This window comes from Methylomonas methanica (genome assembly GCF_001644035.1).
GTDB classification, from domain to species: Bacteria; Pseudomonadota; Gammaproteobacteria; order Methylococcales; family Methylomonadaceae; genus Methylomonas; species Methylomonas methanica_A.
Genome location: NZ_LUUG01000060.1, coordinates 1 through 109,505, shown reverse-complemented (window position 1 = coordinate 109,505; position 109,505 = coordinate 1). Strand labels below are relative to the sequence as shown.

General features: G+C 49.6%; 106 protein-coding genes, 1 tRNA gene and 1 riboswitch. Of the genes, 54 read left to right on the top strand and 53 right to left on the bottom strand.

The window, feature by feature from the left end; all coding sequences use genetic code 11:
• Positions 1–193: 193 nt before the first annotated feature.
• Positions 194–802, top strand: coding sequence for a hypothetical protein (locus tag A1332_RS09115; protein WP_064008179.1), 609 nt, complete (start codon positions 194–196; stop codon positions 800–802).
• 153 nt (positions 803–955) lie between these two features.
• Here the strand turns inward: A1332_RS09115 and A1332_RS09110 are convergent, their stop codons facing one another.
• The 4 genes from A1332_RS09110 to yfbR form a co-directional block, all read right to left on the bottom strand.
• Positions 956–3,550: a hypothetical protein gene (locus A1332_RS09110; RefSeq protein ID WP_064008178.1), complete on the bottom strand. Its 2,595-nt coding sequence runs from the start codon at positions 3,548–3,550 to the stop codon at positions 956–958.
• Between the two features lie 2 nt (positions 3,551–3,552).
• Entirely contained in the window at positions 3,553–6,369 is a 2,817-nt protein-coding gene (locus A1332_RS09105; RefSeq protein WP_064008177.1) for a hypothetical protein, read from the bottom strand.
• Between the two features lie 487 nt (positions 6,370–6,856).
• Entirely contained in the window at positions 6,857–9,055 is a 2,199-nt protein-coding gene (locus tag A1332_RS09100; RefSeq protein WP_064008176.1) for an ATP-dependent RecD-like DNA helicase, read from the bottom strand.
• Between the two features lie 16 nt (positions 9,056–9,071).
• A complete protein-coding gene (gene yfbR, locus A1332_RS09095) occupies positions 9,072–9,674 on the bottom strand; it encodes a 5'-deoxynucleotidase (protein ID WP_064008175.1) in 603 nt (200 codons plus the stop codon).
• 219 nt (positions 9,675–9,893) lie between these two features.
• On the opposite strand from yfbR, the gene A1332_RS09090 reads away from it, so the two are divergent.
• The 20 genes from A1332_RS09090 to traN all read left to right on the top strand — a co-directional run bounded on the left by A1332_RS09090 (position 9,894) and on the right by traN (position 26,638).
• Entirely contained in the window at positions 9,894–10,127 is a 234-nt protein-coding gene (locus A1332_RS09090) for a DUF6794 domain-containing protein (protein ID WP_231890248.1), read from the top strand.
• A gap of 24 nt (positions 10,128–10,151) precedes the next feature.
• Positions 10,152–11,033, top strand: a complete 882-nt coding sequence (locus A1332_RS24730) for a DNA/RNA non-specific endonuclease (RefSeq protein ID WP_157203977.1) — start codon at positions 10,152–10,154, stop codon at positions 11,031–11,033.
• A gap of 145 nt (positions 11,034–11,178) precedes the next feature.
• Positions 11,179–11,448: a helix-turn-helix domain-containing protein gene (locus A1332_RS09075; protein ID WP_026600320.1), complete on the top strand. Its 270-nt coding sequence runs from the start codon at positions 11,179–11,181 to the stop codon at positions 11,446–11,448.
• Positions 11,445–11,672 (top strand): hypothetical protein, encoded by a 228-nt coding sequence (locus tag A1332_RS09070; RefSeq protein WP_054758235.1) that lies wholly within the window; start codon positions 11,445–11,447, stop codon positions 11,670–11,672. Before A1332_RS09075 ends, A1332_RS09070 begins: the two co-directional genes overlap by 4 nt.
• 293 nt (positions 11,673–11,965) lie before the next feature.
• Positions 11,966–12,520, top strand: a complete 555-nt coding sequence (locus A1332_RS09065; RefSeq protein WP_231890247.1) for a hypothetical protein — start codon at positions 11,966–11,968, stop codon at positions 12,518–12,520.
• Positions 12,521–12,570: 50 nt separating this feature from the next.
• Positions 12,571–12,879 carry an integration host factor subunit beta gene (locus tag A1332_RS09060; RefSeq protein WP_064008171.1) on the top strand — a complete coding sequence of 103 codons (309 nt, stop codon included), beginning with the start codon at positions 12,571–12,573 and terminating at the stop codon, positions 12,877–12,879.
• Positions 12,880–13,081: 202 nt separating this feature from the next.
• On the top strand, positions 13,082–13,363 hold the full coding sequence (gene traL / locus A1332_RS09055) for a type IV conjugative transfer system protein TraL (protein ID WP_064008170.1): 282 nt from the start codon (positions 13,082–13,084) through the stop codon (positions 13,361–13,363).
• The gene (locus tag A1332_RS09050; protein ID WP_064008169.1) at positions 13,360–13,971 is read left to right on the top strand and encodes a TraE/TraK family type IV conjugative transfer system protein; all 612 of its coding nucleotides are present in this window, start codon (positions 13,360–13,362) and stop codon (positions 13,969–13,971) included. Before traL ends, A1332_RS09050 begins: the two co-directional genes overlap by 4 nt.
• On the top strand, positions 13,968–14,942 hold the full coding sequence (locus tag A1332_RS09045) for a TraK domain-containing protein (protein WP_064008168.1): 975 nt from the start codon (positions 13,968–13,970) through the stop codon (positions 14,940–14,942). The genes A1332_RS09050 and A1332_RS09045 overlap by 4 nt, the downstream gene beginning before the upstream one ends.
• Positions 14,942–16,321 (top strand): TraB/VirB10 family protein, encoded by a 1,380-nt coding sequence (locus A1332_RS09040; protein ID WP_064008167.1) that lies wholly within the window; start codon positions 14,942–14,944, stop codon positions 16,319–16,321. Before A1332_RS09045 ends, A1332_RS09040 begins: the two co-directional genes overlap by 1 nt.
• Before the next feature lie 27 nt (positions 16,322–16,348).
• The gene (locus A1332_RS09035) at positions 16,349–17,173 is read left to right on the top strand and encodes a DsbC family protein (RefSeq protein WP_064008166.1); all 825 of its coding nucleotides are present in this window, start codon (positions 16,349–16,351) and stop codon (positions 17,171–17,173) included.
• Positions 17,170–17,682, top strand: coding sequence for a TraV family lipoprotein (locus A1332_RS09030; protein ID WP_064008165.1), 513 nt, complete (start codon positions 17,170–17,172; stop codon positions 17,680–17,682). The genes A1332_RS09035 and A1332_RS09030 overlap by 4 nt, the downstream gene beginning before the upstream one ends.
• A gap of 132 nt (positions 17,683–17,814) precedes the next feature.
• The gene (gene traA, locus A1332_RS09025) at positions 17,815–18,114 is read left to right on the top strand and encodes a TraA family conjugative transfer protein (RefSeq protein ID WP_036275516.1); all 300 of its coding nucleotides are present in this window, start codon (positions 17,815–17,817) and stop codon (positions 18,112–18,114) included.
• Positions 18,115–18,125: 11 nt separating this feature from the next.
• A complete protein-coding gene (locus A1332_RS09020) occupies positions 18,126–18,380 on the top strand; it encodes an RRXRR domain-containing protein (protein ID WP_064008164.1) in 255 nt (84 codons plus the stop codon).
• Entirely contained in the window at positions 18,377–20,791 is a 2,415-nt protein-coding gene (gene traC / locus A1332_RS09015; RefSeq protein WP_064008163.1) for a type IV secretion system protein TraC, read from the top strand. Before A1332_RS09020 ends, traC begins: the two co-directional genes overlap by 4 nt.
• Positions 20,781–21,098 carry a hypothetical protein gene (locus A1332_RS09010; RefSeq protein ID WP_064008162.1) on the top strand — a complete coding sequence of 106 codons (318 nt, stop codon included), beginning with the start codon at positions 20,781–20,783 and terminating at the stop codon, positions 21,096–21,098. The genes traC and A1332_RS09010 overlap by 11 nt, the downstream gene beginning before the upstream one ends.
• A gap of 4 nt (positions 21,099–21,102) precedes the next feature.
• Positions 21,103–21,642 (top strand): signal peptidase I, encoded by a 540-nt coding sequence (lepB, locus tag A1332_RS09005; RefSeq protein ID WP_064008185.1) that lies wholly within the window; start codon positions 21,103–21,105, stop codon positions 21,640–21,642.
• Positions 21,643–21,748: 106 nt separating this feature from the next.
• Positions 21,749–22,828, top strand: coding sequence for a TrbC family F-type conjugative pilus assembly protein (locus tag A1332_RS09000; RefSeq protein WP_231890246.1), 1,080 nt, complete (start codon positions 21,749–21,751; stop codon positions 22,826–22,828).
• Complete coding sequence (locus A1332_RS08995; RefSeq protein WP_064008161.1) at positions 22,825–23,856, top strand: TraU family protein; 1,032 nt, start codon at positions 22,825–22,827, stop codon at positions 23,854–23,856. Before A1332_RS09000 ends, A1332_RS08995 begins: the two co-directional genes overlap by 4 nt.
• Before the next feature lie 4 nt (positions 23,857–23,860).
• Positions 23,861–26,638, top strand: coding sequence for a conjugal transfer mating pair stabilization protein TraN (gene traN, locus A1332_RS08990; protein ID WP_064008160.1), 2,778 nt, complete (start codon positions 23,861–23,863; stop codon positions 26,636–26,638).
• A 13-nt stretch (positions 26,639–26,651) separates the two neighbouring features.
• Here traN and A1332_RS08985 read toward each other — a convergent pair whose 3' ends face one another.
• Complete coding sequence (locus A1332_RS08985; protein ID WP_064008159.1) at positions 26,652–26,924, bottom strand: HU family DNA-binding protein; 273 nt, start codon at positions 26,922–26,924, stop codon at positions 26,652–26,654.
• A gap of 195 nt (positions 26,925–27,119) precedes the next feature.
• Between A1332_RS08985 and A1332_RS08980 the strand changes: the two genes are divergently transcribed.
• The 6 genes from A1332_RS08980 (at position 27,120) to A1332_RS08955 (ending at position 39,556) form a co-directional block, all read left to right on the top strand.
• Positions 27,120–29,639 carry a DNA phosphorothioation-associated putative methyltransferase gene (locus tag A1332_RS08980; protein WP_064008158.1) on the top strand — a complete coding sequence of 840 codons (2,520 nt, stop codon included), beginning with the start codon at positions 27,120–27,122 and terminating at the stop codon, positions 29,637–29,639.
• Between the two features lie 273 nt (positions 29,640–29,912).
• A complete protein-coding gene (gene dptF, locus A1332_RS08975) occupies positions 29,913–31,520 on the top strand; it encodes a DNA phosphorothioation-dependent restriction protein DptF (protein ID WP_064008157.1) in 1,608 nt (535 codons plus the stop codon).
• A gap of 20 nt (positions 31,521–31,540) precedes the next feature.
• Positions 31,541–32,833 (top strand): DNA phosphorothioation-dependent restriction protein DptG, encoded by a 1,293-nt coding sequence (gene dptG / locus A1332_RS08970; RefSeq protein WP_064008184.1) that lies wholly within the window; start codon positions 31,541–31,543, stop codon positions 32,831–32,833.
• Positions 32,814–37,880, top strand: a complete 5,067-nt coding sequence (gene dptH / locus A1332_RS08965) for a DNA phosphorothioation-dependent restriction protein DptH (protein WP_064008156.1) — start codon at positions 32,814–32,816, stop codon at positions 37,878–37,880. The genes dptG and dptH overlap by 20 nt, the downstream gene beginning before the upstream one ends.
• A gap of 12 nt (positions 37,881–37,892) precedes the next feature.
• Positions 37,893–38,453 (top strand): hypothetical protein, encoded by a 561-nt coding sequence (locus A1332_RS08960; RefSeq protein ID WP_064008155.1) that lies wholly within the window; start codon positions 37,893–37,895, stop codon positions 38,451–38,453.
• Positions 38,450–39,556 carry a DNA sulfur modification protein DndB gene (locus tag A1332_RS08955; RefSeq protein ID WP_064008154.1) on the top strand — a complete coding sequence of 369 codons (1,107 nt, stop codon included), beginning with the start codon at positions 38,450–38,452 and terminating at the stop codon, positions 39,554–39,556. The genes A1332_RS08960 and A1332_RS08955 overlap by 4 nt, the downstream gene beginning before the upstream one ends.
• On the opposite strand, the gene dndE is transcribed toward A1332_RS08955, so the two are convergent.
• Genes dndE through dndB form a run of 4 tightly spaced genes read right to left on the bottom strand, consistent with a single transcriptional unit; the run spans position 39,543 to position 44,589 of the window.
• The gene (dndE, locus tag A1332_RS08950) at positions 39,543–39,887 is read right to left on the bottom strand and encodes a DNA sulfur modification protein DndE (RefSeq protein ID WP_197491427.1); all 345 of its coding nucleotides are present in this window, start codon (positions 39,885–39,887) and stop codon (positions 39,543–39,545) included. The genes A1332_RS08955 and dndE overlap by 14 nt on opposite strands.
• Before the next feature lie 2 nt (positions 39,888–39,889).
• Complete coding sequence (dndD, locus tag A1332_RS08945) at positions 39,890–41,851, bottom strand: DNA sulfur modification protein DndD (protein ID WP_064008152.1); 1,962 nt, start codon at positions 41,849–41,851, stop codon at positions 39,890–39,892.
• Entirely contained in the window at positions 41,841–43,520 is a 1,680-nt protein-coding gene (gene dndC / locus A1332_RS08940; RefSeq protein WP_197491426.1) for a DNA phosphorothioation system sulfurtransferase DndC, read from the bottom strand. Before dndC ends, dndD begins: the two co-directional genes overlap by 11 nt.
• Positions 43,498–44,589 (bottom strand): DNA sulfur modification protein DndB, encoded by a 1,092-nt coding sequence (gene dndB / locus A1332_RS08935; protein WP_064008151.1) that lies wholly within the window; start codon positions 44,587–44,589, stop codon positions 43,498–43,500. Before dndB ends, dndC begins: the two co-directional genes overlap by 23 nt.
• A 126-nt stretch (positions 44,590–44,715) precedes the next feature.
• Between dndB and dndA the strand changes: the two genes are divergently transcribed.
• Both dndA and A1332_RS08925 read left to right on the top strand, forming a co-directional pair.
• Positions 44,716–45,840 carry a cysteine desulfurase DndA gene (dndA, locus tag A1332_RS08930; protein ID WP_064008150.1) on the top strand — a complete coding sequence of 375 codons (1,125 nt, stop codon included), beginning with the start codon at positions 44,716–44,718 and terminating at the stop codon, positions 45,838–45,840.
• A gap of 248 nt (positions 45,841–46,088) precedes the next feature.
• Complete coding sequence (locus tag A1332_RS08925) at positions 46,089–46,637, top strand: hypothetical protein (protein ID WP_064008149.1); 549 nt, start codon at positions 46,089–46,091, stop codon at positions 46,635–46,637.
• A 120-nt stretch (positions 46,638–46,757) separates the two neighbouring features.
• On the opposite strand, the gene A1332_RS08920 is transcribed toward A1332_RS08925, so the two are convergent.
• The 4 genes from A1332_RS08920 to A1332_RS25260 form a co-directional block, all read right to left on the bottom strand.
• Positions 46,758–47,258, bottom strand: coding sequence for a GNAT family N-acetyltransferase (locus tag A1332_RS08920; protein WP_064008148.1), 501 nt, complete (start codon positions 47,256–47,258; stop codon positions 46,758–46,760).
• Positions 47,255–47,545, bottom strand: coding sequence for a DUF1778 domain-containing protein (locus A1332_RS08915; protein WP_064008147.1), 291 nt, complete (start codon positions 47,543–47,545; stop codon positions 47,255–47,257). Before A1332_RS08915 ends, A1332_RS08920 begins: the two co-directional genes overlap by 4 nt.
• Before the next feature lie 149 nt (positions 47,546–47,694).
• Complete coding sequence (locus tag A1332_RS08910; RefSeq protein ID WP_064008146.1) at positions 47,695–48,330, bottom strand: hypothetical protein; 636 nt, start codon at positions 48,328–48,330, stop codon at positions 47,695–47,697.
• A gap of 85 nt (positions 48,331–48,415) precedes the next feature.
• A complete protein-coding gene (locus tag A1332_RS25260) occupies positions 48,416–48,715 on the bottom strand; it encodes a hypothetical protein (protein ID WP_157203976.1) in 300 nt (99 codons plus the stop codon).
• Between the two features lie 32 nt (positions 48,716–48,747).
• Here A1332_RS25260 and ssb point away from each other — a divergent pair, with 32 nt between their 5' ends.
• The 10 genes from ssb (at position 48,748) to A1332_RS08860 (ending at position 58,234) form a co-directional block, all read left to right on the top strand.
• On the top strand, positions 48,748–49,176 hold the full coding sequence (gene ssb / locus A1332_RS08905; protein WP_064008145.1) for a single-stranded DNA-binding protein: 429 nt from the start codon (positions 48,748–48,750) through the stop codon (positions 49,174–49,176).
• A 142-nt stretch (positions 49,177–49,318) separates the two neighbouring features.
• Positions 49,319–50,374, top strand: a complete 1,056-nt coding sequence (bet, locus tag A1332_RS08900) for a phage recombination protein Bet (protein WP_064008144.1) — start codon at positions 49,319–49,321, stop codon at positions 50,372–50,374.
• Positions 50,375–50,549: 175 nt separating this feature from the next.
• The gene (locus A1332_RS08895; protein ID WP_064008143.1) at positions 50,550–50,885 is read left to right on the top strand and encodes a hypothetical protein; all 336 of its coding nucleotides are present in this window, start codon (positions 50,550–50,552) and stop codon (positions 50,883–50,885) included.
• Positions 50,882–51,883, top strand: a complete 1,002-nt coding sequence (locus tag A1332_RS08890; RefSeq protein ID WP_064008142.1) for a YqaJ viral recombinase family protein — start codon at positions 50,882–50,884, stop codon at positions 51,881–51,883. The genes A1332_RS08895 and A1332_RS08890 overlap by 4 nt, the downstream gene beginning before the upstream one ends.
• Before the next feature lie 341 nt (positions 51,884–52,224).
• Positions 52,225–52,437: a hypothetical protein gene (locus A1332_RS08885; RefSeq protein ID WP_064008141.1), complete on the top strand. Its 213-nt coding sequence runs from the start codon at positions 52,225–52,227 to the stop codon at positions 52,435–52,437.
• A 109-nt stretch (positions 52,438–52,546) separates the two neighbouring features.
• Positions 52,547–53,488: an AAA family ATPase gene (locus tag A1332_RS08880; RefSeq protein WP_064008140.1), complete on the top strand. Its 942-nt coding sequence runs from the start codon at positions 52,547–52,549 to the stop codon at positions 53,486–53,488.
• 2 nt (positions 53,489–53,490) lie between these two features.
• Entirely contained in the window at positions 53,491–54,258 is a 768-nt protein-coding gene (locus A1332_RS08875) for a hypothetical protein (protein WP_064008139.1), read from the top strand.
• An 83-nt stretch (positions 54,259–54,341) separates the two neighbouring features.
• Complete coding sequence (locus tag A1332_RS08870) at positions 54,342–55,514, top strand: DUF3150 domain-containing protein (protein WP_064008138.1); 1,173 nt, start codon at positions 54,342–54,344, stop codon at positions 55,512–55,514.
• Positions 55,515–55,598: 84 nt separating this feature from the next.
• Complete coding sequence (locus A1332_RS08865; protein ID WP_064008137.1) at positions 55,599–57,356, top strand: VWA domain-containing protein; 1,758 nt, start codon at positions 55,599–55,601, stop codon at positions 57,354–57,356.
• Between the two features lie 341 nt (positions 57,357–57,697).
• Positions 57,698–58,234 (top strand): hypothetical protein, encoded by a 537-nt coding sequence (locus A1332_RS08860; RefSeq protein ID WP_064008136.1) that lies wholly within the window; start codon positions 57,698–57,700, stop codon positions 58,232–58,234.
• Here A1332_RS08860 and A1332_RS08855 read toward each other — a convergent pair.
• Positions 58,212–58,589 carry a hypothetical protein gene (locus A1332_RS08855; RefSeq protein WP_064008135.1) on the bottom strand — a complete coding sequence of 126 codons (378 nt, stop codon included), beginning with the start codon at positions 58,587–58,589 and terminating at the stop codon, positions 58,212–58,214. The two genes, A1332_RS08860 and A1332_RS08855, sit on opposite strands and share 23 nt — an antisense overlap.
• Positions 58,590–58,753: 164 nt before the next feature.
• On the opposite strand from A1332_RS08855, the gene A1332_RS08850 reads away from it, so the two are divergent.
• The 9 genes from A1332_RS08850 to A1332_RS08810 all read left to right on the top strand — a co-directional run bounded on the left by A1332_RS08850 (position 58,754) and on the right by A1332_RS08810 (position 66,448).
• Complete coding sequence (locus A1332_RS08850) at positions 58,754–59,416, top strand: hypothetical protein (protein ID WP_157203975.1); 663 nt, start codon at positions 58,754–58,756, stop codon at positions 59,414–59,416.
• Between the two features lie 153 nt (positions 59,417–59,569).
• Positions 59,570–60,067 carry a hypothetical protein gene (locus tag A1332_RS08845; RefSeq protein WP_064008182.1) on the top strand — a complete coding sequence of 166 codons (498 nt, stop codon included), beginning with the start codon at positions 59,570–59,572 and terminating at the stop codon, positions 60,065–60,067.
• Positions 60,068–60,182: 115 nt separating this feature from the next.
• Complete coding sequence (locus tag A1332_RS08840; protein WP_064008134.1) at positions 60,183–61,973, top strand: DUF4942 domain-containing protein; 1,791 nt, start codon at positions 60,183–60,185, stop codon at positions 61,971–61,973.
• Positions 61,974–62,264: 291 nt separating this feature from the next.
• Positions 62,265–62,738: a RadC family protein gene (radC, locus tag A1332_RS08835; protein ID WP_064008133.1), complete on the top strand. Its 474-nt coding sequence runs from the start codon at positions 62,265–62,267 to the stop codon at positions 62,736–62,738.
• Between the two features lie 322 nt (positions 62,739–63,060).
• Complete coding sequence (locus tag A1332_RS08830; RefSeq protein ID WP_026600247.1) at positions 63,061–63,342, top strand: flagellar transcriptional regulator FlhD; 282 nt, start codon at positions 63,061–63,063, stop codon at positions 63,340–63,342.
• Complete coding sequence (locus A1332_RS08825) at positions 63,343–63,969, top strand: FlhC family transcriptional regulator (RefSeq protein WP_064008132.1); 627 nt, start codon at positions 63,343–63,345, stop codon at positions 63,967–63,969.
• Between the two features lie 20 nt (positions 63,970–63,989).
• Complete coding sequence (locus tag A1332_RS08820; protein WP_064008131.1) at positions 63,990–64,577, top strand: STAS-like domain-containing protein; 588 nt, start codon at positions 63,990–63,992, stop codon at positions 64,575–64,577.
• A 10-nt stretch (positions 64,578–64,587) separates the two neighbouring features.
• The gene (locus A1332_RS08815; protein WP_064008130.1) at positions 64,588–65,061 is read left to right on the top strand and encodes a FlhC family transcriptional regulator; all 474 of its coding nucleotides are present in this window, start codon (positions 64,588–64,590) and stop codon (positions 65,059–65,061) included.
• Positions 65,062–65,368: 307 nt separating this feature from the next.
• A complete protein-coding gene (locus A1332_RS08810) occupies positions 65,369–66,448 on the top strand; it encodes a tyrosine-type recombinase/integrase (RefSeq protein ID WP_064008129.1) in 1,080 nt (359 codons plus the stop codon).
• Between the two features lie 76 nt (positions 66,449–66,524).
• On the opposite strand, the gene A1332_RS08805 is transcribed toward A1332_RS08810, so the two are convergent.
• The 10 genes from A1332_RS08805 to moaB all read right to left on the bottom strand — a co-directional run bounded on the left by A1332_RS08805 (position 66,525) and on the right by moaB (position 74,027).
• A tRNA-Thr gene (locus A1332_RS08805) sits at positions 66,525–66,600 on the bottom strand.
• 10 nt (positions 66,601–66,610) lie between these two features.
• Complete coding sequence (hisI, locus tag A1332_RS08800) at positions 66,611–66,997, bottom strand: phosphoribosyl-AMP cyclohydrolase (RefSeq protein WP_064008128.1); 387 nt, start codon at positions 66,995–66,997, stop codon at positions 66,611–66,613.
• Complete coding sequence (gene hisF / locus A1332_RS08795) at positions 66,994–67,767, bottom strand: imidazole glycerol phosphate synthase subunit HisF (protein WP_064008127.1); 774 nt, start codon at positions 67,765–67,767, stop codon at positions 66,994–66,996. Before hisF ends, hisI begins: the two co-directional genes overlap by 4 nt.
• A 25-nt stretch (positions 67,768–67,792) precedes the next feature.
• Positions 67,793–68,539 carry a 1-(5-phosphoribosyl)-5-[(5-phosphoribosylamino)methylideneamino]imidazole-4-carboxamide isomerase gene (gene hisA / locus A1332_RS08790; protein ID WP_064008126.1) on the bottom strand — a complete coding sequence of 249 codons (747 nt, stop codon included), beginning with the start codon at positions 68,537–68,539 and terminating at the stop codon, positions 67,793–67,795.
• Between the two features lie 68 nt (positions 68,540–68,607).
• Positions 68,608–69,249: an imidazole glycerol phosphate synthase subunit HisH gene (gene hisH, locus A1332_RS08785; RefSeq protein ID WP_064008125.1), complete on the bottom strand. Its 642-nt coding sequence runs from the start codon at positions 69,247–69,249 to the stop codon at positions 68,608–68,610.
• Between the two features lie 47 nt (positions 69,250–69,296).
• Entirely contained in the window at positions 69,297–69,890 is a 594-nt protein-coding gene (gene hisB / locus A1332_RS08780; RefSeq protein WP_026602368.1) for an imidazoleglycerol-phosphate dehydratase HisB, read from the bottom strand.
• A gap of 49 nt (positions 69,891–69,939) precedes the next feature.
• Positions 69,940–72,582, bottom strand: coding sequence for an aminopeptidase N (gene pepN / locus A1332_RS08775; RefSeq protein ID WP_064008124.1), 2,643 nt, complete (start codon positions 72,580–72,582; stop codon positions 69,940–69,942).
• A 3-nt stretch (positions 72,583–72,585) separates the two neighbouring features.
• Entirely contained in the window at positions 72,586–73,134 is a 549-nt protein-coding gene (locus A1332_RS08770; RefSeq protein WP_197491425.1) for a phosphate-starvation-inducible PsiE family protein, read from the bottom strand.
• The gene (locus A1332_RS08765; RefSeq protein ID WP_064008123.1) at positions 73,135–73,506 is read right to left on the bottom strand and encodes a DUF423 domain-containing protein; all 372 of its coding nucleotides are present in this window, start codon (positions 73,504–73,506) and stop codon (positions 73,135–73,137) included. It lies immediately after the preceding gene.
• The gene (moaB, locus tag A1332_RS08760; RefSeq protein ID WP_064008122.1) at positions 73,506–74,027 is read right to left on the bottom strand and encodes a molybdenum cofactor biosynthesis protein B; all 522 of its coding nucleotides are present in this window, start codon (positions 74,025–74,027) and stop codon (positions 73,506–73,508) included. Before moaB ends, A1332_RS08765 begins: the two co-directional genes overlap by 1 nt.
• 268 nt (positions 74,028–74,295) lie before the next feature.
• On the opposite strand from moaB, the gene A1332_RS08755 reads away from it, so the two are divergent.
• Positions 74,296–75,375, top strand: coding sequence for an AI-2E family transporter (locus tag A1332_RS08755; protein WP_064008121.1), 1,080 nt, complete (start codon positions 74,296–74,298; stop codon positions 75,373–75,375).
• 501 nt (positions 75,376–75,876) lie between these two features.
• Complete coding sequence (locus tag A1332_RS08750; RefSeq protein ID WP_082879606.1) at positions 75,877–76,242, top strand: Rieske (2Fe-2S) protein; 366 nt, start codon at positions 75,877–75,879, stop codon at positions 76,240–76,242.
• A 52-nt stretch (positions 76,243–76,294) separates the two neighbouring features.
• Here the strand turns inward: A1332_RS08750 and A1332_RS08745 are convergent, their stop codons facing one another.
• The 28 genes from A1332_RS08745 to A1332_RS08615 form a co-directional block, all read right to left on the bottom strand.
• Positions 76,295–76,762 carry a CBS domain-containing protein gene (locus tag A1332_RS08745; RefSeq protein ID WP_064008119.1) on the bottom strand — a complete coding sequence of 156 codons (468 nt, stop codon included), beginning with the start codon at positions 76,760–76,762 and terminating at the stop codon, positions 76,295–76,297.
• 163 nt (positions 76,763–76,925) lie between these two features.
• A complete protein-coding gene (locus A1332_RS08740; protein WP_064008118.1) occupies positions 76,926–77,429 on the bottom strand; it encodes a M48 family metallopeptidase in 504 nt (167 codons plus the stop codon).
• 25 nt (positions 77,430–77,454) lie between these two features.
• Positions 77,455–77,730: a DUF5710 domain-containing protein gene (locus tag A1332_RS08735; protein ID WP_064008117.1), complete on the bottom strand. Its 276-nt coding sequence runs from the start codon at positions 77,728–77,730 to the stop codon at positions 77,455–77,457.
• Positions 77,731–77,887: 157 nt separating this feature from the next.
• Complete coding sequence (locus A1332_RS25620) at positions 77,888–78,037, bottom strand: hypothetical protein (RefSeq protein ID WP_197491424.1); 150 nt, start codon at positions 78,035–78,037, stop codon at positions 77,888–77,890.
• A 239-nt stretch (positions 78,038–78,276) separates the two neighbouring features.
• Positions 78,277–79,068, bottom strand: coding sequence for a sterol desaturase family protein (locus tag A1332_RS08730; RefSeq protein ID WP_064008116.1), 792 nt, complete (start codon positions 79,066–79,068; stop codon positions 78,277–78,279).
• A complete protein-coding gene (locus tag A1332_RS08725; protein ID WP_064008115.1) occupies positions 79,068–79,751 on the bottom strand; it encodes a TIGR04283 family arsenosugar biosynthesis glycosyltransferase in 684 nt (227 codons plus the stop codon). The genes A1332_RS08730 and A1332_RS08725 overlap by 1 nt, the downstream gene beginning before the upstream one ends.
• A 61-nt stretch (positions 79,752–79,812) precedes the next feature.
• The gene (locus A1332_RS08720) at positions 79,813–81,288 is read right to left on the bottom strand and encodes an HsdM family class I SAM-dependent methyltransferase (RefSeq protein ID WP_064008114.1); all 1,476 of its coding nucleotides are present in this window, start codon (positions 81,286–81,288) and stop codon (positions 79,813–79,815) included.
• Between the two features lie 179 nt (positions 81,289–81,467).
• Positions 81,468–81,827 (bottom strand): DUF2442 domain-containing protein, encoded by a 360-nt coding sequence (locus tag A1332_RS08715; protein ID WP_082879605.1) that lies wholly within the window; start codon positions 81,825–81,827, stop codon positions 81,468–81,470.
• 7 nt (positions 81,828–81,834) lie between these two features.
• Positions 81,835–82,083 carry a DUF4160 domain-containing protein gene (locus A1332_RS08710; protein WP_064008113.1) on the bottom strand — a complete coding sequence of 83 codons (249 nt, stop codon included), beginning with the start codon at positions 82,081–82,083 and terminating at the stop codon, positions 81,835–81,837.
• Entirely contained in the window at positions 82,076–83,749 is a 1,674-nt protein-coding gene (locus A1332_RS08705) for a restriction endonuclease subunit S (RefSeq protein WP_082879604.1), read from the bottom strand. The genes A1332_RS08710 and A1332_RS08705 overlap by 8 nt, the downstream gene beginning before the upstream one ends.
• Positions 83,750–83,819: 70 nt before the next feature.
• On the bottom strand, positions 83,820–84,089 hold the full coding sequence (locus tag A1332_RS08700; protein WP_064008111.1) for a DUF2442 domain-containing protein: 270 nt from the start codon (positions 84,087–84,089) through the stop codon (positions 83,820–83,822).
• Positions 84,082–84,348, bottom strand: coding sequence for a DUF4160 domain-containing protein (locus tag A1332_RS08695; RefSeq protein WP_064008110.1), 267 nt, complete (start codon positions 84,346–84,348; stop codon positions 84,082–84,084). The genes A1332_RS08700 and A1332_RS08695 overlap by 8 nt, the downstream gene beginning before the upstream one ends.
• Before the next feature lie 34 nt (positions 84,349–84,382).
• Positions 84,383–87,145: a DEAD/DEAH box helicase family protein gene (locus A1332_RS08690; RefSeq protein ID WP_064008109.1), complete on the bottom strand. Its 2,763-nt coding sequence runs from the start codon at positions 87,143–87,145 to the stop codon at positions 84,383–84,385.
• 276 nt (positions 87,146–87,421) lie between these two features.
• Positions 87,422–88,015, bottom strand: coding sequence for a cohesin domain-containing protein (locus tag A1332_RS08685; protein WP_064008108.1), 594 nt, complete (start codon positions 88,013–88,015; stop codon positions 87,422–87,424).
• Positions 88,016–88,094: 79 nt separating this feature from the next.
• Complete coding sequence (locus tag A1332_RS08680; protein ID WP_064008107.1) at positions 88,095–90,557, bottom strand: dockerin type I domain-containing protein; 2,463 nt, start codon at positions 90,555–90,557, stop codon at positions 88,095–88,097.
• A 70-nt stretch (positions 90,558–90,627) separates the two neighbouring features.
• Positions 90,628–91,467 (bottom strand): hypothetical protein, encoded by an 840-nt coding sequence (locus tag A1332_RS08675; RefSeq protein WP_064008106.1) that lies wholly within the window; start codon positions 91,465–91,467, stop codon positions 90,628–90,630.
• A 59-nt stretch (positions 91,468–91,526) separates the two neighbouring features.
• Positions 91,527–92,657, bottom strand: a complete 1,131-nt coding sequence (locus tag A1332_RS08670) for a choice-of-anchor E domain-containing protein (RefSeq protein ID WP_197491423.1) — start codon at positions 92,655–92,657, stop codon at positions 91,527–91,529.
• Between the two features lie 69 nt (positions 92,658–92,726).
• Positions 92,727–92,808: riboswitch (cyclic di-GMP riboswitch) on the bottom strand.
• A 598-nt stretch (positions 92,809–93,406) separates the two neighbouring features.
• Positions 93,407–93,688, bottom strand: coding sequence for an antibiotic biosynthesis monooxygenase (locus tag A1332_RS08665; RefSeq protein WP_064008104.1), 282 nt, complete (start codon positions 93,686–93,688; stop codon positions 93,407–93,409).
• 23 nt (positions 93,689–93,711) lie between these two features.
• Positions 93,712–94,188, bottom strand: coding sequence for a cupin domain-containing protein (locus A1332_RS08660; protein WP_064008103.1), 477 nt, complete (start codon positions 94,186–94,188; stop codon positions 93,712–93,714).
• 193 nt (positions 94,189–94,381) lie between these two features.
• Complete coding sequence (murI, locus tag A1332_RS08655; protein ID WP_064008102.1) at positions 94,382–95,233, bottom strand: glutamate racemase; 852 nt, start codon at positions 95,231–95,233, stop codon at positions 94,382–94,384.
• A gap of 39 nt (positions 95,234–95,272) precedes the next feature.
• A complete protein-coding gene (locus A1332_RS08650) occupies positions 95,273–95,899 on the bottom strand; it encodes a glutathione S-transferase family protein (protein ID WP_064008101.1) in 627 nt (208 codons plus the stop codon).
• Positions 95,900–96,032: 133 nt separating this feature from the next.
• Positions 96,033–100,046, bottom strand: a complete 4,014-nt coding sequence (locus A1332_RS08645; protein ID WP_157203973.1) for a CHASE domain-containing protein — start codon at positions 100,044–100,046, stop codon at positions 96,033–96,035.
• Between the two features lie 162 nt (positions 100,047–100,208).
• Complete coding sequence (locus A1332_RS08640; protein ID WP_064008099.1) at positions 100,209–101,258, bottom strand: NAD(P)-dependent alcohol dehydrogenase; 1,050 nt, start codon at positions 101,256–101,258, stop codon at positions 100,209–100,211.
• 86 nt (positions 101,259–101,344) lie between these two features.
• Positions 101,345–101,590: a YfhL family 4Fe-4S dicluster ferredoxin gene (locus A1332_RS08635; RefSeq protein WP_020484474.1), complete on the bottom strand. Its 246-nt coding sequence runs from the start codon at positions 101,588–101,590 to the stop codon at positions 101,345–101,347.
• 2 nt (positions 101,591–101,592) lie between these two features.
• A complete protein-coding gene (gene coaD / locus A1332_RS08630) occupies positions 101,593–102,078 on the bottom strand; it encodes a pantetheine-phosphate adenylyltransferase (protein WP_064008098.1) in 486 nt (161 codons plus the stop codon).
• A gap of 26 nt (positions 102,079–102,104) precedes the next feature.
• The gene (rsmD, locus tag A1332_RS08625) at positions 102,105–102,689 is read right to left on the bottom strand and encodes a 16S rRNA (guanine(966)-N(2))-methyltransferase RsmD (RefSeq protein ID WP_064008097.1); all 585 of its coding nucleotides are present in this window, start codon (positions 102,687–102,689) and stop codon (positions 102,105–102,107) included.
• Between the two features lies 1 nt (position 102,690).
• Positions 102,691–103,989, bottom strand: coding sequence for a M16 family metallopeptidase (locus A1332_RS08620; protein ID WP_064008096.1), 1,299 nt, complete (start codon positions 103,987–103,989; stop codon positions 102,691–102,693).
• Complete coding sequence (locus A1332_RS08615) at positions 103,979–105,349, bottom strand: M16 family metallopeptidase (protein ID WP_064008095.1); 1,371 nt, start codon at positions 105,347–105,349, stop codon at positions 103,979–103,981. The genes A1332_RS08620 and A1332_RS08615 overlap by 11 nt, the downstream gene beginning before the upstream one ends.
• Before the next feature lie 107 nt (positions 105,350–105,456).
• Between A1332_RS08615 and cyoE the strand changes: the two genes are divergently transcribed.
• Positions 105,457–106,347 carry a heme o synthase gene (cyoE, locus tag A1332_RS08610; RefSeq protein WP_064008094.1) on the top strand — a complete coding sequence of 297 codons (891 nt, stop codon included), beginning with the start codon at positions 105,457–105,459 and terminating at the stop codon, positions 106,345–106,347.
• Complete coding sequence (locus A1332_RS08605) at positions 106,344–107,342, top strand: glycosyl transferase family protein (RefSeq protein WP_064008093.1); 999 nt, start codon at positions 106,344–106,346, stop codon at positions 107,340–107,342. The genes cyoE and A1332_RS08605 overlap by 4 nt, the downstream gene beginning before the upstream one ends.
• A gap of 36 nt (positions 107,343–107,378) precedes the next feature.
• Here A1332_RS08605 and A1332_RS08600 read toward each other — a convergent pair whose 3' ends face one another.
• The gene (locus A1332_RS08600; protein ID WP_064008180.1) at positions 107,379–108,011 is read right to left on the bottom strand and encodes a PilZ domain-containing protein; all 633 of its coding nucleotides are present in this window, start codon (positions 108,009–108,011) and stop codon (positions 107,379–107,381) included.
• Positions 108,012–108,076: 65 nt separating this feature from the next.
• Between A1332_RS08600 and A1332_RS08595 the strand changes: the two genes are divergently transcribed.
• Together A1332_RS08595 and A1332_RS08590 are read left to right on the top strand one after the other, a co-directional pair.
• Complete coding sequence (locus A1332_RS08595; RefSeq protein WP_082879610.1) at positions 108,077–108,667, top strand: hypothetical protein; 591 nt, start codon at positions 108,077–108,079, stop codon at positions 108,665–108,667.
• A gap of 36 nt (positions 108,668–108,703) precedes the next feature.
• Entirely contained in the window at positions 108,704–109,189 is a 486-nt protein-coding gene (locus A1332_RS08590) for an FKBP-type peptidyl-prolyl cis-trans isomerase (protein ID WP_064008091.1), read from the top strand.
• Positions 109,190–109,505 lie beyond the last annotated feature (316 nt).

Here is a 109,505-nt window from a genome sequence, read left to right as displayed (position 1 = left end):
ATAGCTATCCATAGCGACCCAAACAGGCCTTTTACAGTGATTCTTTATATCGGCTGGTTAATGCCCGGAACCCGACGGTCATTACAATAAAAATAAACTGTATGAATCTTTAGCTTTTCAGAGTTATTCAAAAAATTCAATAATGAAAAGAAATTTAAACTAAAACTAATTTAAACATCACCAGGAGTAAGCAATGAGTGCTAATGCTGACATCATTCTAGCTGATCATTATCAAAAAACTTTTGAACTCACACTTGTTACATGGGAAAAACGCAATCAAACATTCTTGTTGTTGCTGGCTGTGGTTGGCATAGCGACTCTGTTGACATTCAACGTAGCTCAAGCACAACCTCTTCTTGTCGATTTGATAGCCGATGCACTAGATATTGAGGACACCCGCAGGACCGAACTTAGAGGGAGCTTTCCATATGGCTTAGTTCAGAGCATTTTGTTGATGGTTGTGTTCTATCTCACGGTAATTCTTTACCACAGAACCGCAACCATTCAACGCTTCTATGTATATCTTGCCAACATAGAGACTGAGATACGTCAACACATTGCACTCCCGTTAGGAAGTAAGAGTTTTACGCGGGAAAGCGATTTTTATGTGGCTAACAGACCCACATTAGGCAGATTTGTCGCTGCATCTTACATTGGAATGCTTGGTTTACTTCTTCTAGCATTCCTAGGCATGCGAGTTTATTCTGATTTTTCCAATGGAAACCTTGGAACAGGGATCGCTGATGTCTTCCTATCTATTCCTACAATAGTTTTTTTTTACGCATATGCCAGGATTTCCTGATCTTTACCAAGGAGTCATGTATTGATGACCAGTCTCTATGCACTTCGAATGGCATCGAAGGCAAACGACCGGCAAAGGACGACTTTATCCTTTGCTCTGGTCTACGCGGGGTGAGTATTTCAAATGCTTACAAGTCAATTCAGCCAAAAAATGTCAAAATTTCGTTTCGTTCGGTACCTCCTTGTTTTTGCTAATGTGTGCTCGGATAAATTGGTCCACACCAAATTGGCGTAGTTCATCCACCCAGCGGGCGGCCTCCAAGGGCCCAATGCCATGATTATTCTGTGCGGCCTCTAGGAGAAGTTGTAATTCATTCGGCAAGCTGGTCGGGAAAATACCGGGGTCATCAGTGTTCACACAGACCTGCATGGCACCACGCCTTAAACCAAATCGGTTACATTGGTTTTTCGGTTTTAGCCATTCGTCTCGCGGTGGGTGCCAGCGGAAAACAGGGTGTTGGTGATAATCTTCGATGCGACCGATATAAACATTACTGGATGGATTGACCTCGATAATCAACCCCCGCTGTGCATACTCATCCAGCAACCGATCCTGTACCGCCTCCATGAAATCCAGTTCGATTTCCGACAGCCAATCGTCCAATGGGGTTTCGTAACTTGGCAAGCCATTTCCTTGTTTTATTAAGACTACTTGACCATGTTGGTCGGCTTCGTGTGTTGGTCGGTTACGCAATCTGTGATATTCGTCATATAGTTGGTGGGCCAATCCCCGCACGGTTACATCAGAAGAATAGACGTCAGGCACCCAATATTCCAACCCACTATACCGAGCTGCATTTACTCGGTATTCACGCCATTTGATCGGGCAGTTACGGCGCAAGAACCAAGCGCGGTACAACGCGTCTGGCGTAAGTTGATCGCCGTGGTTCGGATAAACCATCGGTGCGTAAATTCGAATGCGCGCTTCCAAACGTAAGGCCACAGCCTCGGCACCAGGCCAAAGACCAGTCAATATCAACGCTTGAGCCCAAGCCCAAACCAGGTTGTCGAGATGTTCCTCAACGGTGAGCAGTACCTCGGGTTGTCTGTTTATCCAATCAACCGGGCGAATGCCAAGAGCCAGCGCGTGGCCCAGCCTATCGTGTTGTCCCATCTCGCAGAATTTCACTGTTTCGTCCAGATGGCGCATACCGCCGAGAAGATGGTTGTAATCCTCTCCCGCATGAATACTTAGATGCAGTCGATGCATGGGCGGCCGGGGCGCCTGCACCGCAGAGCGTAGCGGACCATGCCGTAGAGATCGGATTGCTGGTGCAAACACCTCGATAGGAGTTGCAAGTTCGTCGCCAGCCACATCCAAGCCCCTAATCAGTGTCGTCAAATCAACCACTACTCCGTCAATCCTTGTTCGTGCAGCCGATGTACTACGCAAAAAGCGCTCGATCTTTTGGGCTTCGAGCAGGGTTTTCCGGCGCTGCGCCTCGTATCTCAGTGTATTAGCATTATCCTTGCTGGCACCGCGCACGAAGTGAATGCAGATATGCATTCGTTCCAGGCAAACTTGTAGAGCGTCTGGCCGCTCATTTCGATCTGGTTGGTAAAGCAATTGGGTAGACTGCTTTGCGAAATTGGTAGCCGCTTCCTTATCAGCAATCCAGTCGGTGACTTTCAATTCAGCCAGGTGCCGCGGGTGTCCGAGCAATTGTCGCAAGCCGTCTTTCTCTCGGTGTTTACCGCTGGGAGCCATGCGTAGCGGGCTATTAAAGTACCTGACAAAACGCGTCAACCCCACCCCATCATGGATCATGTCGCGGCGGAACAAGTGTGCCAGATTAAAGAAAGCCAGGACAGCATCCCTTTCGGCGAGACTGGAAGCGTCTCGAAACAGTCCACATAAGGCTGTAAGCCAATATAGCCAGGCACGTTGGGCATCACCTTCGTCATAACAAGCAATGGCAGAATACGCCAGCCCGCCAAACCTTCCGGTAGGTCGGCGATGCAAATCAAGCCATGCCCTAGGCTGCACTGACGGTCGATCAGGTTGACCCAATGTCCATGCAAGGCTTAAAGACTTTTTCCAAAGCCCATGATTGCTGTCTCCGTCAATACAGAGTCGATTCAAGATTTGGTAAAACAAGGTCTGATAAGTCGCAATCCACTGTTTTACACGAGCTCGATCCAAACGATCATGATCGCGCGAGGGCAGATCGGTTTTGTTCGGCAAAACCCAGCGGCTGATGGCCATATGGAACAGACTGAGGGAGGTTTCCGCCGAACCGCCAAGATGTACATGCAGATCGGCCCACGCGGCATTGCCTGCCGGGGTTGGCAAAAAATTTGGTGCTGTTGCACCGACTACTCTGCGCATATCGTCAAGCGTCAAGCGCGAATCCCCGTTCTTGCGCATCAAGCCGGATAGCCTCCAGGCGACTGGCAGCGCAGGGTGCATATGAGCGCATAGTCTGGCGTAATAAAGCCGCCGGTCTTCGCGTGCGGTCACATGATCGCCGTCAAAGCGGAAATACTCGTCAAACACCACGTCCAACCAATCCAGCCCATCTTTATCATCACCGTTATCTTGCTCGACCCGGCGTGCCGCCAGTTGGGCGTCATTAAGCCTGAAGTGACGAGGGTAGTTGGCCTCAATGGCCCGAGGCGTATAGGTGTGTAAGCTGGCTTTTCCTGAATAATCACTGGGGGAAAGCAATCGCCGCATCAACATGTCCAACAACTCTACATCGGCCAGCTGCAATGTGCGTGCGAGCAGGCTGAGCGGCGCCGGAATCATAATTAAATACCTTCTTCCAGAAGCTTAACGATTTTTTCATCTACGCCGGCATCAATCAGCAGTTTACTAAATATTTCACTGTCGTTTAATGCGGTGTCATTTAATGTGGCATCATCCGTTTTGAGCAGTTTTTCTCGGACGAGATGGAGCAAGCGATCAAGTGGCTTGGAGTAGTTAAAAAAATCCCCACTTTTAATGATCGCACCGAGTTTGGCATTAGCAATCGATTCAATTACGTCCTGATTGGTTTTTGAAAGATGTTTTTCGAACGTATTATAAAAATCTATCAGCAATTTTTTGACTGATTCTATAGCCTTATCATCTTGTGCCTTAAGTAGCTTCTCATAAGTTTGTTTGGTCAGAAAAGGTCTTGGTAGCAAACTTCTAATCGCCTCGTAGTTTGTTATTTTGACTGCGTTCTCGTCGCGATTTGTGACACATTCTGCTTCGTCATTTTCAATGCAATCATCAACTGTCAAGTTACGTATGAACTTATAGACTGGATGTTTCCCTAAGTAACTGGTAAATGAACTAGGGCTTGCTGCATTTTTTTTCTTTATAAAAGGGCTGATATTGTGGCTATAAGTCTGATTATTGCGTATTTTGCTGCTCCTTGCGTCGCCTGAGACATCAAAAAAATTCTGGTGAACAACGCTGTCCAAATCGTCCTTGAAAAAGAGTTTGCTTTTTTCAAAGCTACCTAGAGCTCCCCAATAAGTATAAGCCGCGCGTATTGCAATTTCTTTTAATAAGTTGTCGTCTCTTAGAGATGGTCGTATCCTCTTTTTGTTTTGAGAAACGTAGCCTGCCTTCTTATATAAGTTTGCCTGATTAAAATATTTCGACTGCAAAGCGTTTAACAATGAAATATCTGCAAAAACTGGCTCAACACCATTATCCTCGCGTTTGATCTCATGCCTGAACTGGTTGATATCATATGCAATTTTTTTCAGGTCCTCAGAGTTAAGTAACAAATGCTTTTCACTTATTTCAATTTCATTTTCAATCTGTTCTTCCTCTTCTTCCTCAATATCGAAAGTTTTTGTCGCACTGGTACTCATGATTGAGTAATAAGGCGGTTTGGTCAGAAGCTCTCTTAGCCATGTGTCATCAATATCCCTTATCAAACTGGTAGTGATAAGCTCGAAGAATCGGCCAAAAAACACTAATGGGGCGGTTTGATAACTCGTGTAATAGTCACTATGAGAAAACAAATAGAATAAAAAAAGCCAATAATCTTCTTTTTTGTGCTTATTTACGCAGTCATCTACATAACGCTGGGTGAACTTGAGTTTTGCATCAATCGGCTCGATCGCTGGTAATGCAGTCAGGAGTCTGGCAGTCTCGTTCCGCAAACCAGGAGGCAATCGATCTGCTTGTTTAATAAAGGGACTTGCATCTTTGATATAGTTATCATAATTTTCATTCAGGCGTTGATGGATAACTGCATCATCGAGTTTCAGCTGCCGAGCTGGGTTCAGATAGGTTAGCTCATTCAAGGCTGTGCTATCGGTGGCATGATTTAGTTTTTTCAATGCCTCACTGAGTTCACGTAAGTTGAGTTGTTGGGAATACTGGAAATAACTGGACAGTATCGTATAGAGAGCATAGACGTGCGGCGATTCCTTGGTTGGTTTCTGTAAATTCAACCACCAGCGAGTAATATCATCCTTTAAATATGCAGTCCCCGTTTTTTCATACTTCAATGGGGGGAAGTCATTGTTTAACAATTTTTCCAGAACCGGTTTCAAAGCATTAAGCAGTTGTATCAATTCCCTTGCTGTTCGTGGCGCATAGCTAACGGCACTATTCTCTTCACCATTGACCCGTCCATTGAGCGCCGTCAACAGCAATTGGTGAATGCCATACAAATTGCCTAGAGATTGATCACCATTTTGTACTTTCGTGGATTCCCCAGTGGATTTTTGGCAATAATTCTCGATAGTCGGCACAGTAATACGTTGCTGCGCTGGAAACACTTTGCGCAGGTATTCATTTGTAAGTTCTTCGGTTTTTTTGATTTGTCGCTCTTTGCTCGTGGAGCTTTGTCCATGAACTAACTGCTCACAAAATTTATTTTCTACCAATTCTTGGTAAAGTCGCAAATCACCACTGACAATTGGCAACACATACGGGGAACAAAGGTATTTCCTTACCACTTCTAATACCTTAAAACCATGGCAAAGCGACATATCTACATCGTCTATCGACAGCACAATCAGTCGTTTGCCAGTGAACTCCAAAACTTCACGGAAATACTCGTGGGCATTCTGGGCTATATCCAGACTTCCCTGGTAAGACAACAGCCGGTCTAGGCCAACCCGGTCCTTATCCTTAGAGGATTGCTGGCTTTCCAGTGCTGTTGCGAGGTCTTCCAAGTGACGGTAGTAAACGTCGCACCGGTCGGTTTTGCTGGTTTCAAGTCTTCTTTTGACGCTAGGGCTTTTATTAATCTGACCAACTACGATATTTAGAAAATCTTCATGATTACTTAACAACGTGGGGTCAACGGGATCTAGAAATAGCACATCTTCAGTTATACTTTTGAATTCTGGCTCACGTTCAATAAAGCCCTGAAGGTTGACCAATACCCAGGTTTTGCCGGTACCCCGCTCACCATCAAGTAGGATGGCATCATGGCTACGGGAGTGGTTGATATTATCCTTTTCGCCTTTTTTTAAATAGTCTTTCGTGCGTGCAAGTTGTGTTTTGATAACTTGAGATAGCCGTTCATACACTCTGCGGTGAAACAGATGCTTGTTATCTTGCCGCAGGGCGTTGTCGCCAAGGCTCAAGTCGATAATAAGTTCTTCGTTCATAAAGGGGCTCGGTTTTGGTAATTGTTTAGTAGTTTAGCGTTTTGACTTATAAACAAGAATTTTTCCAGGTGAAAAACTTAGAAAGGCATCCTGATAATTATTTCTGAACGACTGATTTACAATGCTAACCTGTCGCTTAACGGAAGTTGATGACGGTCTCTTCATGGCCGAGGCTGTGTAAAAACGTAAAAATCCAAAAGCCGGTGGAAAAATCAGCCGAATAAACTCATCATTTTACAGCTGAGTGGAGAAATTGATTTCATATGCAGTCTAAAAACCTAGCCAAGTGGAGCTAATTTTTATTTTTGTAATTTATTTGTGCGTTTTTACACAGCCTCGGCCGTTGTGACTCGGCCATAATGTCGATTTGCTTACCGAATACCTGCCATTCGGCTGATTCACCGAATACATGAACTCTTGAAATTGGATAGTATGGCTGACATTCCAGTAATTGACTTCATTCAAAAGAGTTTTAGCTAATAGACTGTCACGGATTTTTGTTCAGTCTAGCCGCCAGATCAGTGATTCTGCGTTGTGATTGTTGGTTTTTCACAGCCATGGCTAACGCTTTGGGCTGGGCAATCACCACAACCAATTGCTTGCCACGCGTGACGCCGGTATACAGCAGATTGCGTTCCAGCAGCATAAAATGCTGCATGGCCAACGGAATCACCACCACCGGATATTCCGAGCCTTGGGATTTGTGCACACTGGTGGCATAAGCCAACGTAATTTCGTCCAGATCACTGAATTCGTAGTCGACCTCCCGATCGTCGAATAAGATCTTGACATGGCTTTCCTCAAGATCGATGGCTTTGATCACGCCAATGTCGCCATTGAAGACTTCCTTATCGTAGTTGTTGATCCGCTGAATGACCTTATCACCCGGCGCATAGGTATTACCGAAACGGGTAATCTTCGGTTCGCTGTGTCCGTTTAAGCGTGCTTGCAATTCGACGTTCAGCGATCGCGCTCCCAGGCCGCCACGATTCATGGGCGTCAGAATTTGCACGTCGTTAACCGGATGAAAGTGGAAGCGCTGCGGAATCCGTTCGAGGACGACTTGCATCAATTTAGCGAAAATCTCCTCGGGTGTTTCGGCGTAGAGGCAATAAAAATCGCTAAGAGCTTCAGTCTTATCAACTACCGGCATCTGCCCGTGGTTAATCCGGTGAGCATTCGTGATGATTTTGGAAGTACTGGCCTGGCGGAAAATCTCGGTCAGACGCACGGTGGCAATTTGACCAGAATCAATGATGTCGGCCAGCACAGATCCGGGTCCGACCGAGGGTAATTGATCAACATCACCGACGATCAAGACCGCAGCCTCCGTCGGTATGGCCTTTAACAGCTGATTCATCAACACCACGTCCATCATCGACGACTCATCAATCACCAAGCAATCGAGGTCCAGCGGGTATTCGTCGTTATGCTTGAACGCGAACTGCGTCGGATCGAACTCCAGAAGACGATGAACGGTTTTTGCTTCCATGCCGGTCGATTCGGTCAGGCGTTTTGCCGCTCGTCCCGTCGGCGCGCACAAACCGATCCGCACCCTTTTGGCTTTGAGAATCTTAAGCAGACTGTTGACCAGGGTGGTTTTGCCGACACCGGGGCCGCCAGTGATCACCGAGACTTTATGCTGGAGTACCAATCGTACGGCGGTAGCTTGCGACTGCGACAAGGTCATGCCAGTTTGCTCTTCCACCCAGGGAATGGCTTTATCCACGTCAATCACACCCCATGGCGCATCACCTTGATTTAATCTATTCAGGTTGGCTGCACAACCTATTTCAGCGCGGTGTAAAGGCGTCAGAAAAATGAATTCGTCACTGCCATCCATTTCGGCGATCAAATTGCCTTCGGTTAATTCCGCCGCGATAGCTTGGTCGATAATCGGCAGCGGAATTTCCAGTAGTTTCGCCGCCATTTCACACAGATTGATCCGAATCGCAGCGCAGTGGCCTTCGCCGGACCATTCCTGCAAGACATGCCGGACACCCGCTTGCGCTCGCAGCAGGGATTGCGGGCCGATGCCCAGCTTCTGCGCCAGAGTATCGGCGGTTTTAAAGCCGATACCGTGAATGTCCAGTGCCAGGCGATAAGGATTTTCGCGCACTTTCTCGATGGCCTGATCACCGTAGGTTTTGTAAATTCGCACCGATCGCGAAGTGCCGACACCGTGCGATTGTAGAAAGACCATGATCTCCCTAATCACTTTCTGTTCAGCCCAAGCACTGGTCACACGCTCCTGGCGTTTCTTACCAATCCCCGGTAATTCCAACAGACGCTCGGGTGTTTGCTCAATCACATCGAACACCAGCTCACCGAAGGCTTTGACCAGCTTTTTGGCAAAATGGGGGCCAATGCCTTTGACCATGCCGGAACCCAGGTATTTTTCGATGCCGTCCAACGTGGTCGGCGGCACAATTTTTAACGAGATGGTTTTGAATTGCTGGCCATGTTGGCGATCATTGACCCAGCAACCCAGGCATTCGATGTATTCACCGGCCGTGACACTGGCGGCCGAACCAATCACGGTAATCAGTTCCCGATAACCTTTGACCTTGACCCGTAACACGCAAAATCCCGAGGCCTCGCTATGGAACGTCACGCGTTCGATAGAGCCGTGCAGTATTTCAACTGGGTTGTCGGCAGAATGTGACGGGCTGGGTTGGAAATCCATACTCAATAAGCTATCTCTAGCGTTTTTTCATCAAGTCATCGAGCGTCAGTCCGCAGTTGGGCGCGAAGGACAGCATAAAAAATCTGACCTCTGGCTGATCCATTGCTTCAATATACCGTTCGAGTTGTTTGGCAGCTATTTCAAATTCAGCATTGCCGGCTTTCAATTCGGCCTGGCATTTCAGGTAGGCGGATATCTTGTCAGCTGCTTTGATGATTTTCTGATGGGCTTCAGACATTTGCTGGTGATCGATCAAAACCCGGAAATCGGGTTGTAATGCTTCAGGCAGTAGATTCAATAACTCTTGTTCCGCTTGCTGCTCGATTTGCTTGTAGGCACCGAGAATTGCTGACGAATGGTATTTGATGGGTGTGGGCATATCACCGGTAATGACTTCAGTGATGTCATGGTAAAGGGCTGCGGTTGCAACGGCATTGGCATCAACTTGACCTTCAAAATAGCGGTTTTTGATGAGCGCCAAGGTATGGGCAATGACAGCAACTTCCCAGCTGTGCTCCATGACATTTTCTTCATGGGCGTTGCGTTTTAGTCCCCAGCGTTTAATCCATCTCAAGCGGGAAAGGTAAGCATAAAAATTCGAACTAATCGATGGTGACATGAGGTTTAGAAATCCTAGGTTTGTTCAAAGCAGATTAAAACACTGCAGCGCAATAGCCTTAATCTTACTGCCGCTGAATCGTTATCCCCAAATTCTGTGGATAACATTGTTTAAAATATAGGGTTAGTTCATCTAACCCGCTGTTTTACTAAAAGGCTTATCAAATTGGGCAATAATTGGTCATCAATACACCGTGACGTTTTACATTCACCAGTTACTGTGGCGGAAGCTGTCGCTCGGTTGTTACTGGTTCTGGAAGAGAAGGACCAACTGACAATAGCGGCAATGGAACCGAACAACCTGATAGACCTGCATTTCGGGCTTGGACTGGCGATTCGAAATGCCTACGACCTTCATAATCCGGATAATCCGTTACTACTTGAATGTGCCACGTCCCATCCTGATGACGCTGCACTTTTCATCATCCATGCTCTGTGGCAACGTCTACAGTAAACAACCACTTTACGGATCAACAGATTGTCTGCGTTACGCCTTACCTTTGGATTTTTTATCGTTCTATGCTGGAGCGGTGCGCATGCTCACCCCGGTAAGGTTAATACCGAAGGTTGCCATACCCATCGAAAGACGAGTGAATACCACTGCCATGAAGATCGCATCAAGGCAAAAGTGGAACCGGTCGTGCCACCCAGTGAAACAGCGCAGCCAACTGCTCAAGTGCAAGCCAGTATGGAGTCGAAAGAGCTTCTTAAGCTTGATTACGAAGGATTCACCCTTTGGATTGATTGCAAAGAACGAGCCGCTATCCGATTTCGCTATACCGCCCAGCGAGACAATGGCAATGTAAAGCGCTACGATCATTTCGAGTTGGGGCCAGGTGCACCAGCAGCGTGCCAACAGTTCAGTAGCCAGGCCTACGGCAATGGCTATGACCGTGGTCACCAAGTGCCCGCAAATCATCTTGATGAATCGGTCAATGCGATCCATCAATCGAACTATATGGCGAACATCTTGCCTCAAACCTCGCAGATGAATCGAGGTGCCTGGTTGCTTACGGAGGAAATCATCGAGTGTTACCGAGATATTGATGATCTCTTAGTCCTAGGCGGCATAATCTGGGGTCAGGATACCAGCAACGATATTTTTGCTTCCAGTCATGGCGTACGCACCCCCGACTACTTTTACAAAGTGATCGTAAGGGGCACTGGCGCCGATGAACGGGCAATTGCCTGGGTAGTGCCGAATTCCACTGAGGCCACGAAACGCAATCTGGATCACTTTCTGGTATCGATTGACGAACTGGAAAAACTTACTGGGGACCAATTTCCAGTTGCGGATTATGCAAAACATGACAAGCCAGCCACCAGCTGGTTAATTCCATACGGCTGTAACAAAAGTTAATCCTGGCATCGAGTGACCAGCTAGGCTACTAGTCATGAGCACCCAGTGAATTGCCATTGATAAGCAACCCTTGCCATAAGTTTTCCTTCGCTTTATCATTATAAAAATTCATCGAGATCGATTAATTATTCACTCAATATGGCATATGATCACCTGTCGACTGTCAACGATCCTTGGATCCAAACGCCTTAAAGTCGCCGATGTTTGTCACGCAACAGGCATTGCGCGGGCGACGGTAGATCGCTATTACTACGATCAGGTAAAAAGCTTTGATCGCGAGGTGCTTGCCAAGTTGTGTCGCTATTTGCAGGTAAAGCCGGGTGATCTACTGGTATTGGTCGACCAACAAGATCTATTTGAATCGTGGGAACAGCCCATTCAGCCCAGCGAACCGAAAATCAAGGGAGGCGTATGATTGAGCGCGAGGTGAAGGTTTTGCTTGATGCCAATGCGGTGAAGCAAGTCCAAGTTCATTATGCCGTGATGGCACAAGGTTACATGGTGGTCATCAACGGACAACCATTGGAAACGACCAAACGTGAAACCAAGGAATTTAAAACCTTGGACGCGGCAGCCAAACAATTATTCAAACTGGGGATTGCGGATTTTTCAGTCAAGCTAAAAACCTGTACTGGCTGAATAAACCGACATACCAATTTTTTGCTTCAAGGAATTCGAAGTGGGCGTAATCAGAAACTGCATTTTTGGCAAACAATGCGATAAAAAATGGGCCGAGTTGACTCAAACGGACAATCAGGACGTTCGCTATTGTTCAGCCTGTGAACAGAATGTTTACTTGTGCCAGGACGAATACACTTTAGCCGAGGCGATCCAAGCGAATCGTTGTGTTGCCGTTGATATTGATGAAAACGTGCGGCTTTTAGGTGAGCCATTGCCTCTCCCTTATTCCTAGGCTCAAGCCTCTCTGCCTCATGAACATAAACGAAATGGGATATTTGAAATTATGCGTGGGTGAACGCTTTGATCATGACATGCCCGCCGAAGGCATGAGCATAATCCTAGCGAATGGCACGCCTTTGCTGACGTTTAATTTTTCGGCGTCCTCTCGAGAAATCCAAGCCTTTCTGAATGGGAATTCTTCGTTTGCGTTATTCGCAAAAGCCGAACTCATTTTGTTTTTATTCAAAATCGAGGGTTTTCTGGATTGGTCAGATTTGGCGTTTACCATTCATCTAGCCGGTGATGAGACGATTGATGAGGGTGATGCTTATTTGCCCATTAATCTGGTCTTGGTGGATCCCGACACCAAAATTGTCAAAGGTCTGCGCATAGTGACCGTTTCTCCGGATTTTAGGTTAAATCTGGCTGAGTTGATCCGGAAACAAGTCTCAGAGCCGTTTGATACCATGGCGTATTATCGTGCCATTGGCAGTCTTTACGAAACATACCCCGCGGCAAGCGATTTACTTAAACAAGCCGTGATTATTGAACAAGGTGGCAAGACACTACCCGCAAGCCATGGCTAGCGACATTCATGGACACAACGACTCATTTATAACCCCGACCCGGTAAGAGAATGACGAAATCCCAACTCATCGAAAACATCAGCCTTAGATTGCCTCATCTACTGCAACGTGACGTTGAAATGGCCATTAACATCACCATCGATGCGATGACCCACCATTTGGCCCAAGGTGAACGCATTGAGATTCGTGGATTTGGTGGATTCTCGGTTATTCAGCGAGCCGCGCGGATAGGGCGTAACCCTAAGACAGGCGAACAAGTGAGTTTGCCCATTCGGCATTCCACTCACTTCAAACCAGGACTGGATTTACGTGAGCGTGTTGAACAGTCGAGAACCGCGATTCCCATCACGGATGATTAGACATAACACCTTCTGTGATATCTAAAAGCAATCATGGTGATTTGCAGTTAAAGGCATATTACCCAGTGACTTAGATTGCTTTCGCCCCGTTTTTTTAAAAAAAAATCTTCACTCGTACAATAAAAGTCGTATTTGACTTTTATTGTACGCAACTCGCCCTTAATCCTCCTCACAATAATGACCATCCCAACCGGAGGTCATTATGGAACCCGTTGCCATCCCCCAATCGATCGACGATCCGATCCACATTTTATTGTGGAGTGCGGACGAGATCGTACCCTTCATGGTGAGCATGCTGACCGGCATGTTGATCGATCAGTTCATTCCTGGCTTAGCGCTCGGGTTGATTGCAGTCAAATTTTACCGGCGTTTCCGCGATAATCGGCCTGACGGCTACACATTGCATGCGCTGTATTGGCTTGGTTTGTTGCCCAGTGGCGCGCAGACCATCCCTAATCCCTACATCCGCCAGTTCCTGCCATGAGATGGTCGGATTTTCTGCAAACCTGGGATGGGCACGAGACCGAGAATCGGTTTAGCCGCGTCATCATTATTGCCTTGTTGGTGATTTGCGTGATCACCTCTCTGGCCGCCTGGCGCACCGAGCGCAGCATCATTTTGGTGCCGCCGAGCTTGACGCAGGAAGTTGAAGTCACCCGCAGCCAAGCGTCCAGCGAGTTCAAAGAGTCCTGGGGCTTGTTCCTGGCCGAATTGCTCGGCAACACCACGCCGGCGAATGCCGATTTTCTGAAAATCGCAGTCGAGCCTTTATTGGCGCCGGATATTTACCGCAGTGTCCTGGATGCCATGAGCGATCAAATTAAGGCCATCAAAATGGATCGGGTCGCGATCAGTTTTACGCCGCGTCACGTCGATTACGAAGTCGAGACCAACAAGGTTTTTGTCAGCGGCGAACTGAAAAGCCAAGGCCCCAGTTCCAAACCGGACGTGAAGCTCCGTACCTACGAATTCATCATCGCCATCAAAAATTATCGGCCCCGGCTGGAATACATCGACGTGTATCCAGATTCCCCCAGAACCCTGGCCCGTTTGAAAGCCACCCAAGGCCAACCCCAAGAGGCTAAACCATGAAACCAATTTTGTATTCCTGGCTGTTACTCACCATGGCCGGTCCGGCGTGGGCCAACGATGAATTACCGGTGACCGTATTACCGCCGGTCACCACCGTGGCTGAAGAGTCATCATCTCCATCACAGCCCGTTGCCTCGTCGCAGCCAGACTTAGGCATCGAATTACCCCCGGTCGATGCCAGTGTCTTGAGAGCCGCCAAACAACAAGCGGCAGCGCCAAACTCAGTTTCAGCCACTTCCATCGGCCCCCAACACATCGCGGTCAAACCCGGCATCAACGAACTGATGCCGATTGCGGTCGGTCACTTGAATCGTCTGGTCACGCCGTTCGAGCATCCGGTAGTCACGACCACCAGCCAGGCCACCACCAGTACCAAAGGCAAAATTGTTTACGTAGCCACCGCCGACGAAACACCGGTGACGTTATACATTACCCCTGGCGACAACCAGGACATTGCCTTGTCGCTCACCCTGATTCCCAAACGCATTCCTGCGCGGGAAATCCACCTTGATCTGGATAAAGACAGCTACCAACTACTGAACCAATGGCAACGCTCGGATGCCGGTAATCGAAATTCTGGCCAACAGGAACAAGCCTACATCAGCCAGCTAAAAACCTTGTTCCGGGATTTGGGTTTGCAAAAGACCCCAGCCGGTTATTCACTCCGCGAACCGAAGCTGCAGGAGCAAATTCGCTGCCTGCAAGACCGTGTGCAGATTAAAACCGGCCAAGTTCTGGAAGGCCAGGATCGATTGATTTTGGTGGGACTAGCCAAAAATACCGGCGGCGACATGCTCGAGTTCGACGAACGCAGTTGCGCAACCACCCAACAGGACGTGCTGGCCATTTCAGTTTGGCCCAACGTGGTGTTGAAGCCGCAGGAAGCCACCGAGTTGTATGTCGTGGTCCGACAAGCCCCTGAGGCGTCGATCAATTTGCGGCCTTCGTTATTGGGCGGAGGTCAACCCTAATGGCCAGCGTCGATACCTGGTGGACACGCTTGAGTCCGGCTGCCAAACGTAATTTAGCTGTCGGCAGCATTGGTACCGTGCTGTTGGCCGTCATCATCGCGTTAGCCACTGTCACCCCGGACGTCAGTAAACCGTTGAGCAAACAGGCGACCATCCAACATATATTGACCGATAGCGATCCACGCTCGCTGGGAATCGACGGCATCTCGGCGCAATTGCGCGATCTTCTGCAGAAAAATGACGAGCAAGCCCGCCGGCTGGCAGCGATCGAAGAACAGCAACGCCGTGAGCAGCAATCCGACGAAATTCGCTTCAAACAATGGACCACTGCTGAGCGTGAAGCCTATGAAGCCAAACTGCAAGCCGTCACCGGTGAAGTCGAGTCGCTGAAAAACAAAGCGTCCACACCGTCAACGACCGGCATCCCAGGCGAGGTCACTCAATCCACCCTAGAACCATCTGCACTCGGAAGACCGTCAAACCGCCGCCCAAACAACCCTCCATTCGACAACGGCCAGGACGATCTCAACCGCGTCTTCGAGCAAGCTGCTGTGCCCGGACCGACATCTGGCAATGCCGGTGTCTCGGGAGGTCGCGCCAATAGCCAAGCGCCGGCGGCGATGCAGATTCGCGTCATCCAGGAAGGCGCTGACCAAGCCAATGGTAAAGACAAAGACACGGCAGCGACCAACGCTCACGGCCAGTCTCAGCCTGGACATGCCAACAGCGACGTCTTTATCCCGGCCGGCAGCATTCTGACCGGCGTATTGCTGAATGGCCTCGATGCGCCCACCGGCCGCAAAGCCAAGAAAGAACCGATGCCGGTACTGTTCCGGATCAAGAAGGAAGCCATTCTGCCCAACCGTTTCCATGCCGATGTTCGCGAGTGCTTTTTGCTGGCCGCAGGATTCGGTGACTTGAGTGCCGAACGCGCGTATTTTCGCGGTGAGACCTTTTCCTGCGTTCGCCAGGACGGTGGCGTCATCGAAGTGCCGATGAATGCCTATGCCACTGGCGAAGATGGCAAAAACGGGGTGCGTGGCCGGGTGGTCTCCAAACAGGGTGCGTTACTCGCCCAGTCCATGATGGCCGGTTTTCTGCGCGGCTTTTCCGATGCCTTCGGTCGTAACCAGATTCCGGTGCTGATGACCGGCGGCATAGGCGCGTTATCCGGTACCACACCGTTCCAAAGCGCCTTTTCCTCGCAATCGATGGAAGGTGGTGCCTTGAAAGGTGCCGGTTACGCCATGGAACGGCTGTCGCATTTTTACATGGACATGGCCGAGGAGATTTACCCGGTCATCGAAGTCGATGCCACCCGCCAGGTCAACTTCATCGTGCAAAAAGGCACGGCATTGAAGTTGAAAACCCCAAGCTGATTCCTTAATCCCAACCCAAAGGTCGTTATGACATTCCGCCACATACCTTTATTACTGGCCGCGCTATTCGGCACATCGACTGTCCTAGCCGCCAATCCGCCAAAACCACCGGTGTCTGACATTGCCGCAGGTCTTTTATCAATCAAGATCGATGGCATGCAGGATTTGCCGATCTCGGGCCTCAAGATGGTCAAGTCCGGCGAGCAGACGGTGTTTATTTCCAGCAACGGTCGCTTTGCATTCTACGGCGGCAAATTGATGGACATCTGGACTCAACAGGAGATCAAGGAACTGGCGGACATCGACAAAATCGCAAACCGTATCGACCTGTCACGAATGAAACTCAAGGCTGACGATCTGGGTGCGGTAACGGTCGGCCATGGCAAAGCCCAAGTCCTAGTGTTCATCGATCCGCGCTGCCCTTACTGCGGCAAGGTCATGAAAGACCTGCAAGCCTTGCAGGACCAGTACACCATCAAGCTGGTGATGGTCCCCATTCTCGGTCCCGAATCGCAAAACATTGTCGTGCAACTGGCCTGTCAATGGGGCTCAAGCGAACCCAAAGTCAAAGACTCCGTCCGCGAACGCTTGTTAAAACAGGATTACGCGGGCCTGCCCAATGAAGCGCCTCAGTCATGTAACAAAGAGTCACTGCAAAAAGCTATCGTCACTGCCAAGTTATTCGATTTGAAGGGTGTGCCATTTCTGATTGCTCCTGATGGCCGCACTCACAGTGGCGCACCCGAGGTGTTAGCTGATTGGTTGGCCGATAAACCGAAACCGTCGCCCAGTCTGGCAACAACGCCCGATACAAACGCACAAAACACAAACGCCACGGAGAAAAAGCCATGAAACGCTTTCATCAGTTTTCTATTTATAGCCTCAGTGTACTGCTGATCGCCATCACCACCGGCTGCGCCACCGACTACGGCTGTAAAGGCATGCCGGACGAACCCAGCTGTCTGTCGACGACACAGGCTTACCAGGTGACCAATACGGCGATAACCGAAGCGCCTCCGGAAAATAACCCCAGCACGGAGACAACCTCAACACCGGCACTCGTGCCGCCGTTACAGCAACCCGTACCCAAGATCGAAGATCCAACGCCGATTCGTACCCCATCGCAGGTCATGCGCATTTGGGTCGCGCCTTGGGAAGATGCAGACGGCGATTTGATGGTGTCCAACTATGTCTACACCGAACTGGAACCCAGGCGTTGGATGATCGGCAAGGCGGCTTCGACAGCCAGTTCTTCGTTGATCCCGCTGCAAGTCGAACAACGTCCACCGGAGAGACGCGCCAATGTCGATACCGGGGACGACGAGCGTCCAGTCAATGGATTGAGCAAATCATTGCCTTGATGGGGCAACCCATTTAACCGCAGGTCCCACACACCCTGCGAGACTGAGCGGGCAACCGCTTAAAAACCTGCCGGACTAACCGTCCGAGATTCGACGGGCAACCGTCCTTTAACTTGAATGAGGATATTTTTGATGAAAACGTCATATCGAAGCGGGGTCTTGATGGCCCTGGCATCGTTATTGTTTATGTTGATGGCCAATGATGCCATGGCCGGTACCGCTGGTACCGAGTTCAGCACCGTCTGGAGCTTGCTGACCGGCTGGGTGGAAGGCTTGCTCGGCCGCATTATCGCTATCGTGTTTGTCATCGTTGGCTTAGTCGCCGGTGTCGTGCGCGGTAGCATCATGGGCTTTGTATTGGGCATTGCCAGTGGTGTCGGCCTGTTTGCGGCACCGACCATTATCACCAACATCGTGACTGCCACGATTTAGGCCTCACCACGATGACCGGTTCAACAATTGATACCGAGACTGCGGCGGGTAACCGCCGCCTTGCTTCATTGGCACACGATAAGCGGACCGTCAGGGTTCAAGACGTCAACGGCCAGCCAATCAACCCCTGCCATCCGGCCAGAGCCAGGCAGTTGAAACGCAACCACCGCGTATCGCTGGTTTGCCGGCATCCTTTTACGATTCGTCTCGATCCGGAATGTCCAGTCGAAGTGCTGCTGATTTCAGAAGAGGATTTCCTGTTATGACCACCGCACAACGCCCCCGTGCCGACCAACTGTTCCCGGTACTGGCTTATGAGTACGACCATCATCTGTTCTTGATGGCCGATAGCAGCCTTGGCTTTGGCTTTTTGTGCCGGCCGATGACCGGTGCCGATGCCAGCGTTTCTGCGCGAGTCAACGTATTACTGAACCAGGACTGGCCGCCCGAAACGCTATTACAAGTTTCACTGTGGACCTCGCCGGATATCGAAGAGTCACTGGCCGTGATGCAAACCCGGCGATTGAAACAGCAAAAACCGACCTATAAAACCATGACCCAGGCTAGTATCGAGTTCTTGCGGCAAGGCACCACCAAACCGCCTGAAGCGATTTCCGGAGCACGCCTCCGGCGCAGTCATATTCTGGTCACGGTCAAATTGCCGATGGCCTATCCAAGACCCAGTGAACAAGACATCCGTCGTGCCAGTGAATTGCAACTCGCTACCCAGCAATCGCTGTCGACCATCGGCATGTATCCGGAACTATTGGGCGCCGATCAGTATGTGCGTATTCTGAACACGATTCTCAACTGGCAACCCGATGCCGGCTGGAAAGATCGGGTGGTACCCGAATGCGATCCGACCCAACTGATCCGCGATCAATTGCTGGATTACGATAACGCGCTCGAGCTCGATGAAAAAGGCCTGTGGCTCGGGAGTAAGCGCGTCAAGACCTTGTCCGCCAAACGCACCCCCGATCATTTTTACTTCGGCAGCGCCAAAAGCTATCTGGGCGACATTTTGTCCGGTACTCGCGGCATTCGCCAGAATGCTTTGCTCAGTCTGACCCTGCATTACCCGGATGCCGAATCAACCCGCACCCGTCAGGAAGGTGTACGGCAATTCATCACCAACCAGGTTAATACGCCAATTGCCCGGTTTTTGCCGGTGCTGGTCCAACGCAAACACCATTTCGACGTGTTGTTCGATGCCTACCGGGACGGCGACCGGCCAATCAGGGCCTATTTCGGGGTGTTACTGTTTTGCGACGAACAGGAAGAAGCCGCAGCCGTGTCCAATGCGCGGGTGTATTTCCGGGAGCTGGGTTTTCAGCTGTTGGAAGACAAGTATTTCTGCCTGCCGTTTTTCCTGAACTGTTTGCCCTTTGGTCCCGAGCGTTCGGCGATTGCCGACCTGAAACGCTACCGCACCCTGGCCACCCGGCATGCGATTCCGTTGTTACCGTTATTCGGTGACTGGGCAGGCACTGGCACGCCGACTTTGAATTTCGTTTCCCGTAACGGCGAACACATGGCCGTATCGCTGTTCGATACCACCGGTAACTACAACCTGTGCATTGCCGCCGAATCCGGCAAAGGCAAATCCTTTCTGACCAACGAGATCATTGTCAGCTACCTGACCGAAGGCGCGCAAATCTGGGCGATCGATGTGGGCCGTTCCTATGAAAACCTTTGCGAAGTGTTGGAAGGCGATTTCGTCAAATTCACTCACGGTTCGAACATCTGCATGAACCCGTTCGAGATCGTGCAAAACTTCGAGGAAGAAGCCGACATGTTAGCGGGATTGGTCAGTCAGATGGCGGCACCGACCGAGAAACTCACCGATTTTCAAACCGCCGGTCTCAAGCGGATATTGAAGCAACTGTGGACTGAAAAAGCCCAATCCATGTCGGTGGACGACATTGCAAAATGTCTGTGTGCCGAAACTGATCAACGCTTGAAGGATGTCGGCGAACAGTTGTTTCCCTTTACCACGAAAGGCGAATACGGTCGCTACTTCAATGGCCGCAACAACGCCAAATTCACCAATGACTTTACCGTGCTGGAACTGGAGGAACTCAAAGGCAGAAAACATCTGCAGCAGGTGGTCTTGCTGCAGCTGATCTACCAAATCCAGCAGGAAATGTATCTCGGTGAACGCAACCGACCGAAGATCGTCATCATCGACGAAGCCTGGGATTTGCTCACCGAAGGCGATGTGGCCAAGTTTATGGAACACGGCTACCGGCGGTTTCGTAAATACGGCGGCGCCGCAGTGACCATCACCCAGTCGGTGAACGACTTATACCGCAATGCCGCTGGGCGAGCGATTGTCGAGAACTCGGCCAATATGTATTTGCTCGGTCAAAAAGCTGAAGTCATCGAAGGTATGAAGCAGGATCGGCGTCTGCCACTATCGGATGGCGGCTATGAATTGCTCAAAACCGTGCATACCTTGCCCGGTGCGTATTCGGAAATCTTTTTCATTACCGAGATGGGTTCCGGCATCGGCCGGCTGATAGTCGATCCTTACAAACGCATTTTGTTTTCCACCAAACCCGAAGACGTCAACGCCTTGAAGCAATTGCGCCGACAAGGCTTGAGTCTGGGTGATGCCATTCAACAACTCATCGACAATCGCAGCAGCAAACCCAGGGAGACTACCTATGGATCCTAAATCGCAATGGCTCAGCACCGTTTTCATTTCAGTCTGTCTGGGCGGCATCGGCGGCTGGCTGGCTGCACAACAACAATTACAACAACCCATCGCTCGATTAAATATGGTCACACCGGTGTTTGTACTTGACCGGGCCAAGCTGATTCAGTCGATACCGCCCAACGCCAACCAGGAACAAATGGCCAAAATCGTCGATGACTGGCAGGGGCAGGCCAAGAAACTCAGTGATGCAGGCTATTTGGTCATTGATTCAACGGCGGTGGTGGCTGCTCCGGAGGATGTCTATGTTCGACAAGCCGGACGCTAACTGTATGAAGAAGCCTCGGTTTCATTCGTCATCGTCACCCCGTGCCAATCGCCAACGATTAGGCCAGTTTCTACTCAAGGCAATACCGATTTTGTTGCTGGTATTGGCCGCCGAACGCTATATCGGCCAACGCTTTATGATCGGCGGCGACGATCAGGTCGACCGCTGTCTGCCGGATAAATGGATTTACCTAATCGATACCCACAACAAAGACATCTGGCGCGGGGATTTGATTGCCTTTCGCGCCGAACGCATGGCGCCCTTTTTCAAGGATGGGCAGATCATCGTCAAAATCGCCGCCGGCGTCACCGGCGACACCATACACGTCGATCCGCAGCACACCACGATCAACGGTGAACGAATCATCGACGGGCTGCCTTTGACGGAGAAACTCAAAAAGCCGGCCAACCGTTTTAAACGCCATGAAACCATTCCACCTGCTGCCTATTGGGTGACCGGGCAAACCGACAAAAGCTTCGATTCGCGTTACTGGGGCTATGTTTACGACCATCAAGTGATTGGACGGGCTTATGCGTTGTTTTGATCGGTCTCAAGGTCCTTGGCGTCAATCGGTGGTCTGTTTGTTCTGTTGGTTCAGTGTGCAAGCGGTTCAGGCGGAGGAAGCCTGGCTAAAACGTTCTCAGACTATTTTGAAATACTTAGAAGGCCAGCCTCGACCTGACTGGGTGAATGGCCAATCTGAACAGTTGGACGTGAAACGCCAGGCGCAACAAGTTTTCGAGGCCTCGCAAGCAATACGGCCGAATGGGCTAATCATGGAATCGCAAAATCCACAGTCGACAATCACTTCAAGCAAGCCTCTTACGCTATTGTTCGTCTCGTTTTCACTGGGTGAGTCTCTGCTGAAAGGCATCTTTGAAGAGGCGGCAGGCCGGGATGATGTGTTGCTGGTGTTTCGCGGTCCCAAGCCCGGCCAAAAACTACCGGCACTGATGGCTGACCTCAAACGCTTGCTGAAAGGTATTGATCCACTGCCCAACATCGTGATTGATCCAACCCGTTTTCAGCGTTGGTCAGTGACGTCAGTGCCGGACATCGTCGTCGAACAAGAAGGTAAAGCCCGGTTACAGATGCGCGGTGTCAGTAGCTTGTCCTGGCTGGACGAGCAGATCAAAGCCGGAAAACAGGGCGATTTAGGCACCTTGGGCGATGTTGGCGAAATTACCGAAATCGACTTGCTTGAAGAGATCAAACGCCGGATGGCCGCCATCGACTGGAAACAAAAGCAGCAACAGGCGATTGCTCGATTTTGGGCACAGCAAAAATTCGAAGAGCTGCCTGTGGCTCGGGAAGATCGTGATCGGACTTTGGATCTAACCATCACCGCCCCGCGTGATCTGACAGCACCCAATGGACAGCTGATCATCCGAGCCGGACAAACCGTCAATCCGTTGGACAAGATGCCGTTTGGCTTATGCCTGAAGGTGTTCGATGCCACGGTGCCAACTCAAGTCGAACTGATTCGGCATCAGTCCTGCCAGGACAAACGATCTAGGGTGATGTATTTGGCCACGCAATTGCCGCGTCAAGACGGGTGGGACAGCTTAAAGGAACTTGAAACCACTTTGAAAGCACCGGTGTATTTACTGACGCCGGATGTCCGCAGCCGATTTCAATTACAGCAGGTTCCGGCGATTGTCGAACAAGTCGGCAACCAGTTAGTGGTTCGTGAACGAAAATTGCCTGTCTCAACAGGAGAACCGTCATGAAGCGATGGACTCTGGCTTGGGCTTTGGGAGCGTTGGTGACGTTGGCTACCCCGATCTATGCCGAAACCACCACGAACGACGTCGACCCGTTGTGCTCGGACGCCGAACTGTGGTCCGGCAAACTGATTACCGATATTTGCTGGAGCTGTCTGTTTCCGATTCGTGCAGCCGGAGCATCGCTGGGTGGCGGCAATGTGCCCAGTATCGCTACCGACGAGAAGTTTTGCTTTTGTACCGACAGCATGAACATTCCGGAACTCGGCATGACCATGGGCTTATGGAATCCTGCTCGGCTGATCGAGATCGTTCGCAATCCCTGGTGTTCCCCGGCGCTGGGCGGGCATAAATTCAGTGCCTCGAATGTACGTCTGATCGCCACCACCGGTAAAGCCGATTTCGATGCCAGCGAAATGTCGTTCTTCAATTATCACTATTTCGCCTTTCCGCTGACCATCCTGCTGGATCTGTTCTGGGACGGCCGTTGTAACAGCGATGGTTATCGGGATTTCGATTTGCTGTATGTCTCGGAACTCGATCCCACCTGGAACAACGACTTGCTGGCGTTTTTTACCAGTCCGGAAACGGCACTGTTCGCCAACCCGGTGGCCATTTCCGCCTGTGTTGCCGATGCCGCAGCGGCAGCCACCGGCAATCCTTTGGATGCCTTGTTCTGGTGTGCCGGCGCCTGGGGGCACATGTATCCCTTATCCGGGATTTCGCCGACCAGTTACGGCACCGATCCACGCATTACCAGTTTATTGGCCACACGTGCCACGGCCTCCTTGCATCGACGCGGGCTAGCCTGGAAAACCTCGGGCAACGATGCCTTATGCGGTGGCTATATCTATCCCTTTATCCCGAAATCGCAATACCGGCTATCGATGTTTTATCCGGTCGCCGAAACCGACTCCAATCACGCCATTGGTGAGACCACCTTCAAGTGGGGTGCGGGACGGACTTATCCGGGGCCGGGTGAGGATCACATATATATCCAATTTCGTTGGCAAGACTGCTGCGTGGGTTTATGAGGCGATGAAACAATTCTTTGATGCCCAAGCATTCGCCATACAAAGCCTGGCTGCCGTGTTGTGCGTAACCATGGCCTGGACACCGTATGGTGTTTCCTGGGCGGATGCGATTCAGGCGACTGGGCGCGATGGCCAGCAACTGGGTCAGCAAGTCATCGGCGGTTTTGCATTCCCGCTCGATACCGGCAACGGTACGCTGACCTTGAATCCGGGGACGGCTCAGGAAAGCGCCATTTCGATTGGCACGCTGTTTCCGGATACAAATAGCGCATCCAACACGACCAGCGATTTTGCTAATCTCTACGGCAACAATCCCGGAACGATCGCAGCCGGGTTGGACGCACAGACAGCCCTGAACGGTGAAACCAGCTTCACAGGTGAAGCCTATCGCACTTTGATCGACAATGCCCACCAGTCGCATCCGGATTTGCATGCCGATCCGATCTGGCAAGCCGGCGATCAGGTGTTTGCCGATTTTACCCCATGGGCACAGTCATTCTCAGACTGCACGACCACAACGACCCAAACCGAAATCCAGCAAACGGTGCGCGTGCCGGATTATCAGCTCTGCCTCAGGCAACCGACGGTACCGCAAAGCTGCACCGCCACCCACCAAGTCAATGTACAGCCCTTGATCCGTTTTGTCAGTGGGGATGGCGGTTTTTCCAGTTGCGGGCCGGGGTGCATGGATTTGTATGTTGGCCGGGTCGGCGACGATTATTGGGAATCGGATTGTGGCTTGTTTACCTGGCAAGTTAAATACGAAGTCTTGCATCCGGAAGCCATCACCAGTGCCACGCTGGAATACGTCAAATACGATGACCACACTCGGGTCTATTACGATAATCAGTTGATCTATACCGGGGCCAGCGGCTGGTTCGGGGATTGCGAGCTTTACACCAGTTGGAACGAATATCCCAACACCAATGTGCTGTATGCCTTCAATAGCAGTGGTATCAAGGTGTTCAAAGAAGAAACCCGCGTATCTGGACGCGGCGAAGGTTATTCGCGGATTCGGCTGCGCTATGACCTGTCAAAACTGATCACCCAGGACGAATGGAGCTGGAGCGGACCGAATTGCCAAAACTTGGCCAACGCGATTACCGATGGCATTTGCCAAGCCGGCAGCCAATTGAGTTGCACGAACGATCCGGCCAATGCGTCGGGTTGTTACGTCGATCCCACCTCGCAAGTCATGGTCTGCGGTTCCGACTTGGCTCAAGCACCGGTGGCCAGTTCGACGGGGATTCGCAATACCTGTATGAGTATCCAGTCTGCTGGGCACTGCGATCTGAATCAATACGGTCAATGTTGGACCGATACCGCCGGCACCCACTGTTTGGAGCCGCCGGCCAATGGTGTACCCAACAAGACCTGTGAATCATTGGAAACCCAGGGCTGTGCCTTTATCAAAAGCCAATGTACCAGTGTGTTAGCCTCCGGCACCTGTTGGGACAGTGTCGATACCTACGACTGCGGGCAAACGGTGGGTATTCCCGGCATTCAAAGCAACACCCAGCAACAATGCGCCGGGCCGATACGCTGCATGGGCGAAGAGTGCATCAGCGTGAATCGCACCCAGAGCCAGGATTTCAGCAAGGCGGTCGCTTTACTCAATAGCGCCCAGCAAATGGCGATGGACTTAAATTGTGACTATGCCAATGCCGATCTGCAGCAAAAGGATCCTACCACTTGCCAAGTATTCCAGGGCAAACCGGCCAGTTGCAAAATGGTTGGCGGCGCCTTGAGTCTGGTCGATTGCTGCGAAACGCCCTCGGGTGCGATGGGGCTAGGACGTTACATTGATTTGCTGATCGCCACTAGTCAAATGGACAGCGCGGTGATGGCCATGGACAGTACCTCGGCCATTCGTGGCGCCTGGGAAACCATGCGCACCCCGTTTACGCTGGCCGGTGATGCCTGGAATAGTTTTCAGGCGGATTTTGCCTCGACGGTGAATGACTTGGTTGGTACCGACATGCTCAGTACCAGTGATATTGCCTCGCAGAGTTTACTCGACTCGCTGAAAGGCGAATTAATGAAGTCGGTAGCGGAATGGATCGGCCAAACCTTTGGCCAAGCCGCCGGTAATGCCTTGTTTAGTGCTGGCGGCCAGGCAGCCTTTGATGCGGCGGGCAATCTGACGCCAGCGGCGCAATCGGGTGGTGTGCAATTAGGCGGCGGCGCGGCAGTGGCAGGGCAACTGCTCAGCACCTTGATGACAGCTTATACGGTAGTGATGATCATTATTATGATTATCCAGATCGTCTATTCCTGTGAGGAGCCGGAGTACGAACTTGCCGCCAAGAAACAACTAAAGGTCTGCACGGATCTGGGCACCTATTGCGAGAGCAAGGTGGCTGGCGTGTGTTGGGTGCGCAAAGAAAGTTACTGCTGCTACAACTCGCCGCTAGCCCGTATCCTCAACGAACAAATCAAACCGCAACTCGGGATGGATTTTGGGACTCCAGAGAACCCAGTATGCACGGGCATCAAAGTCTCGGATTTGGACCGCGTGGACTGGACACAAGTCAATCTGGACGAATGGTTGGCGATTCTGGCTCAGACCGGGCATTTGCCGACCGCTGCCAATGCGGCATCCATGCTGAATCTCGATCAACTCACCGGAACGGGCAGCAGACTCAATCCGCAAAAATACGGTGCAGCCTCAAGTGGTCGGCAGGATACCTTAACCCGCACCCAAGGCCGGATGACCGACCTGGATGTGCCCTCGGTCAAACGGCAATCAGAACTGGAAGGCTGGGGTATGGGGCCACAATGATGCGACCCAAACCTTATTGAACCGCGCCTTTCAGACCTTTGCCGGCTTTGAACGATGGCAATTTTGCTGCAGCAATGGTAATCGCTTCGCCGGTTTGCGGATTGCGGCCGGCGCGCTCTGCACGTTCTTTCACCTCAAAAGTACCGAAGCCTACCAAAGCCACGGAATTGCCTGCTTTCAACGCGGCTTGAATGGAATGTGTAATGGCATCCAATGCGCGGGTGGCGTCGGCTTTAGTCAGGTTGGCGTGGCTGGCAATGGCGTCGATAAGATCGGATTTGTTCATAAATTTAAGTGTAGGTTTAAGATAAGAAATTAATTTAGATACGATAAGCTACACATCTGTAACAACAGGGTGGTAGGCTATAAAAAGCGGTTATAAATACTTCAATTTTGCGTAAACTGTATATGCCAAGGAAGTTAAATATTATGAATTAATGGCCAACAACCCTTAAGATAAATTGTAATTTGGCTTAAACCAATGCTCGGCAAAAAAGTTCTCAATAATGTTTATTGGCATTACAGCCTGACGGTCTCTCAAGATTTTGAAGTACAACAGACTGTCAAAGCCGCCGAGGTTTTAGCCCATTTAAAACCGGGCCTTGATTACAACGTCATCAAGTATGACGGCAAATCCGAAATGCTGTCGTTGCTGTGGTATCCGAATTTCTTCGAAGGTCCATTCCCTGCCCTAGAGACCAGTTTTCGGATTGACCTGACAATGCAAAGAGTCGAAAAGCGCAGTTATCAGACCTCGTTAAATCCGCCGATCTTACATCGCAAGGAATTATTACTGAGCCGCGATGCGCCAAACTATCAGCAATTTACCCAATTAACCGAGACAGCCGAACAACTGGGGCTATTCGACGACACAATCAGGATTGGCTTCAAACAAGCCTGGGACGCATTAATCCGCGAAAAAGGTTTTCAAATCATCGATAACCAATTTCTGCCGATTGGCAATGATGAATCCACCGATAGCCTAACATTTGAATCGGTTGAAAGCACAAGCATTTCCCGGCACCTGACGGCGCTTTCCCGCAGTAATTTATCCGCGCCGATGCAATGCCTGGCGCGTCACGGATTTTTAGGCGGCTCGCTAACCGTATTCGATTACGGTTGCGGCAAAGGCGACGACATTCGTAATCTTTCGGCAAATGCCATTCCGGTGTCCGGCTGGGACCCGCATTACGCACCGGATCAACCCAAGCAAGCCGCGGACATTGTCAATTTGGGCTTTGTGATCAATGTCATCGAAAACTATCAGGAAAGACTGGAAGCATTGAGAGGCGCATATAACCTGGCTAACCAAGTGTTGGTGGTTTCCGCCATGTTATTCAACCAAAATGCATTTAAAGGCCAGGCTTTTAATGATGGCGTCATTACTCAGCGCAATACATTCCAAAAATACTATACCCAAAGTGAGCTCAAGGAATTTTTAACGGATTCCTTGGAAACGGACGCCATTCCTGTCGCGCCTGGCATCTTTTTTGTGTTTAAAAATCAAGATGCGGAACAGCGGTTTTTGCTTGGGCGGCAACGTAGCCAACGCAACGTTTTACGCTTAACGTATCGATCCGTTTCACCCGCAGAGCCAAAACTGTCTCAAAGTGAGAAGAAGTATTTGGCGTACAAACACCTTATCGACCCGCTGTGGCAGAAAATTCTGGAACTTGGTCGGCAACCCGACAAATCGGAAATCGATGCACTGATCGAGCTCACCGAAACCTTTGGTAGCATCGGCAAAGCCATACGCTTTACGCTGGACAATAATGAAGAAGCGCTACTCGAGCAAGCCCGGCAAAGTAAAATCGAAGACTTAATCACCTATTTCGCGTTACAGGCCTTTTCAAAACGCAAACCCTACAAACATTTAGAGGCAGGGCTTCAAAGAGACATTAAAGCCTTTTTTGGCGATTATCAAAATGCCATTGAAACAGCCAGATCAATTTTATTTAAAATTAGTAATGCCGAGCTCATTGCAGAAGCCTGTCAACACGCGACAGAGCAAGGTCTAGGATTTCTGGATGAACGCGAGGCACTGCATCTGCACACCAGCATGATTCAGGAACTACCTGCGTTGTTGCGGATATACATTGGCTGCGCCACGATTTTGTATGGCGATATCGAACAAACAGATTTAATCAAAATCCATATTCAGTCCGGTAAATTAAGCTTGATGCGCTATGACGACTTTGAAAATCAACCAATTCCACGCTTGATAGAACGGGTAAAAATCAATCTCCGTGAACAATCTTTCGAACTATACGAATACGGCGAGGAATTCGAACCAACGAATCTGTATCTAAAATCACGATTCATCAACGAGGAATACCCACGCTACGCTGAACAACTCAATTTTGATGAACAGTTGCAAGCGTTAAACCTATTTGATTTCAGCGGTTATGGACCAAAACCAGAGCAGTTCCGGCAAACCTTAGCCCGCGTTCGCTGGGAAATTGATGGTTTTGAACTGATTCGCAGCCGTTCAATTCCTGATCTTGATGAGCCTTGTGGTAGCTATCTGACCTATAGGCAACTCATCGAATGCGGAGAAACTCAACAAACTACAGGTATACCTAATCTCCCCAAACAAGCCGATAGCTATAATGCGCTATACGATCTAGTGCTCAATATAATTGACCCCGTGATTGATTATTTTGGCATGGTCAGGTTGACCTATGGTTTTTGTTCGCATGAATTAGGTAAGCATATTAAAAAACGAGTTGCTCCAAAATTGGATCAACATGCTGCGCACGAACTCAATAGCAAGAAAAATTTAATTTGCCCGAGGCTTGGCGCAGCAATTGATTTCATCATCGACGATGAAAACATGCGGGAAGTCACCGATTGGATTGTCGAGAACACATCCTTTGATAGGCTGTATTTTTATGGCGAAAATCGACCAATTCATATTAGTTATGGTCCTGAGCAAAAAAATCAGTATGTTGCTTTAGTCATAACTGATTCTGGCCATCAAGTGCCGCGAAAGCGAAAATAGTGGCAGGAGCGACTACTTGGGTATTGGTATGGTAAATTTACCGTCTATACTGATTGCTCAGCTCAGCTCAGCTCAGCTCAGCTCAGCTCAGCTCAGCAATCGAATATTTATGCCAGAAGCTTGCGGGTAGCGACAGGTTTCCATGCAAAAACAGCTCCTTATTGACTCAGTTTCTAGCAAGCGCATGGTGTAAAGCATTGTCCTTCGGTCGAAGCGGACACACAAATAAGCAACAAGGACCAGTTCAAAAGCTTAAAAACAAAGGTTTGTATTATGCGACTTCGCGATGTATTAAGTGTTCTATCGAAATCCTCCCCTTATGCAGTAAAAACTGATCGTGAGACTGCCTTGTCGGACGAACTCGATAAGGTTAAAGATTATCTCTATATCGAAACAGATATGGAGTCAGATTTTAGAAGCCACCTACAATCTTTGGCTATCGGCAAAAAAAAGATAATTTATTTATGTGGTAGCAGTGGTGATGGAAAATCAGAAATTCTAACTAGATATAGAAAGAATTTCGATAATATTGCTCACTTTCATCTCGATGCCACACATAGCTTCAGTCCAAAAGAAACTGCAATTGAACGATTAAATAAATTGTTTTCTGATTATGAAAACGGTGATAAATCTCTTGTTATTGGCATAAACATAGGAATGCTTGGTAATTATGCTGAAGAGGGTGATTATGAAAATGCAAAAATTGCAATAAGTAGTTATCTAAAGTCATCTCGTGAAACCGAAGGGCATGTATTCATTGACTTTGAAAAATATCCGAAATTCAAGCTTGAATCGCACCGTTATACATCTGATTTTACAGAAAAACTGCTTAAGCGTATTACTTCGACTGATAATAACATTATTCGCCAGTACTATGATAAAGAGCTTCAGCATCATGATGCTGACTTGAATCTGTGTGTTAATTATTATTTACTCTCATTACCTTCTATACAAAGGATTGTTGTAGAACTACTTTTTAAAGCCCGCTTGATGAAAGATCAGTTTCTAACTGCAAGAGGGCTTCTCGATTTTGTATATCATCTTTTTACTGGCCCCGGTTATCTATTTGATAATATATTTACATGTCAGGATAATGAAATTGTATCAAAAATAGCTGATTTTGATCCTGCTTTAAGGAGAACAAAGCTAATTGACCAGTTTGTGTTGAGTCAAAAGCTTGGAATCGATGATCCTGATTTCGATGAATTTAGGTTTTCTCTGAATTTGAAAAATTTCGATCTCCACAAGCTAAATTCACCCGAAAGCAATATCCGATTTTTTTACATAATTCAAAACGAGGAGCTTGGTAATAATTACCACAAAAAATTCAAAGCTGATTTCTCAGATGATTTGTTAGATAGGTATGCAACCATATGGCGATTACACAAAATGCCAAAAGAAACGGATAATAAAGCAGAACTAAGACCATTTTATCGAGATATTCTGATGGCCGCAATCAGCAAATACGTCAATAAAAATGCTCCACAACTAGGAAAAGAAGATTTTTTAATAGCATCGCGGGGGCGTTATCTAGTAACAGCTCATTTAGACATTAAACCAGATAACGCTGCAATAAAGCGTGAATCAGAAAATGGAATTGAAAATGTAAGCCATTTTTTAGCCTTTTTAAAGGTTAATGGGAAAGCTTTAAAACCTATCCCGATCAATATCAATTTATTGGAACTACTTCTTAGGATTGTGCAAGGCTATCAACCAAATAAGCACGATAAGAATGCCGTTGTATTGTTGGATGAGTTATTAGATAAGTTGTATGAAATTGCATCCAAAGAAAAAACACTATTTATCATAAGCGACCAACAGCGTTTCAATCTGAATGATGTTGAAGGTAATGGCAGTGAATTAGAAGTGAGTGGTGGATAAAAGTGTATTTAAGTAAAGATATGCAAATTACTAATAACAAACTAACCACCTATTTCCCTATCAGGACAAAGGATGAGCGAAAAGAATTTGATTGGGATAATATTTTGGGGGTGGTTGTTACTGATGTATATCGGAAAGAGCTATTAGATAAAGATTTCGACAAGTTCACAGAGCTATGTGAATTGGTGTTTAAGGCGCGATTGGATGATCCTAATTTTTGGAATGTCTTAAAAGAAATGTATTTTGACAGTCCGGATGCATTGAATATAGCACCAGAGTTTTTATTATTTAAATGCGAGCAAGCTGAAGAAAATAAACATAACCAAAGAGTTGGTAAAATGTTTTCCAATATGTTGGGCAATGTTGGTTTTGTTAGCTTAACTCCTATTACGTTAAATTTTATCGAAAAATTAATATATGACGTATTTCTAAATAAAGCTCTAAAGCCAGAAATTGATATTAAATCTCGTGATTTAAAAGAAGAGGTGTTTTTGCCATTTATGGCGGATTGCATTAAGCAAGACTTTAAATTTCTCAGAACCAAACCACGTTATTTGCTCGAGAATTTTAAATCCTTCTTAAAGCTATATGGGTTCCTTTATACCAGCCAAATATCACATAATTTGTTGAGGTGGGATCAGGGAGAGCCAGTGCCCGTACCCAATTATTTGATTTTAGATGTTGAAAAAGCTAGCCAGGAAAGACGTGAAATTCATGATAACGGGTATAAACAGCTCCAGAAGCACGTGCGCTTTTTATTTCCTTATTTATCAATGTCCGAGATGTTACAAGGAAAGACCGACGTAGTGAAACCCTTGTGGGCATTAGCAGAAAGCATTAAGGGATCGAACGAGGCAACAGACGAATTGAACGAATTTGCTTGCCGCTTTGTTGAAGAACGACAGTTAGCAAGAAGCAATGTTCAGAATAAAACGACTGCTAGTGAAGCATTGGCTCAGGTATTGAAATTATCGAAGGATCAATTTGAAACTGGGAACAAAGATAAAGACGACATTAACGCTAACTTTGCCAAAGCAACACTAAAGTCACTGTGTTCTGATTTCATTCAACATCGCGGTGCTGCAGGCGCTACGCTGGTACTAAATCAGGATTATCTATTGCTTCTTACAAATCTTGTAATTGGTGAAAATGAAAAGCTTCGGTTTAACGAGGTAGTTAAAGCGTTTGAGCGTCGCGGAGTCTTTTTTGATAAGCAGAGTCAGGCTGAAGTTGTACAGTTTTATGAGCGCATCGGAAATGTTGAGCGCATGAGTGATAGCGGGGATGCAGTGTATGTCAGAAAAACAGTTTGAAGATTTTCTTGTTGAGCTACTTGAAAAATGGGGTAGTAAGGATCTCAACCCAGGATTCCGTTATCAGTTTAAATCAGCCGATAACAAAAATAGTGAGTCGTTACTTTTGGCTTTGTTAAGGCGGCAGGAAGGCAAAATTCAGGACGGACCTACGGAGTTACCTTTCATTGAACTCAATGATGTGAAGTTGATTTCGGTGTTGCACGGTAATTCTTTGCATGGGTATACCGAAAACTACATATCTCGTTTACGAGATAAAGTATCGTCTCAGCAGAATGATTTTCAGAACACAGCTTTGTTAGTCATTCATAACAGCATGCTCGATACTATTATTAATTCTGCGGACGATCTCGCGCAAAAGAGTTATATCTGGCATCCATCAAGTCTTAAAGCAGAGTTAGAAAAACTCATTGATCCCTTTGGTAAACAACGCCATGTTTCAGCACATTTGCTCAATCTAGTCTACCAGCAGATTATCGAAAGCGAAGGCACTGTTTTTGGCTTTAATAATCTTTATAAAGCATTGCTTGATGGCGATTTGAAGTTTTGTGAGTTAGGCCTTTTACTCGATTCAGAGTTAATCAAATTTGATAATGATGCACAAATACAAAAACGGCTAGAAGAGAATAAGCAACTGCATGACCGTATAGCCCAGATCACCGAGCGATTTCCAAATGAACTTGTCGAAAAACTTGCAGAGCTCGATTTTGGTGAGAGTTTTGTCGAAAACAATTTTTCGGATCTAACATCATGGACGAACAACCTAGAATTTACGGCTTGCTATCAGGAACAGGCAAAGAATCGGGCTGCAGGTTTAAGGCTCGAATCTGAAGTATGTCCTCCAGAGATAAATCTAATATCCAGAGATAAAGCGGCTACAAAAGCAGGGAAGCGAGAGCGACATTTAATTCTGAATCTCAGTTCTGGAATTATAGATGCTGAGTTTGAACTGGTATTTATTGGTGCCACAGTAGAAAAAAGCGAAGTTGAGATAAAAGACGCGTCAGAGCCGAAGGTTAGCCTATTCGGTATTAATAACTCGGGTGGTAAGCGAAGCAGAGTTAGGTTTAAGTGTGTACAAGTTATGTCTCCCCTCTACTTCAGCATAAGACTAAGGCGAGAAAAAACTGCGGAGTGTTACAGCTTTAAAGTATTAGTGCTTCCAGCCTGTGACTTTTTAGTATCGGAAATTTCAAATAACTTTTTGGTTATTCCAAAACGTAAAAGCCTTTTGCTTCAAACCGATGAAAACAGTTTAAAAATATCAGAAGAAACTGCTGAAGCACATCTTGAGCAGATAGGCCAAACATTCGAAACAGATAATATCGGTACTGTTAATTTCGAAGTAATGGCTAATGAATCGGCTGAGTTGAGTTTCACGGTTAAAACTCAAAATTTCACACTGGACATTGAGGTTGAGGGTGCTGTGGCGTCAGATGCACTGACACTTCCTCTTTTATTGGATGCTGAACGTTATAACCGATTATTTGATAAATCCTATTTTGGCGTTTTTAATCGAGCTAAAAACAAGATAATCCTTGATAACCAAGAAGTGGCACCAAAGGCGCGAAGGTTAACTATCTTGCAGTGGGAACACGAACTTGTTAGCGACCAGTTGTTATACCGTCATGATGATCCTGAACGCAATATTTCCACGTCGCACTTAACAACTTTCCCAATACTAAAAGCTGCCTACTGTCGTTTCTTTTTAGAGTTACAGCAACGCAGAACATTACCTTCAATAAGTGGTTGGGATATCGAGTATAAACAGTGTGTAAAAGATGTAGTCACGGCATTTAACGACGCTATAGCTGATATTAGAACCAACGATCTGCTGACAAAAGAACAGAAACAGCTAATGTTTTTGGGGTTTGCAGTATTTGATTCAAGTGAATTTATTACGCCATTACATCCTGTTGTACTTGCTTACTACTTGTATTTGGCTGAGAAAATTTCTGAGGACAAGGAAATAAAGCAAAGCTTTTCAGAATTACCTAAAATCACCAAGGAACGTCTCAATCCACAAGGGTTATTGCCCTATATATATCACCCTAAACATGACTTTAGTTATGTGCAGGTTGAGCGAGAGAACAACTTCTGGTTGCAATTAGTACCTCAGCAGCAAACAAGTTTCAGCTTTATCCGCAAGCTCGTTTCTGAAAAGGTTGGCGAGTTTCAAACTGCATTTAGCATGTTGTTTAGTTGTGGGCCTAAAGCAAAGTTGCTGATTAACTCAGTTAATAACCATGACAACTCTGATTTATTCATGGGGCTAGTTGATCTCGTTAAACAGTTAAAAGATAAGGTGCCATACATCCATGTGTGCCTATATGACGATAAGCTGGAATATAATGAGTTTGACCGATTTTCTGAGCTTGGAAAACATGATGAAATCAAGCAGCGGTACGAATTGGACAAAGGAAAGGCAAGAGAGTATGCAGATCTGGTTGTTGATTTGCTACGAACCCGACTGACATACAGCAAATATGAAAACGGCAAGGTTAGTTCGCAACAATATGCTCACATTAGCTTCTTTCGAAATAACCAGCGTGTAGAGCGCACCGATGTTGATCCGGACCAAGAGTTAGGTGGCATAGTGTGCAACGGCTTAATTTCTGGTGAAGCTGCTGCTAATAAGCAAGACTGTTATTTCACCGCTTTTGGCTTAAAAGGGGTGGATATCAATGATTTGCCACATCTGCGGTTAGCCCAACAATATAACCGGCTTTTGAAGCCAGCGTTAAAAGCCAACGAACAACATGGTCATGCTAAATCAACAGCATTGGCCGTAAGCGATAACTTCAGATCATTGTTAGAGCGTTCTTATGACAGCTCTATTTGGACCTGTATTATTGATCCTAAAGTCACACTCGATTTCTTCGAGACATCGAAAGATGTTGTCTTGATTCACTATTCTGATAACTACACCAATTCAACGAACTACGATGCAATAACCGTTACCAAACAAACAGACCTTTATCGTAAAGTGCTTGAGCGTGACGAGAAAGGTGGTCACATTGAAGAGTTTAACGCTTTCAATGGCGAGTGGTTGTTGAAGATGATCACTGACCGGGATACAGAGCGAAAGGCTAAGCGCGGCGTTATTGGTGCTTATAAATATGTGAATTGTCTTCTTGCAGAATCTGATATTACCTGGATTCCGCTTTCAATAGCAGAAATGATCCGTGTTGCTGGGAATATCGGTTTAAAGATTAGCGAGTCTGATTTTTCAAGAGCGGTGCAAGGGTATAAGCAAGGCGCTATTTCGGATGACGTGCTTTTTGCTGGCTTTAAAGGTGATAAGCTTTATATGCTACCGGTTGAAGTAAAAACCGGTAAGCGTCAAACGCATAATAAAGGGTTCCAACAAGCAAAGGAGCTGAAACGTTATCTTACAGATGACTTACTCGGCAAGGATGACTTGGCTGGAATGCTTTATCGAGGTTTGTTTGCTCGACAAGTATTAATGCAGGTTGAAAAGTACGAGCTCTATAACCTCTACGATACCGGCTATTTCGAAGAGTTGACAAAAAATCGTGAATGGTGGTTGAAAGGCGAGTATCAAATAGGAACTCTGAAGGATTATCCTGAAGGGTTTTTATTCGTTAATGTTGAAGACCAAACCTTCATTGATGCGAATTTCACTGAAGAGGAAGAGGTCTTAAAAATCGAGTTACCGATAGCTGTCCTAGGGAATCTTATAAGAGCCCCATTAAAAAGCATGCTTGCTAATGCCAGAAGTGAAACGCTTTTTTATATTCCCGATGAGTATTTATTACGGCCACAAGTTGATCTAAATCAGGCGGACGAAAAAACTGATGTAACCCATTCGGAAATAGAACCGCAGTTAGCTATTGAGACAAAGAGTGCAGGAAAATCGACATCAGCTGTTCCCGCACCAATAGTTAATATCGACGAACCCTTGCGAGTTCTGTTTGGCCACGATGCACGTAATGATAAGCCTCTGTATTGGGAGCCCACCAATACCGCAAAGTTCATGAATACCAATACAGGTATCATCGGTACTATGGGAACTGGGAAAACACAGTTTACTAAGGCGATGGTAGCTCAGCTTTATCGCAACCAGCATAATAACGTTAATGCTGCTCGGATTGGCATGTTGATTTTTGATTACAAGTCAGACTACGTTGATGATGCTTTCATCAGCGCGACGAATGCAAAAAAATACAAACTGTTTCAGTTGCCGTATAACCCGCTGAGTCTATTCGGTGATACTCCAATGCTGCCGATTCACACTGCAGCAGGCTTTTCCGAAACCATGGCAAAGGCATATGGTCTAGGGCCAAAACAGCAGCTAAAACTCGAGAATTTGATTCTAGATGCCTACGCATCGGCTGGCATTTTACCGGAAAACTCATCGACCTGGGATAGACCTGCTCCTACAATCGAAGACATTTGGGCGTTATTCATTGCGCAGGAAAAAGTCGATGAGGACTCCCTATATGCTGCCTTGTCAAAATTAGCGAGATTTAAGATTTTTGAATCTATGCCGGAGAAGATGACAAGCCTGTATGAGCTTACTGAAGGAATAACGGTAATTGAGTTGGCGGGCTATCCTTCAGAGATACAAAATTTGGTTGTTGCTCTTACGTTAGACCTTTTTTACTCGCAAATGCAGAAGCGAGGCAAGCCAGATGTTAAGGGAGATTTTCGACAAATTACGAAAATGATTCTTGTGGATGAAGCCGACAATTTTATGTCGCAGAATTTCACTAGCCTTCGAAAAATTCTCAAAGAAGGCCGCGAGTATGGTGTAGGGGTAGTGCTTTCAACACAAGATATTACCCACTTCAAAACTGGTGAAAATAACTATGCGGCCTATGTACTAACTTGGGTAATTCATCGGGTAGCGGAAATACGTAACGCTGATATAAAAGCGATTTTTAATATCGACGATAAAGGAGAGCAAGAAAACTTAATGGAAACCATCCGAAAACTGGAGAAACATTTCAGCTTGTATATCGATGGAGAGAAGAAGCTTACAAAAATGAGAGACAAAGCATTCTGGGAATTATTCAAATTATGAGGAGTCAGATGTATGGCAACTAGAGATATTTTAGACTTTCTGGCGCCTGAGTACACTAGCTTTAATTCAACTAGCGATAAGATGTATTTAAAAATTGCTACTCGTGGTATTTCGATCACTCCCCGCTGGTGGAAGGAATACAGCGTTTATTTGAATAAGCTTAAATTTGATTGGAAGGAAGTTAAGTACACGGAATTAGCAAACGCACTAGACAGAAATCCTTCTTTAGCTTCAAAAACAGGAGTTTATATTTTTGTTATAAAACCTGACCTTCAAATTGCATCGCTTCCGGCATATGTATTCTACGTTGGAATCGCAGGAGAGTCTGGTTCTGGAAGGCCACTTAGAGAAAGATTAAAACAATATATACAAATTTCGGGAATTAAAAAGAGACCAAAAGTTGTAACTGCATTAGAGTATTATTACGATGTAACTACGATATTTTTTTCAGAGTTTGATGATACATCTAATTTGGAAGAAATTGAAGAATGGCTTCATGCATTTTATATGCCTTGGGCAAATGAAAGAGACTTCCCTGTAAAAATTAAAGAAGCAAGAAAATGTTATACATGAAAACCAATAAAATGAACAACTTTTATCCTGCATTAAGAGGTGTCATGGGCAGCTGGATTTACTATCCTATTTTAATGAACCCAGAAGATATAGTTAATAACGTTCAATCATCGAAAGAAATAAGAGAAAGTAAAAGCTTAGACGATTATTTACAGAGAGAACTTACTTCAAATGTAAAAAAGATATTTAATTACATTAGTACATGTGATGACAGATTTTTCAACTCGATTATACTTGGTGTATTCGAAAATACACCGGAATGGTTTTCTTTGAATATGAAAGGAATTGATGAGTTTGATGACTCAACCAGAGACTATCTGGAAGATTCCATGGGTATTTTAAAACTTACAGGAAAAGAAAGACTATTTGCAATTGACGGACAACATAGAGTTGAAGCTATCAAAAGATATTATGCAAGCAATCAATACTACAATGATCAGATTTCTGTAATATTGGTTTTACATGTTGACAACGATCCAGGTAAAAGAAGGACAAGAAAACTTTTCTCAGATATAAATAAAAAAGCACAGGCTGTTAGCCCAGGAGAACTTGCAATTATTGATGAAGAGGATATTGAAAACATCGTAGCTAGAAGATTTTTTAGCAACTATAATCGCATACCAAGTAATTCAATTAGCTTATCTAAGACCGCTCCCATTACGAAAAAACACAACAATTATTTTACTAATCTGTTAACAATAGTCTCAATCTCAAAGGCAATAAAAAAAACAAAGACAAAAGGTTTTTCTTATAATGAAGATACTCTTTATGAGCATCTAACTGACTTTTTTGACATTATTATTAATTCTATTCCAAGCATAGAAAAATCTTTAGGCAATGAAAATATTACTGAAAAACTTAGATTTCAGGATAATATGGCCTATATGAGGCCAATAGGGTTGGAAATTCTTGCCATTTGCTATAAGCGGAGTCTTAATAGCAATAAATTAAGTGATTTTGAAGCCTTTTTAAAAACCGAAGATCTTAGCTTAAAGTCTGAATACTTCAATGGAATGATATACCAAAAAGGCAAAATTTTTACAAAAAATAAAACAGATTCCGTAAATTCAATTCTTGATAAGCTGAATATCAAAAAGGAATAGTTTTTAGAACAAATGATATCCCCCTACCAATATGCAATCTAATAAAATTATTTATGTCAATTCCATCGAGCGCATTATTTTGAAGCAGATATGACTTTTTAAGAATAGCAAGATACGCATCGGCATATTCGCCGCCAAATGTTTTCCAAGTCATCTCAACATTACTGTCTGAAGGAATATCTTCTTTCGGAGGTATTGTTGGGTCTGCCAACGATATACATAATGCCCAGCGACAAAGCACGTTCCAATTCTCAATGCCGGTTTTCCGCTTGAGGATAATTAATTGCTGCTTCTGTTTCTCAGATAAGCGAATAATGTCGATGCTTTGCATAATTAAAAATATCCCTTAGTAAAGCTAGATGTCTTGGCTTCCTCGTCGTAACTAATATGGTATTCGTTACTTATGGATGGCTTTAATTTCTCGTAGTATTCGTCGATAATTTCTTCGTCAGTAGAAAGCAAAATGACCTGTTGGCTCGCTTTAGGAAAATAGTTATTTACCAAGTTAGTGCGGTGTTTTCCATCTAAGCGCCCTAATGGAGTATCTATTACTGTCGGTAACTCTTTGCCTGATGCTTCTGCGAGACCCCACAAAATAGCTATTGCCAATAATTGACGCTCACCAGCGGAAAGTTTACTCGGCTCCAGTGGTTGGTTATTGGCGTCAAACAGTGTTAATTCAAAACTTACTGGCGAGATACTCAGTGCACTTATTAACTGTTCTTTACGGCCGAGTGCATCGAACTTCTGTTTGACAAGCATTTCTAATCGCTCAATATTTTCTGCAACCAATTGCTCAGAAAAGCCTTGTAACGTGGTTTTTAGCTTTTTAATGTGTTCACTGACTTGAATAGCGCGTTTTTGCTCAAAGGTGTCTTTATTCTGCTGCGCCAATAAATTGGTATAGCGCTGCGATAAAACATTGCTCTTGGCTTGAGCTTGTTCTAATAACTGCTGTTTCTGCCTTAAACGCACATGCATGTTCTTAAAAGTGGCCTCACATTCGGCCAGTTCAGCAATCAAGTGCCGAACAGAATCGTAATCTGGAATGGTATCAAGTTGCTTCTGCAAAAGAGCCTGCTTCTCGAGCAAATCAGCTTCCGTTTTCTTAAGTTGCTTACGCTGCTTTGACTCCTCTGCTATACGTTTATCTAGCCCATTAAAAATACTTACCTCAGTATTAAGGTAGCATTCAATATCGGTAAGCTTCTTGCGCTCTTTTGCCAATTCCGCCATGGTGCTATTAACCTTGGTGATCGCATCCATTGGTGTGCCAGCTGCCTTAAGGCTTGCCAATATTTTTGCCTCATACTCACAAATTGCTTTATCGAGTACTTTGGCTTGGTGGGCTTCGGTTTCGAGTTTGATCTGTGTTTTTGTTTGTTCGATGAGTTCTGAAACCAAGCCTAACGGACCAACACCTGCTGCAAGTTTAATCTGTTCAGCTTTATTCAGTTTGAGTTTTGCTTCGACTGATCCTAATTCAAACTTTATTTCGTCGCGCTTTTCAATTAGATGGGCGCCAGCGTTACGAACAGCCTGGCGCGCTTTATTTATTGCGATATTGGTGTCACTAGCCTGTTGCTCTAACTCAGCAATATCTTTTTTTAGATCTGAAATAGTCACATTGTACTGCCCCATCTCGTCTTCGCAGACAGACACTTTTGCCATTACACTTTGGTCGACATTTCCGCTTCTACGCTTTTTCTCCAGCTGTCCTAGGTCAAGTTGTAATTGACTGAGTAAGTCTAAACCCAACAGATTTTCGATGCCGGTTTTAACTAGTTCAGAAGAACGTTGAGGATGGGCAAGATTTTCAATTTTTTCACCATCGAAAAAGAATAAATCTGACAAAGTAAGAGGAATGAACTCATTTACAAATTCATCCCAATACTGGCTAAGGTGTTCATCATATTCATCGTCGCACCATACTTTTACCTTGTCTTTCGGATCGGTAAAGCCTTTAGCCGTCCAACTACGCTCAACCTTAAATTCGCGTATGGAATTATTTGTCTGGTGTTTAAACGACAATGACAGGCGAACTGGCGCATCATTGTTGGTAAATCGATTTTTGCAGCTTGCCAAAAAAGTACCATAAGCAATACCTGCACGGTTCGAACACTTGGCATGCTTGCCATACAACACAAGCTGTAAGGCATCTAGAAACGTAGTTTTACCTCCACCGTTCAACGCACCAAACAAAACAACAGGCTTTCCATCTTTAACTCGTAAATCAACAACATGTTCACCTTGGTAAATACCGAAGTTTTCGATAATAAGTTCTTCAAAAATCATCGCTGACTTCCTCTGTTTCAATCAGCAATGAGCTGTATCCATGTTCATTAATTGAGCGTGTAATGATGGCTATTTGTTCGCCCAGATTATCTTTATCTTGCGGTGCCAGGCTTGGAGAGTTATCCAGTTGAATTTGCAGTTCATGGCGTTTGCGTTCTAAAGCGAATTTTTTTGCTTCTTCGAGCGAATAGAAAGCGCCTTTTTCTAAGCTTTCATTGAGTTCATTGGCTAGATTTGCTCGACGCAATTGATTTTTGTGATTATTGGCAATGGCCGTAACTGAGCGAATTTGTTGATACATCAAGCCATCTGAATCACCATGCTCACTACAATATAGTTTTAATTTGTTCAATACTTGTTCATTAAGAATTGGGTGGTGAGCCCGTTTTTTCCCAGGATAGGCTTTGCCGAGCACACGCTCATAGATACCAGGCAAACTGTCTTCAACTTCGAGTTTTTCTTCTAGCCATATTCGGCGTATCTCTTCTAATTCTTCTAAAGGAAGCAGCTCGAGACTCTTTACTTGGTCGGGCCCAAGCATTTGCACGGCTTTTTGAGCTTCTAATACCTTTTCGAGTAGTTCTTCACGAAAATTCTGTACGTAAGGACCAGGAACAATATCCGCACCATGCTTTGAGACATGAACAGTGAGTGCACCGTTCATGCGTCGGAAGTCGCGCCGACTTTTATCGCGGCGAAGTTTGTCTAATTTTTTATCTCTATTGGCGTCGTTAACATCAATTTCGTTTCGTAAAGCAAGCAATGGGAGCATCCATTCTTTTTCTTCGTCATTTGCAATCATTGCTGACATAGATTTATCTTCAGAGACCATAGTGCAGACGTAGCATCCAAAACGACTATCGCCACAACTTTGCGTGCTTTTATCGACAACTAAGGGGCACTCCCCGCCTTCAGTCGCACCTTGATACATCCCCATTAGATCTTGGTTTGGGAAGTTCCAAGGATTTTGTACTGAATTCAGATATATCCATACATCATCATTGGTCCATTTGGCAATTGGGGTATAGACCCACACCCGATCCAAGCTACCATTGGCTGTTAATCCATCAGCTTTACGGGTATTGGTTTCAATATTCTCGTAATACTCCATTGATGCAGAGCGTGCAGTGCTTTCTGCTTTGCGAGTTCCCAGCACTAAAATAGCCTCGCCTCGTTGGTCAACAAGGCTATTTATGAAAGTATTAGAAGGCGATATTTTTAACCGGTCAGTGCACCAACGAAATTTATAGCGTGGGGCTGGATAACCCTTTCCAATTAAGTTAACCCAAAAACGATCTTTCACTGCTGGCGTCAACCTGTGAGGGATAATAGGTAAGCCTTGTTGTTCTGTTGCTTCTTTCATGTGTTCGAGAGACTTCTCTACCCACATTGCAACAAATGGGTTCTCTACCAGTGTGTCCGTACTAATGACATGTACATCTTTGTGGCATTTATCATCCCTTTTAAGCTCGAGTAATGCGCACCAGATTAGCTGCAAAATTGCCGTGGAGTCTTTTCCACCGCTATAACCGATCACCCAAGGAATTTGATCAGATAGATATAGCTGTTTAACGTTAGCTTTAGCGTCTTCTATTGTATTTTTTAGGCCTTTATCGCTAAATGCAGAGTAGGCTTTAATTAATTGCTCACTTGCCATCATTGGAACCATTAAATTTGCTCTCTTGTTTTTGTTGTTCTACTGTAAGAGAAAGTCCTAAATGGTGTTTTAAAACATTAACTGTTAGCAATGCTGCAACATTACTATGATCCATTCTTCCATTGTTATAACAACGGCCTTCCCACATCTGTTTGTTTGACCTATCCCAATCAACAGTTTTTAGTTTATTCAGAATGGATCGCCATTTTTTTTGATTTGCTAATAATTCATGACCGAGAATGGCAAAACTTTTCAAAACAATCGCCCTAAACAACACATAATGTTTACGGTCTTCAGGTTTAATTTGATGGCTTTTAGCTTGTTGCCACAATGGAAGATTTTCCGCCAAACAATCCCAAAAGCATATTGCCTCTTGTGCTTTTATTTCCCAATTTTCTGAAGTAATTTCCTTTACTAGTTCCATATTCGCAGCATATAGAGAGCTGTGCATAAACAACTTTGATGATCGGGCACTTAGACTGTTATCCGAGAAGTCGATAACGCCTTTAAAGAACGCACTTTTATTTGCAACTTCATTTGATAGCAATTCTTCTGGGGCATCACCATAAAGAACTGCTGTTGATTTACTTGCCTTCACCGGGTAAAGATTTAAGTCTCTAAATATTTTTTGCCTTTGTTTTAAGTCTTTATTCACAAAGAAAACTACGGAAATAGTTTCATCTCCCAAGCTAGGATCTTCCTCAAGCGCCCTGTTAATCGCGGCTGATCTATGTTGTCCGTCTGTAATATAAAATTCAGCTTCATCGTCAACTAAAAGATTGCCTATTTTTAAGCCATGCCCTTCAGGGCTTATTGGCTGAAATAAACAACTCCCATCAATACATGCTGTTAAAGACGAAAATGCGTAATCAAATCTGTTTTGGTGAATGTACTTAGTTATTTGTGGGATACGACTGAGATTAAGTGACCGTTGAGCTCTGTCTTCTGCGCACAATGTTGACTCATCGAAGGTAAATATTTTTTTAAGTCTTTTTAAAGGACACATGACAATAAAATACTCATTGCCCGCCTGTGTTCCTCGGATAGCAGGAAAACTAATTCCAGATACGATGCTACTCAAACTGATCCACCTCTGTTGCTCAATTTATGTTCGAACGAAAACTCTATTTGTTCGTCCGAACAGCGAAGGATATACTATCAAAGCTTACTGAGTAAGTCTCCAACTTTATCGCCTAATCAGACCCTTATGACTATTTACCTCGACTACAACGCCACCACGCCAGTCCTCCCCGAAGTCGCAGATTTGGTTTACAAAATGATGGTTGATGAGTTTGGGAATGCAGGTAGCAGGACCCACGAGTTTGGTGTTGCAGCTAAAAGGGCTGTCGAGTTAGCAAGAGGTCAGGTTGCTAATGTTGTCGGTGCAGAAAAATCAGAGGTGATTTTCACAAGTGGTGCGACAGAGAGCAACAACATTGCGATTTTGGGATTACGCGAATTTGCAGAAGCAAACAACAAAAAACATATCATCACAACAAAAATTGAGCATAAATCTGTTCTTGAACCCATAAAGCACCTTCAAAAACAGGGTTTTGATGTTACCTATCTCAATGTAGGAGAAAGTGGAGATATTGATGTAAATGAGCTCAAAGCAGCTTTACGTGATGAAACTTGCCTCGTTTCCATTATGCATATCAATAATGAGACCGGCTCAATTCAGCCTATTGGAGACGTCTGCCAAGCTCTAGCTTCGCATGAAGCTTACTTGCATGTAGATGCGGCTCAGAGCTTCGGTAAATACCCTTCCGATATTGACAATCCAAGAATAGATTTAGTTAGCGTTAGCGGCCATAAGTTATATGCGCCCAAGGGCATAGGCACTCTAATCCTGCGGCGAAGAGATTTTACGAAGCCACCACTAACACCAATTTATTTGGGCGGGGGTCAAGAGAAGGGACTTAGGCCAGGAACATTGGCTGTTCCATTGATTGCTGGTTTTGGGTTGGCTTGTGAGTTAGCTCAAAAGAACGCCCAAAAGTGGTGTGAGCATGCAGCATTTTTGAAAGCCAATTTAATGGATTCCTTAAAAGCATTAAATGCTGAGTTCCTTTGTAATCCAACGTCACCTTATGTTTTGAACTTTTCAGTGCCTGGAGTGAACTCGGAGGCATTAATGGTTCAATTAAAAGGTATCGCTGCGGTGTCAAACGGTTCCGCCTGTACATCAAATAGCTATACACCGTCTCACGTTCTATCGGCTATGGGGTTAAACGAAGAGAAAATTGCAGGGTCGATCAGGATTTCATGGAGCCACTTAACTAAAACTGTTCCATCGGATGAGATCTGTCGATCAATTAAAGAACTTTTGTGATTTAAAAATAGAATACGTAAATATCTGACTAATTTAATTCTGCACAGTAAAGCACTTAACACACATTTCGGTATGCATCGATGGTTTGCCGAAACAGAGCAAAAACCAGGCTGTACAGATTCAAAAAAGTTAAACTGTAAGGCTATTTTTTAATTGATTTTAGGGAACATGCCAGACAGCACTTATAAACAAGCCGCGGGATTGATCCGTGAGGCTGAAAGAGTCAGCAATTTTCCGGTTCGTGTGACTTGGGACGATATCTAAACGCCAACGACGCTATTGAAGTCAGCAAAAGCGGTACGATTAATTTCGCCAGCCTGGCAAAGCCGATGCAACCGACCGAAAAAACCGAGGTCGTTGCTAACGCGGAGAGCTATAAAGCCCTGCTAAAAAAATACAATACGCTGCCAGACAATGCCGATACGTTGAAGAAAATTTACAAACACGCCGTGGCTTTAAAGGATGTTTGTCCTGATCCGGCACAGTTTAGAACGACCTTATTCGATCTGTGCCATAAGGCTGACCCGAGCATTAGCAAAACGACCGTGAACAAAGCGTTTCACTATTTTGTCGTCATGGGGTTGGTACATACCGAAAAGGCTAAAGGTGGCGTCGACGCCGTTCGTGTAAAAAAAATGACACTCAAGGATTTTTTATTGAAGTCCGACAAGCTGGTTATCGCTAAGCTACTGGAACTGGGTAAAACCCATGCCTTGGTTTTGAAAGCCAAGGAAATTAAAAAGCTGACTCTATCAACAATCAGTAAAGACAGCATCAAAAAATTGATCGGTGAATGAGGCAGGTTGAAAATCGGCGGAGGATGGGCCCAGCAACTCAACTCGCGCTTAAATGCTCACCTTAAATGCAGCTTTTGTAATCATCGTCCACTAATGGGGTTAATACATATGGTCTCGTCATTATGCTTCGAGAGAACGGCGTAAATCCTTGATGAGACGGTAAAGGTGTAATGGGTCAGTCGGTGAGGGGATAAAACCAAACCGCTCGTAAAACTGTTTAGCGGGCTCGTCCTTGGCGTGAACAGCAAAAGCACGTATACCGCCAATGTCGGCAGCCTGCAATGTGCGTAGCATGGCGTCTTTCAATAAGCCGGACCCAATCTTGCGGCCTTGCCATGGGGTACTTACAGCCAACCGAGCTAACAACATGACGGGAACAGGGTGACGGGCCAAGCCTTTGGTCAGGCGCTCCGGCGCATCGCCAAACGCGACTTCGCCCACAACTAGGCTGTAGAAGCCGATGATCTCCTGGTCATGCAGACCTATATAGGTTTGCGAAGCGTTGGCGTGCTGATTGCCTAGCGCATAGCGAATAAGAAAGCGATCAAGTTCATCACGTCCACAGGTAAAGCTATCAACGGGATGATCGCGCCGTAGCTTCTCAATCCGAAACCCTGTCATTCGGTCGTCGGCACATCAAAGGGACTCGGCTCGCGGAACAAACGCTGGATCTGGGGCACAACTTGCGGCGGTGCATCGAGTGCGGCCATGAAATGTTCCCATTGCTCGGCATTGAGTTCAAAGCGTTGTCGCTCACTAAGCGTTTCTGCGGCGCGTGATAAGGCACTCGCCAATACAAATTGACTGACGGAACAATGGGCTGCCTGGGCCGCAGCGCTCAAGGTTTGTTTTGCTTCAGGCGATAATCGCAGGTCAAGTTTGGTGGTGCGTGTCGATTGAGCAGCCATAATACCTCCCTTAGGCATAGGAGTGCAGTATAGCCGCCAGACGTTGTCATGACAATAATAAGCCAAGCCGATTCACGATACCTGACAGGCCGGGTCGACTCGGTAATGCGCTGCCTATTTTTCGCCCAGTAGTTGAATCAAATGGGGCGTTACTCCTTCGGCGCATCGGTATCCAACGAGGGTTGAGGCTCCACATTCAATCCTGATTCCTGCCTCGCCAATCTTACTTCCTCCCCATGCCCCTGTTCATACGCTGCCTGATGCGCATGCCGCTCCATCGTCACAATTTTATTGGCTAGCCGCTGCAATCGCTGCTGCCACTCTAGGCGCGCGGCAATGCAATGTTTGTTGGAGATGATCTGGCACAGCCACAATGTGTCCATCACTATCATCAATTGATCCAGCAAACGAATCAACTCGACGAATTGCGCAATTTGGGGTGAAGCGATCTTGGCTACAAACTCCCTAGGGTGCGTGTAGGTCGGCGTTTCGCTGATGCCGTTGTCGGCCTTGAGTTTTTCCAACCGCATCTTTTCCTGCTGCAGTTGCTCCGCGCATTCGGCAATCATCTGACTGACGATACTTTCGATTTCATCAACGGTTTCTTCTCGGCCAATGATGCGCAGGATCACGTCGATCGCATACAAGGACACCATGAGTCGGTGATAGCTATCACGGATGACCCGAATAGCTTGCTCGCTGTTGATGTTAAACGTACGCTCAAATATCGGCCGACTGATGGCGCGACGCGAGGCTGATTTTGGCTGAGGAGCTGTTTCGGACATGACCGTTTCCCATGTTGGATAAATGAGCCATGATCGTAAGCCAAATTTTTTTTGGCCTTTTTACAATAAAGGCCGAATTCGACCTTTATTGTACGAGCATCCTTAAATTTTTCTGTTTCAATGCCTGACAATTGAATCGGTTAGCTTTTTGCTTGCCTGTTTTTCTAATTTTCTTGGCTGATCTTTCAGGATTGCCTTGTTCCGACTGCGGTCGGCGTTCCGTTTTTAAGCGGCGGCGGTGGTTATCCATCGGCGTGTCAGGTGCGTCAAGCCTGATGTGATGGTTGTGTTTTAGATTTTCATCCTGTCTGGGAGTGCTTATTCCTAGCCGGGAATGTGCCTGCCGGATGTGACCCATCGCCGCGCAGGTGGGTTTTATTTTCAATTGTCGGGCGCGGACGATAGGAGGACATCATCATGGCCAATCGTGGTGTAAACAAAGTCATCTTGCTGGGCCGTCTCGGCGCCGATCCGGATATTCGCTATTTACCGAATAACGGCGGTAAGGTTGTGGCAATTCGCTTGGCAACCAGTGAAGTTTGGAAAGATGCAAAAAACGCCAAACAGGAACGAACTGAATGGCATCGGGTCGTGTTTTTTAAAAAACTGGCCGATACCGCCGGCGATCTTTTGAAGAAAGGCAGCAAGATCTATGTTGAAGGCGCTCTTCGCACCCAGCAATGGGATAAGAACGGCGAAAAGCGTTATCGCACGGAAGTGGTTGTGCATGAGTTGCAACTACTCGATCGCCCAACTGTGCCCGCATCTGCAAACGGTTCATCATCGAACCCGGCATCAGAAGACGCTGATTGGGATGACGAGTATGCCGATATGCCGCTCAACTAAACCTAGCTATTCGAGCTGTCGCAAGCGAGGGTAAATTTTAACCTACTGCCGACCCGTTTTTGCGGTGACGGCTTTTCAACCCAAAGGGGACGACTATCCCCGTTGGGGCCATGGCGTTCCCATTTTGATAAGGAGACCCACCATGAGCAATCAAAACCGAAACTATCAACCTAAGTCGCGCGACTTACCCATGCCGATGGCAGCCCAGCAAGGCTATGGTATTTCGGAGCAGTCCTGGAAAGTATTGACTGAAGTCACCTTTCCGACCGCCAAAACCCCGGAAGCCATTCTGATGGCGCTGGATTATTGCAAGGCCCGCAAGCTCGACATCTTTAAAAAGCCGGTGCATATCGTGCCGATGTGGAGTGCTGCTTTAGGCCGCAATGTCGAGACCGTCTGGCCGTCCATCATGGAAATCCAGACTACCGCGTCTCGGACCGGTGTTTGGGCCGGCATGGACAGACCCGTCTGGGGTCCTGATATCACCAAAACCTTTACCGGTCGCTACAAGGACGACAACGAGCAATGGCAGGAATCCAGTGTCACCGTGACCTTTCCCGAATGGGTGGCGGTTACTGTGTACCGGATCGTCGCCGGCAAACGTTGCGCCTTTACCGAGGAAGTCTACTGGCTGGAGGCTTATAGCACAGCCGGTGGTAAACACTCGCAAGTGCCAACCGCCATGTGGATCAAACGCCCTAAGGGGCAATTATCCAAATGCGGTAAAGCTGCGTCGCTCAGGGCAGCCTTTCCGGAGGAATGCGGTTATGCCGCCGAGGAAATGGATGGCAAAACCCTTGACGATATTGCCGACGGTAGCGTGATCGATGGTAGTGCCACTTATATACATGATGCTGCTTCTGGCAGTAATGATCATGATGTGATGGGCGATGCTGGCGTTGATACAAACCGCGTTATCGATCTGTCGCAAATCCATCCCAAGGTGCAAAAAGCGGTCGCCGAATTGGTTAGACGGACTGCGGGGGCAGGAGCCTGGAAAGCCGCCTACGACTATGCCAACCAGAAGTTCAGAGGTATCGATCTGACGTTTGCCTTGGCCGAGTTGGACAAGGTCTCTGAGGTCGAACCCAGGACCACACCGGTATTGGAACAATCTGAAGCGACGGCCATGCCGCCATTGACACCGAAGGACATGGCTATGACGCAGGCGCGTCAGGCTTTGAATACCAACCGTTAGTCATTTCACTGTATAGGGCTGTCATGTTGCTTAATCACGCAATCGGCTAGGCCTTTTTCATATTGATGTGTGCTGGATTTCAGTATCCATCACATTCAACTACCACCCCTTCAGGGCGTCATGACTCGCCCGTGTGGGGATTCATGATGCTCTGAGTTTTAGTTAAGGAGAGATCATGAATGCAATCGATCAATCGTTAAATCGTCTGCCGTGTCATACCGACTGGCGGCGTTACGACTCACCCACGGTGATTCGCCGACATGGGCGCGGCTTTTTAGAACGCAGTTTTAAACCGGGTGTAGCCGTGGCAGAGGTCGACAAACCCTCCAAAGCGGAATTACACCATTTGGTGGAAAGTTTTGGCGGCTTGGTATTGCCAACTGCGGATGCCGTGTTGTTGCTATTTGCCGATTTCCATTGGGCCAAGCGCTGTGAACAGCATTTAACCCAACGCGGCGTGCCCTCGTTGCGGTTAGGCTGCCACATTCAGTTGCCGGAAGCCTGGCAATGAACGTCATCGACGTTTCGCAACGTTCCGACGCCTGGCGGCACTGGCGTTCACAAGGCGTCAGTGCCAGTGAAGCGGCCATCGTCATGAACCGCTCGCCTTACAAAACCCCTTGGCGGCTCTGGGCAGAAAAGGTCGGCCTGGTGCTGGAAGCCAGCCTGGACAACAACCCGTTGATCCGCGCCGGCATCCAGCAAGAGCCCGAGGCTTTGCAACGCTTTGAGGATAAACACGATCTGATGTTGTTACCACTGTGCGGCGAGTCGGAACAGTATCCGTTGATGCGGGCTTCGTTCGATGGCTTGTCCGACGCGAATGAGCCCGTGGAAATCAAATGTCCACACGAAACCACATTTTTGGATGTGCTGTTGAATCGGGAAGCGTCCGAGGCCTATCAACTGTATTGGTGTCAGGTGCAACAGCAACTGCTGGTGTCCGAAGCGCAACGCGGCTTTTTGTTTTTCTACCATCAAGGCCAGGACATCGAGTTTGAAATTCAGCGCGATGAGATTTTTCTCACCCAGCTGGTCGATAAAGCGATGGATTTCTGGTCGGCGGTCAAATCGAAAAAGGAGCCGAGTAAGGATCCCGAGCGTGATTTGTATTTACCCAAAGGTGATGCTGAGCAGCAATGGCAACAGCAGGCGGCGAGTTATCGCAATCGTGCCGTGAAAATCGCGGATTTGAAAGCGGAACTGGCCACCTTGGAGGCTAATCAGGCGGCCATTGAAAACACGTTGGTGTTGCTAATGGGCGATTACGTGGCCGCAGAGCATTCCGGGTTGCGGATCAGCCGGTTTCAAAGCCAGGGTGCTATCGATTACAAGGCAGCACTGCACGCCTTGCAACCGGATGTTCAGGCTGCGGCACTGGAACGCTATCGTAAACCGTCTGCCACGCGGGTCCGCGTGACTTGCCGGGATGACGACGGCAAACATGCCGAAGTACCGTTCGATGCCCAAGCCTTGAAAGACCTGGCGGGTGTGGACTTTTGGTTTTGAGGGGTCGTTTCAAGACATCCTGTAACCCTGGTGGTTACGGGATGTTCATTGATGATGGTCGGCTACGAGAGTTGACGCCGGACACCTGATGGAATCCTTCAGTTTAGGCCTGTCGGCTTTAGGCTGGGCTTTAAGAAAAGTCCAACCCAAAACCAGCATCGTTCAGGCATTCCCTTCGTGGAATCCCGAATCCGGTTTCGACCGGCGTTCCGTTATTAAGCGGCATGAGCGTTTGCCTCGTGTGCCAGGTGCGTCAAGCCTGGTGTGTTTAGTTTGTCCCGTTGGGGTTCATCACCCTCACGGGACTCGATGACCCCTTTTAATCATTGAAGGAGGTCATCATGAATCACGACTTTTGGAAAACCTTGCAGGGCTGGTTGAACGTTGCGCATAGCGACGACATTCATGCCAAAAAGCGGTTGCTGCTGGATCTGCACGGTCAACTCTCGGACCCCGGTTTGAGAAGCGACATTCAGCGCATCCTGCGTTTGATGGATCGGGAGCTGTTGGCCCGTGCCGAATGGGCGATGTACTGTGTCATGCAGTTACGTTAATTTCTTTATCTACCCTGGGTTGCCAGGGTTTTAACCACCTGTTGGGGCCCATTACCCCTCGGGGCGGTGCGCCCCTTGTCATTTGAGGTTAGTCCTCGAGGAGCTCACCATGTACCAACACTATTCCATTGCCGACACCTTCGGCATTCAGGCCCCTGCTTCCATGAAAGTGGAAGGCTTTGCCCCCGGACAAAATACCTATGTACCGGCGCAAAAACCCTATGTGTTTCGCAAGGATCACTTGCGCGATGTGTTGGCGTTTTTAGGCGCAGCCAATGGCGATGGCTTATACCTGACCGGTCCCACCGGTTCCGGTAAAACCTCGTTGTTGGAGCAAGTCGCGGCACGTCTCCATTGGGGCGTGCATTCGGTCACTGGTCACGGTCGATTGGAACTCAATGACCTGCTAGGCCAGTACATGCTGGTCGACGGCGGCGCGATGAAGTGGATCGACGGTCCGTTGACCCTGGCGGTTCGCCTGGGTCATGTGTTGTTGATCAACGAAATCGATGCCATTGATCCGGCTGAGTTGATTGGTTTGAATGAAATTGTTGAAGGGAAACCTCTAACAATTCCGCAAACCGGCGATGTGATTGTCCCGCATCCGAAGTTTCGTTTGGTGGCCACCGGCAATACCGCTGGATCTGGCGATCAGTCGGGATTGTATCAAGGTGTATTACGTCAGAACCTGGCGTTTTTAGACAGGTTTAGACTGATGGAAGTCGGTTACCCCGAACCTGAAGACGAAATGAAACTGTTGGCCGATGTAGTGCCGAGCATGCCGGAAACGGTACGCGAAAGCATGATCAAAGTCGCCAATCAGATTCGTAAAGTCTTTATCGGCGGTGCGGATGGCAGTGGCATGTTGTCGGTGACCTTATCCACGCGCGGCTTAGTGCGTTGGGCGTCACTGGTGGCCACCTTCAAAAGTGCGCCCAATGCCTTGGCGTATTCCTTGGACCGGGCCTTGACCTTTCGTGCCGAACCCGCCGAACGCGAAGCGATTCATCGGATCGCCAAGGATGTGTTTGGCGATGACTGGCAGATCTAATCATGGCTGCCTGGAATCTCTATCGTCATCGTAATACTGACGGCGGCTCCAAAGACTGGGCGATAACCACCCATGCTGACGGATCAATCTCGACACGTTGGGGCAAGACAGCTTCTCGTCTGCCGAGCATCAATACGCGAACGGGAATACGCCAGCACGATATCGAACAGCAAAAACAGGCCAAGGGCTATGTGTTTGTGGCCGTGGTGGACATTGACGGTGACGGCAATGTGGTGTTTCCGGGTAAGACTTCGGCAACTCAATCACAAGTGCCAGAGCCTGATTCAAATCCAGAGCCCATGCTAACGCCGCCAGTTGAGTCGCTGTATTGGACCATTGATTGCCATGCCAAGCAGGCGGTTCGAGTGGACTTGGGTATCGAGGTCAGGCGACTGATCGGAGTTATTCAATCCGTATCGGATCAGCACTCTAAGCCTGAAAAAGACTGGGATGGCTGGCAACAGTGGATTGATGCCACCCTCAATGCCGAAATCTTTGATCTGAGCGGCCAGATTAAATCAGCGCATGGCATTCTGCCTTGGTTGTTTTTACTGGCATTGAAAGCAAAAGGCTTTAAAGGCGTGGACATTGATATTGCCACCGAAACCGCCCGAGATCTCTCGGTCGATCTGAAAGCTGAACAGGACGTGCTGGCATTTTTCGGCACTGATCTGGACAGCATTCGGGACACCGCAGAAGTCTTAGGTTTGCTCAAACCCCGCTTAAATCTGGCAGCGGCCATGTCCGACACGGACGACTGCTGGTTTTAACCGGTTTGTTATTTTCATTTAACCCTACAGGGGCACATCGACCCCAGCGGGGATGGGTGTGCCTCTCATTTTAGGAGGTTCCCATGTCTCATGAAACGCAAATCATCTTAGACCGCGTGGTCTTGGTAAAAGTGGATGCCAATATTTACGGCGCCCGCAAGAAACTGAAAAAAGAAGACCTGGTGCTGGCCGATGGTAGCAAATTGCCGCCAGAGGATTTAGCCAGTTTAGGGTCTAAACGTTTGCTCGATCCGGACAAGCTGACGGTGTTCAACCGTCTGAAGAAGGAAGCCGAACGTATTTGTTTGCGCGTCGGTACCCGCTTTCTGGGTGGCTTTGCCGTGCCGGTTGAATCGGCCGCCAGTATTACCGAGGAACTTGAGCGTATCGGGCTGGATTTTGCTGCGGCTAAAACCGAGTTTATTGCCGGTTACGATGCGGCGGTGACGGACTGGGTGGTTCGCCATCCGGAATTTGCCGGCATTATCGAGCAAGCGGTGGATTCGGTGGAGTTTGTCTCGACGCGGTTGTCATTTGACTTTCTGGTGGTCAGTGTCGGGTTACCCGAAAGCTTGCCGCCGGCGGATGTCGCGCGTCTGGACAGCAAAATCGGTTCGCTCAGTGAGCAGATGTTTTACGAAATTTCTGTGGAAGCCAACCATCTCATCGAGCAGTCGTTGCTGGGCAAAGAACAAGTCACCCGCAGCGCGTTACGGCCGATTCGCCGTATGCGGGACAAGCTCGATGGACTGGGTTTTCTGGACTATCGGGTGGCACCCGTCGTCAGCACCATTGACGATCTTCTGGCGAGAATCCCCACCAAAGGCGCTATTGAAGGCAGTATTTTGCAGGAGATTTTAGCCACGGCGATGCTGTTGTCCGATCCGGATAAAACCCGTCGGCACGGTGAAGGTTTGTTGGTTAATCAAACACCTGTTGTTGAAGAGACGGGCGTTGATGAAACCTTCGAATTAGAGCCACCAACGGTACTAGCAACAACAGTCATCACTGAAACCAATTCAGACAGTCCCGATTTTACCGATCTGTTTGATGGCATCTTTGACGATGAACTTGAAGCGGAATCGGCTGCGGATAACTGGGCGATTGAGGTCTTGCTGGATAAAAGCCAGGCGGAACTGGACACAGATAACTTTGCTGATGAATCCAACCAATCGGAGCATTCAGCAGAACCTGAAACGGTGACTGCAGGAAGCAATGACGAGGAGGATGATTCTGACCAGGATTATTGGTTCTGATCTGACGCCATTTAACACTTCACCCATTGGGGCAAATTCATGTCCCTCTGGGGCCGTGGTTTGCCCTGACTTTTGGAGCACACCATGAAAAATAGAACCTTACACAATGCATTCCCCATCGTTGCGGCGGCCATTGGCAATCGCTTTGGCGTCAAAGTCCGTGTCGGAGGTGATAAAGCCGAAACCGATGGTCAAACCATTTGGCTGCCCGCCTATGAGGGCGACGATCCGGATTATCAGAATGTCGCCTGGGGCCTTTTAGCCCACGAAGCCGCACATATTCGTTATTCGGATTTTACGTTGCGCTTTGGACATTCGGTATTGCGCCGGCGCTTATGCAATGCCATCGAAGATGTTCGCATCGAGCACGAACTGGCCAAGGACTTTCCAGGTACCCGGCTGACCATTCGCACCATGATTGAAAAGATGATTGCCAAAGGCGACTTTTTGGCCAATAGCATTGATGATCATCCGGCTAATATTCTGTACGGCTTCGTGTTGAAATATTTGCGGGCCAAGGTGTTGGGTCAATCGGCGTTATTGCCATTGGTCGAGCAAACCGAAGCGGCATTGAAAGCAGCGTTTCCGAAAGGCGCGGTAACGCGGTTGAAAGGCTTGTTGTCCGAAGTGCCGCAGGGTTTGCAATCGGAATCCGATTGTCTGCAGTTGACTGATCGCATCCTGACCATGATTGAAGATGAGTTCGAGCAACAACGGCAACGCAATCAGGCACAGCCATCGGAAGATGAGGAAAACACGCCTGAGCCGGATGAAATGGAGCCCGATGAACGATTGCCCAACGACACTGACGAAAATCCGTCTTCAGAATCGGCGGGTAACGATGATTCGACTCCCAAAAATTCTGACGATGAACCCGCAACGCCATCCGAGAGATCTACATCCAACCCACAAGGCGAAGATGAAGAAAACGCGGAGATTGCAGATCCGATGGGCGTCTTGCAAACTCTGTTGTCCGCTGGTGACAGTGATATCGAGCAGGATGTGTTTGAATCGCTGCAATCGGCCTTGTCGTTGGCGGCGGAAAATGTATCGGAATTGCTTATGCCCAGTGGCCTCGAGCCGCCCATGGACGAGCGGTCCGGTTCGTTTTTACTGCGCAAGGTGCAAGGCGAATCGGGAAAAATCCGTGCTGCTTTGCAAGGCCTGGTGCAATCGCAAACCTTAAACCGCTCACAACATGCGTGTCGTGGACGGCGGCTGGATGGCAAGCGTTTACACCGTTTACCACTGGGCGAAACTAAGCTGTTTCAGCGTAAAGAGACCAAAGCGGCACCCAATACGGCGATTCATTTGTTACTCGATAAATCCGAAAGCATGGGGTATCAGGTGACCGATAGCCAGGGCCAACCGATGGGATCGCGAATGCCGATTGCATTGGAAGCCACTTTGGCATTGGCCTTGGCATTCGAAGGCATTCCGGGAGTCAATCCTGGCGTCACAGCGTTTCCAGGCCATCACGAAGATTCGGTGTTCCGATTACTGGAACATGGCCAACGCGTGAATGCCCGAACTGGCGCCTTTTCGCTGGCCGCCACCGGCAGTACGCCGATGACCGAAGCGATTTGGTTTGGTGCGGCGTCGCTGCTGGGTTGCCGGGAACCGCGCAAGGTATTGATGGTGATAACCGATGGCCAACCCAACGAGTCACTGAGCACGCTGGAACTCTTACAGCGTTGCCGTGATAGTGGTATTGAAACGGTCGGCGTAGGCTTGGGATTGGATGTCAGCCATCTATTCCCGATTGCCATCACCATTAACGACCTTTCAGAGCTGAGAGCGCAATTGTTCGAACTCTCGAAATCGTTGTTGTTGGCAGCCTAACCCCAGTCAATTATTCGTAGTCCAATCCTTGGCTAAAGCCTTGGATTGTGGCTACGGGTAGCTGATTGAATCCGCAGTTTGTCGAATGCACTTACTTCCAGGAGCCCATTCGACAAACAGACATTTCATGCGTTCTTTCCAGAATGCTGAATCCGACTTTGGTCGGCGTTCCGTCTTTAGGCGGCGAGCACGTTAAACCGTGATCGTGTCGGGTGCGTTAAGCCCGATGTAAATCGCAGTGGATCTACCCACTGCAAATCAAAACCCACTTCGGGCGACCATCGCCCGGCCGGGTGCTGTTCATTCGAAGTGTTTTCTTAAATTTTTAAAGGAGAACTTCAATGAACTTTATTTTCGGCATCATCCTACTGGCTATGTTCATCCTCGCCTTGCGGGTGATTTGGGCAACGGCCTTGCAACTATTGAATGCATTGAAACACGCAGTTCAAACGTTTCACCGCTATCGTGGGCAACGTTTGGCACGACACCGGCTACCGGTCATCATGCCACGTAGCCGCGATGACATGGATTGGCTGGCGATATCGGATTCGGTGCGGCAGGAAATTCAGAGTCGTAATCGTGAAACAAATCGCGAACTGGAGCGATTGGAAGTTCAATATCAAGCCAAACAGAAAACAATCAAACTCTACGAGGCGGATATTGAAATCGCCAAATTGGAGCGAGAGCTGTTGAAAATCAAACCGACGATTGCTTCGGCGGAAACAGAGGCTAAACCCCGTCGGCGGTCTAAAAAAGTGGGCGACTCAGGCTTGGTGAATGACAAAACCACCAAAACCGCTCAACAGGTCTTTCAATTGCGTGAAGCGTTGAAAGGTAACGCCAACGCGTTACCGATTAATCAGCAAGCCCGCCATTGAATACCTGCAACGTGGTTCCGGTTGCCGTATTGATACGGCGAACTGGAATCTCGTGTTGATTCGATTCATCAGCAAACACCCAGCTGCCTTCGGGCAATAGCGACAACAAATCGTTCTGGGTTTCCCGGCGAATTTGTCGAATCTTGTTTAGAAACGGCCAAGCTTGTTCGGGATTATCAACCCGTTTGAGCACGTCGGCTTCCAAAACATCCAATTTTTGGAAAATTTGTTGGCAATGTCGAACGACTTTTAGTGGTTCGTCGATAGGAATCGCCATTGGTTTTCGACTTGGATACAGCTCCTCCGTCCGCTTAGGACTGAGGAAATCAAAAATGCGCAAAATATCGTCAAACATGGCTGTTTCTCTGCTTTTTAATGAGTTTTAGCCACCATATACCGATTTTTGTGTGAATTCAACCCCGCTGTGCGAGCCTATTTTCGGCTTTGAGCAGCGTTTTTTACCTGCGGGAACCTCATCCTGACGGGTGGTCGTTCCTGCGTTTTTAGGAGGACATGACCATGAAAACAATCAACCTATCCAGCAGTGACACAACCCCTGCCGAAAACAGCGCGGTTCGCTATCTGAATCAGTACCGCTGCCCTTACTGCCAGACCGAATGGGAGGATGGTTGGGATTGTGGCTGTAACGATCGCTGCCCGGATTGCAACAAGGAAATCGAGCCTTATGAAAGCGCATTGATCGAGGGTGCGTCGGTGGAAACCGAATTACCAGTCGAAGAACCCGCCTCAGCCAATGTCACGGCGGAGGTTGTGAATCGGCTCTTCGTAGTGTCCTACGAAATCGATTATGTACACCGGGTGTCGGTTGGTATCACTGCGGATAGTCCCGAAGCGGCACAACAGATTGCCGAACAGGCATTCAACGATGCCACGATTTGGGATGACACCGCTGCCATGCCGCTATTGTCCGATGAATACCATGAAGTGGAGGATGAAAGCTTGGTATGGGAAAGCGTTGCCGTTGAACAACTGCCGGAACCTGATCATTCGGTACGGCAGTTGAAGAAAGAGCAAGCGGCCATGCGGGTTTGCCGGGGATTAGTTGAAGCCTATCAACAAGGCGAAACCAACGGCGGCAGTATCGACTGGAGTGATATGGATCAGTTGATTCCTCTGGCACTACAAGCCTTGGGAAAATCTGTATTGGGCATCCAATCCTGAAAACTGCGCGCTGAAGTTTTTATGCGCACAATTTGTACAAGCCTGAGTTAGCCAAGTCACTCGCTTCGGCACTCAGTGTTATCCACCCACACGGGAATGTCCTATTCCCGCTGGGGGATCGTGATGTTTCCGTTTTTCATTGAGGACAACATCATGAATCAAATCTTTGAACACACCTTTAGCACGGGTCATTGCATCCAGTATCAACGTTTGCCATCCGGCACCTGTTATCACGCCGATACACCGGAACCGGTGGTTGAGTTGTTGGAACAGCTTCGCCATAGCCGACGCAAAATTCGGCTGTATTACGGCGACATCCAAACCGGGCAGTCCTGGCACGATGAACACGATGTCATCGGCTGGATCGGCCGCTCTATGGGATCCATCAAAGTACCATTGCTGATCGAACCCGGCGAGATCGGTGGTCCAGCTTTATTGGATCAGTGCATCGTTCGCATTGATAGCCCTAGCCAGGTGCTTTACCAACACGATGATTTTCGGGTTGGCGAGGTGGAACTGGTTAGAGGTGAGCTTAACCGCTTGCCGTGGGAAATCTGGATCGACGGGAGCGTGCATGCCCGGTTCAAAGTAAAAAACGAAGCCCGGCAGTATCAGGACTTCATTCAAGGTAAGCGGTTCGCGTTGATCTGACGCACCGTTTTCATTTTTGACACTCGGTTAAGCCGAGTTTTTCAAACTACCCCTGCGGGATGATTTTATCCCGCCAGGGATACATCGGTCGTCAGGGGTCTTATCGGAGATCAGCATGATAGACAATCTTCAATATTATCCAACGCCGGAAGCGTTAAGCATCAAGGCTTGGGAAACCTTCAAGAACAAGAATTTTGTGCGTGTATTGGAACCCTCTGCCGGGGAAGGTCATTTATTAAAACCCAGGCCTTATAACCGCTGGCAGCAAATTCCAGTCGATTGCATTGAAATCGATATCAGTAAACACCCGATCTTGCGTTCGCAAGGCTATGCCGTAGTGGGTATGGATTTTATGCAGTTCAAAAGCGGCAGTCTGTATTCCCATGTGTTGATGAATCCCCCGTTTGCCGACGGCGTACAGCATGTGCTGAAGGCGTGGGAGATTCTGTTCGACGGTGAAATCGTGGCCATTCTCAATGCTGAAACCTTGAAAAACCCGTTTTCCAAGGAACGAAAGCATTTGCTTCGATTGGTTGAACAGTTTGGCGAAGTGGAATACTTATCGGACATGTTTGCCAGCCAGGATGCCTTGCGCAAAACGGATGTGGACATCGCCCTGGTCTGGTTGAAGAAAACCTCAACCTTTGAAGATGCGCTGTTAGGCAACATCCTCGACGACTTACGTCGCGATCAAGTGAGCGAGGAAGATTTGGCGGGCGATTGCCAGCCCATTCATGAACTGGCATTAGCCAATGCCTATATCGACAATGCGGTGCTGATGTTCAATGCCGCCGTCGAAGCGGCCCGGCAATCGGTGTTTAGCGAGGCCCGTGCCATGCGCTATCGTAAGATGCTAGGACAAACGCTCGGTGAATTGAATGGCGATGCGGCGGTCAAATCCTCTGGCACCACGCTGGATTGGGTAAAATCTCAGCTGTATACCGATTACAGCGATCTAAAAGATCGTGCCTGGTCCGGTATTTTGCGATCCACGCAAGTCACATCACGCTTGTCATCGGCGGCGCAAAAACGCTTGGAGTCGGATTTTGAAGCGGTTAAGACCTTGGAATTTACCGTGCCGAATATCTATGGCTTTCTGCAAGGAATCATCGATCAGCAAGGTGAAATTCAACTGAGCATGGTGTGCGATGTGTTCGATCTGATCACCCGCTATTATAGCGATAACGCGGTGTTTTACATGGGCTGGAAATCCAATGATAAACATCGCACCTTAGGCATGCGGATCAAAACCACGCGTTTCGTTCTGCCAGGGCACAAAGTCGAGTCCTATCAAAATAGCTTGAACTGGGAGTCAGAACGTCTGTTGACCGACTTCGACAAGGTATTTGCTTTGCTCGATGGCAAAACCGAAGCGGAAGTGAGTTTGGTGTCGGTGTTTCGGCAGCATTTTCACGCGCTTCGTGTCGGCAAGCGGATCGGCGGCAGTTATTTTGACGTTCGCTACTATCCGGGTGTCGGCACCATTCACTTTTTTCCGAAGAGCAAAACCTTGATCGACCGGATGAATCGTTGGGTTGGCCGCCAGCGCCGCTGGTTGCCACCGGCGGAAAGTCAAGCCGGACAAGGTTTCTGGCAGCAGTACGAACAGGCAGAGACCTTAGATCGGGCGTTTCACACCGAAGTGAACAAGCAGTGTCCACGCAGTAGCCGGCATGTCCATTTCGATCCCTTTTGGGCGATCAAGCACGGCGGAGAGTCGGAACGGGAAAAAGGCCATCGTCTATTAACCCAGGCGATGAGCACGGTACTTGCCAGCCGAGGCATCGATCCCGATGCGGTATTGGAAAACGAACCATCCAGCTTGCTGGAATGGGTGGGGTCTCTACCGCCGGCTACAGACCTGGCTTTAGCATCGCAATCCGGTGTTATCCAGGTCTTTAACTAAACCACTGGCCTAGCCAGTATCACCCGCCTCGGGGAGATGATCCGTTATCCCTGTAGGGGTTGGACTGTGTCGTTTCCTTGGGGCTTTTATATTTGAGGAAACCCATTCCCAAACACCTGACGCAAGAAAGGCGTCAACTTAAGTTTTATTAGCGAAGGATGCTTCTGCGGACGGCCAACGTTTGCGGGCGTCGCTGACGAGGCTTTGAACATTTTTGACAACCCTTCCGGAGAAAGTCCACCCCGGAAGGGGACGGCTTTCTCCAAATTTTAAGATTACCGGAGAAAGCCCATGTTATACATTCGAGGAACCAATAATCGTTACCGTATGGCCGATGAACAGGATGTCATCTTGGAGGCCATTCAGATCTACAACCGCACTTTTAGTCGAGGCGAACCCTTGACCAGTCCGGACAAGGCGAAGGACTGTATTAAATTGAAATTGGCGCCGTATGAGCACGAAGTATTTCTGTGTCTGTTCTTGGACAATCAACATCGGGTCATCGCTTGCGATGAATTATTCCGGGGTACGATTGATGGCGCTAGCGTGTATCCGCGCGAAGTGGTCAAAGCCGCGCTGCACTATAATTCCTCGGCTCTGATCATGGCGCATAACCACCCGTCGGGCATTAGTGATCCCAGTCAGGCCGATCGCGTGATTACAGCAAAACTTAAAGAAGCCTTGGCCTTGATTGACGTTCGCGTACTTGATCACTTCATCGTCGGCGAAACCGTGTATTCATTCGCTGAACATGGATTGTTGTGAGCTTGCTCTTAGGCAATCAAGGCTGATCTACACGACACAGAACGTGGATCTCTACCCAATAGGCTATCTAAAAATCTGATAACAGCGCCCCGTCCTTGAGACGGTGGCGCATTGCTCCATCATGAGACAATATTTGTGAAATGTTTCACAAATATCACTAACAACTTGCGTTTTATCCCGTTTTTCCCCGTCTTCCAGCCAACGCCCCGCAAAGTCTTGCGAGGAAGGTACCCCAAAACAGACCACTTTCCGTGTGAGATTTTTCCAATTGATCCCCCTAGCATATCGCCTAAAGCAAACACTTAACGTAGAGATAACGCTAATGTCGACACTGGAAGAGGATTTATCTCAACTCAATTTTGAATATCTGATGCTGGCCCGCGAGGCTGTCCGCAGCAATGCGCTGGAAGCCGCTTGGCGTTTTGGTTTGAATCAGAAACAACTCAGTATCATGGAAACACTGACACTGGAAAAGATTCGGGAATTGGCGAGTAACAGTCGGGCAATGATTCGCTTATTACCCCTAAAGACGCCACAACATATAGCGCCGTCCTTACATAGCGCATTGTTATTGCCCACTCATAACAACGGGGAGGATGCCTAAATGTACCGGTTACCCAGCGAAACTGCGTTGCCTGAGTTTTTGGAAACCCTTTCCATGGCCAACAAACTCATTCTATTAGGCGCTAGGCCGCCAGTTGTTCAGCATCTGTGTGGCATTGGTCGCAAAGTGGCGATCCGCCTATACAAGGAAGTCCATCACTGCCCCTCTAAGTCTGGCATGTTGCCTTACGATTCGTATTGGATTGCACGATCATCGATGAATGCACTGCATGCTTCGATTTTCCTGGGTATGTATTCCGACTTCTCTCAACTCGTAACGCAGAAACCTGTCCATGCCACCCGATTCATGACGGCCTATGGATTGTACCGTGAGACTGTTGGGCGTGTTTTTAATGACAATAGATTAGACGTCAGCAGTGATCAAGGTAATTTCTTAGGCATCAACCGTGCCTGGCATCTTATTCAGCAGGTTAATAGCCGTGAAAGTCGACTTGTGCTGTGTGGAATCTGTCAATCCCGCCATATCGTGCTGAATACATTGCCGAAATTTTATCAACGCTGCCCAATATGTGAGGTTTGGGCTGAAAAAAACATACGCCGCCACAAGGCGTCTTGTCTTGGCTGGGAACGCACCTTAGCCTCAGATTCACGGTTATCGACATCTTAACCACCGACAAGGAGACTGTTATGTATGTCGTAATCAAACACCTCACCAAACTGAAAACACCCCAAGCCTGCCATGGCAAGCAGTTGGTGCAAAGGGCACGAGAATGTTTTTTACGCAACGAATGCCTGACGCTGGATTTTGAAGCGGTTGAATCCATCGCCACAGGATTTTTTCAGGAAGCTATCTTCACACTACTAAACGAATTCGGGGCTGACTTCCTAAAAAGCAAGTTGCGGGTGGTCAATATGACTACTGCTGTTGAAGCCATCATGCAAGATGATTTGACCCATGTGGATGAATTTATTGAGCGATTGATGAGCCGGCAACAGGACGTGGTTGATCAAGAACTCTACGATCTGAATTTGGCTTGGCTGGTAAAGGTGAGGGCACTCGCCCGAGAGAATGCCCTACAAGCGCTGTTGATCATGGGGGTTACCGATGAAAAGTTGAGATTGGCAATGGCGAATTTGTCCATGGACGAGATGCAGTACCTAGCTCGATCAGGTTGTTTATGCTTTGCACCACGCTTTACTTCCCAATTTATTCAGGGATTTGGACAGCGCCGCTATGATCGAGTGGATTTGATGCTGGCTCTCACAGCAGGATAAAGGGGACGTGATGTTAGATAACTATAAGCAACAAACACTGGCCCTTGAACTCATCAAGCGCAAAGCCCGTATTTCCACGATTCATGAAGAAACAACCCTTTCAATCAAATGGCTGCGAAAAGCATATCGTGAATATCATGGGATTTCTGCGCGATCCGGTGATAACAAGCAATCGATCCACGCGCTCACGCGAACTAACAAGCAATACAAGGAGGCGACAGCCTTTGCAGTTTGTTATAGGCATGCTGAGTTAGTTGTTGAACAGTTGGAAATTTACAAAGTCATCAATGCTTTTGATGCGTTCAAAAAAATACACCCGATCAGCCAACTAGGTTTTTCCGAAACCGGTGTGATTGTTGAAGAGCTTAAAGCCAATACGATTGAACTGACGCGATGTACCTTTTGCAATTGCTGGAACTTGCTACGTGCCCGTATGAATGAAATTGAGCTATGTGGTGTTTGCAAGACGCGGTTGAAAAACTGAGTTTGGGTAAGCCCATGACAATGTTTTTCACCATTCAAGTCGGTAGTAATGACCCATGAAGTAATTCTGTATTTTGCATGATTGGCGTAATTTAAAACATGACGAATTACTACCCACCAAGAATTCTACGGCTTCCGGAAGCGCGGTATTACGCAGGTATGGGACGGACCTTGTTTGATCGTGAGATTCGTCCCCATCTTCCCGAAATTCAAATGGGAAACCAAGGCATTGGTTTTGATCGACTTGACCTTGATCACGCTTTAGATGAATATAAAACCCGCAACGTGAGGGTTAAGGAGCAACCATCATGGCAAGAAACAAACTCCCAGGTTTGTACTGGGACAAAAAAACTGGAAAAGGATCGGTCGACAAACGCATCGACGGGATCGGCAGAGTTCGCCACCGCTTTACAGCGAGCTCGCAAATTGAAGCAGAGCATGAATACCATAGAGCGATAGCTGCAGCTAAAACTGAAGCAGCTGCTCCAAAGCTGCGGACCTTTCGAGAAGCTGCAACAAAATTTCTAAACGAGGAGGTCAAACCTAGTTTGAGTCGGGATGCTAAGTGCTTGGAAAATTTGGATCCCTGGATTGGGCACCTCAAAATTGATCAAGTACATCAAGGTACCCTACAGCCCTACATTGAACATCGCCAAAAACTTGGAATTAAAAGCGCTACAGTTAATAGAGAGTTGTCTGTTGTAAGAAGGATTTTGACTCTTGCATCTCGGGTATGGCGAGACATGGAGAACAAACCTTGGTTGCCGACAGCGCCGTTATTACGTTCCCCTAATTGGGGAGACACCGCGCATCCTTATCCATTAAACATTGAAGAGCAACGACGTTTTTTTAAAGAATTGCCTTCGCATTTGGCTGAAATGGCCATGTTTGCGGTAAATACAGGTGCCAGGGATAAAGTAGTTGGTGAATTGCGCTGGGAATGGGAAATCAAGGTTCCTGAAATTGGGACTTCGGTTTTTCTGGTTCCTGGGGAGTTCACTAAAAACGGTACGCCATGCTTGCTGGTTCTAAATAGTACGGCTAAAAGTGTAATTGAAAGCCGGCGTGGAAAAATAGCTACGCATGTTTTTGGTTACAGGGGACACCCGGTTGTTCGAATGTACAACTCTGCTTGGAAAAAAGCATGGCTAAGAGCGGGATTGCCGGTAGGGAAAGAAGTTTTATCTGGGCCTCATAACCTTCGTCATACCTTTGCGAGAAGACTAAGGTTAGCGGGCGTTCCATTAGAAACGAGAAAAGCATTAATGCATCATATTGATGGCGACATCACTGTGCATTATTCTCCAGCAGAAGTTGGGGAATTAGTAGCTGCTGTCGAGAAGCTAACTAAGGTCGAAAACGTGACTATGTTGCGATTAGTGTCCTGATTTACCCAGTGGGTAAATTAGTACAAAGCAACAGGCTGGCAATGAAACTATAACACATTGATTTAATTGGTTTTAATGGTGCCGGCAATAGGAATCGAACCTACGACCTTCGCGTTACGAGTGCGCTGCTCTACCTGCTGAGCTATGCCGGCGTGTGATTGTCTATTTGTAGATAGCTTTGGGGTCTTTCAGTACCGGCTCGGTGGCTTGCCACTCGCCGTCTGTCAGGCTACGGAAAAAACAACTTTCCCGGCCGGTGTGGCAGGCGATACCGCCTTCCTGTTCAATTTTAAGCAAAATCACGTCGGCATCGCAATCCAGTTGTATATCGATAACCTTTTGGCGATGGCCGGACTCTTCGCCCTTGCGCCACAAACGCTGGCGGGAACGCGACCAATATACCGCATAACCTTCGGCAACCGTTAAGGCCAGCGACTCGCGATTCATCCAGGCAAACATCACCACGCGGCCGCTGTCGTGCAGTTGAGCGATGACCGGCACCAAGCCGCCTTCGGTCCATTGGATTTCGTCCAGCCAGTTTTCGCTCACAATCGCACCTCGATGCCGCGCGCCTGCATGTGGCGCTTGGCTTGCTCTATGGTGTATTCGGCAAAGTGAAAAATGCTGGCCGCCAGCACTGCGTCGGCCTTACCTTCGATGATGCCGTCGGCGAGGTGATCGAGATTGCCAACACCGCCGGAAGCGATGACCGGAATGCTGACCGCTTCGCTGATAGCGCGGGTCAAAGCCAGATCAAAGCCGGATTTGGTACCGTCTCTATCCATGCTGGTCAAAAGAATTTCGCCGGCACCGAAGTCTTTCATTCTCACAGCCCATTCCACCGCATTAATGCCGGTTGGTTTTCGACCGCCGTGGGTAAAGATTTCCCAGCGGTTTTCCTCGCCTTCCTGACTGACTTTTTTAGCGTCGATGGCGACTACGATGCATTGGGAGCCGAATTTTTCTGCGGCTTCCTTGACGAATTCGGGCCTAAAAACGGCGGCACTGTTGATACCTACCTTATCGGCACCGGCATTGAGCATGCGGCGAATGTCTTCCAACACCCGGATGCCGCCGCCCACGGTCAGCGGAATAAACACTTCGCTGGCCACTTGTTCAACCACATGGACGATAGTGTCACGGTTGTCGTGGGTGGCGGTGATATCCAGAAAGGTAATTTCGTCCGCCCCTTCTCGATCGTAACGACGGGCAATTTCTACCGGATCGCCGGCATCGCGGATGTCAACAAACTTCACGCCTTTGACAACGCGGCCGTTATCGACATCCAGGCAGGGAATAATACGTTTGGCTAGGCTCATTGTTTACGATTTACCGGCTAATAGCTCAGACATCGGCTCCGCCGAAAGACTCGGCGAGCTTTTCCCCTTCGGCAAAATCCAGCGTACCTTCGTAGATAGCGCGGCCTGTGATGGCACCCATGATACCTTCGTGCGCAACGGCACCAAGAGCACGAATATCGTCCAAGTTGGTAATGCCACCGGAGGCGATAATCGGAATATGCACCGAGCGCGCCAATTTGGCGGTAGCTTCGACGTTGACGCCTTGCATCATGCCGTCGCGGGAGATATCGGTGTAGATAATCGCCGCAACGCCGTTGGCTTCAAATTTTTGTGCCAGATCTATCACGTCGTGGCGGGACAATTTCGACCAGCCGTCGATGGCAACTTTACCGTCGCGGGCGTCCAGACCGATGATGATGTGGCCGGGGAATTCGATGGAAACATCGCGAACAAAGTGCGGTTCGCTGACAGCCTTGGTACCGATAATGACATATTGCACACCGGCTTCCAGATAGGCCTGGATGGTGTCTTCATCGCGGATGCCGCCGCCGATTTGCACCGGCACGTCCGGATAGGCTTGGACGATTGCGTTGATTATCTCGGCATTTTTCGGTTTACCGGCGAAGGCGCCGTCGAGATCGACGAGGTGCAATCGTTTTGCCCCTGCTTCAACCCAGCGCCCGGCCACAGCCACGGGATCGTCCGAGAATACGGTGTCGTCTTCCATACGACCCTGGCGCAAGCGGACACATTTCCCTTCTTTCAAGTCAATTGCGGGTATCAGCAACATATTTAAATCTCGACAGTTAAAACACTAAATCTAAAGGTTAGTAAAGCCAACATCTAAGGGTTGGGGAGTTACGCAATCCCATCCCACGCCAGGAAGTTTTGCAATAGCTGCAATCCGACAGTCTGGCTTTTTTCAGGATGAAATTGCACGGCAAACATGTTCTCTTTTGCCAGTGCGCAGGTAAATGCTTGCGGATAATCGGCCGTTGCGGCGCTGTGGCTCGGATCGTCCGGCGCCGCATAATAGCTGTGTACGAAATAAAAGCGGCTATGATCCGGAATATTGTGCCAGAGCGGATGCGGGTTTTGCTTGACCTGATTCCAGCCCATGTGTGGAATTTTTAGAACATTGCCATCGACATCCAACATGTGATCGGCAAAACGGCGCGCGTGTCCGGGGAATAAATTCAGACAGGTAATGCCGTCGTTTTCCTCGCTGTCGGTCAGCAAGGCCTGCATACCCAGGCAAATGCCCAGAAACGGTTTGCTTTGGGCTACTTCACGGATCACATCCGCCAAGCCACTCTCGTTCAAGGCGTGCATACAATCGCGTATCGCCCCAACACCGGGAAACACCACCCGGTCGGCCATGCGGATCACTGCGGCATCGGCTGTTATTTGCACATTTACCCGGCTATCGGCATGTTGAAGCGCTTTGGCAATGGAATGCAGATTTCCCATTCCGTAATCGATAACGGCTACTGATGACATAAAACTAGAGATACAAGGTCGGGGTTTCTAGGCGGAAAGTGTGGGAATTATAGACTGCCTTTGGTGGAAGGCATGATGCCGGCCATCCGCTCGTCATGGCTAATGGCCATGCGCACGGCTCGGCCGAATGCCTTGAATACGGTTTCGGCAATATGATGGGCATTGCCGCCCTTCAGATTGTCTATGTGCAAGGTCACGCCGGCGTGATTCACAAAACCTTGGAAAAACTCTTTAAACAGGTCCACATCGAAACTGCCGATAAACGCGCGTTTGAATTCCACTTGATAGAACAAGCCGGGCCGGCCGGAGAAATCCACCACCACCCGCGACAAGGATTCGTCCAAGGGGCAATAAGCGTGACCATATCGGTAAATGCCTTTCTTGTCGCCCAGCGCTTTGGCAAAGGCTTGACCGAGCGTGATGCCGATGTCTTCCACGCTGTGGTGGGCATCAATATGCAGATCGCCGTGGGAGACCACCTCTATGTCTATCAAACCGTGTCTGGCTATCTGATCCAGCATGTGATCCAAAAACGGCAAGCCGGTGGTAAACGCAGCCGTGCCGTTGCCGTCGAGATTAATGGAAACTTTGATTTGGGTTTCGAGCGTATTGCGCTCAACCTGGGCGGTGCGTGGGTTCATGCTTGATGCGAATGGCTTATTTCGGCGCTAGTTTACGTGATTGTGACAACTACGCCAAACTCTTGCTGGCGATCTCGTAGACATCCTTCGACAGATGCTCGGTAGCGACGATACGCTGTAATTGCTGTTTCATCAAGCCCTGCCGGGCTGCGTCATAACGCCGCCATTGCGCCAGCCCGGTCACCATCCTGGAGGCGATTTGCGGATTAAGGGTATTCAGCGCCAAGACCTGATCGGTCAGGAAGCGATAACCCTCGCCGTTTATGGCATGGAAATGCAGCGGATTGGCTTGGCTGAAGGCACCAATCAACGAACGCACACGGTTAGGCGTTTTCATATCAAAAGCCGGATGCTGCATCAAGGCCTGCACCGTAGCAAAGGTATTGGGCATGCTGCTGGTGGCTTGCAAGGTGAACCATTTGTCGATAACCAGCGCTTCCTGCCGCCATTGCACATAAAAACTATCCAGACTTCTGGCCTTGGCCGGATGATTACTATTGACGATAGCCGACAGCGCCGACAGCTGATCGGTCATATTCCGGGCGCTGTAAAACTGCTGCTCGGCGATATGGTAAACGTCCTCGTTTTCCAGCTTGCTCAAATAACTCAAGCAGGCATTTTTCAAGCGCCGCCTGCCTACCGCACAGGCATCGAAACTGCCGGACTCGTCGCGGTGATGTTGCACATACAACTGTTTAAACTCGGCTTGCAATTGCTCGGCCAGGGTTTTTTTCACAAATTCGCGGGCTTGATGGATGGCTTCGACATCGATGATAGCCATCTGCCCGGACAAATAACTTTCTTCCGGCAGCGCCAGCAACAGCGCTTGATAAGATAAGTCGCCGCCGCTATCGGTCAACACGCTGCGATAGGCATCGACGATAACCGGCTCCAACCGCAAAGGCCGGCCCAACTCTATTGCGTCGATCAGCTTGAAAATCACCTGCACCGCCAATTGCTGACCGGCTTCCCAGCGATTGAAGGTATCGCTGTCGTGCCGCAGCAAAAATGCCAATTCGTCCAGGCTACGCTCCATTTTCAGGGTGACCGGCGCGGAAAAGCCTCTTAGCAAGGACACGACCGGCTGTTGCGCCAGCTTAGCAAAACTAAAATTCTGTTCCGCTTCGGTGACATTCAAGGTAATTTCCGCCTGACTGGAACCTTCGTAGTGGATCGGCGCAGCCGAACCGTCGGCGGCGAGTAAGCCCAGCTTTACCGGGATATGCAGCGGCGCTTTCACCGGCTGATTGGGGGTGGGCGGACAGCTTTGCTGAATGGTCAGATGTAATTGTTGCGATTCGGCGTCGTATTGCTGATTCACCGTCAACACCGGCGTACCGGCTTGCGAATACCAGCGGCGAAATTGATTTAATTCCACGCCGTTAGCGTCTTCCAGCGCCTTGACGAAATCCTCGCAAGTCACCGCCTGACCGTCATGGCGTTGAAAATATAAATCACAGCCCTTCCTAAAACCGGCCGCACCCAATAAGGTGTGCAGCATCCGCACTACTTCCGCGCCTTTTTCGTAGACGGTCAGCGTGTAGAAATTGTTGATCTCGATATAAGCTTCCGGGCGAATCGGATGCGCCAGTGGGCCGGCATCTTCGGCAAATTGCCGAGTGCGCAAGGCGTTGACGTCTTCTATACGTTTTACCGCCGGCGAGGTGCGGTCGCCGCTGAATTGTTGATCGCGGAATACGGTGAAGCCTTCTTTCAGACTCAACTGAAACCAATCCCGGCAAGTAACCCGGTTTCCGGACCAGTTATGGAAATATTCGTGACCGATCACGCCTTCGATATGTTCGTAATCGCTGTCGGTTGCGGTGTCGGGCCGAGCCAGCACGAACTTAGTGTTGAATACGTTCAGACCTTTGTTTTCCATCGCGCCCATATTGAAATGGTCGACCGCAACGATCATGTACAAATCCAGGTCGTATTCCAGACCGTAGGTTTCTTCATCCCAACGCATCGCGTTTTTCAAAGACTGCATGGCGTGGTCGCATTTGTCGACATTGTGCTTCTCGACAAATATCTCCAGTGCGATACGCCGACCGGTCATGGTAATGAACTCGTCGGCCACGCATTCCAGTTGCCCGGCTACCAGCGCAAATAAATAACAAGGCTTGGCGAACGGATCTTCCCAACTGACCCAGTGCCGGTTGTTTTCCAGCTCACCCTGACCGACCTTATTGCCGTTGGACAGCAAGACCGGATATTTACTCTTATCCCCAGTCAAGGTGGTTTTGAAACGGCTCATCACATCCGGACGGTCCAGAAACCAGGTGATTTTCCGGAAACCCTGCGCCTCGCATTGGGTACACAGCATGCTGCTGGATAAATACAAACCTTCCAGCGCCGTGTTCGCTTGGGGATTAATGGTGTTTTCGATAACGATCTGAAACGGCCTATCCTGCGGCACTTCATGCACGACCAAAGCTTCCTCGCCCAGCGAATACTGGCTTTGCGCCAGCGCTTGGCCGTCTATCGCGATACTCACCAATTGCAATTCCTCGCCGAGCAAGGTCAATGCAGCACTGCTGTCCTGGCTCTGCGGATTGCGGCGCAGACTCATGGTCGAGCGGACCTGCGTGTGTTGCTCGTCCAAGTCGAAATTCAGTTCAATCTGCTCGATCAGATATTCGGGCGGGGTATAGTCTTTCAGGAAAACAGTTTGCGGGCTTGCATCGCGCATTATTTATCGCTCGTCTTGTTTGACAGGTTGTGGCGGTTTATAAGAAATCAGCCAGTAAGTAAGGCCCAACGCCACGATGACCGCAGCAATAGCCGTAATGTAAGCCGGATCCAAATCCTTGAAATCCAGCATAATGACTTTTCGGGCCACGGCCATCAAGGCAGTGGCTATGACCATTTTAATCGGTAGTGTGTCGTGCTTAATGTACAGCGTGATGTTGATAAATATCTCTATCGCGATCAAGACCGCCATGAACGAACCGAAAATCACCAGTATGTCGGAGACCGTCAGCATCAAAAACGGTGCCGCGACCACTCGTTGATACATCACGTAGCCCACGTCCGCCACGCCCCACAAAATGACCAGAACCATCAGCACCGCCAAAATTCTGACCGCGAAATGGATTACCGCGTGCAAGACTTTGAGCATGGCATCTTCCGGGACCGGCGGCACTTTCACTTCGTGGCTTTCCTCGCGCAAATTGCGGTTAGCGCTGGGTCGGGAAGATGCCGGTGGCGGCATGGAAGGTCGAACGGGCGGTTTAGTGTCCATCTACAACTCCTGGTTTTTCTGCCAAGCCACATAAGCCAATAAGGCCCATGCCGCTAAAAAGGCCAGGCCGCCAAACGGCGTAATCATGCCCAGCCAACCGATATTGAATATCGCCAGTAAGTATAGACTGCCGGAAAACAGCACGATGCCGACCACCAAACACCAGCCGGCCCAGCGCAATAATTTATGTTCCGGCAACACCGCAATCAAGGCCAAGGCCAATACGTGCCACATCTGGTAGCTTACCGCGGTTTTATAAACATCCAGCAGATGCTCGGATAATAAATGCTTCAAGCCATGTGCTCCGAATGCACCCATCGCCACGCCGACAAATCCGCCGATGGCGGCCAAAAATAGAAACGGTGGACGCATTATTTCTCCAACAGGCGCGGCATCAGTTGCACCAGATTACACGGCCGGGTGCGGTAATCCAATTGTTCCTTAATTAAGGACTCCCAAGCGGTGCGGCAGGCGCCGGACGAACCGGGTACGCAGAATATATAAGTGGCGTTGGCCACGCCGGCGATAGCCCGCGACTGCATCGTCGAGCTTTTAATGTCCTGGTAGGAAATCATCCGAAACACTTCACCAAAGCCATCCAACACTTTATCCAACAGCGGCTGAATCGCTTCCGGCGTGCCGTCCCGCCCCGTCACGCCGGTGCCGCCTGTCGTAATAACCGCATTGACGGCTGGATCGGCGATCCAATGACTGACGGCGGCGCGGATTTGGTAAATATCGTCGGGAACGATCTTTTTGTCGATCAGAATGTGGCCGGCATCGGTCAAGCCAGTGACCAAAGTTTGCCCGGATACGTCGTCCAATTCGGTACGCGTATCGGAAACAGTCAACACGGCAATATTGATAGGAATGAACTCTCGGACTTCGCTCACGGCAGGGCTCCAGATAAAGGCTACCGCATTCTATGTAAAGCGCCGCCGGACAAGCAAGCATTGTTTATTAACCCGTCCCTTTAATACCGTTCGCCCTGAGCCTGTCGAAGGGCCCGCCCGGTCAGGCTTCGCCAGGCTCAGCTCGAACGGAATACCAGTGATCATTAGGGCCGGGTTAATAATTCGCCGGCTGTCATACCGGCTTAACCGATAATGCCGTAAACTCCGGATATTGTTTCCAATTCAGTTAGCTGCCGCCTACTCGACCATGCCTACCCAGATTTCCCGTTACGAAAAAATCGCCAGCCTGGCCGCTTTGTGTCTGCTGCTATTTGCCTGTTACCAGGTGTTAAGGCCGTTTATTTTCGATTTGTTGTGGGCGGCCATTCTGTGTTTCGTCACCTGGCCGCTGTATGCGCGTTTACGCGACTGGAAGCTAACCGCGAACTGGGCGGCCACCGCGATGGTCCTGCCGATAGGCATATTACTGCTGACGCCTTTCGTAGCCGCCACACTGACGTTTACCGAAGATATAAACCACTTGCTGCAATGGCTTAATCAAAGCCGGCATGTGTGGCCGGAACCTCCAGCTTGGTTGCAATCGTTGCCGGTAGTCGGCGACAACGCTGTCGCTGCGTGGCAAAGTTTCGGCGAAGACTCCAGCCGTCTCGTCAATCTGGCCCGGCAATATGCCTTGGGCGCCAGTAGCTGGGTGCTGCAACAGGGGATCGGCTTAGCCGGAGAATTAATGCATATGGGTCTGGCGATTTTGGTGCTGTTTTTTTTCTATCGCGATGGCGAACACGTGGCCCAACATGTCGTTATTGGCGTCGAGCGCCTGGCCGGCGAGCGCACCCAACGCATCCTGCATATCGTGCGCTCCAGTCTGCGCGCAGTGGTGTACGGCATACTCGGCACCGCCTTGGTACAGGCGCTGGCCTCTATCCTGGGCTTTGTAATTGCCGGCGTACCCTACGCCTTTGTGCTGGGCGTAATTGCGTTCTTTTTGATGATCATTCCAGCGGCCGGCACCGTAATTTGGCTGCCGATTGCTTTATGGTTGCTGGCGGAAGGCGAGACCGGCTGGGCGATCTTTATCGCGCTGTGGTTTTTGCTGTTCGTCGGCACTATCGACAACTGGCTGCGGCCGATTTTGATCAGCCGGGAAGTGGAATTGCCGTTTGTGTTGATTGTATTCGGCATTTTCGGTGGTCTGTTGGCGTTTGGCTTTATCGGCGTATTTATTGGCCCAACCTTGCTGGCAACCAGTTATGCCTTGATTCTGGACTGGCTGATTCGTAACGAACACGAGGGGCAAAGCAACGAAGCCGGCTTGAATGACAGCTAATTTTGCAGCTATTTACCTGCAATACCAACGCTAATTGCCGGCCCCACACTAGACAGAAAAGCACCAAAGTAAGTTATTGCTATCATTGTCGCCAGTTTCCTGGTAGATTCGAAGCCGTGATCGAACCGCAGTGAGATCACAAACGACCGACAATGACAGCAAAACTGCAACCTTGCCCCTCGTACTCCTACCGTCTCCTCTTGTAATTGCCTTCCGGCAGCCCGAAGAAACGTCTTAATTAATTCAGCACTACCCCAGCAACATCGAGGCTCTAATGATTTTACGCACTCCGCCACCACCCCGTATCGGCTGGCACTACGACACCTATTTCCTGGCACAATTGAACAAAACCAAGAAACAGGCTCCGCGTCTTAATATCCGTTAGTTCGGATACGCTCGCTAAACATTAGCGACAAATGCTAATTCACCGACGGCTGGTCATTTAAACCGCAAGTTTTGTGGCCTGAGGTTTGCTTCCGAAACTAACGGAGGATAAAAATCATGTCGGTGAAACACCAATTTACCATCTGCCCCACGCAACAACTTCCCGAACTCGGCAAATTTTCGTTTAACCTGCTCTATCGAGGCACGCCGCGTAACGCGGTTCTGGTCCGCTTCCAGGGAGAGGTATACGGCTACCTAAACCAATGCGTACACATGCCCAAGGCATTGGATTGTGAGAACAGCAACATTTTCGACGAATCGGGACGCTATTTGCAGTGTTCCATGCACAGCATTTGCTACGACCCGGTCAGCGGGGAGTCTTTAAGCGAAATTTGCTTGGGCAAAAAACTGACTGCGTTGAAAGTCAAAGAACAAGACGATTGGATTTATTTAGTGGATAAAAGAGCCGTGATTACCGGTTGAGGCGTTGGCCCGGGGCGAAACACCAGCATCGCCCCATTTATTTCAGACCGCTTTAGCCGTGCGCGGCGCCTTCTTTGATTTGTTGTTCCAACTTTTCGTGCGCACGCTCCAGCTTGGCAAACACTCTTAAAATATCGGTAGCGGACAATATGCCTACCAGTTTGTCTTTTTCCACCACCGGCAACGCGCCAACTCTGTGTTCCGCCATCATTGCCGCCGCTTCCGACGCAGGCGTTTCCGGAGTAACCGTGTAAACGCCGCGATGCATGATATGCACGACTTTTTGCGAAACCACATGCAATTGACTATTGTCCTTACCGGCCTCCACTGCATTGGAATTACTTTTTGGCCCCAGAGCTTTGTATAAATCCCGGTCGGAAACGATACCGACCAATTTGCCTTTTTCAACCACGGGCAGATGGCGGATTTTTTCGTAATGGATCAAAAAGAACACCCGATCGATCAGATCGTGAGGTTCGACGGTAAATACCTTGGTGGTCATTAACTCTGCTACGCGCATGATGTTTCTCCAATAAAAATGTCTGTAAAAAAGTAAGTAAATTCTGACGCAATAGTGACACTATAGCCAGGCAAAATTAAGAAATATCGCAGCCTTATGGATAAGCACAGCTATTAAGGCGCGAAAAACGGACCGAACCTTACCCCCTCCGATACTGGAAGACTTAATACAACGTCCCACCCAAATCCAGATAGGTCAGATAAAGCCGCATATCAAATTCCAATTGGTGATAGTCCGGCGCCATGTACTCGCATAATTTGTAAAACGCCTTGTTGTGCTGTTTTTCGCGCAAATGCGCCAGCTCGTGGACGACGATCATGTTTAAAAACTCAGGAGGGGCAATTTTAAACACCGCGCCGATACGAATTTCATTTTTTGCTTTTAAATTGCCGCCCTGCACCCGCGCAACGACCGAATGCAAACCCAAGGCCTGATGCAATACATCGATTTTGTCGTCGTAAACGACTTTGCTGAGCGGGTTGGATTGCCGCAGAAATTGATTTTTAAGAGCTATCGTATAGGCATAAAGCGCCTTGTCGGTCTTTATATCATGCGGCTGCGGGTATTTTTTTAGCAGTAGCGCAGGCAGTTTGTCGCTGTCGATTAGCGCATGCACCTGCTCGGTGATGGCAGGCGCGTAGCCGGCCAGGTATTTTAAAGGGCGCATAGGCTAAAACCGCGCGCCGGTAGGCTCAATCCCATGGCGGCTCGTCGCCGTCATAGGCTATAAAGTTTTTATCGCTGGACCGGGTTGTTCCGCCGACCACAGTATCGGCTTTTAGTTTTCCCGGCTCGTCGTTGGGCAATTGCGCCGGGCCAGGCTCGGTTTGCCATTTGGCAAACAGCGCCATGTCTTTATTAGCGGGGACATACCATTTCTTGACAGAGGCATCCCATCTGGCGCCAAGCGCTTTCGCCGCGTCCTTTTCGGCATAGGGTACGTTCAGGTAAGTTTTCGCGTCAGCCATTTACCGCAGTCGGTTCAAAATTAATTGCATCGCAATATTGTAAATCATTGCTTATGCAAACGACGCGGATAATGCAATCTTACCTTTTGAAAACCTGGCACCAAGTGAATTTGACAAAACAATAGTCTGATCGGCCAAGCCGCTGGACAATCAAGTCCTACGGTTTTTTGCGATTCGAACCCATAGTACTGGCAAAAGTGGTCGCCGCGAACAATGCCGAGGAAACAATAAAATCGCCCGAAATAAATTCTATAACGCCAGTGACAAACACCAGCCCGGTCAAAATGTCTTTGTGTAAGCGGTTCATGGTCGCTTCCCGAAGTAATAAACGCATTTAGACTATATGCCCGATTACATTCATTAACAATGACACTAAAAATGCATTGATTGATTGCCAAAAGGAAACAAACAAATAAACCAACGCCTATGGTGATTCAAGCTTAAGCCCAAGCAAGCTTTTAAATCGGCGCCAAGCTCATCGGCTCGGTAGGCACCCCAACGCTTGCGCGGCAATCAAGGCAGTTTGTTGGCAGATTTTGACCTGGCTTATCTACTGCGTGGACGCCGAAACGGCAGCGCCAACAGGCCGACAAAACCCAGCTCGTCACTATCGCGAAACTCGGATAAACCTATCGTCATTGCAGTCTGCGCGTCGCGCGCTTGCGGGCAATAGGTTTTGAATAATCTATCCCAACACGACAGCGAAAAGCCGTAATTGCTGTCGGTCTCAGCTTGAAAGGCAGAATGGTGAATCCGGTGCATATCGGGTGTCACTATCAAATAGCGCAACCAACGTTCGCCAGCAGGCGGCAGGCCGACATTACCGTGATTAAATAACGCGCAACCGTTCAATATCACCTCAAAAGCGATCACCGCGACAGGATCGGCACCGAGTAACACCACCAGCGCGACCTTATAAAGCATCGACAGCATGATCTCCAAGGGATGAAAACGCACGGCGGTGGTGGTATCAAAATCCATATCGGTGTGGTGCACTTGATGCAACCGCCAGAACCAGCGCCAGCGATGAGCCACAATGTGTTGGGCGTAAATCGCCAGATCCAGCAACAACAGGCTCAACACTATCGACAGCCAACGCGGCACCGGCAACACATTGAATAAACCGATATGTTGCTCGGCAGCCCAGGTTGCCGCCAGCCAGGCCGCCGCACCGATACTCAGCCGCATCACACCGACATTCAGAACCGCCAAGCCCAGATTGACCGGCCAGCGCCGGCGTCGCTCCAAACTTAATTGGCGCTTGGGCCGAAACCACTCCCAAGCCACCATTAACAAGAATATCCCCAAAAACACGCCCAAGCGCACCATTGCTTCCATCACTGCCTCCGATAATACCGCGCCGCCAACTCATCCGGACTGGCCCCGAAAAAATACCGCAGCCGCAAGCACCACATCAATAAAATCGTTCTCAGGATACCGTAATGTTGCCAACGCCGTGCGGAAGTGACGACCTTAGCCTTCAGACAGCAAGGTTTAGCGAGCTTTTTCAGGGCAACGCTGATAGCAATATCTTCCATCAAGGCAATCTCCGGGAAACCGCCCACGGCCTGAAAAGCCTGGCGGCTCATGAAGATGGCTTGATCACCGGTGGCTATACCGGTCAGGCGGGAGCGCGCATTCATCATGCCGGCAATCAACTTGAAAATAGCTTGCCGGCTATCGAATTGCACATCAAAACGGCCCCATTCCGCGCCCTGCTCCACGGCCGACATAATCAGCTCGACAGCCAGTTCCGGCAGTTGGGTGTCGGCATGCAGAAACAACAACACCTCCGCTTGCGCATGGCGCGCACCCAAATTCATTTGCCTGGACCTGCCGCGCGGACTTTGCAAAACCTGATCGACCCAAGGCTCAGCAACAGTCGGACCGGCATCGATACTGCCGCCATCGACCAACAGTAATTCGCAGCGCGATCTCAGCGCCTGCAAGGCTTGCAATTTGTCCGCAAGTTGCGCCGCTTCGTTGAGCACCGGCATGATGATGCTGATTTGCGGTTTCATTGGGCGTGCATGGCGATGTTACTTGAAGTGATTGCGCCTAAAGCCTTGCTGCGCTTTGCATTTAAACCAACACCCCAGCAATCTCTCGAAAACAAGCCAACCCGGCTTCCACGTTTTCGATAATCTCAGCGGCTATATCATCCGGCTCCGGCAGGTTGTCCAAGTCGGCCAGTGATTTATCTTTCAGCCAGAAAATGTCCAGACTGGTCTTATCCCGCGCCAGGATTTGCTCATAGCTGAACTTGCGCCAGCGGCCTTCCGGGTTGTTTTGTTCGTGCCAGGTTTCGTTACGTTGATGGCGGTTGACCGGGTTGTAGCAGGCTATAAAATCCTGCAAATCCTCGAAGCGCAACGGCTTCTTTTTCAGGGTGTGGTGGATGTTGGTGCGGTAATCGTAATACCAGATTTCCTTGGTCCACGGGTTGGGACTGGCTTCGCGGTTATCAAAAAACAGCACGTTGGCTTTCACGCCGTTTGCGTAAAAAATCCCGGTCGGCAAACGCAATATCGTGTGCAGATCGGTATTCTGCATCAGCTTTTTGCGGACGATTTCACCGGCGCCGCCCTCAAACAACACGTTATCCGGCACCACCACGGCGGCTCGACCGCTGATTTTCAGCAGGCTACGGATATGCTGCACAAAATTCAGCTGCTTGTTCGAAGTCGTCGCCCAAAAATCCTGACGGTTATAGGTCAGATCGTCCTTTTCCTGTTCGCCTTCCTCGTTGGTAAAGGTCATGCTGCTTTTCTTACCGAACGGCGGATTGGCCAGCACGTAATCGACTGTTTCAGTGGGTGGCGATACCAAGGCATCGTTTGAGGAAATGGCACTATTGCCGTCGATCTCGCCGATGTTATGCAAAAACATATTCATCAAGCACATGCGGCGGGTGTTGGCGACGATTTCGTTACCGTAGAAAGTTTCGTGCTTTAAAAACGCCAACTGCTTTTTATCCAGCGGGTAATGGGCTTTTAAAAAATCGTACGCCGCCAGAAAGAAACCGCCGGTGCCGCAAGCAGGGTCGGCAATCGACTTGCCCGGCTCCGGCCTCACGCATTCCACCATCGCCTTGATCAGCGCCCGCGGCGTAAAGTATTGGCCCGCGCCGGACTTGGTATCCTCGGCGTTTTTCTCCAGCAAACCTTCGTAAATGGTGCCTTTGGTATCCGCGCCCATCACCACCCAATCGGTGTCGTTGACCATATCGATCAAACGCGACAACTTGGCCGGGTCCTGAATCTTGTTTTGCGCCTTGGTGAAGATTTGCCCCAACATCCCGGACTTATTGCCCAGCTCGCGGAGCAGCATCACGTAATGGCCTTCCAGCGCCGCACCTTTTTTGGCTTTCAGACTTTGCCAGTTGTATTCGGCGGGAATGCCGACATCGCGGTTATGCGGCGGCCGACTGTATTCGTCGGCCATTTTCAAAAAGATCAGATAGGTCAGTTGCTCCAGATAATCGCCATAACCCACGCCGTCATCGCGTAGGGTGGTACAAAAACTCCAGACTTTGGAAACGATGGATTCGGCGTTCATAAGATTATTGATAGAGACCTAGACTTAAATGGTTTGTTTGCATTTTCTTCCCCTTTTGCAAAAGGGGGACCAAGGGGGATTTATTTAAACAAATCTCCCCTAACCCCTCGGTAACTGCTCCCAGCGTTACCCTACCTCCTGCATCCATGCAGTCGTCTTTTTCAAAGAGGGGGACTCAACTATTCGTTGCGCATCGTTTGCTGAATATCGAGCGGATCGCCTTTAAAGCTGGGTGAATCGGCCAACAGTCCGGCAAAATCGGTGGCTTGTTTTGGTGGAGTTGCCAACCAACCAACTTGCTTACCCGTCGCCCGTTCATACAAGGTTTCCGGCGACACATCGAAGCCGCAGTCCCAAACCACGGTAGACCACTCATCCAGTCTAAATTGTTGGAAACAGCTTTTATCGCGCAAAGGCTCCGCAGCCGGATATTTGAAGATTAAGTCCTGCAAATCCACCTCACCGCTCTCGCCGTTATCAAACCGCAACTGCAGGCGGTAATCGCCCAGATAGTCTGCTTGGTTAACGCTAATAATCATGACAACCTCACACTAAAGGTTCGAGTTTATGAAAGTCCTTGCTGTGCCACATCGCCAGCAATTCATGCTGATGCAATTCCGCCCATTCTTCCACTAAACCGCGCACTTTTCCGGGTAAATAACCGGCCAAAATGTTCAGGGTTTGAATATCCATCACGGCCTTGTAATCGTTGTATTTAACATGGAAATGCGGCGGATTGTGATCGTCGAAATACATCAAAATCACAATACCCAGAAAGCGGCAGATTTCAGGCATGCTTGGTTTTCCTTGATTTGGGTTTGTCTGACACGGCTTTTTCGGCGCGTATCCGTTCCAGCAACACGCTGGCCGGTTCGTCGCTGGGGTCTTGCGGGACTAACTGGCCGGAGAAGGCTTTTTTCAGGATGGACTGGCGTAGAGCTTCGGCTTGTTGTAGGGCAGTGGTGATGGTTTGGTCGAGTTGGTCAATATTTGAGAGGCTGCTATCAAGTAAATTGGATATTACCTTTTGTTCTTCAAGGCACGGTAATGGGAGTACATAATCCTCAATTAGTGCTTGATTGATCTTGTAAATCCCTGCTGTAGTTCTAGCCGTTTTTTCAACTTGATTCCGAATAACAGGTGAATCCCAATAAAATGAGAAGTAATCTAAATAGACCAAGCTGTTGCTTAATCTAATGCGAATCATCGTATCAGGGAATGCAACGAAATTATTTCGACCCACTTGTATTCTAGCGATACCTCCACGACCAACTAAGTGCTTGCTGCCATTTCCCCTAGATACCAGGAAATCGCCATCTTTTACCAAATAGTTTTTAGCTTGTATTTCCGTCCAATCACCTTCTTTGGAAATCGATAAATCAATTTTTCCATCAATAAGGGCATTTAATCTAAGTACTGGAAATCCACCCTGACGATCCTTGACTGATTTTCCATTGCACAAATCTTCAGCCAATAGGTGTGAGACTTTAACTTTTAACCACTCGCTGGGTAATTCCGGCAACCCAGCCAATTCCTCAGCCGTCAACGGCGGCAAGGTTTTTGGGGGCTTGGGTTTGGAAATCCCCCCTAACCCCCCTTTTTCAAAGGGGGGGATAACGGCGTCGGTTGTGATGGAGGGGGTGGTGGCTGCGGCGGCGTTTTCTTTTCCCGTGCTTGGGCCAGACTCCCCCCTTTGCAAAAGGGGGGCTGGGGGGGATTTTGATTGCTCCCAATCTTTAAGCTGCTGCTGATAGCGTTGCTGGCGTTCGGTTTGGATGCGTTGCAGCAAGGCTTCGGCGCTTTCCAAGTTGTCGGGGTTTTCTGCCCGCCATTGCTCGGTGAGTTTGCCGGAAAAGGCGTGTTTCAAAAGCGCTTGCCGGTAGATATTCAATTGCTCGTGGGCGGTTTTAAAGCTTTCGATACCTTTGTCCAGTTCGGAAAACAAGGCTTCGATTTTAGCGACGATGCGGTTTTGTTCTAAGATTGGAGGGAGATTAAAGTCTAAGTTTTCAATATCTTTCGAGCTGATGTTTTGAATGCCCATGCCTCTGGCACGTTCAGATAAAACATGCTCCACGTTAGAAAGAAACAGACCAAAAAATTTTGGCTCTAGTTTATTTTCAAGAAATGGCTGAATCCTGCCTGTTCGCTGATTTTGTAATGCAGGAATATCTTCTTTGTATTCGCAAACTTTACCAATTGAGCCAGACATTCCAATAATTATGTCGCCCTTTTTAATAACGTAATCTGCGAAACGAGTTAAATTTGAGCAGTCCAAATATACTGCGTCAGATAAATCAACAGTTGATCCCTTTAACTGCGATTGCCTGACCAATGGAACATCACTGTCGTTTTCTTTGACTTTCTTAAAGTCAGAACTTTTGAAAGCATAACCGTTGCTGATTTTTACCAAATCGCCAAATTTACAACGTACCCAGCTAGGTGGTAGAGAGTTATTCACGCCGCCAACGCCCCATTCAATTCATCGAACACCATATCCATTTCGTCGCCAAACAACGGATATATCTTGTTCAAGCCACTTTCTCTTCATAATGCAGCAATTGCTGCTCGGCTAATTTGCGATGGATATTCGCCGGACTCAGTTCCAAACCATTCGGCCAGCATAACGCGCCCAGTTCCAAATAACAGCGTTTGAAATAGTCATCATCAGTTAACGGTTTTACCAATTCAGTGTGCCGGGCGATTAGCGGTTGTAAGTCATAGTCGCCATGGCTGCCATCGGAAAAATACAAGCGCAGGATTTTGCCCTCGAGTGGTTCTATACGGATGATTTTAATCATTATCGGCTCCCGGAATTCGCTGTAAGGGTTTGAGTTCGATCGCATATTGCCAATCGATTAACAATTCACTTTGGTGTTCGATAGCCCATTCGCGAACTAATTTAAGCGCTTTATTGGGTAATGAACCGGCCAATACCTCGCCGGTTTCGATGGCGATTAAGGCTTCATGACCTTGATATTCGACATGAAAATGCGGTGGGTTATGGTCGTCATGGTACATACGGATGTAGATACCAAAAAAATAGGAAATGATCGGCATTATAAACCCCGCTTCAATCGGTCATATTGCAAACTCATGCCACCAGCGCCTCATTCAATTCATCCAATACCGTATCCATCTCCGCACCAAACAACTGATACATCTTGCCCAAGCCGCCTTGGCCGTCAAACGGTGCCAGTTCCAGGTCGTCGCGTTCGATGTGGTAGGAGGTGGCAATGTGGTCGCGGATCATTTGCAGCCAGGCCATCTGTTCTTCAGTGAATTTGTCCGGGTTGCCGGCATGGTGGCGCATGATCCAGGTTTGAAAGTTGCGGCGCACGCTGCTGTCGTAATCGGCCAGTTGGCTATCGATGCCGCAAACGCGGCGTATCAAGCCAACCAGGGCGGTCAGTTCGCTGATCGGTTGTTTGCCCTGATAGTTGTCCAGTTGGCTGTAGGCTTGCCATACGTGCAGCGGGGCCAGTTTGGGTTGGTCGGTTTTCAGGATGTCCAGCACCTGTTGCAGCATGGCGTAGGTGATGTCGCGGCGGCGTTGCGGCTGGTCGTAAAAGATGCTGAGCGCTTCGATCTGGTCTTTATGGCTAAGCAGATAGTCGGCAAATTCCTGCACCAGGTTTTGTGCGCTGGCTTGGGCATCCGCAGACCATCCGGCAAATTTGAGTTGGTCCAGATTAAGGTGGTCAATGGTTTGTTCCTTGTCGCGACGGATGCTATCCAGCAGGTTAATCAACTCGCCGTTCAAGGCTTTGGCAGCGTCTTTGACCAGTTGCGCCTGGGCTTGCTGGTAGTGTTGTTCGCTGGCTTCGGCGTCGGCAGGTAGTCCGGCCAGTTGGCAGGCGGTCTGGTTGACGTTATCGGCGTCGATGGCGTTAAACAGGTTATTGATGAGCTGACTGAGAGAAATGCCATTGGCCAGGTTTTGGATTTTTTGCTGCTCCGCCGGATTTAATTGATGGTTTAAGCGCGCCAGCCGCGCGGCCAGCGAGCTGATGGTGTCGGTATCATTGGCACCCATCATCACGCCCATGGCTAAATCTTTCAGTGGCACGGTCGGTTTGGTGATCAAGGGTTGGCTGGCGGTTTTGAGCGAGGTGGTAACGCCGACGGCATCGACAATTACGTAATGGGTTTTGGCGCTGATGGCAGACGGGGTGACTTTTTTCAGGCCGTCCAGATCCAGGGTGCGAGTGCCACGGCCTTTCATTTGCTCGAAGTAGTTGCGGCTGCGCACGTCGCGCATGAACAGCAGACATTCCAGCGGTTTAACGTCGGTGCCGGTGGCGATCATGTCCACGGTGACAGCAATGCGCGGGTAATAGGCGTTGCGGAAATCGGACAACGTGGATTTAGGGTCTTCGTCAGCTTTGTAGGTGACTTTTTTGCAAAAGGCGTTACCTCCACCAAACTCTTCGCGCACGGTTTGAATAATGTCGTCGGCGTGGCTGTCGGTTTTGGCGAAAATCAGGGTTTTGGGGACTTCCTGGCGACCGGGAAACATGCTGGGCCAGTTTTGCTGATAGGCACGAATCACGGTGCGAATTTGGTCGGGGTTGACCACGCTGTTATCCAGTTCTTTGCCGGTATAGATTTCGTCCTGATCTTGCTGCTCCCAGCGCTTTTTGCGGGTGAGTTTTTCGCGTTTTTGAATTTGCAGTTTGGCCGGGATGTTGCCGCCGACCTGGGTGATTTTAGTTTCGATCAAATAGGTTTCGTTACCGACATTAACGCCATCGGCTACGGCTTTTTCGTGGGTGTATTCGCTGACTACGTTTTTTTTGAAAAAGCCGTAAGTGCGGTTATCCGGAGTGGCAGTCAGGCCGATCAGAAAGGCGTCGAAATAATCCAGCACTTGTTGCCAGAGGTTGTAAATAGAGCGGTGGCATTCGTCGATGAAGATAAAGTCGAAAAACTCCAGCGGCACTTTGGCGTTGTAAACCACCGGCAGCGGTTGTTTGGGTTTGGTCAGTTGCTCGGCGGGGTTGAGGTCTTCCAGACTGCTGTCCAGTTCTTCGTCCTTGAGGATGGCATACAGGCGCTGAATGGTGCTGATGCAAACGTGGCTATTACTGGGCACGTGCGAGGATTGCAGGCGCTGCACGCTGTAGATTTCGGTGAATTTGCGGTTATCGTCGCCGGGCGAGTAGCTCATCATTTCCTGCTCGGCCTGTTCGCCCAGGTTGCGGGTATCGACCAGAAACAGGATGCGTTTGGCGTCGGTAAACTTCAGCAAGCGATACATGGCGGTAATCGCGGTATAGGTTTTGCCGGAACCGGTAGCCATCTGAATCAGGGCGCGTGGGCGATTATGTTTGAACGAATCTTCCAGGTTATTGATGGCGATTTCCTGGCAAGCGCGCAAGCCGGTTGGGTCGAGCGTGGGAAAGCTTTGTAAGCGGCTGCGCAATGAGCTGCCTTGTTCCAGCCATTCCTGCAAGGTTGCCGGGCGATGAAAGCCGAAGACTTCGCGGAAGCGCGGCTTGGGGTCACGGGCATCGGTAAAGCGGGTAATCACGCCAGTGCTTTCGTAGAGAAAGGTCAACGGCTTGCTGGTGTTGACCCACTTCAATTTGGCGGCGTATTCGGCGGTTTGTTCTTCAACGCTGGTGAGTTTGTGGCCGTGTTGCTCGGCTTTGGCTTCAATCACCCCTACCGGTTTACCGCCAACAAACAGAATGTAATCGGCCGGACCGGTGTCGGTTTGGTATTCGCGGACGGCTTGGCCATCGCCAACGTGGAAGTTGATCTGTTCTTTATTCTGGATTACCCAACCCGATTGCAGTAACAGCTTGTCGATGTTGTCCCGGGCGAGTTGTTCTGGGTTTTGGTTGAGAGTCATGGCAGTCCTTTGTTTTACTTCGCCAGGCAAAAAGGCCGGGGATCGCAGCCGATTCTTTTCAATGGCGCCAAGTATAATCAGACAAACGACAACTTAGAAAATATGTTTTGGCACTCGATGAACGCTAGCGAATGAGATGGTTGTGCAAATCAACACAGTGCGTTTTTACTGCCTTAGTTGGCGACTACTCCGCCATGAAGAAAACCGCAAGTCTTGCGGTTAGTAGAGTAACGGTGCTTGGAAATGCCCCGGCTCAGCTGGCCGGGGCAAATAGATTTATACGGTTAAACCGTGTTTCTTGCGCAGACCTCTGGAGCCCATCAGCCCAGCCAAGCCGGTAGCAAACATCCAGACGGCGGCCGGAACTGGCACAACCTGAACTTGACTGCCGATGAAGCTGGTATTGATAGGCAACGCACCCGGGCTGACGAAGCCAGAATTGAAGGGATCAATGCTCAAACTCAGTGCACTGGATTCGCCTTGGTTACCCAACACGCTAAAAGTGAAAGACGCCAAGGCAAAATTAGTACCGGCATTTCCTACACTCTTACCCAGAAAAACGTAATCGATGACACCGGCGCCGGCGTTGCCGTCGCTAATAAAGCTACTATCCCAGGGCGAATTGGCGATTGCAGTACCCACATAACTCAATACACCAGGATTCCAAGACAAGGAAAATGCTGCGCCGTCCGGACCATTCAGAAAGTTTTCACCGATTAGGTCCACGGTAAAGGTATCGCCGGCTGAAACGTTGATACTCTCACCGTGACTGAATTTTACGACGCTAGTGGCGATAACGGTCGCCGAAACCGGCGCGGCTGATAGTAGTGTCGTGGCTAGCGCGCCGATAAATAAAACAGGATGTTTCATGTAATGCTCCATTCAATTAAAAGTAAACAAGGTTGACCGTGCTCGCGGCGGGGGGCTTTAAACACCCCCGCCGCGAAACTTAGGGCGCGATACCGGTTGGTCCGGGTGCTTTACCCAAATAGGTTTTCAACAAACTCAAGTCGGCGGGATCGACGACCCCATTACCGTTTAAGTCTTCATTTGCCGACACCGTGCCGAGCTTGGATTTCAGCCTGGACAAATCGGCTGGATCGACTACGTTGTTCTGATTGAAGTCCGGATCGCAGATATTGCCGAAACTGTCGCCGTCGGTATTGCGCTGATTGACGTTGGCGACCAGTTTGCAGTTATCCAGATTGTCGGCCACGCCGTCGCCGTCGGAATCCGGCGCTGGCGGCGCAGTGACCGCACCGGCGAACTCGGCACTGGCTATCACGCTGGACTTTTGCGAGGAGGCATCGAACATGGTTTTAAAGTCCACGACTTCCGGCGTGGCCGTGTCGCTGAACAAATCCTCGGCATAGGCATGCGACAGGGTTTGATAAACCAGCTCGGCCTTAACCGTATAATTACCCACCGGCAGGCCACCGATTTGATAACTGATCTGATCACTACCGCCGATAAAGTTGCTGTCGGTCGCTGCGGAGCCGGCGACGCGCACATCGGCTGGCGCACTGGCTTTATTAAAACCAGGCGGCAGAATGCGGTTATCTTTCAGATATTCCTTACCGCGTAGCAAGGTGTAGGTCACTTCGCCTTGGTCGTTGCCCATGATGGCTTCGTAGACTTGCACCTGATCTTCAGCAGAGATTTGATCGTAATGCGGCTCAAAGCTCGCGCCGTTTTCGTCGGCATCAACCCCGACAATACTGCCGTCGGCCCTGACCTTTCCGGACTCCCAAACGATTTGATTCTGCGCATTGGTCACCACGACATGCACGACAGCTCGCCGCGACGGATAGCTGGTTGGCAGCTTGTGTCCGGTAGTGCTGTTAATCTGCAAGGTAAAGTCCAGCGCATTAGGGGTTGAGCGCTGCTCGGCAACCGTCACCGTGGCCGCACTTTTCAACATCGCGTCGGTTTTGCTCAAGGTTTCGGCGAAATTATTGGATAACACGCCCAATTGGTTTTTATTGTTGCTGAGAATATCCAGCATCAACTTATTGGCGCCCACCAGATCGTGAATCGCAAAATTGTTGCGTAAACCGGACATACCCATGGTCGAAATTTTCACGCCATCGGTACGGCTCATATGGCAGCCTTGGCAACTTTTTTGACCGACATAGCTGCTTTGTTCCCACTCCATGTATGGCGTTTGCTCGGGGAATTCGCTTTCCGGCGTGGTGCTCAAGATAGTGCCGTTTTGATCAACGTAAGGTGTCTTCAGGTTGTGGCAGGATGCGCATAACTTGGACTCCTTGATCTGCGCGCCATAGGTAGGCGTATAGCCGGTATGCATTATCATCGGCATCGTGAATAGCGCGGTATCCCCGGGACCGCCATAAGGTCCGTAGATGGTTTTGCTATCGTTGATGGCGTAATTGCCGGACATGGTCGCCAGGGTGCCAAGGGCCGGCGTAGCCGGAATCTGATGACACAAGGTACAACTCACACCGTCCATCGCCGCATCGTGTTTAGCGTGGCCGACGTCGAGAATCCCGCCGTCAAAAATGGTTTGGCTGGCGCTGCTACCGTCTTTTTTAGCTTGAGTGTTAGCCATCGGCGCATGGCATTTGCTGCATTTATCATTGATGACAGTTTGCAGTTCAGGGTGGCGAGACATCTCGCTGCGCACCTTGGCACGCCAGAACGGATCTCTTGACGAATTGGCCATCATCGTTGACGACCAATCGGTGACGATGGAAACGTCTTTACTTTGATTGTCGACTATACCGTTGTGGCACATCGCGCAATTCTGCGAGCCGGAGAAATGGCTGGTGATAAATGCCGGATCGCCCGCATCGGCAGGTAGGCCGACGAAGGGATTAGGTGGCGTGGTCGGTCCGGTTCCTTCTTCCACTACCACCGCATCGATGTCGTAGGTCTTGTAATCGGGCGTCGGCGCACTATTGAAAAACCGCAGTTCCGCCGCAGGATTTGTGGTGCTGGCAGTAAAGGTATACGTCAACAGCTGGAAACTGCCGCTCACGCTGGCGAAGGTGGTATTGAAACCGGCCACCGACACTTCCAGCGGCGTGTATCCGGCCGTTGTACCTTTGCGAGCCTGGAACGACAAGGTGTAGGTTACGCCGGCCGTGACCGGAAATGTGGTTTTGATGCCGGAACCCTGGTTGATCGCCAAGGCATACAAGCCTTCAAACACCCGGTTGGTATAGTTGCCGCCGGCCCGATTCTTGTACATCAGATACGGCCTTTCGCCAATGGCGTCGTCTATCGCCGTCCAGCCGGTGACGCTGGTAGTGTCGTTGTTACTGAGGAACTTATAGGTCGTCACTGTCCCCGGACTTTCGAAGCCGCCGTTGCCGAGCAAATTGGCGGCCATTGCCGATGGCAGCGGGAACACCGCCGCCAGTAACAGCATGATGGTTTTTATAGTTTTCATGAATTATCTCGCGTCAAATTTGCCCGCAGCATCCTTGCACAATCTGTTGAAAAGCCTCTTTCAAATCAGCTTACAAGGCGGAGCGTTTACGTTTACCCAGTGCCAGCAAACCCATAAAGCCGGTCAGGAATGACCAAGTGGCGGCGGGCAATGGCACTGGAGCCACATTGGCAGTGATCTTGATGTTGTCTATGCCGACGGCGCCGTTGGTCACCGAGCTGGCATTCTCGAATAGGCCAAAACTCAACCAATAATTGCCGTTGACATCCGCCGCACCGAGACTGGCAACCGCCAAGGTCACACTGTCGGGCCCGTAAGTTTTGCCATAGCTAAAAATAGATTGATCAATGACACTAGCCGTAGTGGCAAGCGGCGAGTTGATGTTAAATCCGCTTCCGGAGATGCCCACCTTGAACTGATCTGTATCGGGAGTTGCACTGCCGAATAGGAAAGCGCTGAACACCCAATCGAAACTGATCGTGATGTCGGTGGTGCCGCTGACCAGACTAAATGGCGTAGCAAAGCCAAAGGTGCCCGAGGTTGGCGATCCGGCCAATTGGCCGCTGTCGTCACCCATCACCAGAAATTTGTTGGCCGAAGTCGCCGGCAGGAAGAAGTTGCTGCCTGCGATCAACGCAAAGCGTTGTAACGGATTGCCCGTGTTGTAAGTGTTGATTGAGTCGGTACCCAAACGCAGATTGACGGAATTGGCCGTTGCCGTTGACGACCAGAGGGTGCCGGCCGGCAGTGCTGTCGGATTGGATGACAATAAGCTCTGTATCGAAGTGTTGCTGCCGTCATCGAAATTTTCGTCCAGCAGCGTCACAGTCGCGGCATCCGCGCATGCCGCTGAAAATGTACCTAACAACAGAGCCAAGAGTCGTATATTTTTAGAATTGATTGCGTTCATAAACTGTCCTTTTGGGAAACTCGTTGACCTTAGCCAACGAGTTGAGATGCCTTGATGAATTAAGCGGTTTGTTTACGACGATTCATTCCAAGCACGCCCAGTAACGCGCTGCCGAACAACCAGACCGCACCAGGTACAGGAACGGCCGTCACGTTACCCACCACATTGCCAACCAGATTTAGAGTCAACTGGTGGTTTTGTCTGGTGCTGCTGGCACCGAAATCGGCATCGGACAGATTGATTAGATACTGAGCGCTGAAGACGCCAGTGGTCGAAGTCAGCAAATTGGCTACGAATGCCAGACTTGAACCCTGTGCCAGATCGTTAAACGCAGTCAGATTTGTGGTCAAGGCGCCAGTATCGCCGCTGCCGCTGACGCTATCCAGGTCCAGACCGATCCGGTCGGCATCGGCGAGATTGAACAAGCTAAAACTCAGAGTAGGACCAGTGTTTTGCGCGACCGTGCCAAAGTCCAGGGTTAGCGTATTGTTGGTCGAACTGCCGTCGAAAGAAGCTAGCGAATGCAGCAAATAGCTGTAGTTGGCTTGCAATGAACCCGCCCAATCTACTTTGTAGGTAGCGGATGAACCGCTGCCTGGCTGCCCAGCGGTCGATGACATGGTTGTGGCGGCGGATAAGGTGGGTAAGCTCAATGAAGCATTGACAGAGCCGCCACCTACATAATCGTTAAGATTTTGGTCGTCTGCACCAACCGTCGTATCCGTTGTGGCAGCGGCTGCGGTATTCGGCCCCCAACCGCAATTGACTGGACCGGTTGGACCGTGCGCTAAGGCACAACCGGAGCCGGCTTGAGTCAAATTGGGGGCGAAAGCCGCGCTCACGCCTGCTGCGGACATCAAGGCATTGCTGGTGCCGCTGCCGTTAACGGTTCTACCTGGACCATTATTCTTGTTACCCGAGCCGTTGATGGTCTGGGTGCGATTGGATGTAAGTTGTATATCAACGCCGGTAAGTACGCCGTTCGCTGCGTCAAACTGACCAAGCGCGACATTGGCGATAGTCGCGCCGTTGTTGGAATTGGTTGCGGAAGCTACCTGTCCCCCGGTTGCCGTGACCGACGCGGAGCCGCTAAAACTGACTGGTCCGCTGGTCACAGTTAATGCCGCTTGTGCGATACCGCTTACGCCCAGCAAAACGGCGATGGCTGTCAATTGAAAATGTCTTGTCATAAAGTGTTCCATTGAAAATAATTAAGGATGTCTGTGATATGCGGCATATGCCGCAGCCCCCTATCACCTGGGAGCAGCTCGGCCAGCTTGCTTTGTCGCAAGCTCCGTAACTTTCCGAACCCGCTTCGCAACGGGGTTGGCGATTGACGACAGTCGCTTTTGTCTGCACAGGCCACATAGTCGTCTTTGAGAATATTGGAATTCTCTAATTTAAAGACATCAAAATCCGTGCCACCCGCCTGATCGCCTTGTAAGCTATTGATTACAAATTAGTGACCACTATTTTTGTGCCGATTTAACCGCAGGTTTGTTATGGCTTTTACGGCATATCCCGCACACCCTGAGCGAAAACACTGATTTATCAATTTGGCCCTTAAATCGGGTTCCATCCGCTTAAACGGAAGCCGTAAGACCGAGCAGTAAATCTATGCTGGCAACTGGGCTACCGCCTGCGCGGAATCGATGGTCAAAGGGAATTAAAGGCGGGGGAAACTGATTGTGTATAGCCGTCTGCATGAACATTTTCTGCTCATCGCTTGTGAAGGAGCGGCTTAGATACCGCATGTATCAGAAGTACTTTTGTGTAACGCAGGATGATTAAGCCTCTACCAAGAGGCCGATAAGATAGATTAGGGAAGCAAATAGCTATCGCACCCATGAAAGGTATCGGAGCGTGCTGAAGCAGCTCACTAGCGGAAGCAAATAAGCACCAGCAACGGTTGTGCCGGCAGCGTTGAGCAATGCCGCGATTAAAGCACGCCCCGCTCTATCTCTTGCAAATAGATAAATTTCGGTGCTTTTACGCCGGCCTGTTTTCTGATTTCCACCAACTCCGCAGACTCGAAAAAGCATCGGGCATGATCCAGCGAGGTCCAAGTAGAAAAGTGGACGATGTTATTGGCATCGTCATCGTAACGCAGCAACTGGTAGCTGATTTCTCCAGCGCGTTTTCTAATCTCGGCCGCCTGATCGAAAATCTGCTTCCAGGCCGGGTATGCAGCGACCTCATGGATGATTAGTACGTATGGCATAGACTCTCGTTTCGGTCCTATATTTAGTATGGCTCGCCGTCTTTGTGGGTGAATCGCCAACTCCCGTCAACCAGCAGTGCTTGCAAGTCATCGTCCGGGTAAAACGCCGCATCTCCAAGGCTTCTATCGCCAATTTCCAGGTATTGCACCTCTTCATTTGAGCGATTCAGCAACTGATGCGCATTGCCGGTACCGGCTTTAAATCCCGCGCACATTCCCGGCGCAAGCGGGGTTTCGCCAGCGTCCGTCACCAGTATCGGGTGGCCTTGCAGTATGTAAATAAACTCGTCTTGCAGCGAATGCGTGTGGCGTAAAGCCGAACTGGCGCCGGGCGCCAGCTTGGTTAGGTTGACACCGAAGTTTGTCAGATCGAATACCTCGCCGAGGCGGCGCTTTTCTCGCCCCGCCATGCGCGAGGCAAACGGTTCCGGATAGAGTGATGTGGTCCGTGGCGTCACGTCTGAGGCCGACAGAGCGATTGGAGTATGTTTATCGTTCATGGTGTCCCGGAAGTAGAAATCCGTGCGCCGAGCCTAACGCGCTAACCGTCAAGCTCGGTATGTTATTAACCCGGCCCTTAAATATCGTCACTCCCGCGAAAGCGGGAGCCCAGTTGCTACAATGGATTCGCTGCGCGGTCTAACGGCTCCCGCTTTCTCGGGAATGACCACCACAGGGAATTTAAGGACCTGGTTAATAAAATCCGGTGGATATTAGCCCAGGGCTCTGGACGCGATGGCCGAGCTGGCTGGCCCCCTGAACAAACACGCGGCAACCCCAGAGTGCCGATATAATCAAGCTTGCCTCTTCGATCGCTGTGCTGGAAAAAAAGCTGACCTCTGCGGCCCGCTCACCGGAAACAGACATAAGATTGCCGTTCAGACGCCGCGCCAGCTCTTTTGCCACCGCTGTAGCCGGGTCGATTATCATAAGGTCCGGCCCGACGATTTCGCGAATCAGCGACGCCAGAAACGGGTAATGCGTGCAGCCCAGCACGATGGTATCGGCGCCAGCCCGCAGCAAAGGCGCTAGATAGCGCACCAAAAGTTCGCGCGTGGCCTCGCTGTGCAATTGCGCCTTTTCAACTTGTTCGACCAGACCGGGACAAGGTTGTAACAGTATTTCAATGTCCTTACCGTAGGCCGCGCACAGCCGGGCCACACTTGGGCTGGCTAGAGTGCGGCTGGTGGCCAGCACGCCGACCACCCCGGATTTAGTGGTTTGCGCGGCCGGTTTGATGGCCGGCTCCATCGCCACCACCGGCACCGGACACCAAGCACGCAGCTTTTCAATCGCGACCACCGTCGCGGTATTGCACGCCACCACGATGGCCTTCACGCCGGCATAGAGCAGCAGCTCGGTAATCGTTGTCGCCCTATCCGCAATAAAATCCGCATCCCGGTCGCCGTAGGGCGCATAGCCGGAGTCAGCCACATAGAGCAAGTCTTCCAGGGGCAATTCCGCGCGAATTGCCCGCAGCACGGACAGACCGCCGACACCGGAATCGAATACGCCAATGGGGGCATCAGTGCGCAGCGCTGTCATGGATGGATGCAGTCTGGTTTTAGGCAATTTGAAAATTGATCAGGCTTGGCGCTGTTGTAAATACGCTTCGTTTAGGCGAATGGCTTGTAGGGCAGCCGGACGCGCATAGATTCGCGCCACATAGTCCTCGAACAGCGGGCGCTTGTCGATGGTGCCAAACATCATGCCCCAACCCAACTGCGAGCCCACATATACATCCGCCGCGGTAAATTGCTCGCCGCAAATATAAGGACCAGGGACTAGTGCTTTTTCGACGGCATCGATTGCTGCATCGTAACTGCCAAAGCCGACAAAGCCGTTCTTGCCCTCGGGTACTTGCCAACCCAGCGCCTTGGCGGTAACGGCCTGCTCCAACGGACCGGCCGCGAAAAACAGCCAACGGAAATAATCGGCGCGCGCGGGATGGTTTGCGGCCGGAAGCAGATTTTTCTCTGGATAACGATCAGCTAAATATGCGCAAATCGCTGCGGTTTCCGTGACCAACGCAGTGCCGTGTTTCAACGCCGGCACTTTGCCCAGCGGGTTAACAGCGAGATAGTCGGCACTTTTCATCGCGGCGCCAAATTCCAGCCAGACCGTTTCATAAGGCTCGCCTAGTTCTTCCAGCATCCAGTGGACGATGCGCCCACGCGACTGCGGATTGGTAAAAAACACCAGATCATTCATTGTGCGTTCTCCTTGGCTGGTTGAACTAAAGGCAATATGGCGCGGGATTTTACACCGATAAATTAACGCGGCTCTGATGATCTTTTGGGCGCAAGCTGTAGATTCGCATTAATCAGGAAAAAGTATCGAGCCACTATCCCAGCGACTCCAGCGCAGTTAGCGTTTCAGTGACGACCCGTTTAAACTCGCCGTAGTCGGCCTGATTTAAACTGTCCTGTTTTAGCAAAATACAAAATTTCGTCGCGGCGCTTTCCACCTGGCTTGCCCCCAAGTTGGCGGCGACGCCTTTCAAACCGTGCAGCGTGTCCCGCGCCGCCTGAAAATCCCGGTTCTCCAGCAGACCATCAAGCTCCGTCAGCGTGGTTGCGGTGCTGTTTCGAAAACTATTGAGTAACTCGGTCAAACAAGCTTCATCACCATCCAACATATCCAGCGTATTGCTGAAATCAAAACCGGGCAAGTCCATTAAGCCAGTCGACAAAATGCCGCGCTCGCTTTGCAGCACGTCACTTGCCGAAACAGCAACAGAGTCTCGCCCTATCTGCTTACACAAAACGTCGATCAGTTCGATCGGTTTAATCGGCTTGACCACAAACTCGTTTATGCCGCTGGCCCGGCATTTGTCCCGCTCTTCCTGCGTCACGCCGGCAGTTAGCGCGATAATGGGCAGTTCTTTATAAACAGGGTTCCGGCGTATTTGTTCGGCGGCAGCCAGACCGCTCAATACCGGCATATGAATATCCATCAATACGGCATCGTAACTATGCGCGTCGAGCAAGGCCAAGGCCTCACTGCCGTTGCCGGCAAGATCGACGCTTACCCCGCATAGCTCCAGAAACTCCTGCAATACCTTCTGGTTGATGACATGATCTTCGGCAATCAGGATGCGTGTACCGCGCAATGCGCCACCGCGCTGGCTCAGTGTTTTCGCCAAACCGCCGGCTTGGGTTTCAGAATTTGGCTGTGCCGCCGGCAAACCGGCTTGCTGCGCGGCAACGCCCAGCAATAACTCAAAACTAAAATTCGAACCCAGCCCCGGATTGCTTTCGACATGAAAATCACTGCCCATTAATTGCAACAGTTTTTGGCTGATGCTCAAGCCCAGCCCGGTGCCTCCAAAACGGCGAGTGATGGACGCATCCAGCTGACTGAAGGACTGAAACAATTTGGGCAGATCCGCCTCGGGGATGCCGATACCGGTATCCAAAACGCTAAATCGTAGTCTGGCTTGAGCATCGTTTGAATCCAGCAAAGCCACCCGCAAAGCGACACTACCGTGCTCGGTGAACTTGAGCGCATTGCCCAGCAGATTGGAGAGAATCTGTTGCAAACGCAGTGCATCGCCCACCAAACTTAAGGGTACGCCGGGCTCGACCTCTATATTGAAGTCCAGACGTTTTTCCGCTGCGTACAAGGCAAACAAACTATGCAGGTTGTCCAACACATTATTCAGGTTGAATTCGACCTGTTCGATACCCAGTTTACCGGCCTCCATTTTGGAGAAGTCGAGAATATCGTTGAGTATGCCGAGCAAACTTACCGAACTGCCGTGGATTTTTTGCAGATAATCCCTTACCTCGTCCGATACCGGCTTATTCAACGCCAGCTGCGACAAGCCAATCACCGCGTTCATCGGCGTGCGGATTTCGTGCGACATGTTTGCCAGGAACTCCGATTTGAACACCGCCATGGTCTCGGCGGCTTCTTTGGCTTCGATCAGAGCCTGTTCCACCCGCTTCTGCTCGCTAAGATCGCGAACCACGCTTTGTAATACCAAATGACCGTCCAAGCTGACCCTCGCCAGCGTCACCCGCGCCGGGAAAATCCTGCCGTCGGCACGCCGGTGCAGCCACTCGAACTCCAAATGACCGTTTTTTATCGCAGTGGCCATATATTCGTTGGCCAACTCTACCGAATCCCTACCGTTTGCCTGATTTGGCGGGGAAACCATACCTGGGTGCAAGCGGCAAAACTCGGAAACGGCATCGTAGCCGAATAAATCCAAGGTGGCCTGATTACAATCCAGAAATCCGCTGCTGTCGGCCATCATCACCGCATCATGCGAACTATTGAACAGCTTCCGATACTTCAACTCACTTTGTCGCAGGACTTCCTTATTGGCTTTGGCTTGCGTGACGTCCTCGGTAATGAACCAAATATAATCTTGACCTCCGGTGCCGGCGACTTTGGTACCGCTCAGTTGCAATGACACCGACCGCCCTTTTTTATGGATAAACGTGGCTTCGTCGGAGCCATACTGCCCAGTTCTCGCTAACCAATTTAATTGCTCGTCCAAATCTTGCTCTTTATCGGCGGATAAGCACAGATAATCGAGCTGTTTGAGTTCTTCCTCCGTGTACCCCGTCATCCGCTGGAACGCATGATTGAATTCAACGAATTTGCCGTGCACGTCCAGCAAAGCGATACCTAACGGCGATAGTTCGTACAAGTCCCGAAGCTTTTGGCCTTTCTCCGCCAATCGAATATACGCATTCTTTAAACTTGAGTTTGCCGCATCGAGTTGGGCGGTACGCTGATCGACCAGTGCCGCCACCATCGCCGCCCTGCCGGTGGCGGATAACAAATACACGCTCAACAGCATGGTAAACAGCAATCCGCCCAGTAATACCATCCACGGTAGCCAGGAGGCATGCGTCGATACGAACATAGCCTCCGGCTGGACAATAATTTCCAGCATACGATTGCCGAAGCGGATGGATTGCCTGGACTCTCTTATACCGCTCGTCAGCGCTTTCAGCGCGCCGTGTAACAGCGTGGCGTGGTTTTCCGCATCGTAATAGAGTAGCGCCACGTTCATACCGTCAAGATTTAAACCTTGCATGGCCGCATTCACTAAGGAATCAATTCGCACCACTGTTGACAAAAACCCGCTAAACGCCGGCTCCGAGCTTGTGGAGTTAGCGAGGTAGACAGGCATCATCAGCAATACGGCTTGATTAGCTTGACCGTCTTGCACCAGTTGAATGGGTCGGGTGACGCTGACCGATTGACTGGCCCTGGCTTCGGTTAGAGCTTCTCTGCGAACGGGCTCCGAACTCAAGTCAAAGCCCAACGCAGGCATATTAGTGGATGAAGGCTCGATATAGGTGACCGGGAAATACTCTGCACGCTCTTGAGCCTTGATAAACTGCCGATCCGCGCCAAGCTCCTTGATCGTAAAATCTTTATATCCTTGGTCGCGGAACGACTGTTCGTAAGACGCCCGCTGTTCGCTCGGGATCTGTGATACCCAGCTCAGCGCTCGAATATGCGCATTCTGTGTCAGCACGCTATTAGCAAAAACACTGAATTTATCCCGATCAATCGGGCTGGCCGCTTGAAAAAAGCTATTGAGTGAAAAAGACGCTTTCAGCACTGCGGAAAAGTTCTCCGCCAAGGCTTTATGGACTGCACTGGCATTGCTGTCGAATTGCAGTTGTAGCCGGCTGTCTTCCGCACGCAAAACCAGTACGAAAGTCACGATGAGTCCGGCCAACATCGCCACCATAGGCATGGCCACACCCAGTAATCTGGGGCGCCAAAGCACTCTTGGCTCGGCAAACAAGCAAAAAACCAAAGGCGATATGATGATGGTTCCCAGACAATCGCCTATCCACCAATTCCACCAAGCCACCGAAATATTGGCATTGGTTAAAACATCGAAGCCAACTAGAGTGCTTACCCCGACGGAGGCGGCGATCAAGCAACTCAAAGGCCCGACTAGTAACACATAGCGGAAAATGTTTTTGCCGTTATCCAGACGCGGTACGCCAGACCCCAGAAAGCGTTGCGACAGCCAAGCGCCGGCCAATGCTTGCAAAGTGCTGCCGACCGCAATCCCCATAGCCACGAAAACCGTCGACGGCGTCAAATAGCCGCTTAAATCGTATCCATACAACAGATTTGTCAGGAACGATCCGCACCATATTCCCGGCCAGATCTTCTTACCCCAGAGCAGCACCGCAGCCAGCGCAATCCCTGCCGGCGGCCAGATCGGACTGGCATAGCCCGGCGGTATAGCCAAGCGCAGGGCTGCCCAACCGGCCACGACCATACTTGCTGTCAGAAAAATATATCGGTAAAAGCTCAAACGCATGCGTTCTCTGTCCAACACGCCATCAGAAATGAGATGGAGATTATAGGTCAAATGCTTTGCTAGGGATGTTGGTCAACCAAAACCTGAACAATCGAAATTACAAGAGCTCTCAGCGCCCCTGCCTGCGGGAATTATTAACCCGGCCCTAAATTCCCCGTGAAAGCGGGAGCTGCGCTATTTAAGAACCGGGGGATAGGCCATTTTGATGGGTGTTTAGACCGGCAAAGTTGCCATATCGATCACAAAGCGGTATTTCACGTCGCTTTTCAACATGCGTTGATAGGCGTCATTGATACCGGCCATCGGAATCAACTCAATGTCGGAAACGATGTTGTGCTCGGCGCAGAAATCCAGCATTTCCTGGGTTTCGCGAATGCCGCCGATCAGCGATCCCGCCAGTGCGCGGCGACGGAATATCAGGTTGCCGACATTCGGTGACGGGTGCGGCTCGGACGGTACGCCGACCAGACACATCGTGCCGTCGCGCTTCAACAGACTAAGATATTGATCCAGATCGTGTTGCGCGGCGACGGTATTTAAAATGAAATCGAAGCTGTTTAAATGCTTCTCCATTTCGTCGGCATGTTTGGAAATCACCACCTCGCTAGCCCCCAAGCGCTTGGCATCGGCTTCCTTGCCTGGCGAAGTGGTAAACAGTACGACTTCCGCGCCAAAAGCATGCGCGAATTTTAGCCCCATGTGACCCAACCCGCCCAACCCAACGATGCCAACTTTGTGGCCTTTGCCGATTTTCCAGTGCCGCAACGGCGAATAGGTGGTGATACCGGCGCATAGCAAGGGAGCTACCGCTGATAGCTCCAGTTTATCGGAAACATGCAATACAAAACCCTGATCGACCACGATCTGATTGGAGTAGCCGCCATAAGTCATTTTGCCGGTATGTTTGTCCGGGCTGTTGTAGGTAAATATTGTCTGGTCGCAAAACTGCTCCTGATGATCCTGACAATCGGGACAAACACCGCAAGAATCGACCATGCAGCCCACCCCAGCCAAATCACCCAGCTTGAAATTGGTGACTTGTGAGCCGATTTCCACGACTCTGCCGACAATTTCGTGCCCCGGCACTATCGGAAACGTGGTCCCGCGCCATTCGTTGCGCACCTGATGTAAATCGCTATGGCAAACGCCGCAATAGAGAATTTCGATACGCACATCCTCGGGGCCGGGCTGCCGGCGCTCGAAATGAAAAGAGCGTAGCGGTGTTTGCGGGTTGTAGGCAGCATAGCCAACCGTTTTAAGCATATCGATCTCCTGCGTTTAGAGGGTGCACTTATTGCCCGCGCTAGCCAGTTAACTTGACCGGACGGGGCAACAGCCAATTCCGGGTGCTAACTCGTCAATTTCAAATACTTCTGATACAGGCTGTCCTTATCCTCGACCACATCCGGATCCTTATCGATACAATCCACCGGACAAACTTCCATGCACTGCGGTTTGTCGTGGTGGCCTATGCATTCTGTGCATAGGGACGGGTTGATCACGTAAATGTCTTCGCCTTGCGAAATGGCGCCGTTCGGGCACTCCGGTTCGCAGACATCGCAATTGATACAGTCGTCGCTAATAATGAGCGCCATGATTACTCCTCGGAAAATTTTTCGGTTAAGCGTTGTTTGACCACATCCGGCACAAAGCTGGACACGTCCCCGTTCAGTTGGGCGATTTCGCGGATCATGCTGGACGAGATGAATTCGTATTGTTCGGCCGGGGTCAGAAATACCGTTTCAATATTGGGTGACAGGCGGCGATTCATACCGGCCAACTGAAATTCGTATTCAAAGTCCGACACCGCGCGCAAGCCGCGGATGATCACGCTGGCTTGATGTTGCTTGGCGCATTCGACCAGCAATATGTCGAAACCAATCACGCTGACATTGCTGAATTCGGTGACCACTTCCTGAATCAAGGCCACGCGTTCTTCCAGAGAAAATAGCGGCTTTTTACCTCGGCTGACTGCAACGGCAACGATGACATGTTGGTAAAGCCGGGAGGCGCGGTGGATCAGATCCAGATGACCGTTGGTGATGGGATCGAAGGTGCCGGGATAAATCGCGGTAATGTTCATCGGCTTTAGAAACAGGCAAAAGCGGCTTATTTTAAACCATTCGCCGCGGCAAAAGTATCCGATTGCTTTTGCAGCAAGTTATAGCTGACTTCGCCGGCCGTCTTGGCTTTCAGCAAGCGCCAATCGGCTGGTAAATTGTCCAGCGGTCGATCACGCTCGCATTCCAGATAGATTTTGGCGTAATTGGCCAGCCAACCCTTGCTATCCAGCAGTTGGCAGGCCTGACCGATCAAATCCTGTCCGAACGGCGGATCCAGGAAAACCAAGTCGAACGGTTGCGCCGGTCCGTTTAAAAACTGACCGACATCTTGCTGCACCACCTTAATCTGCGTTGCCGCCAATTTGGCGACGTTCTCGCGCAGCTTTTGGCAGCTGGCAGGATTATTTTCCACTTGCACCACTTGCTTGGCACCTCGGGATGCCGCTTCGAGGCCCAAGGCGCCACTGCCGGCGTAAAGATCCAGGCAGCGGCTATTCAGGATGTCGGATTGCAGCCAATTGAACAAGGTTTCCCGCACCCGCGACGGCGTCGGCCGCAAACCCGGCGCGTCGTCGAATACGATTTGCCGGCTGCGCCATTCACCACCGATGATGCGGATTTGGTTAGACACTTTATTTACCCGCACCCACCGTCACGGTTTGCAACAACTCCGGTTTTACCCGGCGTTTGAACGCATCCTTGATTTGCTCGATGCTGATGGCTTCGACATTACTCTGAAAAGTCTCCAGATAATCCAGCGGCTGTTGATAAAAGCCGATCATCGCCACATAGTCTGTGAGCTTGCTGTTGGTATCGAAACGCATCGCAAAGCCGCCGGTAATATTTTGCTTGGCTGCGGTCAGTTCCTTATCGTTCGGACCTTTATCCAGAAACTCGTTGAAAGTCTTCAGCAAGACGTCCAAAGCCTGCTCGGTCTGATCGTTGCGGGTTTGCAAACTCATCATGAACGGTCCTTGCCGGTACATCGGCGCGAACACGCTGTAAGCGCCGTAAGCCAAACCGCGCTTCTCCCGTACTTCTTCAAACAGCCTGGAAACCATACTGCCGCCGCCCAAGATGTGGTTACCCACATACAGCGCAAAATAGTCCGGGTCCTTGCGATAGGTGCCGGGTAAACCGACTAACACGTGAGTTTGGGTAGACGGAAACTCGATGTGCTGTTTGCTGGCCTTGCCGGGCATCGTCACCGCCGGGATTTCGGCGGGCTTGCTGCCGACCGGCAACTTGCTCAGCAACTGGTTAGCAGTTTGCTCGGCTTGTTCGCGACTGACGTCGCCGACGATGACCACCATCGCGTTGGCCGCGACATAGTATTTTTGATAAAAGCTTTTCAGATCGTCAGCGCTAAAACCGGCTACTGTTTCCACCACACCGGATTCCGGATGTGCATAAGGATGATCGCCATACAGCGCTTTGTTGAAGGCAATACCGGCCAGTTCGCCCGGCGATTCTTCCCGGTGTTTCAAACCGGCCAGGGTACGGGCTTTTTCCCGCTCAAAGTCCGCTTGATTGAAGGCCGGCTTGCTCAACACGGTTTCGAAAGTCGCCAGGGCTTTATCGAACAAGGCTTTTTCTGTCAGCGTCCGCACTGCCAACCAAGCCATGTCTTCGCTGACGCCGGCCGAATAATTGGCGCCTACCGATTCGAAGCGCTGAGCGATGTCGTCGGCACTCAACTCGCCGGCCCCGCTATCCAGCAATGCCGAGGTCAGTGCGGCGACGCCGAATTGCGCTTCGTCGCGAGCACTACCGGCATCGAATACCACCCGCACATCCACCATCGGCAAGCCGGCGGTGCGCACGTAATAAACCCGACTGCCTTGCGGAGTTTGCCAGTTTTCGATTTTGGCGGCGGACCAGACGGTCTGGCTCAACAGCAATAGTGCCAAGCCGATTAAATTAAAACGCATGATGGCCTCCTATGGCTTTTGCAGGTTTGGCGGCTTGGGTGATCGGCTGCGGGTCGAGATAAGCGACGGTGAGCGTATCCTCGATCAAATATTTCCGCGCCACTTCCCTGACCTGTTCGGCGGTGACTTGGTTGATCTTGTCTACGTACTCGTCGGCTTTCTGCCAACCGATACCCACGGTTTCCAGCGTGCCCAACTGCATGGCTTGATAGAAGTTGGAGTCTTTTTGATACACCGCGCTAGCCAATACTTGTGCCTTGATGCGTTGCAATTCGTCCTTGGCTATCAGTTCGTTCTTCAATTGATAGACTTCGTCCAGCAAGGCGTATTCCAGATCGAACACGGTCTTGCCTTCGGCAGGGGTCGCTTCCAGCAGGAACATCTCGGGTAAGCGCGAGGTAAAATCATAACCCGCACCAGCCGATACCGCGATTTGTTTGCCCCTGACCAGGCGCGAAGACAAGCGGGCGCTATCGCCGCCGTCCAGCACACCCGCCAATACTTCCAGCGCGTAAGCTTCCCATTCCGGCTTGGCGGTTTTTAAAACCGGCACTTTATAGCCCATCATCAAATACGGCAGTTTGGCGGGGGCTTTTACGGTAATCCGGCGCACGCCGCGTTGCTCGCTTTCGTCTTGCGGTTTTACCGGTTTCAACACGCTGGGTTGTAGCGGCGCGAAATATTGCTCGGCGAGTTTCTCGACTTGCAGCGCATCGACGTCGCCCACCACCACCAGCGTGGCGTTATTGGGCGCATACCATTGTTGATACCAGGCTTGTAGGTCTTCGACTTTGTAGTTGGCAATATCGGACGGCCAGCCGATCACCGGATTTTGGTAGGGGCTGTTGGTGAATGCCGTCGCCATGAATTGCTCGTGCACTTTGGCGCGCGGCTGATCGTCGGTGCGCATGCGCCGCTCTTCGGTGACCACTTCCAGTTCTTTTTTCAGTTCCTCGGCTTTCAAATCCAGATTGCGCATCCGGTCGCTTTCCAGTTTAAAGCTGATTTCCAGACGGGACTTTTCCAGGGTTTGGAAATAGGCGGTGTAATCCTGACCGGTGAACGCGTTCTCGTTGCCGCCGTTTTCGGCGATGATCCGGGAAAACTCGCCGGCCGGATATTTTGCGGTGCCTTTGAACATCATGTGCTCCAGCATGTGCGAGATGCCGGTGATGCCGCCGGGCTCGTAACTGGAGCCAACCTTGTACCAAACTTGCGATACTACCACCGGCGAACGATGATCCTCCTTTACCAATAGTTTCAAGCCGTTGCTAAAAACATGTTCGTGTACCTTGCCGGCCTCGGCATGTGCCGCGACAGCAGGGCAAAGCAGCGCTAACGCCGCGAGCCTATAGTTCATAAATCCCTCGTTGACTAAAAGATGGTGAGCGCTTGTGATTATTTTAATAATCAATGGTTCACTGTTATTCTATATGTTTAAAGACCTGCAAATCCATTTGGTACTTGATGACCGACACAACCTCCGCGCTATCCTGGAAAGACTACTTAGAACTCTGTAAGCCCAGAGTCGTGGCATTGATCGTGTTTACCGCCGTTGTCGGCATGCTGCTAGCCGTACCCGGCATGCCGCCGCTGGATAACTTTTTCTACGGCAGCATAGGCATCGCCCTAGCGGCCTCCTCGGCGGCGGCGATCAATCATTTCATCGATCAAAAAGCCGATGCGGAGATGGGTCGCACCAAGAATAGACCACTGCCCACCGGGCATTTGAACTCGCACCAGGTATTGGTGTTCGCCAGCTTGCTCGGCTTTGTTGCGATGGCCATCCTGACCATCAAGATCAACGTGTTGACCGCCTTCCTGACCTTTTTGTCGCTGATCGGCTATGCACTAATTTATACTGTATACCTTAAAAAAATGACCCCGCAGAATATCGTCATCGGCGGTGCGGCCGGCGCGGCGCCACCGGTGTTGGGTTGGGTGGCGATTACCGGCGAAGTGCATCCGCATGCGTTGCTGTTGTTTTTGATTATCTTCGTATGGACGCCGCCGCATTTCTGGGCTTTGGCGATCGCCAAACGTGAGGAATACGCCAAGGTTTCCATCCCGATGCTACCTGTGACGCATGGTGTCGAATTCACCCGCTTGCAGATTTTGCTATATACCATTCTGCTGCTAATCACTACTTTGTTGCCCTACCTGACAGGCATGAGCGGCTTGATTTATTTACTAGCGGCCGTGGTTTTGGGCTTGGGTTTTATCTATTACGCGATTCAAATGATGCGTAAGAAAGACAATAAAACCGCGATGCGCACCTTCGGTTATTCCATTGTTTATCTGATGCTGATTTTCGCGGCATTGCTGATCGATCATTATTTCCCACTGTCATTCTCATGAGCTTGTTGACCCAGGAACATCCGTTCGCGGAATTTATCAAGATACTCGGCAAGGGCAAAAAAGGCGCCCGGCCACTGACCCAAGACGAAGCCTACCGGGCCATGCAAATGATCTTGGCCGACGGTCAAGTCGAGCAGATTCAACTCGGCGCGTTTTTGATGCTGATGCGCGTCAAGGAAGAAACCTGCGAAGAGCTGGCCGGCTTCGTGCAAGCCGCTAGGGAAAGTTTTGCTTTCGAATCCAAAGTAGCGGTCGATCTGGACTGGTCGTCTTACGCCGGCAAACGCCGCCATCTGCCCTGGTTTTTATTATCCACATTGCTGCTGGCCGAGAACGGCATCAAAGTATTCATGCACGGCACCGGCGGTCACACCCAAGGCCGTTTGTATACCGAGAATGCGCTGCAAGCTCTGGGGATTAAGGCCGCAACCTCGATAACCGAAGCGGGCCAGCAGTTGCAGCAAGACAATTTCAGCTATCTGTCGTTGGAATATATTTGCCCGAAACTGTACGACATGATCAATCTGCGGCCCATTATGGGTCTGCGCTCGCCGGTGCATACCCTGGTTAGATTGTTGAATCCGTTCGACGCCACAGCCAGCATTCAAGGCATCTTCCATCCCAGCTACCGCCAGGTGCATCAAAAAGCCGCGTTGCTGCTGGATCAAAAACACATGGCGGTGTTAAAAGGCGAAGGCGGCGAAACCGAGCGTAATCCCGATGTGGAATGCCTGGTGCAAAGCGTCAATGACGGCGAACTTAACGATGAAACCTGGCCGGCCTTGTTCGAACGCCGACATATGAAAGCCGAAGATATGGACCCGCAGTTATTGGCGCAGTTTTGGCGTGGGGAGTTTAACGACGAATTCGGTGAAGCCACCGTGATCGCTACTGCCGCGATTGCATTGAAGCTGCTGGGCAAAGCCGATGACCAAGAACACGCTCAGCAATTGGCGACCGGGTTTTGGGCGGCGCGCAATCGGCAACGGTTTTGAATCCCAGGCCGACCGCGTTTTAGAAAGCGAAATAGTTTAGCCAGCTTCCAGCGGCGGGTGGCTAAAGTTGGGAATACCCTTGATGTAATCGCGTTGCATATGCATGTATTGCAGACCCATCAGCGTGGAAATATCGTCGTGATCGATCCAAACGACTTTCACCTCACCCTCCAGATTCAAATGCTTGTAGTCGAATTTGGCCACCGTGCCGTCCGGCACCTCAACTCTACCCAACATGCGTATCATCAAGCCGTCCACCGAGACATTTTCGGTATTGAACGCATAATCGGTATCGTTGAAAACGATATGACCGGGCGCGGTCATATTTTTGCGATAGGCTCGGCGGCTGTAGAGTAAATTATCGGTATCGTAAGACAGATTGCGAAACTCGATGGCAATTTCAAACCCGTCTTCGGTCGCTTCGGCGCGCGCCATTTCAGCCTCGCCGGCCAAGCGCATGTCCGGCAGATAAAAATCGACTATCGGCGAAACTTGCAAAGCGTTGAAAATGTCTTTGATGTCGTTGACCTGGGGATTGACCTTTAAAACCGCCAGCAAGCCGGACAGCGACAGATTCACGACCCAAATCTCGTGCTCTTCAAAGCCCAGATACAATAATCCCTGGCTAGTCAGATTTTTGCGGTAGGCGCGATTTTCGGTCGTTGGCATAATAATCCTTATATTTACAGGGCCTTCTAAGCGCGAGCCCATTTTACAATCTGATGCGTTGGGATATGAAAAGCAGAACAATTTGTCTCGCAAGTCTAGCGGTTTTATCGGCCTGCACAACCATGCCGCCGAAAAACCCGGAAAATATCTGTCAAATTTTCCGGGAAAAAGACGATTGGTATCAAGCAACCTTAAGTTCCGCGCGGCGCTGGGGCGTACCCATCGCAGTGCAGATGGCCATCATTAACCAGGAATCCAGCTTCGTCGCTGACGCCCAACCGCCAAGACCGATGATTCTGGGCTTTATCCCCTGGTTTCGTGCCAGCAGCGCTTACGGTTATCCGCAAGCCAAGGACGAAACCTGGGCCGACTATCAGCAGAAAGCCGGCAACGGCTGGGCAGATAGAGAGGATTTCGCCGACAGCTGCGACTTTGTGGCCTGGTATTGTGCGACCAGCAACCGCAAGCTGGGTATCCCCACCTCCGACGCCAACAAATTATATCTAACCTACCACGAAGGCTTAGGCGGCTATCAACGCAGCAGTTATTTATCCAAGCAGTGGCTGATGAACACCGCGCAAAAAGTCCACCAACGCGCCTTGCGTTACGACGCGCAACTGGCAAGCTGCCGGCAGGAGCTGGAACAAAAAAACTGATAAACTAGCCGCCCCAATCATCTAACGGGAGTTTTCATGAAATCCACGAAACAACGTGTCATCGCAATTTTAATCGCATTTATTACAGGATTTGCTATGTTCTCACTGGCCAACGCCAATGCCCCAACCCCCGCCGAAAATAAAGCTGCCGGGGAAAAATTTCTGGCCGAAAACGCCAAAACCGCCGGCGTGGTAACCACCGCCAGCGGTCTGCAATATCTGGTCTTCACCGAAGGCACCGGCGCGCAACCCAAAGCCAGCGACAACGTCACCGTACACTACAAAGGCACCACCATCGACGGCAAGGAATTCGATAGCTCCTACGGCCGCGGAGCACCCGCCACTTTCCCACTGAACCACGTCATCCCCGGCTGGACCGAAGGAGTGCAATTGATGAAAGAAGGCGCTAAATACCGGTTCTTCATTCCTTCCAACCTGGCTTATGGCGAGCGTGGGGCTGGGCGGGATATTGGGCCTAATGCGGCGTTGATTTTTGATGTTGAGTTGATTAAGGTCAATTAAGTTGATGTCGCTAACGCGACAGTTTGTTTAGAAGTCGGGTTTCGGCCCGACAGCCGAGATACTTTCTTTTGCTCCGCCAAAAGAAAGTATCCAAAGAAAAGGCGGCCCGGATGCCGCTTATGCCCTGCGCTCCTCGCTTTTGCCGGGGGTTGCCGAAAGGGGCTTCCTGCCCCTTCGGCAACGCGCCGCATCCCTGCGGCGCCCCTGCGGGCTATTCACTCGGCACCTCCCTGTACCTCGCCCTTCGGGTGCTGCGCATGCAAATCGGCTATCCTGCCGATTTGTCCCGCCAAAAGCTCCGGTGCTCGGCGCGGCA

Excerpts from the sequence above, each read along its gene's own strand:
- A1332_RS09115 (WP_064008179.1), top strand. The coding sequence starts at position 194 with ATGAGTGCTAATGCTGACATCATTCTAGCTGATCATTATCAAAAAACT.
- A1332_RS09110 (WP_064008178.1), bottom strand. The coding sequence starts at position 3,550 with ATGATTCCGGCGCCGCTCAGCCTGCTCGCACGCACATTGCAGCTGGCC.
- A1332_RS09105 (WP_064008177.1), bottom strand. The coding sequence starts at position 6,369 with ATGAACGAAGAACTTATTATCGACTTGAGCCTTGGCGACAACGCCCTG.
- A1332_RS09100 (WP_064008176.1), bottom strand. The coding sequence starts at position 9,055 with ATGGATTTCCAACCCAGCCCGTCACATTCTGCCGACAACCCAGTTGAA.
- yfbR (WP_064008175.1), bottom strand. The coding sequence starts at position 9,674 with ATGTCACCATCGATTAGTTCGAATTTTTATGCTTACCTTTCCCGCTTG.
- A1332_RS09075 (WP_026600320.1), top strand. The coding sequence starts at position 11,179 with ATGATCACCTGTCGACTGTCAACGATCCTTGGATCCAAACGCCTTAAA.
- A1332_RS09070 (WP_054758235.1), top strand. The coding sequence starts at position 11,445 with ATGATTGAGCGCGAGGTGAAGGTTTTGCTTGATGCCAATGCGGTGAAG.
- A1332_RS09065 (WP_231890247.1), top strand. The coding sequence starts at position 11,966 with ATGAACATAAACGAAATGGGATATTTGAAATTATGCGTGGGTGAACGC.
- A1332_RS09060 (WP_064008171.1), top strand. The coding sequence starts at position 12,571 with ATGACGAAATCCCAACTCATCGAAAACATCAGCCTTAGATTGCCTCAT.
- traL (WP_064008170.1), top strand. The coding sequence starts at position 13,082 with ATGGAACCCGTTGCCATCCCCCAATCGATCGACGATCCGATCCACATT.
- A1332_RS09050 (WP_064008169.1), top strand. The coding sequence starts at position 13,360 with ATGAGATGGTCGGATTTTCTGCAAACCTGGGATGGGCACGAGACCGAG.
- A1332_RS09045 (WP_064008168.1), top strand. The coding sequence starts at position 13,968 with ATGAAACCAATTTTGTATTCCTGGCTGTTACTCACCATGGCCGGTCCG.
- A1332_RS09040 (WP_064008167.1), top strand. The coding sequence starts at position 14,942 with ATGGCCAGCGTCGATACCTGGTGGACACGCTTGAGTCCGGCTGCCAAA.
- A1332_RS09035 (WP_064008166.1), top strand. The coding sequence starts at position 16,349 with ATGACATTCCGCCACATACCTTTATTACTGGCCGCGCTATTCGGCACA.
- A1332_RS09030 (WP_064008165.1), top strand. The coding sequence starts at position 17,170 with ATGAAACGCTTTCATCAGTTTTCTATTTATAGCCTCAGTGTACTGCTG.
- traA (WP_036275516.1), top strand. The coding sequence starts at position 17,815 with ATGAAAACGTCATATCGAAGCGGGGTCTTGATGGCCCTGGCATCGTTA.
- A1332_RS09020 (WP_064008164.1), top strand. The coding sequence starts at position 18,126 with ATGACCGGTTCAACAATTGATACCGAGACTGCGGCGGGTAACCGCCGC.
- traC (WP_064008163.1), top strand. The coding sequence starts at position 18,377 with ATGACCACCGCACAACGCCCCCGTGCCGACCAACTGTTCCCGGTACTG.
- A1332_RS09010 (WP_064008162.1), top strand. The coding sequence starts at position 20,781 with ATGGATCCTAAATCGCAATGGCTCAGCACCGTTTTCATTTCAGTCTGT.
- lepB (WP_064008185.1), top strand. The coding sequence starts at position 21,103 with ATGAAGAAGCCTCGGTTTCATTCGTCATCGTCACCCCGTGCCAATCGC.
- A1332_RS08995 (WP_064008161.1), top strand. The coding sequence starts at position 22,825 with ATGAAGCGATGGACTCTGGCTTGGGCTTTGGGAGCGTTGGTGACGTTG.
- traN (WP_064008160.1), top strand. The coding sequence starts at position 23,861 with ATGAAACAATTCTTTGATGCCCAAGCATTCGCCATACAAAGCCTGGCT.
- A1332_RS08985 (WP_064008159.1), bottom strand. The coding sequence starts at position 26,924 with ATGAACAAATCCGATCTTATCGACGCCATTGCCAGCCACGCCAACCTG.
- A1332_RS08980 (WP_064008158.1), top strand. The coding sequence starts at position 27,120 with ATGCTCGGCAAAAAAGTTCTCAATAATGTTTATTGGCATTACAGCCTG.
- dptF (WP_064008157.1), top strand. The coding sequence starts at position 29,913 with ATGCGACTTCGCGATGTATTAAGTGTTCTATCGAAATCCTCCCCTTAT.
- dptG (WP_064008184.1), top strand. The coding sequence starts at position 31,541 with ATGCAAATTACTAATAACAAACTAACCACCTATTTCCCTATCAGGACA.
- dptH (WP_064008156.1), top strand. The coding sequence starts at position 32,814 with ATGTCAGAAAAACAGTTTGAAGATTTTCTTGTTGAGCTACTTGAAAAA.
- A1332_RS08960 (WP_064008155.1), top strand. The coding sequence starts at position 37,893 with ATGGCAACTAGAGATATTTTAGACTTTCTGGCGCCTGAGTACACTAGC.
- A1332_RS08955 (WP_064008154.1), top strand. The coding sequence starts at position 38,450 with ATGAAAACCAATAAAATGAACAACTTTTATCCTGCATTAAGAGGTGTC.
- dndE (WP_197491427.1), bottom strand. The coding sequence starts at position 39,887 with ATGCAAAGCATCGACATTATTCGCTTATCTGAGAAACAGAAGCAGCAA.
- dndD (WP_064008152.1), bottom strand. The coding sequence starts at position 41,851 with ATGATTTTTGAAGAACTTATTATCGAAAACTTCGGTATTTACCAAGGT.
- dndC (WP_197491426.1), bottom strand. The coding sequence starts at position 43,520 with ATGGTTCCAATGATGGCAAGTGAGCAATTAATTAAAGCCTACTCTGCA.
- dndA (WP_064008150.1), top strand. The coding sequence starts at position 44,716 with ATGACTATTTACCTCGACTACAACGCCACCACGCCAGTCCTCCCCGAA.
- A1332_RS08920 (WP_064008148.1), bottom strand. The coding sequence starts at position 47,258 with ATGACAGGGTTTCGGATTGAGAAGCTACGGCGCGATCATCCCGTTGAT.
- A1332_RS08915 (WP_064008147.1), bottom strand. The coding sequence starts at position 47,545 with ATGGCTGCTCAATCGACACGCACCACCAAACTTGACCTGCGATTATCG.
- A1332_RS08910 (WP_064008146.1), bottom strand. The coding sequence starts at position 48,330 with ATGTCCGAAACAGCTCCTCAGCCAAAATCAGCCTCGCGTCGCGCCATC.
- ssb (WP_064008145.1), top strand. The coding sequence starts at position 48,748 with ATGGCCAATCGTGGTGTAAACAAAGTCATCTTGCTGGGCCGTCTCGGC.
- bet (WP_064008144.1), top strand. The coding sequence starts at position 49,319 with ATGAGCAATCAAAACCGAAACTATCAACCTAAGTCGCGCGACTTACCC.
- A1332_RS08895 (WP_064008143.1), top strand. The coding sequence starts at position 50,550 with ATGAATGCAATCGATCAATCGTTAAATCGTCTGCCGTGTCATACCGAC.
- A1332_RS08890 (WP_064008142.1), top strand. The coding sequence starts at position 50,882 with ATGAACGTCATCGACGTTTCGCAACGTTCCGACGCCTGGCGGCACTGG.
- A1332_RS08885 (WP_064008141.1), top strand. The coding sequence starts at position 52,225 with ATGAATCACGACTTTTGGAAAACCTTGCAGGGCTGGTTGAACGTTGCG.
- A1332_RS08880 (WP_064008140.1), top strand. The coding sequence starts at position 52,547 with ATGTACCAACACTATTCCATTGCCGACACCTTCGGCATTCAGGCCCCT.
- A1332_RS08875 (WP_064008139.1), top strand. The coding sequence starts at position 53,491 with ATGGCTGCCTGGAATCTCTATCGTCATCGTAATACTGACGGCGGCTCC.
- A1332_RS08870 (WP_064008138.1), top strand. The coding sequence starts at position 54,342 with ATGTCTCATGAAACGCAAATCATCTTAGACCGCGTGGTCTTGGTAAAA.
- A1332_RS08865 (WP_064008137.1), top strand. The coding sequence starts at position 55,599 with ATGAAAAATAGAACCTTACACAATGCATTCCCCATCGTTGCGGCGGCC.
- A1332_RS08860 (WP_064008136.1), top strand. The coding sequence starts at position 57,698 with ATGAACTTTATTTTCGGCATCATCCTACTGGCTATGTTCATCCTCGCC.
- A1332_RS08855 (WP_064008135.1), bottom strand. The coding sequence starts at position 58,589 with ATGTTTGACGATATTTTGCGCATTTTTGATTTCCTCAGTCCTAAGCGG.
- A1332_RS08850 (WP_157203975.1), top strand. The coding sequence starts at position 58,754 with ATGAAAACAATCAACCTATCCAGCAGTGACACAACCCCTGCCGAAAAC.
- A1332_RS08845 (WP_064008182.1), top strand. The coding sequence starts at position 59,570 with ATGAATCAAATCTTTGAACACACCTTTAGCACGGGTCATTGCATCCAG.
- A1332_RS08840 (WP_064008134.1), top strand. The coding sequence starts at position 60,183 with ATGATAGACAATCTTCAATATTATCCAACGCCGGAAGCGTTAAGCATC.
- radC (WP_064008133.1), top strand. The coding sequence starts at position 62,265 with ATGTTATACATTCGAGGAACCAATAATCGTTACCGTATGGCCGATGAA.
- A1332_RS08830 (WP_026600247.1), top strand. The coding sequence starts at position 63,061 with ATGTCGACACTGGAAGAGGATTTATCTCAACTCAATTTTGAATATCTG.
- A1332_RS08825 (WP_064008132.1), top strand. The coding sequence starts at position 63,343 with ATGTACCGGTTACCCAGCGAAACTGCGTTGCCTGAGTTTTTGGAAACC.
- A1332_RS08820 (WP_064008131.1), top strand. The coding sequence starts at position 63,990 with ATGTATGTCGTAATCAAACACCTCACCAAACTGAAAACACCCCAAGCC.
- A1332_RS08815 (WP_064008130.1), top strand. The coding sequence starts at position 64,588 with ATGTTAGATAACTATAAGCAACAAACACTGGCCCTTGAACTCATCAAG.
- A1332_RS08810 (WP_064008129.1), top strand. The coding sequence starts at position 65,369 with ATGGCAAGAAACAAACTCCCAGGTTTGTACTGGGACAAAAAAACTGGA.
- hisF (WP_064008127.1), bottom strand. The coding sequence starts at position 67,767 with ATGAGCCTAGCCAAACGTATTATTCCCTGCCTGGATGTCGATAACGGC.
- hisA (WP_064008126.1), bottom strand. The coding sequence starts at position 68,539 with ATGTTGCTGATACCCGCAATTGACTTGAAAGAAGGGAAATGTGTCCGC.
- hisH (WP_064008125.1), bottom strand. The coding sequence starts at position 69,249 with ATGTCATCAGTAGCCGTTATCGATTACGGAATGGGAAATCTGCATTCC.
- hisB (WP_026602368.1), bottom strand. The coding sequence starts at position 69,890 with ATGAACCCACGCACCGCCCAGGTTGAGCGCAATACGCTCGAAACCCAA.
- pepN (WP_064008124.1), bottom strand. The coding sequence starts at position 72,582 with ATGCGCGATGCAAGCCCGCAAACTGTTTTCCTGAAAGACTATACCCCG.
- A1332_RS08770 (WP_197491425.1), bottom strand. The coding sequence starts at position 73,134 with ATGGACACTAAACCGCCCGTTCGACCTTCCATGCCGCCACCGGCATCT.
- A1332_RS08765 (WP_064008123.1), bottom strand. The coding sequence starts at position 73,506 with ATGCGTCCACCGTTTCTATTTTTGGCCGCCATCGGCGGATTTGTCGGC.
- A1332_RS08755 (WP_064008121.1), top strand. The coding sequence starts at position 74,296 with ATGCCTACCCAGATTTCCCGTTACGAAAAAATCGCCAGCCTGGCCGCT.
- A1332_RS08750 (WP_082879606.1), top strand. The coding sequence starts at position 75,877 with ATGTCGGTGAAACACCAATTTACCATCTGCCCCACGCAACAACTTCCC.
- A1332_RS08745 (WP_064008119.1), bottom strand. The coding sequence starts at position 76,762 with ATGCGCGTAGCAGAGTTAATGACCACCAAGGTATTTACCGTCGAACCT.
- A1332_RS08740 (WP_064008118.1), bottom strand. The coding sequence starts at position 77,429 with ATGCGCCCTTTAAAATACCTGGCCGGCTACGCGCCTGCCATCACCGAG.
- A1332_RS08735 (WP_064008117.1), bottom strand. The coding sequence starts at position 77,730 with ATGGCTGACGCGAAAACTTACCTGAACGTACCCTATGCCGAAAAGGAC.
- A1332_RS25620 (WP_197491424.1), bottom strand. The coding sequence starts at position 78,037 with ATGAACCGCTTACACAAAGACATTTTGACCGGGCTGGTGTTTGTCACT.
- A1332_RS08730 (WP_064008116.1), bottom strand. The coding sequence starts at position 79,068 with ATGGAAGCAATGGTGCGCTTGGGCGTGTTTTTGGGGATATTCTTGTTA.
- A1332_RS08725 (WP_064008115.1), bottom strand. The coding sequence starts at position 79,751 with ATGAAACCGCAAATCAGCATCATCATGCCGGTGCTCAACGAAGCGGCG.
- A1332_RS08720 (WP_064008114.1), bottom strand. The coding sequence starts at position 81,288 with ATGAACGCCGAATCCATCGTTTCCAAAGTCTGGAGTTTTTGTACCACC.
- A1332_RS08715 (WP_082879605.1), bottom strand. The coding sequence starts at position 81,827 with ATGATTATTAGCGTTAACCAAGCAGACTATCTGGGCGATTACCGCCTG.
- A1332_RS08710 (WP_064008113.1), bottom strand. The coding sequence starts at position 82,083 with ATGCCTGAAATCTGCCGCTTTCTGGGTATTGTGATTTTGATGTATTTC.
- A1332_RS08700 (WP_064008111.1), bottom strand. The coding sequence starts at position 84,089 with ATGATTAAAATCATCCGTATAGAACCACTCGAGGGCAAAATCCTGCGC.
- A1332_RS08695 (WP_064008110.1), bottom strand. The coding sequence starts at position 84,348 with ATGCCGATCATTTCCTATTTTTTTGGTATCTACATCCGTATGTACCAT.
- A1332_RS08690 (WP_064008109.1), bottom strand. The coding sequence starts at position 87,145 with ATGACTCTCAACCAAAACCCAGAACAACTCGCCCGGGACAACATCGAC.
- A1332_RS08685 (WP_064008108.1), bottom strand. The coding sequence starts at position 88,015 with ATGAAACATCCTGTTTTATTTATCGGCGCGCTAGCCACGACACTACTA.
- A1332_RS08680 (WP_064008107.1), bottom strand. The coding sequence starts at position 90,557 with ATGAAAACTATAAAAACCATCATGCTGTTACTGGCGGCGGTGTTCCCG.
- A1332_RS08675 (WP_064008106.1), bottom strand. The coding sequence starts at position 91,467 with ATGAACGCAATCAATTCTAAAAATATACGACTCTTGGCTCTGTTGTTA.
- A1332_RS08670 (WP_197491423.1), bottom strand. The coding sequence starts at position 92,657 with ATGACAAGACATTTTCAATTGACAGCCATCGCCGTTTTGCTGGGCGTA.
- A1332_RS08665 (WP_064008104.1), bottom strand. The coding sequence starts at position 93,688 with ATGCCATACGTACTAATCATCCATGAGGTCGCTGCATACCCGGCCTGG.
- A1332_RS08660 (WP_064008103.1), bottom strand. The coding sequence starts at position 94,188 with ATGAACGATAAACATACTCCAATCGCTCTGTCGGCCTCAGACGTGACG.
- murI (WP_064008102.1), bottom strand. The coding sequence starts at position 95,233 with ATGACAGCGCTGCGCACTGATGCCCCCATTGGCGTATTCGATTCCGGT.
- A1332_RS08650 (WP_064008101.1), bottom strand. The coding sequence starts at position 95,899 with ATGAATGATCTGGTGTTTTTTACCAATCCGCAGTCGCGTGGGCGCATC.
- A1332_RS08640 (WP_064008099.1), bottom strand. The coding sequence starts at position 101,258 with ATGCTTAAAACGGTTGGCTATGCTGCCTACAACCCGCAAACACCGCTA.
- A1332_RS08635 (WP_020484474.1), bottom strand. The coding sequence starts at position 101,590 with ATGGCGCTCATTATTAGCGACGACTGTATCAATTGCGATGTCTGCGAA.
- coaD (WP_064008098.1), bottom strand. The coding sequence starts at position 102,078 with ATGAACATTACCGCGATTTATCCCGGCACCTTCGATCCCATCACCAAC.
- A1332_RS08620 (WP_064008096.1), bottom strand. The coding sequence starts at position 103,989 with ATGCGTTTTAATTTAATCGGCTTGGCACTATTGCTGTTGAGCCAGACC.
- A1332_RS08615 (WP_064008095.1), bottom strand. The coding sequence starts at position 105,349 with ATGAACTATAGGCTCGCGGCGTTAGCGCTGCTTTGCCCTGCTGTCGCG.
- cyoE (WP_064008094.1), top strand. The coding sequence starts at position 105,457 with ATGACCGACACAACCTCCGCGCTATCCTGGAAAGACTACTTAGAACTC.
- A1332_RS08605 (WP_064008093.1), top strand. The coding sequence starts at position 106,344 with ATGAGCTTGTTGACCCAGGAACATCCGTTCGCGGAATTTATCAAGATA.
- A1332_RS08600 (WP_064008180.1), bottom strand. The coding sequence starts at position 108,011 with ATGCCAACGACCGAAAATCGCGCCTACCGCAAAAATCTGACTAGCCAG.
- A1332_RS08595 (WP_082879610.1), top strand. The coding sequence starts at position 108,077 with ATGAAAAGCAGAACAATTTGTCTCGCAAGTCTAGCGGTTTTATCGGCC.
- A1332_RS08590 (WP_064008091.1), top strand. The coding sequence starts at position 108,704 with ATGAAATCCACGAAACAACGTGTCATCGCAATTTTAATCGCATTTATT.